The organism is Sphingomonas sp. Leaf5, assembly GCF_001421155.1.
Taxonomy (GTDB): domain Bacteria; phylum Pseudomonadota; class Alphaproteobacteria; order Sphingomonadales; family Sphingomonadaceae; genus Sphingomonas.
Map to the genome: position 1 here is coordinate 111417 of NZ_LMJZ01000020.1, position 108655 is coordinate 220071.

109 protein-coding genes, 1 tRNA gene, 1 other RNA gene and 1 pseudogene (1 of these 112 running past the window's edge) are annotated in these 108655 nt (G+C 66.2%); 54 read left to right on the forward strand and 58 right to left on the reverse strand.

What is annotated here, in order from left to right; all coding sequences use genetic code 11:
* Positions 1-1208, reverse strand: partial view of an acyl-CoA dehydrogenase family protein gene (locus tag ASE50_RS13015; RefSeq protein ID WP_056401443.1) — the 5' portion only. 37 nt of this gene lie to the left of the window's left edge; 1208 of the gene's 1245 nt are visible here — the first part of the coding sequence; it begins with the start codon at positions 1206-1208; the stop codon falls past the left edge of the window.
* A gap of 132 nt (positions 1209-1340) precedes the next feature.
* On the opposite strand from ASE50_RS13015, the gene ASE50_RS13020 reads away from it, so the two are divergent.
* Entirely contained in the window at positions 1341-2558 is a 1218-nt protein-coding gene (locus ASE50_RS13020) for a TetR/AcrR family transcriptional regulator (RefSeq protein WP_056401121.1), read from the forward strand.
* A 1-nt stretch (position 2559) separates the two neighbouring features.
* Here the strand turns inward: ASE50_RS13020 and ASE50_RS13025 are convergent, their stop codons facing one another.
* Positions 2560-3234: an acyloxyacyl hydrolase gene (locus ASE50_RS13025; protein ID WP_056401123.1), complete on the reverse strand. Its 675-nt coding sequence runs from the start codon at positions 3232-3234 to the stop codon at positions 2560-2562.
* 169 nt (positions 3235-3403) lie between these two features.
* Here ASE50_RS13025 and ASE50_RS13030 point away from each other — a divergent pair, with 169 nt between their 5' ends.
* Positions 3404-3946, forward strand: coding sequence for a hypothetical protein (locus ASE50_RS13030; RefSeq protein ID WP_235512335.1), 543 nt, complete (start codon positions 3404-3406; stop codon positions 3944-3946).
* Positions 3946-4185 carry a helix-turn-helix domain-containing protein gene (locus ASE50_RS13035; RefSeq protein ID WP_056401129.1) on the forward strand — a complete coding sequence of 80 codons (240 nt, stop codon included), beginning with the start codon at positions 3946-3948 and terminating at the stop codon, positions 4183-4185. The genes ASE50_RS13030 and ASE50_RS13035 overlap by 1 nt, the downstream gene beginning before the upstream one ends.
* A gap of 4 nt (positions 4186-4189) precedes the next feature.
* On the opposite strand, the gene ASE50_RS13040 is transcribed toward ASE50_RS13035, so the two are convergent.
* Both ASE50_RS13040 and dnaE read right to left on the reverse strand, forming a co-directional pair.
* Positions 4190-5764, reverse strand: coding sequence for a long-chain fatty acid--CoA ligase (locus tag ASE50_RS13040; protein WP_056401132.1), 1575 nt, complete (start codon positions 5762-5764; stop codon positions 4190-4192).
* 47 nt (positions 5765-5811) lie between these two features.
* Entirely contained in the window at positions 5812-9399 is a 3588-nt protein-coding gene (dnaE, locus tag ASE50_RS13045) for a DNA polymerase III subunit alpha (protein WP_056401136.1), read from the reverse strand.
* Positions 9400-9495: 96 nt separating this feature from the next.
* Here dnaE and ASE50_RS13050 point away from each other — a divergent pair, with 96 nt between their 5' ends.
* Positions 9496-10038, forward strand: coding sequence for an HdeD family acid-resistance protein (locus tag ASE50_RS13050; protein WP_056401446.1), 543 nt, complete (start codon positions 9496-9498; stop codon positions 10036-10038).
* A 26-nt stretch (positions 10039-10064) separates the two neighbouring features.
* On the opposite strand, the gene ASE50_RS13055 is transcribed toward ASE50_RS13050, so the two are convergent.
* From ASE50_RS13055 to ASE50_RS13065, 3 genes are read right to left on the reverse strand one after another with little or no spacing between them, the layout of a single operon-like run.
* Complete coding sequence (locus ASE50_RS13055) at positions 10065-10544, reverse strand: glutathione peroxidase (protein WP_056401139.1); 480 nt, start codon at positions 10542-10544, stop codon at positions 10065-10067.
* Positions 10541-11215, reverse strand: a complete 675-nt coding sequence (locus ASE50_RS13060) for an ABC transporter ATP-binding protein (RefSeq protein WP_056401142.1) — start codon at positions 11213-11215, stop codon at positions 10541-10543. Before ASE50_RS13060 ends, ASE50_RS13055 begins: the two co-directional genes overlap by 4 nt.
* Positions 11208-12458, reverse strand: a complete 1251-nt coding sequence (locus ASE50_RS13065) for a lipoprotein-releasing ABC transporter permease subunit (protein WP_056401144.1) — start codon at positions 12456-12458, stop codon at positions 11208-11210. The genes ASE50_RS13060 and ASE50_RS13065 overlap by 8 nt, the downstream gene beginning before the upstream one ends.
* A gap of 964 nt (positions 12459-13422) precedes the next feature.
* Between ASE50_RS13065 and ASE50_RS13070 the strand changes: the two genes are divergently transcribed.
* A complete protein-coding gene (locus tag ASE50_RS13070; protein WP_056401147.1) occupies positions 13423-13911 on the forward strand; it encodes an Hsp20 family protein in 489 nt (162 codons plus the stop codon).
* A gap of 199 nt (positions 13912-14110) precedes the next feature.
* On the opposite strand, the gene ASE50_RS13075 is transcribed toward ASE50_RS13070, so the two are convergent.
* Together ASE50_RS13075 and secG are read right to left on the reverse strand one after the other, a co-directional pair.
* On the reverse strand, positions 14111-15760 hold the full coding sequence (locus ASE50_RS13075; protein WP_056401150.1) for a CTP synthase: 1650 nt from the start codon (positions 15758-15760) through the stop codon (positions 14111-14113).
* A gap of 93 nt (positions 15761-15853) precedes the next feature.
* Positions 15854-16213 (reverse strand): preprotein translocase subunit SecG, encoded by a 360-nt coding sequence (gene secG / locus ASE50_RS13080; protein WP_056401152.1) that lies wholly within the window; start codon positions 16211-16213, stop codon positions 15854-15856.
* Between the two features lie 223 nt (positions 16214-16436).
* On the opposite strand from secG, the gene ASE50_RS13085 reads away from it, so the two are divergent.
* From ASE50_RS13085 to eda, 8 genes are all read left to right on the forward strand, one after another.
* On the forward strand, positions 16437-16760 hold the full coding sequence (locus ASE50_RS13085) for a MarR family transcriptional regulator (protein WP_056401160.1): 324 nt from the start codon (positions 16437-16439) through the stop codon (positions 16758-16760).
* Positions 16693-17586, forward strand: a complete 894-nt coding sequence (locus ASE50_RS13090) for an NlpC/P60 family protein (RefSeq protein ID WP_056401163.1) — start codon at positions 16693-16695, stop codon at positions 17584-17586. Before ASE50_RS13085 ends, ASE50_RS13090 begins: the two co-directional genes overlap by 68 nt.
* Positions 17583-18512 carry an N-acetyl-gamma-glutamyl-phosphate reductase gene (argC, locus tag ASE50_RS13095; protein WP_056401167.1) on the forward strand — a complete coding sequence of 310 codons (930 nt, stop codon included), beginning with the start codon at positions 17583-17585 and terminating at the stop codon, positions 18510-18512. The genes ASE50_RS13090 and argC overlap by 4 nt, the downstream gene beginning before the upstream one ends.
* Before the next feature lie 133 nt (positions 18513-18645).
* Positions 18646-20106 carry a glucose-6-phosphate dehydrogenase gene (gene zwf / locus ASE50_RS13100; protein ID WP_056401170.1) on the forward strand — a complete coding sequence of 487 codons (1461 nt, stop codon included), beginning with the start codon at positions 18646-18648 and terminating at the stop codon, positions 20104-20106.
* A 137-nt stretch (positions 20107-20243) separates the two neighbouring features.
* Positions 20244-20948, forward strand: a complete 705-nt coding sequence (gene pgl, locus ASE50_RS13105; RefSeq protein ID WP_056401173.1) for a 6-phosphogluconolactonase — start codon at positions 20244-20246, stop codon at positions 20946-20948.
* Positions 20948-22768 (forward strand): phosphogluconate dehydratase, encoded by a 1821-nt coding sequence (edd, locus tag ASE50_RS13110; protein ID WP_056401176.1) that lies wholly within the window; start codon positions 20948-20950, stop codon positions 22766-22768. Before pgl ends, edd begins: the two co-directional genes overlap by 1 nt.
* 130 nt (positions 22769-22898) lie before the next feature.
* The gene (locus ASE50_RS13115) at positions 22899-23867 is read left to right on the forward strand and encodes a glucokinase (RefSeq protein WP_056401178.1); all 969 of its coding nucleotides are present in this window, start codon (positions 22899-22901) and stop codon (positions 23865-23867) included.
* Positions 23864-24472 (forward strand): bifunctional 4-hydroxy-2-oxoglutarate aldolase/2-dehydro-3-deoxy-phosphogluconate aldolase, encoded by a 609-nt coding sequence (gene eda, locus ASE50_RS13120; RefSeq protein WP_056401180.1) that lies wholly within the window; start codon positions 23864-23866, stop codon positions 24470-24472. The genes ASE50_RS13115 and eda overlap by 4 nt, the downstream gene beginning before the upstream one ends.
* A 142-nt stretch (positions 24473-24614) precedes the next feature.
* Here the strand turns inward: eda and mltG are convergent, their stop codons facing one another.
* The 7 genes from mltG to fabD all read right to left on the reverse strand — a co-directional run bounded on the left by mltG (position 24615) and on the right by fabD (position 29950).
* The gene (gene mltG / locus ASE50_RS13125) at positions 24615-25583 is read right to left on the reverse strand and encodes an endolytic transglycosylase MltG (protein WP_056401185.1); all 969 of its coding nucleotides are present in this window, start codon (positions 25581-25583) and stop codon (positions 24615-24617) included.
* 4 nt (positions 25584-25587) lie between these two features.
* Positions 25588-26847: a beta-ketoacyl-ACP synthase II gene (gene fabF, locus ASE50_RS13130; RefSeq protein WP_056401188.1), complete on the reverse strand. Its 1260-nt coding sequence runs from the start codon at positions 26845-26847 to the stop codon at positions 25588-25590.
* Positions 26848-26964: 117 nt separating this feature from the next.
* A complete protein-coding gene (locus ASE50_RS13135; protein WP_055760552.1) occupies positions 26965-27201 on the reverse strand; it encodes an acyl carrier protein in 237 nt (78 codons plus the stop codon).
* A gap of 80 nt (positions 27202-27281) precedes the next feature.
* Positions 27282-27791, reverse strand: coding sequence for a hypothetical protein (locus ASE50_RS13140; protein WP_156347462.1), 510 nt, complete (start codon positions 27789-27791; stop codon positions 27282-27284).
* The gene (gene fabG / locus ASE50_RS13145) at positions 27788-28525 is read right to left on the reverse strand and encodes a 3-oxoacyl-[acyl-carrier-protein] reductase (protein WP_056401195.1); all 738 of its coding nucleotides are present in this window, start codon (positions 28523-28525) and stop codon (positions 27788-27790) included. The genes ASE50_RS13140 and fabG overlap by 4 nt, the downstream gene beginning before the upstream one ends.
* Positions 28526-28551: 26 nt before the next feature.
* A complete protein-coding gene (locus tag ASE50_RS13150; RefSeq protein WP_056401197.1) occupies positions 28552-28968 on the reverse strand; it encodes a GxxExxY protein in 417 nt (138 codons plus the stop codon).
* A 46-nt stretch (positions 28969-29014) separates the two neighbouring features.
* The gene (gene fabD, locus ASE50_RS13155) at positions 29015-29950 is read right to left on the reverse strand and encodes an ACP S-malonyltransferase (protein WP_056401199.1); all 936 of its coding nucleotides are present in this window, start codon (positions 29948-29950) and stop codon (positions 29015-29017) included.
* Positions 29951-30156: 206 nt separating this feature from the next.
* Here fabD and rpsF point away from each other — a divergent pair, with 206 nt between their 5' ends.
* The 4 genes from rpsF to ASE50_RS13175 all read left to right on the forward strand — a co-directional run bounded on the left by rpsF (position 30157) and on the right by ASE50_RS13175 (position 31812).
* Entirely contained in the window at positions 30157-30573 is a 417-nt protein-coding gene (gene rpsF / locus ASE50_RS13160) for a 30S ribosomal protein S6 (RefSeq protein WP_055997064.1), read from the forward strand.
* Positions 30574-30585: 12 nt separating this feature from the next.
* Complete coding sequence (gene rpsR / locus ASE50_RS13165) at positions 30586-30810, forward strand: 30S ribosomal protein S18 (RefSeq protein ID WP_010543816.1); 225 nt, start codon at positions 30586-30588, stop codon at positions 30808-30810.
* Positions 30811-30822: 12 nt separating this feature from the next.
* Positions 30823-31413 (forward strand): 50S ribosomal protein L9, encoded by a 591-nt coding sequence (rplI, locus tag ASE50_RS13170; RefSeq protein WP_056401208.1) that lies wholly within the window; start codon positions 30823-30825, stop codon positions 31411-31413.
* 324 nt (positions 31414-31737) lie between these two features.
* A tRNA-Glu gene (locus ASE50_RS13175) sits at positions 31738-31812 on the forward strand.
* A gap of 59 nt (positions 31813-31871) precedes the next feature.
* On the opposite strand, the gene ASE50_RS13180 is transcribed toward ASE50_RS13175, so the two are convergent.
* Positions 31872-33338, reverse strand: a complete 1467-nt coding sequence (locus ASE50_RS13180; protein WP_156347463.1) for a glycoside hydrolase family 125 protein — start codon at positions 33336-33338, stop codon at positions 31872-31874.
* A 178-nt stretch (positions 33339-33516) separates the two neighbouring features.
* On the opposite strand from ASE50_RS13180, the gene ASE50_RS13185 reads away from it, so the two are divergent.
* From ASE50_RS13185 to ASE50_RS13200, 4 genes are all read left to right on the forward strand, one after another.
* Positions 33517-35154 carry a M28 family peptidase gene (locus tag ASE50_RS13185; RefSeq protein ID WP_056401211.1) on the forward strand — a complete coding sequence of 546 codons (1638 nt, stop codon included), beginning with the start codon at positions 33517-33519 and terminating at the stop codon, positions 35152-35154.
* Positions 35155-35387: 233 nt separating this feature from the next.
* Positions 35388-36476, forward strand: a complete 1089-nt coding sequence (locus tag ASE50_RS13190) for an AI-2E family transporter (RefSeq protein WP_056401216.1) — start codon at positions 35388-35390, stop codon at positions 36474-36476.
* Positions 36477-36534: 58 nt separating this feature from the next.
* Entirely contained in the window at positions 36535-37638 is a 1104-nt protein-coding gene (locus ASE50_RS13195) for a Gfo/Idh/MocA family protein (RefSeq protein WP_056401221.1), read from the forward strand.
* The gene (locus tag ASE50_RS13200; RefSeq protein WP_200909546.1) at positions 37635-38084 is read left to right on the forward strand and encodes a cupin domain-containing protein; all 450 of its coding nucleotides are present in this window, start codon (positions 37635-37637) and stop codon (positions 38082-38084) included. The genes ASE50_RS13195 and ASE50_RS13200 overlap by 4 nt, the downstream gene beginning before the upstream one ends.
* 38 nt (positions 38085-38122) lie before the next feature.
* On the opposite strand, the gene ASE50_RS13205 is transcribed toward ASE50_RS13200, so the two are convergent.
* The gene (locus ASE50_RS13205; RefSeq protein WP_056401224.1) at positions 38123-40696 is read right to left on the reverse strand and encodes a TonB-dependent receptor plug domain-containing protein; all 2574 of its coding nucleotides are present in this window, start codon (positions 40694-40696) and stop codon (positions 38123-38125) included.
* A 255-nt stretch (positions 40697-40951) separates the two neighbouring features.
* Between ASE50_RS13205 and rplU the strand changes: the two genes are divergently transcribed.
* The 3 genes from rplU to ASE50_RS13220 all read left to right on the forward strand — a co-directional run bounded on the left by rplU (position 40952) and on the right by ASE50_RS13220 (position 42268).
* Positions 40952-41278, forward strand: a complete 327-nt coding sequence (gene rplU / locus ASE50_RS13210; protein ID WP_055999926.1) for a 50S ribosomal protein L21 — start codon at positions 40952-40954, stop codon at positions 41276-41278.
* A gap of 22 nt (positions 41279-41300) precedes the next feature.
* Positions 41301-41570 carry a 50S ribosomal protein L27 gene (rpmA, locus tag ASE50_RS13215; RefSeq protein ID WP_055999929.1) on the forward strand — a complete coding sequence of 90 codons (270 nt, stop codon included), beginning with the start codon at positions 41301-41303 and terminating at the stop codon, positions 41568-41570.
* Positions 41571-41725: 155 nt separating this feature from the next.
* A complete protein-coding gene (locus ASE50_RS13220) occupies positions 41726-42268 on the forward strand; it encodes a GNAT family N-acetyltransferase (protein ID WP_200909547.1) in 543 nt (180 codons plus the stop codon).
* Between the two features lie 621 nt (positions 42269-42889).
* Here ASE50_RS13220 and ASE50_RS13225 read toward each other — a convergent pair.
* Together ASE50_RS13225 and ASE50_RS13230 are read right to left on the reverse strand one after the other, a co-directional pair.
* Positions 42890-43087 carry a hypothetical protein gene (locus ASE50_RS13225; protein ID WP_056401227.1) on the reverse strand — a complete coding sequence of 66 codons (198 nt, stop codon included), beginning with the start codon at positions 43085-43087 and terminating at the stop codon, positions 42890-42892.
* 39 nt (positions 43088-43126) lie between these two features.
* On the reverse strand, positions 43127-43975 hold the full coding sequence (locus ASE50_RS13230; protein ID WP_056401230.1) for a metal-dependent hydrolase: 849 nt from the start codon (positions 43973-43975) through the stop codon (positions 43127-43129).
* A 47-nt stretch (positions 43976-44022) separates the two neighbouring features.
* On the opposite strand from ASE50_RS13230, the gene ASE50_RS13235 reads away from it, so the two are divergent.
* The 11 genes from ASE50_RS13235 to ASE50_RS13285 all read left to right on the forward strand — a co-directional run bounded on the left by ASE50_RS13235 (position 44023) and on the right by ASE50_RS13285 (position 54328).
* Positions 44023-44604, forward strand: coding sequence for a TetR/AcrR family transcriptional regulator (locus ASE50_RS13235; protein WP_056401235.1), 582 nt, complete (start codon positions 44023-44025; stop codon positions 44602-44604).
* The gene (locus tag ASE50_RS13240; RefSeq protein WP_056401459.1) at positions 44604-45092 is read left to right on the forward strand and encodes a GNAT family N-acetyltransferase; all 489 of its coding nucleotides are present in this window, start codon (positions 44604-44606) and stop codon (positions 45090-45092) included. Before ASE50_RS13235 ends, ASE50_RS13240 begins: the two co-directional genes overlap by 1 nt.
* 39 nt (positions 45093-45131) lie before the next feature.
* Positions 45132-46178: a GTPase ObgE gene (gene obgE, locus ASE50_RS13245; RefSeq protein ID WP_056401243.1), complete on the forward strand. Its 1047-nt coding sequence runs from the start codon at positions 45132-45134 to the stop codon at positions 46176-46178.
* Positions 46163-47326 carry a glutamate 5-kinase gene (gene proB, locus ASE50_RS13250; protein ID WP_056401245.1) on the forward strand — a complete coding sequence of 388 codons (1164 nt, stop codon included), beginning with the start codon at positions 46163-46165 and terminating at the stop codon, positions 47324-47326. Before obgE ends, proB begins: the two co-directional genes overlap by 16 nt.
* Before the next feature lie 5 nt (positions 47327-47331).
* Positions 47332-48222, forward strand: a complete 891-nt coding sequence (locus ASE50_RS13255; RefSeq protein ID WP_056401462.1) for an SDR family oxidoreductase — start codon at positions 47332-47334, stop codon at positions 48220-48222.
* Between the two features lie 33 nt (positions 48223-48255).
* Positions 48256-48501, forward strand: a complete 246-nt coding sequence (locus ASE50_RS13260) for an acyl carrier protein (protein ID WP_056401247.1) — start codon at positions 48256-48258, stop codon at positions 48499-48501.
* Positions 48502-48532: 31 nt separating this feature from the next.
* Positions 48533-49792, forward strand: a complete 1260-nt coding sequence (gene spt / locus ASE50_RS13265) for a serine palmitoyltransferase (protein WP_082439010.1) — start codon at positions 48533-48535, stop codon at positions 49790-49792.
* A gap of 182 nt (positions 49793-49974) precedes the next feature.
* Positions 49975-51168 carry an LPS export ABC transporter permease LptF gene (lptF, locus tag ASE50_RS13270; RefSeq protein ID WP_200909548.1) on the forward strand — a complete coding sequence of 398 codons (1194 nt, stop codon included), beginning with the start codon at positions 49975-49977 and terminating at the stop codon, positions 51166-51168.
* Entirely contained in the window at positions 51168-52259 is a 1092-nt protein-coding gene (gene lptG / locus ASE50_RS13275) for an LPS export ABC transporter permease LptG (protein WP_056401250.1), read from the forward strand. The genes lptF and lptG overlap by 1 nt, the downstream gene beginning before the upstream one ends.
* Positions 52260-52353: 94 nt before the next feature.
* Complete coding sequence (locus ASE50_RS13280; RefSeq protein ID WP_056401253.1) at positions 52354-53112, forward strand: sterol desaturase family protein; 759 nt, start codon at positions 52354-52356, stop codon at positions 53110-53112.
* Between the two features lie 67 nt (positions 53113-53179).
* A complete protein-coding gene (locus tag ASE50_RS13285; protein ID WP_056401254.1) occupies positions 53180-54328 on the forward strand; it encodes a hypothetical protein in 1149 nt (382 codons plus the stop codon).
* Positions 54329-54374: 46 nt separating this feature from the next.
* Here ASE50_RS13285 and ASE50_RS13290 read toward each other — a convergent pair whose 3' ends face one another.
* The 11 genes from ASE50_RS13290 to ASE50_RS13340 form a co-directional block, all read right to left on the reverse strand.
* Positions 54375-54596 (reverse strand): hypothetical protein, encoded by a 222-nt coding sequence (locus tag ASE50_RS13290; protein WP_056401257.1) that lies wholly within the window; start codon positions 54594-54596, stop codon positions 54375-54377.
* Between the two features lie 24 nt (positions 54597-54620).
* Positions 54621-54935, reverse strand: a complete 315-nt coding sequence (locus ASE50_RS13295) for a hypothetical protein (protein ID WP_056401260.1) — start codon at positions 54933-54935, stop codon at positions 54621-54623.
* Positions 54936-55129: 194 nt separating this feature from the next.
* A complete protein-coding gene (locus ASE50_RS13300; RefSeq protein WP_056401263.1) occupies positions 55130-55885 on the reverse strand; it encodes a transporter in 756 nt (251 codons plus the stop codon).
* Entirely contained in the window at positions 55885-56655 is a 771-nt protein-coding gene (gene xth / locus ASE50_RS13305) for an exodeoxyribonuclease III (protein ID WP_056401265.1), read from the reverse strand. Before xth ends, ASE50_RS13300 begins: the two co-directional genes overlap by 1 nt.
* A gap of 1 nt (position 56656) precedes the next feature.
* Complete coding sequence (locus tag ASE50_RS13310) at positions 56657-56992, reverse strand: HesB/IscA family protein (protein WP_056401268.1); 336 nt, start codon at positions 56990-56992, stop codon at positions 56657-56659.
* Positions 56993-57031: 39 nt separating this feature from the next.
* Positions 57032-58201 (reverse strand): M23 family metallopeptidase, encoded by a 1170-nt coding sequence (locus ASE50_RS13315; protein ID WP_056401270.1) that lies wholly within the window; start codon positions 58199-58201, stop codon positions 57032-57034.
* A 259-nt stretch (positions 58202-58460) separates the two neighbouring features.
* A complete protein-coding gene (locus ASE50_RS13320) occupies positions 58461-58922 on the reverse strand; it encodes a peroxiredoxin (RefSeq protein WP_056401273.1) in 462 nt (153 codons plus the stop codon).
* Positions 58903-61575: a bifunctional [glutamine synthetase] adenylyltransferase/[glutamine synthetase]-adenylyl-L-tyrosine phosphorylase gene (locus ASE50_RS13325; RefSeq protein ID WP_056401276.1), complete on the reverse strand. Its 2673-nt coding sequence runs from the start codon at positions 61573-61575 to the stop codon at positions 58903-58905. Before ASE50_RS13325 ends, ASE50_RS13320 begins: the two co-directional genes overlap by 20 nt.
* A 400-nt stretch (positions 61576-61975) precedes the next feature.
* Positions 61976-62611 (reverse strand): sigma-70 family RNA polymerase sigma factor, encoded by a 636-nt coding sequence (locus tag ASE50_RS13330; protein ID WP_056401277.1) that lies wholly within the window; start codon positions 62609-62611, stop codon positions 61976-61978.
* A 117-nt stretch (positions 62612-62728) separates the two neighbouring features.
* The gene (locus tag ASE50_RS19275) at positions 62729-62866 is read right to left on the reverse strand and encodes a hypothetical protein (protein ID WP_055999989.1); all 138 of its coding nucleotides are present in this window, start codon (positions 62864-62866) and stop codon (positions 62729-62731) included.
* A 39-nt stretch (positions 62867-62905) separates the two neighbouring features.
* Positions 62906-63712 carry a response regulator gene (locus ASE50_RS13340; RefSeq protein WP_056401471.1) on the reverse strand — a complete coding sequence of 269 codons (807 nt, stop codon included), beginning with the start codon at positions 63710-63712 and terminating at the stop codon, positions 62906-62908.
* Positions 63713-63949: 237 nt separating this feature from the next.
* Here ASE50_RS13340 and ASE50_RS19050 point away from each other — a divergent pair, with 237 nt between their 5' ends.
* The gene (locus ASE50_RS19050) at positions 63950-64123 is read left to right on the forward strand and encodes a NepR family anti-sigma factor (protein WP_162235990.1); all 174 of its coding nucleotides are present in this window, start codon (positions 63950-63952) and stop codon (positions 64121-64123) included.
* Between the two features lie 91 nt (positions 64124-64214).
* Positions 64215-65714 (forward strand): sensor histidine kinase, encoded by a 1500-nt coding sequence (locus ASE50_RS13345; protein ID WP_082439019.1) that lies wholly within the window; start codon positions 64215-64217, stop codon positions 65712-65714.
* A gap of 27 nt (positions 65715-65741) precedes the next feature.
* Here the strand turns inward: ASE50_RS13345 and queE are convergent, their stop codons facing one another.
* From queE to ASE50_RS13380, 7 genes and pseudogenes are all read right to left on the reverse strand, one after another.
* Complete coding sequence (gene queE, locus ASE50_RS13350; protein WP_056401283.1) at positions 65742-66377, reverse strand: 7-carboxy-7-deazaguanine synthase; 636 nt, start codon at positions 66375-66377, stop codon at positions 65742-65744.
* Positions 66374-67078, reverse strand: a pseudogene (queC, locus tag ASE50_RS13355) (7-cyano-7-deazaguanine synthase QueC); the annotation flags it as partial. The pseudogene queC and the gene queE, both read right to left, overlap by 4 nt.
* Before the next feature lie 147 nt (positions 67079-67225).
* Positions 67226-67645, reverse strand: a complete 420-nt coding sequence (locus tag ASE50_RS13360; protein WP_056506184.1) for a hypothetical protein — start codon at positions 67643-67645, stop codon at positions 67226-67228.
* Positions 67646-67667: 22 nt separating this feature from the next.
* Positions 67668-68582 carry an Hsp33 family molecular chaperone HslO gene (locus ASE50_RS13365; protein WP_082439011.1) on the reverse strand — a complete coding sequence of 305 codons (915 nt, stop codon included), beginning with the start codon at positions 68580-68582 and terminating at the stop codon, positions 67668-67670.
* A 601-nt stretch (positions 68583-69183) separates the two neighbouring features.
* A complete protein-coding gene (argF, locus tag ASE50_RS13370; RefSeq protein ID WP_056401290.1) occupies positions 69184-70101 on the reverse strand; it encodes an ornithine carbamoyltransferase in 918 nt (305 codons plus the stop codon).
* Between the two features lie 149 nt (positions 70102-70250).
* Complete coding sequence (locus tag ASE50_RS13375) at positions 70251-71441, reverse strand: aspartate aminotransferase family protein (RefSeq protein WP_056401293.1); 1191 nt, start codon at positions 71439-71441, stop codon at positions 70251-70253.
* 97 nt (positions 71442-71538) lie between these two features.
* Entirely contained in the window at positions 71539-72375 is an 837-nt protein-coding gene (locus ASE50_RS13380) for an ABC transporter permease (protein WP_056401296.1), read from the reverse strand.
* An 86-nt stretch (positions 72376-72461) separates the two neighbouring features.
* Between ASE50_RS13380 and ASE50_RS13385 the strand changes: the two genes are divergently transcribed.
* The 3 genes from ASE50_RS13385 (at position 72462) to ASE50_RS13395 (ending at position 76875) form a co-directional block, all read left to right on the forward strand.
* Complete coding sequence (locus tag ASE50_RS13385) at positions 72462-73256, forward strand: GcrA family cell cycle regulator (protein WP_056401300.1); 795 nt, start codon at positions 72462-72464, stop codon at positions 73254-73256.
* Between the two features lie 265 nt (positions 73257-73521).
* Positions 73522-75501: a DNA topoisomerase IV subunit B gene (gene parE / locus ASE50_RS13390; protein WP_056401303.1), complete on the forward strand. Its 1980-nt coding sequence runs from the start codon at positions 73522-73524 to the stop codon at positions 75499-75501.
* A 69-nt stretch (positions 75502-75570) separates the two neighbouring features.
* Positions 75571-76875 (forward strand): serine hydrolase, encoded by a 1305-nt coding sequence (locus ASE50_RS13395; RefSeq protein ID WP_156347464.1) that lies wholly within the window; start codon positions 75571-75573, stop codon positions 76873-76875.
* Here the strand turns inward: ASE50_RS13395 and ffs are convergent.
* The 3 genes from ffs to tpiA all read right to left on the reverse strand — a co-directional run bounded on the left by ffs (position 76874) and on the right by tpiA (position 78335).
* Positions 76874-76970: signal recognition particle sRNA small type (ffs, locus tag ASE50_RS18330), an RNA gene on the reverse strand. The two genes, ASE50_RS13395 and ffs, sit on opposite strands and share 2 nt — an antisense overlap.
* A 37-nt stretch (positions 76971-77007) precedes the next feature.
* Positions 77008-77409 carry a hypothetical protein gene (locus tag ASE50_RS13400; RefSeq protein WP_056401308.1) on the reverse strand — a complete coding sequence of 134 codons (402 nt, stop codon included), beginning with the start codon at positions 77407-77409 and terminating at the stop codon, positions 77008-77010.
* A gap of 179 nt (positions 77410-77588) precedes the next feature.
* Positions 77589-78335: a triose-phosphate isomerase gene (gene tpiA, locus ASE50_RS13405; RefSeq protein WP_056401311.1), complete on the reverse strand. Its 747-nt coding sequence runs from the start codon at positions 78333-78335 to the stop codon at positions 77589-77591.
* Positions 78336-78464: 129 nt separating this feature from the next.
* On the opposite strand from tpiA, the gene ASE50_RS13410 reads away from it, so the two are divergent.
* The 3 genes from ASE50_RS13410 to ASE50_RS13420 all read left to right on the forward strand — a co-directional run bounded on the left by ASE50_RS13410 (position 78465) and on the right by ASE50_RS13420 (position 82505).
* Entirely contained in the window at positions 78465-80414 is a 1950-nt protein-coding gene (locus ASE50_RS13410; protein WP_056401314.1) for a peptidylprolyl isomerase, read from the forward strand.
* On the forward strand, positions 80411-81907 hold the full coding sequence (gene trpE / locus ASE50_RS13415; RefSeq protein ID WP_056401316.1) for an anthranilate synthase component I: 1497 nt from the start codon (positions 80411-80413) through the stop codon (positions 81905-81907). Before ASE50_RS13410 ends, trpE begins: the two co-directional genes overlap by 4 nt.
* A gap of 160 nt (positions 81908-82067) precedes the next feature.
* Positions 82068-82505, forward strand: coding sequence for a GNAT family N-acetyltransferase (locus tag ASE50_RS13420; protein ID WP_056401319.1), 438 nt, complete (start codon positions 82068-82070; stop codon positions 82503-82505).
* A 70-nt stretch (positions 82506-82575) separates the two neighbouring features.
* Here ASE50_RS13420 and ASE50_RS13425 read toward each other — a convergent pair whose 3' ends face one another.
* Together ASE50_RS13425 and ASE50_RS13430 are read right to left on the reverse strand one after the other, a co-directional pair.
* On the reverse strand, positions 82576-82911 hold the full coding sequence (locus tag ASE50_RS13425; RefSeq protein ID WP_056401322.1) for a DUF423 domain-containing protein: 336 nt from the start codon (positions 82909-82911) through the stop codon (positions 82576-82578).
* A 153-nt stretch (positions 82912-83064) separates the two neighbouring features.
* A complete protein-coding gene (locus ASE50_RS13430; RefSeq protein WP_056401324.1) occupies positions 83065-84207 on the reverse strand; it encodes a glycosyltransferase family 4 protein in 1143 nt (380 codons plus the stop codon).
* A 90-nt stretch (positions 84208-84297) separates the two neighbouring features.
* On the opposite strand from ASE50_RS13430, the gene ASE50_RS13435 reads away from it, so the two are divergent.
* The gene (locus ASE50_RS13435) at positions 84298-84510 is read left to right on the forward strand and encodes a DUF2945 domain-containing protein (RefSeq protein WP_056000044.1); all 213 of its coding nucleotides are present in this window, start codon (positions 84298-84300) and stop codon (positions 84508-84510) included.
* A gap of 101 nt (positions 84511-84611) precedes the next feature.
* Positions 84612-85982: a DNA repair protein RadA gene (gene radA, locus ASE50_RS13440; RefSeq protein WP_056401329.1), complete on the forward strand. Its 1371-nt coding sequence runs from the start codon at positions 84612-84614 to the stop codon at positions 85980-85982.
* Positions 85983-86091: 109 nt separating this feature from the next.
* Here the strand turns inward: radA and ASE50_RS13445 are convergent, their stop codons facing one another.
* On the reverse strand, positions 86092-87396 hold the full coding sequence (locus tag ASE50_RS13445) for a tetratricopeptide repeat protein (protein WP_056401332.1): 1305 nt from the start codon (positions 87394-87396) through the stop codon (positions 86092-86094).
* Positions 87397-87584: 188 nt separating this feature from the next.
* Here ASE50_RS13445 and ASE50_RS13450 point away from each other — a divergent pair, with 188 nt between their 5' ends.
* The gene (locus ASE50_RS13450; protein WP_056401335.1) at positions 87585-88340 is read left to right on the forward strand and encodes a YaaA family protein; all 756 of its coding nucleotides are present in this window, start codon (positions 87585-87587) and stop codon (positions 88338-88340) included.
* Here the strand turns inward: ASE50_RS13450 and ASE50_RS13455 are convergent.
* The 3 genes from ASE50_RS13455 to ASE50_RS13460 form a co-directional block, all read right to left on the reverse strand.
* Complete coding sequence (locus ASE50_RS13455; RefSeq protein ID WP_056401339.1) at positions 88337-88525, reverse strand: hypothetical protein; 189 nt, start codon at positions 88523-88525, stop codon at positions 88337-88339. The two genes, ASE50_RS13450 and ASE50_RS13455, sit on opposite strands and share 4 nt — an antisense overlap.
* A 12-nt stretch (positions 88526-88537) precedes the next feature.
* Positions 88538-88699, reverse strand: a complete 162-nt coding sequence (locus ASE50_RS18820) for a hypothetical protein (protein WP_156347465.1) — start codon at positions 88697-88699, stop codon at positions 88538-88540.
* Positions 88700-88892: 193 nt separating this feature from the next.
* Entirely contained in the window at positions 88893-90500 is a 1608-nt protein-coding gene (locus ASE50_RS13460) for a phosphoenolpyruvate carboxykinase (RefSeq protein ID WP_056401342.1), read from the reverse strand.
* Positions 90501-90763: 263 nt separating this feature from the next.
* Between ASE50_RS13460 and ASE50_RS13465 the strand changes: the two genes are divergently transcribed.
* From ASE50_RS13465 to ASE50_RS13495, 7 genes are all read left to right on the forward strand, one after another.
* Positions 90764-91471 carry a response regulator transcription factor gene (locus ASE50_RS13465; RefSeq protein ID WP_056401345.1) on the forward strand — a complete coding sequence of 236 codons (708 nt, stop codon included), beginning with the start codon at positions 90764-90766 and terminating at the stop codon, positions 91469-91471.
* A gap of 152 nt (positions 91472-91623) precedes the next feature.
* Positions 91624-93198, forward strand: a complete 1575-nt coding sequence (locus ASE50_RS13470; protein ID WP_056401350.1) for a stimulus-sensing domain-containing protein — start codon at positions 91624-91626, stop codon at positions 93196-93198.
* Positions 93195-93608 (forward strand): HPr kinase/phosphorylase, encoded by a 414-nt coding sequence (locus ASE50_RS13475; RefSeq protein ID WP_056401353.1) that lies wholly within the window; start codon positions 93195-93197, stop codon positions 93606-93608. The genes ASE50_RS13470 and ASE50_RS13475 overlap by 4 nt, the downstream gene beginning before the upstream one ends.
* Positions 93605-94498: an RNase adapter RapZ gene (gene rapZ / locus ASE50_RS13480; protein WP_414882225.1), complete on the forward strand. Its 894-nt coding sequence runs from the start codon at positions 93605-93607 to the stop codon at positions 94496-94498. Before ASE50_RS13475 ends, rapZ begins: the two co-directional genes overlap by 4 nt.
* A 23-nt stretch (positions 94499-94521) precedes the next feature.
* Positions 94522-94929 carry a PTS sugar transporter subunit IIA gene (locus tag ASE50_RS13485; RefSeq protein WP_056401355.1) on the forward strand — a complete coding sequence of 136 codons (408 nt, stop codon included), beginning with the start codon at positions 94522-94524 and terminating at the stop codon, positions 94927-94929.
* Positions 94926-95195, forward strand: coding sequence for an HPr family phosphocarrier protein (locus ASE50_RS13490; protein ID WP_056401357.1), 270 nt, complete (start codon positions 94926-94928; stop codon positions 95193-95195). The genes ASE50_RS13485 and ASE50_RS13490 overlap by 4 nt, the downstream gene beginning before the upstream one ends.
* 128 nt (positions 95196-95323) lie before the next feature.
* The gene (locus ASE50_RS13495; protein WP_056401361.1) at positions 95324-96070 is read left to right on the forward strand and encodes a helix-turn-helix domain-containing protein; all 747 of its coding nucleotides are present in this window, start codon (positions 95324-95326) and stop codon (positions 96068-96070) included.
* Between the two features lie 72 nt (positions 96071-96142).
* Here ASE50_RS13495 and ASE50_RS13500 read toward each other — a convergent pair whose 3' ends face one another.
* Positions 96143-97366: an SAM-dependent methyltransferase gene (locus ASE50_RS13500; protein WP_056401364.1), complete on the reverse strand. Its 1224-nt coding sequence runs from the start codon at positions 97364-97366 to the stop codon at positions 96143-96145.
* 228 nt (positions 97367-97594) lie between these two features.
* On the opposite strand from ASE50_RS13500, the gene ASE50_RS13505 reads away from it, so the two are divergent.
* Positions 97595-98827 carry a phospholipid carrier-dependent glycosyltransferase gene (locus ASE50_RS13505; protein ID WP_056401366.1) on the forward strand — a complete coding sequence of 411 codons (1233 nt, stop codon included), beginning with the start codon at positions 97595-97597 and terminating at the stop codon, positions 98825-98827.
* Between the two features lie 208 nt (positions 98828-99035).
* Here ASE50_RS13505 and ASE50_RS13510 read toward each other — a convergent pair whose 3' ends face one another.
* The 10 genes from ASE50_RS13510 to ASE50_RS13545 form a co-directional block, all read right to left on the reverse strand.
* Positions 99036-100148, reverse strand: coding sequence for a glycosyltransferase family 2 protein (locus ASE50_RS13510; RefSeq protein WP_056401369.1), 1113 nt, complete (start codon positions 100146-100148; stop codon positions 99036-99038).
* A gap of 105 nt (positions 100149-100253) precedes the next feature.
* Positions 100254-101297 (reverse strand): 3-isopropylmalate dehydrogenase, encoded by a 1044-nt coding sequence (gene leuB, locus ASE50_RS13515; protein WP_056401372.1) that lies wholly within the window; start codon positions 101295-101297, stop codon positions 100254-100256.
* 73 nt (positions 101298-101370) lie between these two features.
* Positions 101371-102102 carry a DNA repair protein RecO gene (gene recO, locus ASE50_RS13520; RefSeq protein WP_056401375.1) on the reverse strand — a complete coding sequence of 244 codons (732 nt, stop codon included), beginning with the start codon at positions 102100-102102 and terminating at the stop codon, positions 101371-101373.
* A 44-nt stretch (positions 102103-102146) separates the two neighbouring features.
* The gene (locus ASE50_RS18825) at positions 102147-102485 is read right to left on the reverse strand and encodes a hypothetical protein (protein ID WP_156347466.1); all 339 of its coding nucleotides are present in this window, start codon (positions 102483-102485) and stop codon (positions 102147-102149) included.
* A 370-nt stretch (positions 102486-102855) separates the two neighbouring features.
* Positions 102856-103767, reverse strand: coding sequence for a GNAT family N-acetyltransferase (locus tag ASE50_RS13525; RefSeq protein ID WP_082439012.1), 912 nt, complete (start codon positions 103765-103767; stop codon positions 102856-102858).
* Positions 103764-104717 carry a polysaccharide deacetylase family protein gene (locus ASE50_RS13530; protein WP_056401381.1) on the reverse strand — a complete coding sequence of 318 codons (954 nt, stop codon included), beginning with the start codon at positions 104715-104717 and terminating at the stop codon, positions 103764-103766. The genes ASE50_RS13525 and ASE50_RS13530 overlap by 4 nt, the downstream gene beginning before the upstream one ends.
* Positions 104718-104792: 75 nt before the next feature.
* Entirely contained in the window at positions 104793-104999 is a 207-nt protein-coding gene (locus ASE50_RS18335; RefSeq protein WP_082439013.1) for a type II toxin-antitoxin system CcdA family antitoxin, read from the reverse strand.
* Positions 104977-106908 (reverse strand): excinuclease ABC subunit UvrC, encoded by a 1932-nt coding sequence (gene uvrC / locus ASE50_RS13535; protein ID WP_056401383.1) that lies wholly within the window; start codon positions 106906-106908, stop codon positions 104977-104979. The genes ASE50_RS18335 and uvrC overlap by 23 nt, the downstream gene beginning before the upstream one ends.
* Before the next feature lie 134 nt (positions 106909-107042).
* Positions 107043-108032 carry an oxidoreductase gene (locus ASE50_RS13540; protein ID WP_056401386.1) on the reverse strand — a complete coding sequence of 330 codons (990 nt, stop codon included), beginning with the start codon at positions 108030-108032 and terminating at the stop codon, positions 107043-107045.
* Between the two features lies 1 nt (position 108033).
* Complete coding sequence (locus ASE50_RS13545) at positions 108034-108345, reverse strand: hypothetical protein (protein ID WP_056401389.1); 312 nt, start codon at positions 108343-108345, stop codon at positions 108034-108036.
* Positions 108346-108655: the final 310 nt, after the last annotated feature.

Consider the following 108655-nt stretch of genomic DNA (forward strand, 5'->3'; position numbering starts at 1 on the left):
GCGATCGCGCGGTTGTGGACCTCGTCCGGCCCGTCGGCAAAGCGCAGCGTCCGCACCCCGGCCCATGCCGCCGCCAGCGGAAAGTCCTCCGACACGCCGCCGCCACCATGCGCCTGGATCGCATCGTCGAGGATCGCCAGCGCCATGGTCGGCGCCTGCACCTTGATCATCGCGATCTCGCCCTGTGCCGCCTTGTTCCCGGCGCGATCCATCATGTCGGCGGCCTTCAGGCACAGCAGCCGCGTCATCTCGATATCGATCCGCGCCCGCGCGACCCGCTGTTCCCAGATCGAATGATCGGCGATCCTCTTGCCGAACGCGACGCGCGATTGCAGCCGCTTCGCCATCGCCTCCAGCGCCATCTCCGCAACGCCAATGGTGCGCATGCAGTGATGGATACGCCCCGGCCCAAGCCGGCCCTGCGCGATCTCGAACCCGCGTGCCTCGCCCAGCAACAGGTTGCTCGCCGGTACCCGCACCTGGTCCAGCACCACCTCGCCATGCCCATGCGGGGCATGGTCATAGCCATAGACCGGCAGCATCCGCTCGATCCGCACGCCGGGGGCATCCATCGGCACCAGGATCATGCTCTGCTGCTGGTGGCGCGGCGCGTCCGGGTCGGTCTTGCCCATCACGATCGCGACCTTGCAACGCGGATCGCCCGTGCCCGACGACCACCATTTGCGCCCGTCGATCACATAGTCGTCGCCATCACGGACGATCCGCGTTTCGATATTGGTCGCATCCGACGACGCCACTGCCGGTTCGGTCATCAGGAACGCCGACCGGATCGTGCCCTCCATCAACGGCCGCAGCCATGCCTCTTTCTGCTCGCGCGTGCCGTAGCGATGCAGCACCTCCATATTGCCAGTGTCGGGAGCCGAACAGTTGAACACCTCGCTCGCCCAGTGCCACCGCCCCATCGCCTCGGCACACATCGCATATTCGAGGTTGGACAATTGCGTACCCTCGAACGCGAAACCCTCATCGACCATCGGCGCGCCCGAATGCGGCGGCATGAAGAGGTTCCACAGCCCCGCCGCCCGCGCCCGTTCCTTCAGCGGTTCCAGCATCGCCACCGGTGCCCAGCGATCGCCGCTCGCCACTTCCGCGTTATAGTCATGGTCGGCAGGGGCGACATGCTCGGCCAGAAACGCGGTCACACGGTCGCGCCAATGGGTTTCGCGCTCGCTAAGCGAAAAGTCCAACATCCGTCTCCCGCTGCAACCTATTTTGATCGATTTAGGCCATACCGCATATTCGGTAAAGCGCCGATGACGTCGCGTACCGCAGCGAAAAATAGGCTTGGGCTCCACACCCGTTCTGCTAGGGTCGCGTCCATGACGACGACGAACGGGGCCACCAAACGCTACCGCGCCAAACGCGACGCCATCCTTGCGGCGGCGGCGGAGGCGATCAACGAAGCCAGTGCGAAGGGCATGACCTTTGCCGACGTCGCCCGGCGTGTCGGGCTCAACACCACCAGCGTCACCTATTATTTCAAGCGCAAGGAGGACCTTGCCGCCGCCGCCTTCGACCATACGCTCGACTGGCTACAGGCAACGCTCGACGAAGCACTTCGCGAACCCACCCCGCGGGCCCGCGTCGCGAAGTTTTTGAGCGTCCATTTCAACCGGCAGCGCCGGATCGAGGCGGGCGAGGAACGCCCCGTTGCGATGCTGTCGGACCTGCGCGCGATGGAGGACCCGTTCAAGGCGCGCCTCCTGTCCGGCTGGCGCGACGTCTTTCGCAAGACGCGCACCCTGTGGGGCGACCCGGCCGACCGCACCGCCAAGGACATCTTCAGCGCCCGCGCCCATGTCCTGCTCGAAAACTGTTTCTGGCTGACCGTCTGGCTCGATCGGTACGAACCCGACCAATATGATCGGGTCGAGGCGCGATTGATGGACGTGTTCGTGCACGGCATGGCCGGCCCCGGCCAGCGATGGGCACCGCGACCGCTCACCCCCGAACAGGCCGATGCCGAACCGGCGCGCGACGCCTTTCTGCGCGCGGCCACCCGGCTCATCAACGAACTCGGCTATCGCGGTGCCTCGGTCCAGCGGATCGCGTCCGAACTGAACGTGACCAAGGGGTCGTTCTACCACCATCTCGATGCCAAGGACGATCTGGTCATCGCCTGCTATCGCCGCAGCTTCGACACGATCAGCGCGGCGCAGCGTGCCGCCGATCACGCCGGCAGCAGCCATTGGCAGCGACTGTCGAGCACGCTTGCGTTGCTGGTCGACGCACAGTTCACGGACCAGGGGCCGTTGTTGCGCACCACCGCACTGTCCGGGCTACCGCTGACCGTGCGACAGGCGATGGTCGACCGCTCCAACCGCATCGCCCGCCGCTTCGCCGGTACGATCAGCGACGGCATCGCCGAAGGCTCGCTGCGCCCCGTCGACCCGCTGATCGCGGCGCAGGCGCTGATGGCATTGCAGAACGCCGCGTTCGACATGCGCAACTGGGCCGCGACGATGCCACGCGAGCGGGCGGTCGGCTTCTATGCGTCGACGGTGATGACGGGGTTGTTTGACGATCCGGTGGTATAGTCTACCGACCCAAGGCCCGTACCAGCCGGATGCCGAGATGGTCGATACCCGGATTGCGTTCCGAGAAGAACTGGCGGTGGCTGAAATGCTCCCACACCGCCTCAACCGCCCAGCGGCGATCGAGGCGAACACCGATCGACGCATTGGGATTGAACAATATTTGCGACCCGAACGACGTCCGCCGCCGATAAATATCGTATCGACGTTGCGCCTCGCCGGCCGACAATCCCGGAGCGAATGGATCGGGGGTGACGTCATAGCCGTCGATCAGGGTCAACCCGATCCCGACCTGGCCATATAGCCGGCGCTTCAGGACATGCTGTCGCCACTCGGCTCCGGCGCTAAAAAAGCTCGTTCGCCCGGCCGTGCTGATCTGCGCCTTTGCGGTCAGACGCGGCTTGAGCAGGATGCGCAGCGGCGCACTGCGATAGGTCAACTGCACGTCGACGGTGCCATTTTCCTCGAACCCCTCGTAAAATTGCCCGGCGGGCAGTTCGGGAAGGTCGAAGATCAGCTTGCCGCCGAGCGGATGAAAGTTCGCTCCATGGCGGAACACGCCGACCGCAAGCTCGGGCGCATCGCGTTGCGGCGGCGGCGCTGGTCGGTCCTGCGCCGAAGCCGTTGTCGAGACGAGCGCCATCGCCGCGCCAAACACGTACCGATTCAACCGGTTCATAGGCCACCTGTTGCAGAACGGCGTTCGTTACGCCCTAAAAACCATGTATGATGGCAATATCTTTTCGTAAAACAGAAAGAATTGTATGTCGGACGTAATGTTATTGCCACTGCGTCAGGCAAAGCTATGCCGCGTTTTCGGTGTCGTTTTTCTGTTGGCGGCAATGGTCATGCCTTTCGTCATCGTGACAGCCGGCCTGACCCCAGGTGCCAATCCCTATTGCGGTGGCGGCAAGGGCTGCGTGTGGAAAGCACAGCCCAGTCTCTTGCTGGACGAGGAGACACGGCTGCAAGTCGCGGCCACCGCTACCACGCAGCGGCGCTTCGAATCCTATGCCGCGCGACCCGACATACGGATTGGCCTGGCGTTGGTGGATGCTGTTGATTCGGTGCCGTTTGGAATGATGATGTTCAGCGTAGGGCTGGCGCTGCGGCGGCTCGGCGGCCCGGTTCAGGACGCGCTGCTACAGGCGCTGCGCTGGCTGCGCCGGGCATCGGCGGCGGCGATCCTGTGGTCGCTGGCGCAACCGGTGTACGAGACGCTGCTGACGATATTGCTGTCCCCCGGCACCCCCGCCTGGCCGATGGTCGCACCGTCGATCTATCTTGCGAGCATCGCCACCGGGTTGCTCCTGGCGCTGGCGGCCTATGCGACGATCTGGGCACTGGAGGCGACGCTGCGGGCGCAACGCGACCTTGCCGAGTTCGTCTGATGCCGGTGATCGTCCATCTCGACGTGATGCTCGCACGACGCAAGGTTCGCTCGAAACAGCTGGCCGAAGCCATCGGCATCACCGAATCCAACCTCTCGCTCCTGAAATCGGGCAAGGTGAAGGGAATGCGGTTCGCGACGCTCGCCGCGATCTGTCGCTATCTCGACTGCGAACCGGGAGACATCCTCGGCTACGAGATATCCGACGACGACCTGCGCCCCGACAAGGTGCGGGAATAAGCGCCTACGCCAACACCCCCCGATATTGCTCGCGCAACGCCGTCTTCCTCAACTTGCCCGTCGCACTGTGCGGCAGCGCGTCGACGAAGATGACGCGGTCGGGCAGCCACCATTTGGCAACCTTCGTCGCCAGATGCGCCAGCACCGTTTCCGCCGTCACCTCCGCGCCCGGCCGCTGGACCACCAGCAGCACCGGCCGTTCGTCCCAGCGCGGATGCGGCACGCCGATCGCCGCCGCCTCCGCCACGCCGGGGCATCCGACCGCGGCATTTTCCAGATCGACCGAGCTGATCCATTCGCCGCCCGATTTGATGACGTCCTTTGCGCGGTCGGTGATCTGCATCGTGCCGTCGGGGTGCAGCATCGCCACGTCGCCGGTGTCGAACCAGCCGTCAGGGGTCAGCGCATCGCCGCTTTCGTCTCGGAAATAGCGTTTGAGCACCCATGGGCCGCGCACCTGCAACTGCCCCGACGTCTCGCCATCGCGCGGCAGCACCGCGCCAGCTTCATCGACCGTGCGCAGTTCGACGCCGAACGGCACCTTGCCCTGTCGGCAGACCTGATCGACGCGCTGGTCGAAGCTGAGGTCGTCCCAGTCCGCGCCGGCCGCGCCCATCGTGCCGATCGGCGAGGTTTCGGTCATGCCCCACGCGTGGTTGACCCGCACGCCCATTCGCATGATCCGTTCAATCATCGCGCGCGGGGCCGCCGATCCGCCGATCGTCACGACCTGCAGATGCTCGGGCGCGGCGCCGGTCGCGTCCATATACTGGAACATCGCGAACCAGACGGTCGGCACACCCGCCGAATGCGTCACCCGTTCGCGGTTCATCAGGTCGCACAGCACGGCGGGTTCGTTGACGGCGGAAAACACGACCTTCGCCCCCACCGCCGGCGCGGCGAAGGGCAGTCCCCAGCCGACCGCGTGGAACATCGGCACCACCGGCAGGCACACCGCCCGTTGCGACAGGTCGAATTCGTCGGGCTGCAACTCGGCAATGGCGTGGAGCACGTTCGAGCGGTGCGAATAGATCACGCCCTTCGGATCGCCGGTCGTGCCGCTGGTATAGCAGATCATGCAATGGTCGCGCTCGTCCCCCTCGACCCACGCATAGTCGCCGGTCTCGGGCGCGATCAGCGCGGCGAAGGAGCCCGGCCCGTCGCCGTCCATCACGATGAAATGGTCGATACCGGGCAGCCGCGACTTCATCCGATCGACGATCGGCGCGAACGCCGCGTCGTATAGCAGCACCCGATCGCCGGCATGGTCGGCGATATAGGCCAGTTGATCGTCGAACAGTCGCGGATTGATGGTGTGGATAATGCCACCCATGCCGATCACGCCATACCACGCGATCAGGTGATGGGCGTGGTTCATCGCCATCGTCGCCACGCGGTCGCCGGGCCGGATGCCCAGCCGCTCCAGCGCCTGCGCCAGCCGCCGCGCATCGTGCGCGATGCCCGCCCAGTTCGTCCGCGTCTCGGTGCCGTTCGCCCAGCGGGTGACGATCTCGCGACCCCCATGCTCACGCTCGGCATGGTCGAGCAACCGGGGTACTCGAAGTTCGAAATCCTGCATTCCGCCCAGCACGCGCACTCTCCTTCGCGAACGGGGCCGTACCGCCCCTATCCGACGGCAGCGATCGATGGCTTCACCGTATCGAACGCCGCGCTGGCGACACCTTGCAGCCTGCCAACCCGTTCGGCAAGCTCGCCATCGATCTGAAAATCGCGGCCCAGACATACCCGAGCTTCGATTCCGTCAACGGCAGGGACCGATATCCAGATTTCGCCACGGCCGCCGCGCTCGCCCATGACCAGTCCCGCCAGCGCCGGATAGGCGGCGGCATCGTCGATCGTCAGGTCCAGCCGCAGCCGGACGTCGCGGGCGATCAGGTCGAACGGTTTGAGCGACTTGACCGTCGCCCGCGCGCTTTCATCCCCGGCACGGCGATCGAGTTCGAGCGTGAACAGGCCGCATCCGCCAACCTTGCCGGCGGCTTCCAGATCGTTCGCCGGCCCTTCGTCGAAACAGGTCACCGGTACCTGCCCCGTCGCGTCGGACAGCGTCGCCATCATGTACCGCTTGCCGCGTGCCGAGGTCCGCCAGCGCGCATCCTCGACCAGTGCCGCCACCGTCGCACCGACCCGGCCGCCCTCCGGTACGGGCGTGTCGGCCAGATCGGCGATTTTCCGCGCGCCATGCGCACTGGCGAGATGGGCGTAGCGATCGAGCGGATGCGCCGAGAAATAGAAGCCGAACGCGTCCTTCTCCGCCGCGATCGCCTGGGTCAGCGACCAGTGCACGTCGGGCATCCGGATCGCCGCCTCGGTCGCGCCGCTCGCTTCGCCGAACAGGCCGCCCTGCCCGCTCGACCGGTTCGCCTCGGTCCGCTGCGCCGTCGCCATCAGCGTATCGGCCAGCGCACGGACTCCGGCCCGGTCGAGCGCGATACAATCGAACGCACCGGCCGCCGCCAGCGTCTCGATCTGCCGTTTGTTGAGCAGCTTGGGGTCGACCCGTGTCGCGAAATCGTCGAGCGACTTGTACGGCCCCTTCGCCGCGCGCTCCTCGACCATCAGCTCCATCGCCCGCTCGCCGACGCCCTTCAACGCCGACAGCGCATAGCGCACCGCAAGGCCGTCACCAGTTTCCTCGACACCGAAGGTCGCGTCGCTGGCGTTGATGCACGGCGGCAGGCATTCGATGCGCAACCGCTTCATATCGTCGACGAAGATCGCCAGCTTGTCGGTCTGCGCATAATCGAACGCCATCGACGCCGCATAGAATTCGTGCGGGTGATGCGCCTTCAGCCACGCCGTCTGATAGGCGAGCAGCGCATAGGCGGCCGCGTGGCTCTTGTTGAACCCATAGCCGGCGAACTTGTCGATCAGATCGAACAGCTCGTTGGCCTTGGCCGCCGGGATGCCGTTCATCTCGGCACAGCCCTTCACGAAGATCGAACGCTGGGCGTCCATCTCCGCCTTCACCTTCTTGCCCATCGCGCGCCGCAGCATGTCCGCGCCGCCGAGCGAATAGCCCGCAAGGATCTGCGCGGCCTGCATCACCTGTTCCTGATAGACGAAGATCCCGTAGGTCTCCTTCAGGATCGGTTCGAGCAGGTCGTGGGGATAGATCAGCTCCTCGCGCCCGGCCTTGCGCGCGCCGAACGACGGGATGTTGTCCATCGGTCCCGGCCGGTACAGCGACACCAGCGCGATGATGTCGCCGAAATTACTCGGCCGCACCGCGGTCAGCGTCCGCCGCATCCCTTCCGATTCGAGCTGGAACACGCCGACCGTGTCGCCGCGCTTGAGCAGTTCATAGGTGGCGACGTCGTCCCACAACAAGCTGTCGAGATCGACGACGATGCCCCGCCGCGCCAGCAATTCGACCGCGAACTTCAACACCGACAGGGTTTTTAGGCCCAGAAAGTCGAACTTCACCAACCCCGCGCCCTCGACATATTTCATGTCGAACTGCGTGACCGGCATGTCGGACCGCGGATCGCGGTACAGCGGCACCAGTTCGCTGAGCGGCCGATCGCCGATCACCACGCCCGCCGCGTGGGTCGAGCTGTGCCGCGGCAACCCCTCCAGCTTCATGGCGAGGTCGAGCAGCCGCCGGACGTCCTTCTCACCGGTATATTGCTGGTGCAGTTCCGATACGCCGTTGATCGCCCGGTCGAGCGTCCACGGATCGGTCGGGTGGTTCGGCACCAGCTTGGCGAGGCGATCGACCTGCCCATAGCTCATCTGCAACACGCGGCCGGTGTCTTTCAGCACCGCGCGCGCCTTCAGCTTACCGAAGGTGATGATCTGCGCCACCTGATCGCGGCCATATTTCTGCTGGACGTAGCGGATGACCTCGCCGCGCCGCGTTTCGCAGAAATCGATGTCGAAGTCGGGCATCGACACGCGTTCCGGGTTCAGGAAGCGTTCGAACAGCAACCCCAGCTTGATCGGGTCCAGGTCGGTAATGGTGAGCGCCCATGCCACCGCCGAACCCGCGCCCGACCCACGGCCCGGCCCGACCGGAATGTCGTGATCCTTGGCCCATTTGATGAAGTCGGCGACGATCAGGAAATAGCCCGGAAACCCCATCTGGCAGATGACGTCGAGTTCGAAGTCGAGCCGCTCGAAATAGTCCGGAAACTTCGCTTGCAGCTCGGCTTCGGACAGGTCGGGAATGGTCCCCGTCTCCGCCGGCGTCGGTGCATCTTCCCACGGTGCTGGTGCATCGACCGCGACTTCGGCCCGGACCATGCCCGCTTCCAGCGCGACGATCTTGCGCAACCGATCGACCAGCCCGGCGCGCGAATCGACGCGCAGCTTCAGCGCCTCACCCTCGCGGTCGCCGGCAAGGCTGGGCAGGATCGGCTTGCGCTTGGGGGCCGCCACCGCGCAACGCTGCGCCACGACCAGCGTATTGGCCAGCGCCTCGGGCAGGTCGGCGAACATTTCCTGCATGACCGCTGCGGGCTTCAGCCACGCTTGCGGCGACGACCGCTGCCGATCCTCGCTCGCGACATAGCTGGACGAGGCGATGCACAGCATGGCGTCGTGCGCGTCGTGGAAATCGGCCTCGGCGAAGCAGCACGGATTGGTCGCGACCAGCGGCAGGTCGCGGGCATAAGCGAGGTCGAGCAGCTGCGGCTCCGCCTTCGCCTCGACCGCATCGTCGCGCCGGGCGATCTCGATATACAGCCGGTCGCCGAACAGTGCCTGCAACCGGTCGGCATAGGCCATCGCTTCGTCGTCGCGCCCGGCCGCAAACAGCCGCGCCAGCGCCCCGTCACCCGCCCCGGTCAGCGCGACCAGCCCGTCGCTGCGCCCGATCAGCGCATCGATCGGCACATGCGCGGGAATTTCGACCGGCCGGTCGAGATGCGCCATCGACACCAGCGCGCACAGATTGTCATAGCCGCGCGCGTCCTGCGCATAGAGCGGCAGCCAGTCGATTTCCGGCTCCTGCATCTCCGGCCCGCCCGGCCGCGCGACCGCCAGCAGCGTGCCGACCAGCGGCTGGACGCCCTGATCCTTGCATGCGTCCGAAAACGCCATCGCGGCATACAGCCCGTTGCGATCGGACAGCCCGGCGGCGGGAAAGCCCAGCTTGCGCGCGACCTTGGCAATCGCCTTCGGTTCGATCGCGCCCTCCAGCATGGTGTAGGACGAAAAGATACGAAGCGGCACGAACCCGGAATGCGTCATCCGATGCACCTAACCATCGCCGGCTGATTCGACCAGTGCGGCGGACACGGAACCATGACGAACCGCGTCCGTTCGGCGCGGCAACAGGAGGACCGCATGATCGATCACGCCCGCGAACCCCGTATCACCGCCCCCGGCTGGGGCTGGTCGCTCGCCTATGGCATCGTGTCGGTACTGGTCGGCATCCTCGCCTTCGCCGCGCCGTTCCCCGCGACGCTGGCGGCGACGATGATCGTCGGCTTCCTGTTCCTTGCCGGCGGCGTCGCCTCGCTCATCGCCGCCTTTCGCGGACGCGGCGGCCGCGGCTATGCGCTGCTGTTCGGGCTGCTGTCGGTGGTCGCGGGCGGTTATATGGTGCTGGTGCCGGTCGGCGGGGCATTGTCGCTGACGCTGATGATCATCCTCTGGCTCGGCGTGCGCGGTGTCATGGAGCTGTTCGTCGGCTTCCGCTTCAAGCGCCTACGGGTTCCGATGCTGCTGCTGGGCGTGCTCAACATCGTGCTGGCGATCCTGCTCTACTCGACGGTGCCTTGGTCGGCGCTGACCCTGCCGGGCTATATTCTCGGGGCCAGCTTCCTGTTCGGCGGCATCGTCGCGATCATGGGGGCGCTGCACGACCGGCGCGAGCAGGCGGCGTAAGACGAACCCCTGCTCGGCGGATAGCGTTACGCCAATGCCGAAAGCACCGCACCTTCTAGATCCTCCGGCTTGGTCGTCGGCGCGAACCGGGTGACCCGGCCGTCGCGCCCGACGAGGAATTTGGTGAAGTTCCACTTCACCGCTTCGCTACCCAGCACGCCGGGAGCAGCCTGTTTCAACGCGCGGAATAGAGGGGCGGCGTCGGCTCCGTTTACATCGACCTTGCCGAACACCGGGAAGCTGACGTCATAGGTCAGCGAACAGAATTGCGCGATCTCCGCCGCATCGCCCGGCTCCTGCCCGCCGAACTGGTTGCACGGGAAGCCCAGTACCGCGAAGCCGTGCCCGCCGAACTTCCGGTGCAGCGCCTCCAACCCGGCATATTGCGGCGTGAACCCGCATTTCGATGCGACGTTGACGATCACCAGCACCTTGCCGCGATAGTCGGCGAGCGTCGTTTCGGCACCATCGGCGGTCCGCACCGACAGGTCGTACAGGTCGCTCATCGCAGCACCCCGTCGTGCAACCGCACCACCCGATCCATTCGGTTGGCCAGCCGTTCGTTATGCGTCGCGACCAGCGCCGCCGACCCCTGCCCCTGCACCAGCCGGATAAATTCGGCGAAGACGACGTCCGCCGTCGCCTCGTCCAGATTGCCGGTCGGCTCATCGGCCAGCACCAGCGCCGGGCGGTTGGCCAGCGCGCGCGCAACCGCCACCCGTTGCTGCTCGCCGCCCGACAACTGGCTCGGACGGTGATCGAGCCGTTGGCCCAGCCCGAGCGCGGTCAGCAATTCGCTCGCCCGCGCATCCGCCTCGGCACGCGTACCGCCACGGACCAGTTGCGGCAGGACGACATTCTCCAGCGCGTTGAAATCGGGCAGCAAGTGGTGGAACTGATAGATGAAGCCCATCCGGTCGCGCCGCACGACGGTGCGCCGGTTGGCACCGGCCTTCGCAACCTGTTCGCCGCAGACAAGGATCTCGCCCTCGAACCCGCCCTCCAGCAGTCCGACCGCCTGCAACAGCGTCGACTTGCCCGACCCCGACGGCCCCAGCAGCGCGACGATCTCGCCCGGCGCGACGGTCAGGTCGACCCCGCGCAACACGTCGATCGTCACCGCCCCTTGCGTGAAACTCCGCTTCAGTCCGCGGGTCTGGAGAACGGGCTCAGTCATAGCGCAGCACCTGCACGGGATCGGTATTGGCCGCCTTGAACGCCGGGTACAGCGTGGCGAGGAACGAGAAGAGCAGCGCGACCAGCGCGATCGTCACCACCTCGACCGGATCGACCTTCGACGGCAATTCGGTCAGATAGCGCATCGTCGGGTCCCAGATGTCGACGCCGGTCACCGCACCGACCGCCTCGACCACCCGTTGCCGGAACGTCAGGAAAACGAAACCGAGGATCAGCCCCGCGCCGACGCCCAGCGCGCCGATCGTCGTGCCGACGGTCATGAAGATGCGCAGCAGCCCGCCGCGCGTCGCGCCCATCGTCCGCAGGATCGCGATGTCGCGCGTCTTGGCGCGGACCAGCATGATCAGCGACGACAGGATGTTGAACACCGCGATCAGGATGATGATCGACAGCACGGTGAAGGTGACGATCCGGTCGACCGACAGCGCCTGGAACAGTTCGGAATTGAGCTGTCGCCAGTCGGTGATCTGCGCACTCGCCACGAATTTCTCCCGCAGCGGCGCGAGGATGCGGTCGACATCATCGGGGTCGGACGTCTCCAGTTCGATCGACCCGACCGAATCGCCGGTCAGCAGCAATTGCTGTGCATCCTCGATCGGCATGATGACGAAAGCCTTGTCGTAATCATACACCCCGACCTCGACGATCGCGGCGATCCGGTACGGCACCTGCCGGATCATCGTGCCGAACGGGGTCGTCGGCCCCTGCGGACTGATGACCGTGATCTCGCTGCCGACGGTCACGCCCAGCGCCATCGCCAGCCGGCTGCCGATCACGACATTGCCGCTGCCCGGCGTGACGGCGTTCAGCGCGCCCTGCTTCACATTGTCGCGGATCGTCGGATTGTCGCGAATATCCTCGATCCGCATGCCGCGCATCAGGATGAATTCGGACCGGCCATTATAGGTCGCGAACAGCGGCTGTTCGATCAACGGCGTCGCGCTGGTCACGCCCGGCGTCCGCCGCGCCTCCGCCGCGATCCGTCGCCAGTCTGGCAGCTGGTTGTTATATCCCTGAATCAGCGCATGGCCGTTCAGCCCGACGATCTTGTCGAACAATTCGGCACGGAACCCGTTCATCACGCTCATGACAATGACCAGCGCGGCGACGCCCAGCATCACTGCGACCAGGCTGATCGATGCGACCAGCGCGATGAACGCCTCGCCCCGTCCGGGCAACAGATAGCGGCGGGCGATCATCCGCTCGTAACGCGATAGCAGCATAGGGGCGGTCGGTGTCCTCGAACGGAGCCCCCTCGAACGGGGCGTTGCAGCGGCTGTAGGTAGACGCTGGTCCGACTTCAATCCATGCTGTTGCCAAATCGACACATGGTTACGAAAACCGTAGCAAAGCTGCCGCAAAGCCGGTGACAGGGTCGGTCCGGTTCCGTATCGAAGACTTCACGAAGCGCAGGCAAGCAAGGCCACGGTTCGGGGAGGCCAACCGGCTCCGCCCTGGAAGGGGGGAAGGGGCGTAGAAGCGGTGGCAACCAAGGGGGCTGACGAGCGATCGTCACGCAGGCGGCCGGGCTGGCAACAGCCCGGCCGTTTGCCGTTTTGGGGCCTTTGCGGTCGGGGATGGGCGCGGGTTGCCGAATTATGTCGCGCTTCCCTTCCGGGCGAATGCTTGCCCGTAAGCTGTTGCCGTTACTCGCAGAACTGACAAATTGGCCTTCAGCCGCGCGCCAAAGGTCACGAAAGTCACACTTGCCACGTTTTGGCGGGTTACGCGGGTTCCCGAGACCTCTGCGGAAGTCGCGCAATAAACCAAACCGAGCCGTACCCTAGCGAAGGCCGGGGTCCCGTTGCGAAGGCTTTTCCGTAAGTTGCGAACGTTCCCCAACTGGGCCCCGGCCTTCGCCGGGGTACGGTCAAAGAAGTTTCGCAGAGGTCCCGGTTACGCGGGTTAGTGCGGACGGTGTCAAATAGCGCGGCGGAAGATCGCCAGACCGTAATGATGCCACGGGCAGGCGCTGTAGGACAGCGGTTCGCCGACACAGGCGCGGATACCCGTACGCCAGAACCTTACCCCCCGCGACCGTCCCAAAAAATCGTTTCGCAAACCCTCTTGAAGCGCCTTGCCAACGAACCATATCGGTTCACGAGCGGTGCCTGTCGGGCCGTTCGCGAACCGGCATCGCTTCGTGGATGCCGCTCGGTTCAATTCGCTTCTGATGGAGGATTTGACATGCGTAGCTTCGACTTCACCCCGTATCGCCGCTCGACCATCGGCTTCGACCGTTTGTTCGACATGCTCGAAAACAATGCGCGGGCGACGACGGGTGAAAATTATCCGCCCTTCAATCTCGAACGTCTGGCCGAAGACCGTTACCGCATCACGCTGGCGATCGCCGGTTTCAAGCGCGAAGAGGTGGACATCACCGCCCAGCAGAACCTGCTTGTGGTGTCGGGTCGCAAGGCCGAGCAGACCGACGCACAGAAGAGCGCGGTCCTGCATCTGGGCATCGCCAACCGCAGCTTCGAACGCCGGTTCGAACTGGCCGATTTCATCGTCGTCGAAAACGCCGACCTTGCCGATGGCTTGCTGACCATCGACCTGCGTCGCGAAATCCCCGACGCGATGAAGCCGCGCCGCATCGCGATCGGCAGCACGACCGAACAGCCGGTCATCGCGAATGACGCGGCCGGGAGCGACGAACCGGCACACGCTGCCTGACCTGCGGGGAATTGTTTGATAACGCGCTGTAGGCGGGCGTCCGAACCGGATGGGTTCGGGCGCCCGTTCGCGTTTGTGAGACGCCCCTGCCCGTGTCGTCCTTCTCGCGCAGGTGGGAATCCATAAACGCAACGCTTGCGATCGACGTCCAAACGTCAGCGTATATGGATTTCCGCCTTCGCGGGAAGGACGAATGGAATTAAACCAGCCGCGACTGCTTCACCGCCGCGGCGACAAAGCTCGCGAACAGCGGGTGCGGATCGAACGGCTTGGACTTCAGCTCCGGGTGGAACTGCACGCCGACGAACCATGGATGGTCGGGCCGCTCGACGATTTCGGGCAGCATCCCGTCGGGCGACATGCCGGAGAACACCAGCCCGCCAGATTCCAGCATCTCGCGATAGCCGGTGTTTACTTCATAGCGATGGCGATGCCGCTCGCTGATCGACGTCCCGCCATAGATCGACGCGACGACCGAATTGCCCGTCAGCGTCGCTTCATAGGCACCCAGCCGCATCGTGCCGCCCAGATCGCCGTCCGATTCGCGCTTCTGGATGCCCTCGGGGCTCATCCATTCGGTAATCATGCCGACGACCGGCTGATCGGTCGGGCCAAATTCGGTCGAAGACGCGTCCGGAATCTTACCGGTGGTGCGAACGCCCTCGATACAGGCCATCTGCATCCCGAAGCATATCCCGAAGTACGGCACCTTGCGCTCGCGTGCGAAGCGGACGCTGGCGATCTTGCCCTCGGCACCACGCTCGCCGAACGCGCCGGGAACGAGGATCGCGTGACACGGCTCCAGCTCGGCGGCGACCATGTCGTGATCGCCCTCGAACAGCTCGGCGTCGATCCAGCGGATGTTGACCTTCACCCGGTTGGCGATGCCGCCGTGCACCAGCGCCTCGTTCAGCGACTTGTACGCATCCTGCAGCCCGACATATTTGCCGACCACGCCGATCGTCACTTCGCCTTCGGGATTCTGGAGGCGGTCCATGATGTCGCTCCAGCGCGACAGGTCGGGCGCGTCGCCGGGTTCGATCCCGAAGGCGCGCAGCACCTCGGCGTCCAGCCCCTCGGCATGATATTGCTCGGGCACCGCATAGATGCTCGAGGCGTCGAGGGCGGGAATGACCGCAGCGGCCGGCACGTTGCAGAACAACGCGATCTTCGCCCGTTCGCTCGCCGGCAGCGGCTTTTCGCAGCGGCAGACCAGCACGTCGGGCTGTACGCCCAGCGCCGCTAGTTCGCGCACCGAATGCTGCGTCGGCTTGGTCTTCAGCTCGCCCGCCGCCGCGATGTAGGGCACCAGCGTGACGTGGATGCTGATCGAGCGGCCACGGCCCAGTTCGTTCTTCAGCTGGCGAATCGCCTCGATGAACGGCAGCGATTCGATGTCGCCGACCGTCCCGCCGATCTCGCACAATACGAAATCCAGATCCTGACCGTCGTCGTCGACGGTATCGGCCTGTGCGAACGCCTTGATCGCGTCGGTCACGTGCGGGACGACCTGCACCGTCGCGCCCAGATAATCGCCACGCCGTTCGCGCTGGATGATCGTCTGATAAATGCGGCCCGAGGTGACGTTGTCCGACTGATGCGCCGCCACGCCCGTGAAGCGTTCATAGTGACCGAGGTCGAGGTCGGTTTCCGCCCCGTCGTCGGTCACATAGACTTCGCCATGCTGATAGGGCGACATCGTGCCCGGATCGACGTTCAGATACGGATCGAACTTGCGGATGCGGACCTTGTAGCCCCGCGCCTGCAAGAGTGCTGCGAGAGAGGCCGCCATGAGGCCCTTGCCGAGCGACGAGACCACGCCGCCGGTGATGAAGATATACCGCGCCATGGGAGATATCGCCTAGCGTCGAACGCCATCGCCGCCAAGCGCGGGATTGCTCCCACGCCCGCGAAATACGACGGACCGGTTGATGAAAGTGGTTTAGCGGGCCAGCGGGACCGCGCCGTTATCGGCACCCGTCAGGTTGCCGATCGGATCAGCCGCCGGATTGGCCGGTGCGCTGGCGGCGGGCGGCGGAGTCGTCGGCCGTGCCAGCGAGGTATCGATGGAATTGGCCCCCCGATTCGCCGCGATCACCGCCAGCGCGATGCTCATCGCGACGAACAGCCCGGCAAGGACCGCGGTCGCCCGCGTCAGGAAATCGGCGGCACCGCGTGCCGACATCAGTCCCGACGGGCTGCCGCCGGTGGTCAGCCCGCCACCTTCCGACTTCTGCATGAGGATCACCGTCACGAGCAGCGCGGCGATGATCGCATGGACGACAAGCAGGAAGGTGAACATGGTCGGGGAACATTTCCGAAAGAAAGGAGTGCGGGTTCGAAGCGCGCCACATAGGCGAGCGCGGCCCGCCAATCAACCGAGCGCCTCCGACCCGATCGTCACATTATCGTATCGACCGGGAAACCAAGCGCGCAACTGCGACGTTCATGTTTCGACCCCGCCTCACGGCCTGTATCGACGTTAGGTTGCTGCAATGTTTCCAACTATTCCACTGAAAAAATGGATGGACGGCCTGGTCGACTATGTCCGGTCGGGCGAGCCGGACCTGACCAATCGGCAGATGGCGCTGATGATGATCGTCTATCTGCAACCCGGCCCGCATACCGTGCGCGGCCTTGCCCGTGCGCTGAACGTATCGAAGCCCGTCGTAACGCGCGCCTTGAATCGTCTGGGTACGCTCGGCTATCTCCGGCGCCAACGTGACGATGCCGACAAGCGGAACATCTTCGTCGCGCAGACCAGCGAAGGGGCCAATTTTCTTGCAGAGTTCGGGCAGTTCATGGGCGGCGACGGCGTCGGCGACTTCCAACGACGCGCCAGCGCGTAGCCGCTTCGCGCTGCGCGGGCGGTCGGTCGCGCTCGACACCCGAATCGACGCGGTCCGTCGCGATCTGGCCGATATCCGCCTCGCCGACCGGGTCTTCGCGCCGCATTATGCCGTACCGGCACGGCGCAGCATCGGTGGTGCGACCGCCATCCTCGGCGCTCCCGCGGGCCATGTCGTATCGCAGGCACTGGCCGGCGAGCCGTTCGACGTCCTCGAATTCACCTCCACCCATGGCTGGGGCCGTTCGCCGATCGATGGCAGCGTCGGATTCGTGCCGCGGACCGCGCTGGTCGACGCCTATGACGCATCGCACGTCGTCATCGCCGCCCGGTCCATCCTGTACGCCGATCGTTCGCTCGATCGCCCGCTTCCGCTGTCGCTGCCGATGGGCAGCCGCGTCGCCGCCGTTCCGGCGAACGACGAATGGACCGAGGTGGACGGCGGATATCTGCTCGCGACGACGCTGTTGCCGCTGTCGGACGAAACGGGCGATGCGGTTGCCTGTGCATTGCGTCTGAAGGGCGTGCCCGTGCTGGCCGGTGGTCGCTCGGGCGACGGGGTCGATGCCGCCGGTCTGATCTTTCTGGCGCTGTCGCTGGCCGGGTCGCCACCGGCGCGGTTCGTCGATTTGCAGGCGGAGACCATCGGCACGCCGCTGGCGGCCGGCGATCCGCTGCGGCGCGGCGACCTGATCTTCTTTAATGACCATGTCGCAATGCTGGTCGATACCGATACCGTCATCCATGCCGACGACGTCGTGCGGTGCGAACCCGTCGCCGCGCTCGACCGGTTCGGCCCCATTCGCGCCCGGAGGCGCCCCGCATGAACGTTCGCGTCTTCATCGACGGTGCCGCCGGCACCACCGGCCTCGAAATCGCCGACCGGCTGTCGGGCCGGACCGAGATCGACTTCATCACGCTCGACGACACCCGTCGCAAGGATGCGGCGGCGCGGCGCGAGGCGCTGAACGATGCCGATTTCGTGATTCTCTGCCTGCCCGACGATGCGGCGCGCGAGGCGGTATCGCTGATCGACAACGACCGCACGCGGGTGATCGACGCATCGACCGCACACCGCGTCGCCGATGGCTGGACCTATGGCATGGCCGAACTGGAACCGTCGCAGCCGGGCACGATCGCGACGGCGATGCGCGTGTCGAATCCGGGCTGTTATCCTACCGGCTTCCTCGCGCTGGTACGGCCGCTGGTCCGCGCTGGCCTGATCCCGCACGAATGGCCGGTCAGCGTCAACGCCGTCTCGGGCTATTCGGGCGGCGGCAAGGCGATGATCGCCGCGTTCGAGAATGGCGAGACCGATACCGCATGGCTCGGCTACGGCCTGTCGCTCGCGCACAAGCATGTGCCCGAGATGCAGCGTCACGCCCGCCTCGCCCATCCGCCGCTGTTCCAGCCGTCGGTCGCGCGCACCTATCGCGGGATGGTGGTCGAAGTGCCGTTGCCGCTGTTCGCGTTCCACCGCCGCCCCAGCCTGTCGGCGATCGAACAGACGCTGCGCGAGGCCTATCGCGAATCGCCGGTGGTCCGCGTCCTTGACGGCGACGACAGCGCGATTCCGATCGAGGCCGATGCCGGCACCGACCGCCTGTCGCTGCGCGTGTTCGGCAATATGGAGACGGGCCAGGCGCGACTGATCGCGACGCTCGACAATCTGGGCAAGGGCGCGGCCGGTGCGGCGGTTCAGAACTTCAACCTGATGGCCGGTTTCGACCAGACGGCGGGTCTGACGCTCTGAGCGCGGCTGCCCTCCGTCCGTAATATTCTGACGTTTCGCGCAATCGTTTCGCGTCGCCTGCCCATGCCGCCTTCGCGTTTGCGAAATAGGCTGCTAGGAGCGCGCGGGACCGAATTGGAAGATAGGAGCACGCATGACGAGGCAAGCGGTAGCGAAGCTGCTGTTGTTCGGCGCGACCGGGGATTTGTCGCAACGGATGCTGCTCCCCTCGCTCTACGGCCTCCATGCCGATGGCCTGTTGCCGGCCGGCCTGACCATCACCGGCACCGCGCGGCATGAGCATGACGATGACGGCTTCCGCGCGTTCGCACGCCATGCGCTCGACGAGTTCCTGCCCGACGATCGCAAGGACGAGGCGGCGATCGACGGCTTTCTCGCGCGGCTGCAATATCAGCCGCTCGACGCGTCGAACGTTGACGGTTTCGCCGATCTTGCGCGCAAGCTCGGCGATATTTCGGGCGGTCTTGCGATCTTCCTGTCGACTGCGCCGTGGCTGTTCGGCCCGACCATCACCGGCCTGAAGAGCGCCGGCCTGACCGGACCCGAAGTCCGCATCAGCCTCGAAAAGCCGCTCGGCAAGGATCTCCAATCGAGCCGTGAGATCAACGATCTGGTCGCCGCCGCCTTTCCGGAGGAGCGGACGTTCCGCATCGACCATTATCTGGGCAAGGAAACCGTCCAGAACATTCTGGCGCTGCGCTTCGGCAATGCGATGTTCGAACCGGTGTGGAACGCGCGCGGCATCGACCATGTCCAGATCACCATCTCCGAAACCGTCGGCCTAGAAGGGCGCGCGGGCTATTATGACGAGGTCGGCGCACTGCGCGACATGGTCCAGAACCACGTCATGCAGCTGGTCGCGCTGATCGCGATGGAGCCGCCCGCCAAGTTCGACGGCACCTCGATCCGCGACGAAAAGGTCAAGGTCCTCCGCTCGCTGCGCCCGATCGGCGCGGCCGAGGTCAACACCCACACGGTCACCGGCCAATATGACGCCGGCGCGGTGAAGGGCGAGATCGTCCGGGGATATGACGAGGAACTGGGCAAGGATTCGGACACCGAAACCTTCGTCGCGGTAAAGGCGCATATCGACAACTGGCGCTGGCAGGGCGTGCCCTTCTACCTGCGTACCGGCAAGCGGATGCAGGATCGCCATTCGGAAATTTCGATCCAGTTCAAGCCGGTACCGCATTCGATCTTCGCCGATCGCGGCGGCCGGTTGCAGCCCAACACGCTGGTCATCCGCCTTCAGCCCGAGGAATATGTCCGCCTGCTGGTGATGGCCAAGGAACCCGGCCTCGACCGCGACGGCATCCGCCTGAGCGAAGTGCCGCTCGACCTGTCGCTGACCACCGCCTTTGCCGGTACCCGCCGCCGTATCGCCTATGAGCGGTTGCTGCTCGACCTGATCGAAGGCGATCCGACGCTGTTCGTCCGCCGCGACGAGGTGGAGGCGCAGTGGCAATGGATCGACGCGATCCGCGACGGGTGGAAAGCGAATGCGACCAGTCCCAAGGGGTATCCGTCGGGAAGCTGGGGACCGAATGCCAGCGTCGCGCTGACCGAACGCGACGGGGTGACGTGGAACGAGTGAGCGGCTGACGCGCTCCTCTTCCGCACCATAATTATGCCGTTCAGTTCGAGCAGCATCGAGCGAAGTCCAGATGCGCCCGTCGAGAACCGGTTCTCAGGCACGCTCGAACGGAACGGAACAATACACGGGATGATAGAATGACCGAAATCGAATGGTGGGAATATGACGAACCCGCCGAATTCGCCGACGCGCTGGCCGGCGATATCCAGTTCATCATAGAATCGGCGATCGACGCGCGCGGCGCGGCGGTGATCGCGCTGGCGGGTGGTCGCACCCCCGCCCCGATCTATGACAAGCTGATCAAGGCGAAGCTCGACTGGAAGCGTGTGACGATCGTCCCCACCGACGACCGGATCGTGCCGATGGGCGACGCGATGTCGAACGTCACCGGCCTTGCCAAGGTCTTCCTGCCCAAGGGCGCGCGGGTCATTCCGCTGACAGCCGAAAAGGCCCCCGATTACAAGGCTGCCGGCCGCGCCGCCGATGCGCGGTTGCAGGATCTGCACTGGCCGCTCGACCTCTGTCTGCTCGGCATGGGCGCCGATGGCCATACCGCGTCTATCTTCCCCGGTCCCGACCTTACCGAGGCACTGACCGGTCCCAAGGAACGTCGCGCGCTGGGCGTGATGCCCGACCCGCTGCCGCCGGAAGCGCCGGTCGCGCGCGTGACGCTGAGCCATGCCGCCATCGCCTCGGCGCGCGCGCTGATGATCGCGATCACCGGCGATGAAAAGAAATCGGTGCTCGAACGCGCGATCGATCAGGGCGCGTCGTCGGCCTATCCGATCGGCCGCGTGCTGGCCGAAGTCGAACTTCCCGTCGATATTCATTGGAGCCGCTAATGGCCCTCAACGCCACGATCGCCGCCGTCACCGACCGCATCATTGAAGCGTCGCGGACCAAGCGTGCCGCCTATCTTGCGCTGATCGACCGCGAGCGGGAGAGCGGCGTCGACCGGCCAATGCTCGGCTGCGCGAACCTCGCCCATGCCTATGCCGGCACCGACGAGGATCGCGACGCGATGCGTCCGGCCAACCGGATGAACATCGGCATCGTCACCGCGTATAACGACATGCTGTCGGCGCACGCGCCTTATTACCGCTATCCCGAACAGATGAAGGTCTGGGCGCGCGAGGCGGGCGTGACCGCGCAGGTCGCCGGCGGCGTGCCGGCGATGTGCGACGGGGTGACGCAGGGCTTTCCCGGCATGGAATTGTCGCTGTTCAGTCGCGACACGATCGCGCTGTCCACGGCGGTGGCATTGAGCCACGGTGCGTTCGAGGGCGCGGCGCTGCTCGGCATTTGTGACAAGATCGTGCCCGGCCTGCTGATGGGCGCGCTGCGTTTCGGGCATCTGCCGATGGTGCTGATCCCCGGCGGCCCGATGCGGTCGGGCATCCCCAACAAGCAGAAGGCAGCGGTCCGCGAGGCCTATGCGGAAGGGAAAGTCGGGCGCGAGGAACTGCTCGACGCCGAAATTGCCGCCTATCATGGCAAGGGCACCTGCACCTTCTATGGCACCGCTAATTCGAACCAGATGATGGTCGAAGCGATGGGCCTGCACGTCCCCGATGCCGCTTTCGCCAATCCGGGCACCAAGCGTCGGCAGGAACTGACCCGCTACGCCATCCACCGCCTCGCCGAAATCGGCTGGGACGGCGACGATTATCGCCCGATCGGCCGGGTGGTCGATGAAAAGGCGATCGTGAACGCCGCGATCGTGCTGCTGGCCACCGGCGGGTCGACCAACCACCTGATCCACCTGCCCGCTATCGCGCGCTGCGCCGGGATCGTCATCGACTGGGACGACTTCAACCGCCTGTCCGAAGTCGTGCCGCTGCTCACCCGCGTCTATCCCAACGGGTCGGCGGATGTGAACGGGTTCGAGGATGCCGGCGGTCCGTCGTTCGTCATCCGCGAACTGCTGCGCGGCGGGCTGCTGCACGGCGACGTGCTGACCATCGCGAAGGACGGCATGGCCGCTTATGGCCGCCAGTCGACGATCGAGGACGACAAGCTGGTCTGGAAGGACCATGCCCCGGTCAGCGGCGACGACACCATCGTCCGGACCGTCGACGCGCCGTTCGCGCCCGAGGGCGGCTTCCGCATCCTCGAGGGGAATATCGGCCGCGCCTGTATCAAGGTGTCGGCGGTCGACCCCGATCGCTGGGTCATCGAGGCACCCTGCCGCGTGTTCAGCGACCAGGCATCGGTGCAGGCGGCGTTCAAGGCCGGTGAACTCGACCGCGACGTCGTGGTCGTGGTCCGCCATCAGGGGCCGCGCGCCAACGGCATGCCGGAGCTGCACAAGCTGACCCCGCCGCTGGGCGTGCTGCAGAATCGGGGCTTCCGCGTGGCGCTGGTCACCGACGGGCGCATGTCGGGGGCGTCGGGCAAGGTGCCGGCGGCGATCCACCTCTCGCCCGAGGCGTTGGGCGGCGGGCCGATCGGCAAGCTGCGCGACGGCGACGTCATCCGCCTCGACGCGAATGCCAATACGCTGGCGGCGCTGGTCCCGGCCGACGAATGGGCCGCGCGCGACCATGCGCCCACACCGCCCCCAGCCGACGGCACCGGTCGCGAAATCTTTGCGATGATGCGACAGGGCGCGAGCGAGGCCGAAGCCGGCGGCTCGGCTATGCTGGCGGCGGCGGGGCTGTAGGACGATAGGGCGACCGGCTGTCCCGGTCGTCACCCCGGACTTGATCCGGGGTCCCGCTTCTTTTGTTGAAGCGGTGGAAAAGCGGGACCCCGGATCAAGTCCGGGGTGACGATGAGGATCAGGAGAGGTCATGGAAGTCGTTGCGGTAGATATCGGCGGCACGCACGCCCGCTTCGCGATCGCCGAGGTCGAGGACGGCCGGGTGGTCCATCTGGGCGAACCGACCACGCAGAAGGTCGCCGAACATGGCAGCCTGCAACTCGCATGGCGTGCGTTCGAGCGCACGCTCGGCCGCCCGCTGCCCACCGCCGCCAGCCTTGCGGTCGCCTCGCCGGTCAACGACACGCTGATCAAGTTCACCAACAATCCGTGGATCATCCGTCCGCCGTTGATGCAGGAACGGCTCGGCGTCGAAACCTGGACGATCATCAACGATTTCGGCGCGGTCGGGCACGCCGTGGCGCAGGTCGACCAGGACGATTTCATCCACCTGTGCGGTCCCGAAGGCCCGCTACCGACGCGCGGCGTCGTCACGATCTGCGGTCCGGGCACCGGTCTGGGCGTCGCGCAGCTGCTGCGGACGCCGGAGCGGTATCATGTCCTCGAAACCGAAGGCGGGCATCAGGATTTCGCTCCGCTCGACGGCATCGAGGATGCGCTGCTCAAGCGGCTGCGCAAGGCGCATGGCCGCGGATCGAACGAACGCGCCTGTGCCGGGCCGTCGATCGTCGCATGGTACGAAACGCTGGCGGAGATCGAGGGCGTGTCGGTGCCGCACAGCGACGACAAGACCATCTGGGCCGCCGCGCTCGACGGCACGGACAGCATCGCCGTCGCCGCGCTAGACCGCTTCTGCCTGACGCTTGGTGCCGTTGCCGGCGATCTCGCGCTGGCGCAGGGCGCAAAGGCGGTGGTCATCGCCGGCGGCCTTGGCCTGAGGCTCAGAGATCACCTGCTCGAATCAGGATTCGGCACGCGCTTCACTGCGAAGGGCCGCTTCCAGACGCTGATGGCGGGTATTCCCGTCAAGCTCATCACCCATCCCCAGCCCGGCCTGTTCGGGGCCGCTGCCGCCTTTGCACAGGAGCACGCTCGATGACCGTCACCATCGCTGACATCATGCAGACCAGCCCGGTCATCCCGGTCCTGGTCATTCACGACGCCGCCGACGCTCGCCCGATGGCGGAAGCGCTGGTCAAGGGCGGGCTGCGCGTCCTCGAAGTGACGCTGCGCACCCCGGCCGCGCTGGAAGCCATTGCCGAGATGAAGAAGGTCGACGGCGCGATCGTCGGAGCCGGGACCGTCGTCACCGCCGATCAGTTCAAGCAGGCGATGGACGCCGGCAGCGAGTTCATCGTCTCACCGGGGCTGACCGAAACCATCGGCCGCCCGATCATCGACAGCCGCGTGCCCTTCTTGCCGGGCATCGCCAATGCCGGCGACATCATGCGCGGCCTCGACCTCGGCCTGACGCATTTCAAGTTCTTCCCGGCCGAAGCATCGGGCGGTCTGAAGGCGCTGAAGGCGCTTGCCGCACCCTTCTATCAAGCGAAATTCTGCCCGACCGGCGGCATCACCGAAGCGACCGCACCCGAATGGCTGGCGTTCGATCCGGTGCTGTGCGTCGGTGGCAGCTGGATCGTCGGCGCGACCCATGCGGAGACCGAAACACGTGCACATGCGGCGGCAGGGTTGCGGGCGTAAATTCCTCCCCGCTCCGCGGGGAGGGGGACCAGCTAAGCTGGTGGAGGGGGGTGTCCACAATCACTGCCGTTGCGTGCGTGGACATCCCCCTCCACCATCCTTCGGATGGTCCCCCTCCCCATGAACGGGGAGGATTTTGGGACTACATCTCGCCCCGCGCGCGGCGGATGTCGTACCATTTCTTCACATTGGCATTATGCTCGGCAAGCGTGTCGGCGAACACGTGCCCGCCGGTGCCGTCCGCGACGAAATACAGCGCCTTCGTTTGCGCCGGATCGAGGACCGCGTCGATCGACGCCTTGCCCGGATTGGCGATCGGCCCGACCGGCAGGCCCGCCGAGGCATAGGTGTTGTAGCCGTTCTTCGCCTGCAATTCCGACTTGCGGATGCGGCGGCCGAGCGGCTTGCCCTTGGTGATCGGGTAGATGACGGTCGGGTCGGCCTGTAGCCGCATGCCGGCGCGCAGGCGGTTGGAATAAACCGCGGCGACCATGCGGCGTTCGGACGGCTTGCCGGTTTCCTTCTCGACGATCGAGGCGAGGATCACCGCCTCGCGTGGCGACTGGACGACGGTCGTCGGCTTGCGCTTTTTCCACACCGCAGCGAGATAGCGATCCATCGCCGCCTGCATCCGCTTGACCAGATCGGCACGGTCGCCGTCGCGCGCATAGCTGTAGCTGTCGGGCAGGATGCTGCCCTCGCCCGGCAGCGGCGCGGTGCCTTCCATCTGCGGGGCCTTGGCGACCGCCTCCTGTACCAGCACCGATGGCCAGCCTTCGGGCACCATCACGAAGCGTTGCAGCGTGCGGCCGCCCTGCAACAGCTTCAGGACGTCGGCCTGGCTCAATCCCTTCGGAATGCGATACTCGCCGGCGCGGATCGGTTCGTCGCTGCCGAGAAACCGCGCGAACAGACGGAATCGGCCGGCCGATCGGATCGCGCCGGCCGCCTCCAGCTCCTCCGCTGCCGCCGCAAGGCTCGCGCCCTGCGGCACGATCACGGTCAGCGTGCGCTGCGCCGGACCGGCTCCACCCCAGCTCTGGATCACGAAAAACAGCGCACCGATGGCGAGCAGTCCGACGATCAGGCCAAGACAACCGATCCGGCGCATGTCGTCAGACCGCCTTCATCACCAACGACGCGTTCGTGCCACCGAACCCGAACGAATTGTTCAGGATCGCCTTCACCTTCCGCTCCTGCGCCACATGCGGAACGAGGTTCACGCCGGCGCAGTTTTCCGAAGGATTGTCGAGGTTCAGCGTCGGCGGCACGATGCCGTCGCGCATCGCGAGGATGCAGAAGATGCTCTCGACCGCGCCGGCCCCGCCCAGCAGGTGACCGATGGCCGACTTGGTCGACGACATGGTCAGACCGCCGATGGCGTCGCCGAACAACCGCCGCACCGCGCCCAGTTCCAGTTCGTCGCCGAGCGGCGTCGAGGTGCCGTGCGCGTTGATATAGTCGATGTCCGTCAGCGACAGGCCCGACTTGCGCATCGCCATTTCCATCGACCGGAACGCGCCCGACCCTTCGGGATGCGGGGCGGTGACGTGATAGGCATCGCCCGACAGGCCATAGCCGATCACTTCGGCATAGATCTTCGCGCCGCGCGCCTTGGCCCGCTCATATTCCTCGAGCACGACGACACCCGCACCCTCGCCCATGACGAAGCCGTCGCGGTCGCGGTCATAGGGACGCGATCCCTTTTCCGGCTGGTCATTGAATGCCGTCGACAGCGCCCGTGCCTGTGCGAAGCCGGCAATGCCGAGCGGACAGATCGCGCCTTCGGCACCACCCGCGAGCATCACGTCGGCGTCGTCCATCGCAATCATCCGTGCGGCATCGCCGATCGAATGCGCGCCGGTCGAGCACGCCGTGACCACCGCGTGGTTCGGCCCCATCAGACCGTATTTGATCGAGACCTGACCCGAGATCAGGTTGATGAGCCGGCCATGGACGAAGTGCGGCGAAACGCGCGACGGCCCCTTGTTCTCGCACACCAGCGATTCGCTGGCGATGCCCGGCAGACCACCGATGCCGGCACCGATCGAGCAGCCGGCGCGATAGCGCTCTTCCTCGCTCATGTCGGTCAGGCCGGCATCCTCGAGTGCCTGTCCGGCGGCGTCGATGCCGAAGATGATGAACGGATCGACCTGCCGCTGGATCTTGTGATCGACGCGCAGCCCCGGATCGAACCCATATTCGTGGCCGGCGGGCTTCACCTCGCACGCGATCCGGCACTTCTGGTTCGACGCATCGAAATGCGTGATCGGACCGGCCCCGGATTTTCCGGCGATCAGGTTCTTCCAGGCGGTTTCGACCTCGGCACCCAGCGGGGTCACGAGGCCGAGGCCGGTCACGACTACGCGGCGCATGGCATTACTCTCCGTTCAGATACTTAACGAACGACCCCCCGCCCATGGCTGTTCGCCGGGACGGGGGGCCGTGATGGTCTCGGCAGATGGCGGGACGCGGGACGCGTCCCCGCCGGATCAGCCCTTATGCTCGTCGATATAGGTGATCGCGTCCTTGACGGTCGTGATCTTTTCGGCGGCATCGTCGGGAATCTCGACGCCGAACTCTTCCTCGAACGCCATGACCAGCTCGACGATGTCGAGGCTGTCCGCGCCCAGATCATCGATGAAGCTCGCGTCTTCGGTAACTTTTTCCGCTTCGACGCCGAGATGCTCGACGACGATCTTCTTCACGCGTTCGGCAGTCTCGCTCATATTCATTCCCTCTTCACATCCGGGGTGTATTGTACCTGAACGCCCCTAAAGCCCGTCCGGCTCCGGCGCAAGTCCGTGGCTCAGGCCTTCGCCGCGAACAATCGCGCCAGAGTCGCGGCGTTATAGGCATAGCCGCCCATCAGCCGCTGCACCCGCGTATCGTCCTTTTTCGCGCCGGCCAAGGCCATCATGCCGCTCATGAACGTTTCGACCTGCGCCGATTGTTTGCGCGCGAGAAAGGCGTTGAGAACGGCCGGCGGCGTCTGGCTCAACCGGCGATTGACCGCGATCGGATCGACGCCCTTCGCGCTCAGGCCCGATGCCAGTGCTTCGACCGCGATGCTGGTGACGACGATCTCGCCCGCACGGCTATCGGCCTTGCCGGTGCCGGGCTGGCAGGCCGCGGCATGGGCCCGCGCCTTCTTGACCAGCGTCTCGGTCGCCGCGGCCGGCTTCCTGCCCTCCAGCACGCCGACGATCATGCCCTGTTGCAGACGCGCCATGTCGGCCTTCGGCATCTTGGTCGCGACGCAGCGGACGACGTTCGCGTCACCCGTCGCCAGCATCGCCGCCATCAGCATCATGCTCATATCATCGCCATCCCGCCATTCACATGGATCGTCTGGCCGGTCACATAGCCGGCCTCCCGGCTGGCAAGATAGGCGACCGCCGCCGCGACGTCATCGCCCGCGCCCAACGCCCCGGCGGGAATCCTGGTCAGCAGGGCGGTTTTCTGCGCTTCGGGAAGCACCTCGGTCATTGCCGACGCGATGAAGCCCGGCGCGACGCAGTTGACGGTGATGCCGCGGCTGGCCAGTTCGGCGGCCATCGCCTTCGACATGCCGACCAGGCCAGCCTTCGACGCGGCATAGTTCGCCTGCCCCGGATTGCCGGTCTGCCCGACGACCGAGGTGATCGAGACGATCCGGCCGAACCGGGCCTTCATCATCGGTTTGGCGGCGGCGCGGCACAGACGGAACGCGGCTTCGAGGTTGACGCGGATCACCTGATCCCATTCGTCGTCCTTCATCCGCATCGCCAGATTGTCGCGGGTGACGCCGGCATTGTTGACGAGGATGTCGAGCTTGCCGAGCGCGGCGACCGCCTGCGGCACGAGGCCGTCGACGGCCGCGCCATCGGACAGGTTGCAGGCGATGGCGACATGGTCGCCGCCCAGTTCGTCACGGAACGCCGCCAGCTTGTCGGCATTCGAGCCCGACACCGCAAGCCGCGCCCCCTGCGCCGCCAGCGCCTTGGCGATGGCGGAACCGATCCCGCCGCTGGCCCCGGTTACGAGGGCGGTCATTCCCGATAGGTCGAACATGTGAATCAGCTTTCCATGAAGAAGAATTAGGGGTTCGCGCGGAGGCGCGGAGGCGCAGAGGGGGTGTAGTCGTTGACCAGCCGGCGCAGCCCTTCCTTGAGCGTCTCGCCGCCGAAGTTGATGAGTAGCCCTACGGGCTGTTTGGTCAGACGCAAATAGGTCAGCAGCTGTTTGGCGTGGACCGGTGCCAGCTTCTCGATCGATTTGATTTCGATCAACAGCCGATTTTCGACCAGCAGGTCGATCCGAAAAGCGGCATCGAAGCGAAAATCTTCGAACATGATCGATACTGGTTGCTGACGTGCGACATGGTAGCCCATCGCCTCCAGTTTCGCGGCCAACACCGTCTCATAGACGCTTTCGAGCAGACCGGGTCCGAGCGCACGATGAATACGGATCGCCAAATCGACGACGTCGCCACTAATCGTATCGATATCCTGCACCGAACCTTCTCCGCGCCTCTGCGCCTCCGCGCGAACCACCTCTTTCTTACAACCGCCCAACCAGCGCCTCGATGTCGGCCATCGCCACCACGCTCGTCGCCGTCGCGTCGGGGGCGATGCGCTTGACCATGGTGCCGAGCACCTTGCCGCCCAGTTCGACGAAGTCGCTGACACCCGCGTCCTGCATCGCCAGTACCGATTCCCGCCAGCGGACCATGCCGGTCACCTGTTCGACCAGCAGGCGGCGGATCGCTTCCGGATCGGCGACCGGGGCGGCGGTGACGTTGGCGTAGACGGGGACGACCGGCGCGGACAGCGCGACGTCGGCCAGTGCCGCCGCCATCGCATCGGCGGCCGGTTGCATCAGCGGGCAGTGGAACGGGGCCGACACCGGCAGCACCACCGCGCGCTTGATCCCCATTTCCTTCGCCAGCGGCACGGCGCGTTCGATCGCCGCCTTCGCGCCCGAAATCACGACCTGCGACGGGTCGTTGTCGTTGGCGACGGTGCAGACCTCGCCTTCGGCCGCCGCCTCGGCCAGCGCCTGCGCCTTGGTCAGATCGGCACCCAGTAGCGCGGCCATGGCCCCCTCGCCCACCGGCACCGCCGCCTGCATCGCCTGTCCGCGCAGTTTCAGCAGGCGCGCTGTCGTCGACAGGTCGAGCGCACCCGCCGCACACAGTGCGGTATATTCGCCCAGCGAGTGCCCCGCCACGAAATCGGCCTTGTCGGCCAGTCGCATCCCGCCCTCGCGCTCCAGCACGCGCAGCGTTGCGATGGCATTGGCCATGATCGCGGGCTGCGCGTTTTCGGTCAGCATCAGTTCGGCATCGGGACCATCGGCCATCAAGCGGAACAGATGCTGGCCGAGCGCGTCGTCGACCTCCTGAAACACCTCGCGTGCGTGCGGGCTGGCGGCGGCGAGCGCCGCGCCCATGCCGACCGACTGGCTGCCCTGCCCTGGAAAGATGAATGCGCGCATATATGCTCCTGCCGAAATCTTTCGCGCGGCCTAGTCGCTCCGGGTGATCGGGCGCAAGACTGCTTGCGTTTCACGGCCAATCGGCTAAGGGCGTTCGCTTCGGGTTGACGGGCGACCGCCGCCCCGGACTGCATTTGAAGACGACAGCCGGAGGGGCGTTCGCGATTGGCGCGACGTCAGCGATCGGCCAACAGACGGAAAAGAATATGGCTCTGTATGAGCACGTGTTCCTTGCGCGCCAGGATCTGGCACAGGCGCAGGTGGACGCGCTGGCGGAAACCGCCACCAAGATCGTTCAGGACATGAACGGCAAGGTCGTCAAGACCGAAACCTGGGGCCTGCGCAGCCTCGCCTATCGCATCGCGAAGAACCGCAAGGCGCATTACGTCATGCTCGAAATCGACGCGCCGGGCGATGTCGTTGCCGAGCTGGAGCGCCAGACCCAGATCAACGAAGACGTGATCCGCTTCATGACCGTCAAGGTCGACACCCATGAAGAAGGTCCGACCGTGATGATGCGCAAGAGCGAGCGCTCGGAGCGTGGCGACCGTCGTGGTGGCCGTGATCGTGACGACCGTGGTCCGCGCCGTGAGCGCGAGCCGTCGGCCGAAGTCGAAGCGTAAGGAACAGCACCCATGGCACGTCCGTTTTTCCGCCGCCGCAAGAGCTGCCCCTTCTCCGCCAAGGACGCTCCCCGGATCGACTATAAGGATGTTCGTCTGCTGCAGGGCTTCGTGTCCGAACGCGGCAAGATCGTCCCGTCGCGCATCACTTCGGTGAGCGCGAAGAAGCAGCGCGAACTGGCCCAGGCCATCAAGCGCGCCCGCCATTTGGGCCTGCTGCCCTACATCGTTAAGTAAGGAGCGCCCGACATGGACGTCATTCTGCTGGAACGCGTCGAGAAGCTCGGCGCCATCGGCGACGTGGTGAAGGTAAAGGACGGGTTCGCCCGTAACTTCCTGCTGCCGCGCAAGAAGGCGCTGCGCGCCAACGAAGCCAACAAGAAGGTGTTCGAGGCGAACCGCGAGCGGATCGTCGCCGACAACGCCGCCCGTCGTACCGACGCCGAAGCCGAAGCCAAGACGCTGGAAGGCGTTTCGGTCACGCTGATCCGTCAGTCGTCGAACACCGGCCAGCTCTACGGTTCGGTCGCGGTTCGCGATCTGGTCGAGGCGCTCGTCGCCGACGGCCACAAGGTCGACAAGTCGCAGGTCGTCCTCGACCGTCCGATCAAGGCCATCGGCCTGTACGACGTGAAGGTCGCGCTGCACCCGGAAGTCGTCACCATCGTGAAGGTGAACGTCGCCCGTTCGCCGGAAGAAGCCGAGATGCAGTCGCAGGGCGTCGACGTCATGGCGTCGATGTTCGAGCGTGACGACGCCGGCTTCACCGAAGACTATGACCCCAACGCCGAGCCGGGCGAAATCGCCCGCGACGAAGCGTCGGAGGAAGTGCAGGGCTGATCCCCTTCGCCTCGACGAACGAAAGGCCGCCGGAGCGATCCGGCGGCCTTTTTCGTTTGCGCGGATCGTCGCGCGACGCTGGTCAGGAATGCCCGGTCACGGGCAGACGACGCATGTTCCGATCACGGCAGCCAGCGGGATCAGCGACAGGAACAGTGGGACAGCCTTGGCCATGACGATTGCCTTTGTTCGAAGAGGTTTTCGGTTCAATTCCGCAACGGGCAAAAGGTTTCGCTGCGATGAACGACCGCGACCGTCCGAAACCATCACCGCCCCGCTTGACGCCGTCCGCATCGCGGCGTACCAGCGCCCCTCCCCGCAAGCGGCCCCTTCGTCTAGCGGTTAGGACGTCGCCCTCTCACGGCGAAAACACGAGTTCGATTCTCGTAGGGGTCACCAGCCGGCAAAGGGCCTGGCTCGGGTAGAGCTGCTTCGGCAGCGGTCTTGTCCTTGCACTTTCAGACCCTGACCCCGTCGAGTGGCATCTTGAGCAGGTGCGGTCGCGTTGCGGCGACGTGCAGGATCAGTTCGCCGAACAGGCCATTGGCCCATGCGAACCAGTCGCGGCTGAACTTGGCCGCATCGTCCTTTTCGAACGCTTCGTGCATGAAGCCCGTGCCGGCATGGGTCCGCTTGAGCGTGGCGAGGCATTGCAGGATCGTTGCGTTATCGGTCGCGCCGAGCGCCCGGACGATCAGCGACATCGGCCAGATATAGTCCATCCCCTGATGCGGGCCACCGATCCCCTCGCCCGCCTTGCCCTTGAAGAACCACGGGTTCGCCTCGCTCCACGCAGCCTTTGCTGTCCGCTGCCACCGGGCGTCGGCGGCGGGAACGCAACCGAGCCAGGCGAGGCTCGACAGCGACGGCACGTTGGCATCGTCCATGAAGATGGCATTGCCATAGCCGTCGACCTCATAGGCCCAGACGTCGCTGCCATCGGGCAGGCGCATCGTGCCATGCTGCGCCACTGCGGCGGCGACCTCGTTCGCGAGTGCTGTCGCGTCATTCGCCAGTACCGCATCGTGGCGCGCTTCGTTCGCGACCTGCGCCATTTCGCGCAGCGTCGTCACCGCGAACAGATTGGCGGGCACGAACAGCGAATATTGGCAGGCGTCGTCCGACGGGCGGAAACCCGAATGGATCATGCCGTTCTTGCGCGTCGGCGCACCATAGCCCGCGAGCAACGTCTCGGTCGGCTGGCGGCTGGCGCGCTGGAATTTATACGAACCCGGGCCGTCCTTGCGCTGCTGTTCGCGGAAGGTCCGGACGATCGCGCGCATCGCATCGCTCCATTGCGCGTCGAACGGCGCGGCATCGCGCGTCGCACGCCAATAGCCGTGCGACAGCCGCATCGAATAGCATAGCGAATCGATCTCCCATTTCCGTTCGGCGACGCCGGGTCGCATCTCGGTATCGTCGGCCTTGGCCCACGAAAGCGAGGTCGGCGCGCCGGGGTCTTCCATGAAGGCGTTGGCATAGGGATCGATCAGGACGCTGCGCGCGTGGCGGGCGATCAGTCCGCGGAACAGTTCGCGCAGCTTCGCATCCTGCCGGGCAAGATGCAGATAGGATTTCACCTGCGCGGCCGAATCACGCAGCCACAGGCAGGGAATGTCACCGGTGATGACGAAGCTGTCGGGCCTGCCGTCGACCGTGGACATCCGCACCGTGGTGTCGAGCGTGTTCGGGTAGCAATTGGCGAACAGCCACGCGACTTCCGGGTCGGCGATCATCCGGCTGACCCGTGCGATTTCCTGTTCGACCGCGCTGCTAACGAAGCGACGATCGGCGGGCGCGGGACGCTTGCTCGGGAAGCGGGCGACCGCCCCCTGCCCCGCCGCGACCGGTGCGATCCCGGCGGTCGCAAGGCCGGCACCCAGCAGCGCACCCTGCACCATCAGATTGCGTCGGTCGGTCGGCATTGCGGTTCCTCCATAAGCGTCATGGGACCGTTGCCCTGCAATGACCGCCGAGGAAAGCCCGATGCGACGGCTTGGCCTCGTCAAAAACAAGGAGGCGGGTCGATGGTGCCGGTCCGGCGCGTTGCGTCGCCATCTTCGCCATGTCACAACCGGACCATCCCGTTGTTCCGGAGGTTCGATGCGTTCGTTCTTGCTTGCCCCCTGCCTGACCTTCGCCGCATCGGCGCTGGCCCAGACGGCACCCGCCCCCATCTCCATCGAGACGGTCAAGGAAGCGACCCGCGTCCTGTCGTCGGACGACTTCGAAGGACGCGCGCCGGGCACGCCGGGCGAGGAGAAGACGCTGGCCTATCTGGCGCAGCAATTCGCCAAGGCAGGCCTGAAACCGGGGAACAAGGGCAGCTGGTTTCAGGACGTGCCGTTGGTCGAGATCACCAGCCGCAACGTTTCGCCGCTGACCTTCACCGGTGCCGGCAGCCCGATCGCGGTGGCCTATGGCCCCGAGATGGTCGTCGGCACCTATCGCGTGACGCCGAAATCGACGGTCGCGAACAGCGACGTCGTCTTCGTCGGCTATGGCATCAACGCCCCGGAAAAGGGGTGGAACGACTATGCCGGCACCGATGTACGAGGCAAGATGGTGCTGATCCTGGTCAACGATCCCGATTATGCCAGCCGGACGCTGGATGGACCGTTCGGCGGCAAGGCGATGACCTATTACGGGCGCTGGACCTACAAGTTCGAGGAAGCGGCGCGGCAGGGTGCGGCGGCGGCGATCATCATTCACGACACCGTCCCCGCCGCCTATGGCTGGAACGTGGTCCAGTCGAGCTGGACCGGCCCGCAACAGGTCGCCGACGCCGCGAACAACCATATGGACCAGAGCGAGGCGATCGGGTGGATGCAGCTGGCCGCCGCCAAACGGCTGATCGGTGCGGCGGGCAAGAAGTACGATCAACTCGTCGCTGCCGCGCAGACCAGGGGCTTTCGCGCCGTGCCGCTGACCGGGGTGAAGGCGAGCGTATCGTTCGACAATCAGGTCCGGCGTCACGCATCCAAAAACGTGGTCGGCATCCTGTCGGGCACCCGGCGTCCCGACGAAATCGTGCTGTTCACCGGCCATTGGGACCATCTCGGCCGGTGCGAGGCCGCGCCCGATGGCGACGATATCTGCAACGGCGCGATCGACAATGCGACCGGCACCGCCGCGCTGATCGGGCTGGCAGAGGCGAATGCGAAGGCGGGGGCGACCGAACGCAGTCAGTTATATCTGGCGGTGACCGGCGAGGAATCGGGTCTGCTCGGATCGGCCTATTATGGCGATCATCCGATTTATCCGCTCGCGAGGACCGTCGGCGGCATCAACATGGACGCGTTGTCGGTCGCCGGGCCGGCCCGCAACATCGTGGTCGTCGGCAAGGGCAAGTCGGAACTCGACACCTATCTCGACCGCGCGCTGACTGCGCAGGGCCGCGTGGCGGAGGCCGATCCGATGCCGCAGAACGGCTATTACTATCGCTCCGACCATTTCAGCCTCGCCAAACATGGCGTGCCGATGCTCTATCTCGATTCGGGCGACGATCTGGTGACCGGCGGGAAGGCGGCGGGAGAGGCGGCGGCCAAGGACTATACCGAGAAGCGCTATCACGGGCCGAAGGACGAATATGATCCGAACTGGAACTGGGCGGGCGTCGCACAGGATCTGAGCCTGTTCTATACGATCGGGCGCGAGCTGGCGACGACGACCGCATGGCCCAATTGGGTAGCCGGCGACGAATTCCGCGCCATTCGCGATCGCAGCCGCGGTAGCAAGTAAGCGTGCGAACGCGCTGAGATTGCATGCCCGGCTGCTGCTTCGGCGGGACCGTCGCGATCCTCCAAACGGTTCGGCGGGCGTGCAGTGGGACCGGGGGAAGCGGCCCCCGTTGCCGCAGCCAATTCCGCCGATTGTCGATCGATAGAGGGAGCATAGCCCGCGCCCCGGCGTTCCGCTTGCGCAACGATCAATCCCGGCCCGATCGCCGGCCGTAATCAGTAAGGCAGTACAGCATGGCAATCGACCGACAGCGCGTGGAATCCGGTGGATTCATCCTGTTCCTTGCGCTGGTGACCATCGGATTGACGATGGTCGTATCGAGTTTTGCCGGCGCGCTGCTGTGGGCGGCACTGGCGGCATTGCTGTTCCAGCCGCTGTTCCAGCGCCTGTTGCGGTGGCGGCCGGGGCAGCGCAATCTGGTCGCGGCACTGACGCTGCTGATCATCACCGTCGCGGTGGTGATCCCCGCACTCATCATCGCCGGCATGGTCATGGATCAGGCGGCGGGCGTCTATACCCAGTTGCGGAGCGGCCAGATCAATTTCGCGACCTATTTCGAACAGGTCCACAACGCCCTGCCGCTGCGGGTCCAGCATACCATCGACAATGCCGGCTTCGGCAGTTTCGAACGCGCGCAGTCGCGCATCTCGCAGGCGGTCGGTGCCAGCGCCAGCGTGCTTGCCCGCAGCGCCCTGTTGATCGGCGCGAATGCCGCCGCGTTCCTGCTGGCGTTCGGTGTCGGACTATATGTGACCTTCTTCCTGTTGCGCGACGGGGACCGGATCGGACCGGCGGTGGTCCGGTCGCTGCCGCTGGAGCGTGACGTCGCGTGGCGGCTGGCGAACAAGTTCAACGCCGTCGTGCGCGCGACGATCAAGGGGTCCGGCGTCGTCGCTCTGGTGCAGGGCGCGCTGGGGGCGATCACCTTCTGGATCGTCGGTCTGCCCGCCGCCCTGCTGTGGGGTTTGGTGATGGCGATCGCCGCGCTGTTGCCGGCGGTCGGACCGGCGATCATCTGGACCCCGGTCGCGATCTATCTGCTGGCCACCGGTGCGATCTGGCAGGGGGTGGTCGTGATCGCATCGGGTGTGCTGGTGATCGGGCTCGCCGACAATATCCTGCGCCCGTTGCTGGTCGGGCGCGATACCGGCATCCCCGACTGGCTGGTGCTGGTGACGACGCTCGGCGGTATCGACCTGCTGGGGTTGAGCGGGATCGTCGTCGGGCCGCTGGCAGGCGCACTGTTCATCACCGCTTGGGGCATCCTGACCGAGCAACGTGCCGCGCGGGCCGAGGCCGACGAAGAGAAATCAACGACATAGCTTGTAACGGCGGTCGGGTCCGGTCATCCTGCGGCGATCGTTGCCGGAGAGAAAAGCCATGGAAATCGGCCGTCGCGAACTGATCCTTTCCGCCGCCGCCCTGTCGATCGCGCCCGGTTGCGCGTCGTTCGGTCAGCCCGGCCGCAAGCTCGGCTATGCCATCGTCGGTCTGGGAAGCTATGGGCTGGGGCGGATCATCCCCGAATTCCAGAATTGCGAGCATAGTCGCCTTGCCGCCGTGGTCAGCGGCGACCGGGCAAAGGCCGAACGGGTGGCGACCGAATACGGCCTTCCCGCCAGCGCCATCTATTCCTACCAGAATTACGACCGCATCCGCGACAACCCGGACATCGACATCGTCTATGTCTGCCTGCCCAATGCGATGCATGCCGAATATTCGATCCGGGCGTCGCAGGCCGGCAAGCATGTCCTGTGCGAAAAGCCGATGGCGGTGTCGGTCGCCGAATGCGAGGCGATGATCGCCGCCGCGCGCAAGGCGAACCGCAAGCTGATGATCGGCTATCGCAGCCATTTCGAACCGCATAATCGAGAAGCGATGCGGCTGGCGCGCAGCGGCGCGGTCGGCAAAACGCGCTATGTGCGGTCCGAACATGGCTTCAACTTCGGCGATCCGAATGCATGGCGGCTGAAGCGCGCATTGTCGGGCGGCGGTTCGCTGATGGATATCGGCATCTATGCGTTGCAGGCGGTGCGCTACATGACCGGTGAGGAACCGATTGCCGTGACCGCGCGCGAATCGACCGACCGGCGCGACCCGCGCTTCAAGGAGGTCGAGGACATGATCGATTTCACCCTCGATTTTCCGTCCGGGGCGATCGGCAGTTGCCAGTCGATGTACAGCGCCAACCGCAACCAGATCCTGCTGATGGGCGAGAAAGGCCGGATCGAGATGGAGCCGGCGACCAGCTATAGCGGGCAGCGGCTCTGGGTCGGTGGCGATCGGGAGCGACAGGTGACCCCGCCGCCGGGGCCGGGCAAGAACCAGTTCGCCGCACAGCTCGATCACCTGTCGGAATGCGCGACCGGCGGCCGCGAACCGATCGTGTCGGGTGAGGAAGGGTTGCGCGATATGCGGATCATCGAGTCGATCTATCGATCCGCACGCGAGGGACGAACGATCCGGCTGGAACCACGGAAATGATGCTTGCCGCGTTCGCGCTGCTGCTCGCGGGTCAGGCGGCGGACCCGACCGGTTTCGCGAGCAACGCGACCATCACCGCCGAGGTCGAGGCGATGGGCAAGGCGATGAAGCCTGATCAGGGCTTCGCGTGGAAACCGCTGGTCCGCGATGGCGACCGCGTCGCGTCACTGGAATATTGGAAGGCACCGGGACGCCCGGCCGTCCACCCCGATCAGGCAGAATATGCGATCGTGATCGCCGGTGCGGGGACGCTGCGGTCGGGTGGCACGATGGTCGGCGGTCGACAGACCCAGCCGGGCCTGATCGAGGGCGACCGCATCGTCGGCGCTACCGAGCGGTCGCTGAAGCCCGGCGACGTGATGCTGATCCCGGCGGGCGTGCCGCACTGGTTCGGGATCACCGGCGACCGGCTGGTCCTGTTGGGGACCAAGCTGCCTGCGAAGTGAGCGGGCAGGCGCGCGATGCCCCTGCCCGCCCGCTTCGATCAGAATTTCACGCCGGCGCGGGCGTAGAGATACCGCCCGTTGAAGCCGAACGGCGAGAAGCTCGAATACGGGATGAAGTAGTTGTTGATCGCCGTCGCGCCGAGGATCGGGTTGCGCGTCGGATAGACGTCGAACACGTTGTTCGCGCCAATCGCCAATTCGAACTGGCCCGGGGTCGCGCGGACTTCCAGATCGGTCAGCCACTTGGGTGCCAGTTCGACATCGGTCGCGGCCGCGCCGCCCGGCGACAGGGTGTTGCCGAAGCGATTGGTCCGCGCGGTCACGCCGAAAATGCCCTGCGACCAGTCGAGACCGGCATTGACCTTCGACCGCGGCTGTCCGTCGGTCAGGCGCAGCGATTCCTGCCGTCCGAACAGGGTGACACCGGGGATTGCCGACAGCGTCGAACGATCGGTGATGTCGGTCTGGTTATAGTTGTAGCCGGCGGTCAGCGTGACGCTGCCGATGCCGAGGTCGGGCACGCGATAGGTGCCGACGACTTCGACGCCCTGCGTCCGGGTGTCGATGCCGTTGATGAAGAACCGCGCCGAGGTGATATCCTGAATCCCCGCCCCGCGCAGCACCGCGACGACCGCCGTCCCCTGAAGATTTTCGGACAGGATGACCCGGTCGTCGATCTTGATGTTGTAATAATCGGCGGTCAGCGTCAGCCCGCGCAACGGCGACAGGGTCAGGCCGCCGCCGATATTGAGCGACTTTTCGGCCTTCAACTGGCGCGAACCGAGCGCGCGGGCGACCGGGTCGCCGACGCGGAACGTCCCGATCTCCACCAACGTCCCGCCGATATTCTGCGTGGCGAACGACGAGAAGAATTGCTGCGCAAGGCTCGGCGCGCGGAAGCCGGTCGAGATCGATCCGCGCAGGGCCGCCCATTCGACCGGTGCGAAGCGTGCGGCGAGCTTGCCGTTCACCGTATCGCCGAAATCGCTGAAATGTTCGTACCGGCCGGCGGCGACGACGTTGAATGCGTCGCTGACCTTGCCGTCCAGTTCGACATAGCCGGCAAAGCTGTCGCGTGACGCGTCGACCGCGGTGGTCGGCGAGAAGCCGGGGAAGCCCTGCGACCCGGCAGCGGCACCATTGCTGAACGCGAACGGCCCGGCCGCGTAGCTTTGGAGTTCGCCGGCGACGATCTTGTAGTTCTCGTTGCGATATTCGCCGCCCAGCGCCAGCGAGAGTTGCGACAGGAAGCCGACGGCGATGTCGCGCTGCAGGTCGAGGTTTACGGTCTGCTGCCCGAACCGGGTGCCGCCGGCGTTGAACGCGCGTTGCGATTGCGGCCCGAACGACGCGTTATAGCTGTTCTCGATCCGGAAATCGAAGCTGTTGGTGCCATAGACATAGGACAGGTCATATTTGAACCCGGCGACATCGCCCTTCACGCCCAGCGCCCCGGAGAAATCCTCCATCTGGCTGGTGATGAGCGGCAGGAAACCGTCGGCATAGAAAGGCGTGCAGACCGTACCGGTGAAGGTGCAGTTGCGCAGATCCTGGATATTGCCGTTGGTATCGCGGCCCGAGGCGCGGCGATAGAAGGCGGCGCTTTCGCCGTCGCGAACGCCGTAGCTGCCGAAGATATAGAGTTCGGACGTCGCACCGAGATCGACGCCGCCGTTCAGGAAGAAGTTGAAATCGGTGGTCTTCGCATCGCCATAGCGGTGGTTGACGCGGTCGTAGCTGAATTCGCGCGGATCGACGCCGCCGGTCGACAGCAGCGGATAGTTGCGACGTGGGTCGTAACCGGCGCGGTCGGTGGGTTCGCGGTCGCGATATTCGCCGGTCAGGTTCAGATAGGCGGTCTCGCCCATCGGCAGGCCCATGTTCGCGGCGAAGGTCACGGTGCGCCCGTCGCGGACTTCGCGGTCACGGCCGGTTTCTTCAAGCACATAGGTGCCGTCGGCGCGGACCTGCGGCTGGCCGTTCGACTGCCGCGCGATCCCCGATACCTCGGCGACGCCCTCCATCTGCGAGATATACTTGCCATAGGTCATCGTCGCGCGACCGCCTTCGCGGCGCTTGAGCTGGACGTTGATGACGCCGGCGATGGCGTCCGAACCATATTGCGACGACGCCCCGTCGCGCAGCACGTCGATCCGTTCGATCGCGAGGCCGGGGATGGTGTTCAGATCGACCGCCGACGAACCGCGCCCGACCGACCCGTTGGCGTTGAGCAGCGAGGTGGTGTGACGACGCTTGCCGTTGACCAGCACCAGCGTCTGATCGGGCGACAGGCCGCGCAGCGTTGCCGGACGGACCACGTCGGTGCCGTCGGTGATCGACGGTTGCGGGAAGTTGAACGACGGGACCAACTGGTTCAGCAGCTTGTTGGTTTCGGTATAGCCCGCATTGACAAGCGCATCGCCAGTGATGACGTCGACCGGCACCGGGCTTTCCGCGACGGTGCGGCCCTGTGCGCGGGTGCCAACGACGACGATCTCCTCGCCAGCGGGTACATCGGCGGCGGGCGGCGGCGCATCGGCGACCTGTGCGAAGGCCGGCATGGCGGTCAGTGCCGTCGACAGAAACAAGGCGGTGAAAACCGGTTTACGCATGAAAATCTCCCCGAAACCGGCATTTACGGCCGGTCGTTGCGCAGCCTAGTTCCACCGGGACATTTTCTGGCGCAACCCTACGCCATATGGCGTAACACGATTGTCACGCGCCTGTTGCCGCGCCGCAACATCGGTTTCGCAGGCGAATCGTCGGTTCGGCATTGACAGGGGCGGCTCGCTTGCCTAGTCACGATCCACTTGCCGTGTGGGGTATCTCCACGCGGACATATCGTATTTGGGAAAGAAGCAAGGGCCATGTTCGCAATCGTGCGCACGGGCGGCAAGCAGTATCGCGTTGCCGCAGGAGACAAGATCGTCGTCGAGAAGCTCGATGGCGAAGCTGGCAGCAACGTGACGCTCGGCGACGTGCTCCTTGCCGGCGAAGGTTCGGAACTGAAGTCGGTCGAAGGGCTGACGGTTTCGGCGGAAATCATCGCGCAGGCGAAGGGCGAGAAGGTCATCGTCTTCAAGAAGCGCCGCCGGCACAACTACCGTCGCAAGAACGGTCATCGCCAGCAGCACACCATCCTGAAGATCACCGCGATCGGCGACCAGCGCGCCGACGAAACCGCCGCCGCCTGAGCGCATACGAGGAGTTTGAACCATGGCACATAAAAAAGCAGGCGGTTCGTCGCGCAACGGTCGTGATTCGGCCGGCCGTCGCCTTGGCGTGAAGAAGTTCGGTGGCCAGGAAGTGGTCGCGGGCAACATCATCGTGCGTCAGCGCGGCACGAAATTCTATCCGGGCGTGAACGTCGGCATGGGCAAGGACCATACCCTGTTCGCACTGGTCGATGGCCGCGTGGCGTTCAAGGAAGGCAAGCTCGGCCGCAAATTTGCGTATGTCGAGATGCCGGCGCTGGCCGCAGAATAACGGGCTACCAACCGGGTCGCCCACCAGGGTGACCCGGGTTCCGGCAACGGAACCAGCCAACAAGAGGGAGGCGGGTCACCCCGGCTCCCTTTTTTATTGCTCTCTCCGGCCCCTGCCCGCCTCTTGCGGAGGCGCGGCGCATTGGAGAGATGCCGATGTTCGCCCGTACCCAACGCCTGACCCTGCGCCCCGGCTGGATCGAGGACGCCCCCGCACTTGCCGCCGCGATCGGGCATGAAGCTGTCGTCCGCAATCTGTCGCGTGCGCCGTGGCCGTACACGCTGGCCGATGCGGAGGCGTTCGTGGCCGGATGGCAGGGCGATCCCGGTCCGAACTTCCTGATCTTCGCCCATGATGGTGGCCGCTGCGACCTGATCGGCGGGGTCGGGATCGGTCCGCTCGGCGATGTTCCGCACATGATGGGATATTGGCTGACACCGTCGGCATGGGGCCGCGGCTATGCCGTCGAGGCGGGACGTGCCGCGCTCGACGTCGCGGCGACGCTGGGCATCGGTCGGGTCGTGGCCGGACATTATGTCGACAACCCGGCGTCGGGCGCGGTGCTGCGGCGGCTGGGCTTCGTCGCGACAGGCACGCGCAGTTCGATCCATGCGCGCGCACGCGGCGTCGATGTCGAGACGATCGACTATGCGATCGACCTGGCCGAGCGGCGACAGGATCGGCGGCTGGCGGCCTGAAGCGCACGGAACGCTCGCGCCGTCCGGCTGGTTGATGGCGGACGGCGCTGCTGCCGCATGAGAGGACGCCCGCGATGATCGATCCCGACACGCCCGAGCAGGAAGAAATGGAAGACGTACAGGAAGAAGCCGCCGAGGAACGCGAGGAAGAGGGCGGCTATCAGTAATCCGGCGGAGGCGGATGCCCGGCGCTGCACGGTATCCGCCTCGACCCGCTTGATCCATGGGTTCTTGGGTTCGCAATAGCCGCCCCGGCCGTCGGGACAGGTGGTAGCTTGGCGTAGCTTCAGGTTCGCAACTTCCACGCTGGTATGATGGAATCGAAGTTCGTTTCCTTATCGTCACCCCGGGCCTGACCGAGATCTCTGCGGAAATAGAAAGCTTGACCAAAGACCCGCCGTACCCCCGCGCAGGCGGGGGTCCAGGGTTCCAAGCGCAGGCCGTTGTTCTGCTTGGCTCTGGACCCCCGCCTGCGCGGGGGCCGGAGATCGGTACTTTCGCAAAGATTTCGGCTTGACCCGGGGTCCCGCTTCTTTCGCGCAGTCAACCAAGGACAGCGGGATCCTGGGTCAAGCCCGGAATGACGATATCAATGGTACGGTACCAGTCACACGCGCATCCCTACCCCTCCAACAGATCGAGATAACCGACCACGTCGTTGCTCGTCTGCAGGTACAAACCAGCCTGTACTTCCGCCGGTTCGCGCGCCGCTGCGGCCATTGCTTCGGCGAGCGTGCCGTACAGGATGGTCGTCGCGACGCCGCCTTCATCGTCGAGGTGATAGAGGCGGACCGCCGCTGCTTCCGATACCGTTCGCATCGGCCTGTCCTGCCCCGGCGGTCTCGCCGGAGCAAGCGGTCAGGCGCGCGCCAGCCGGGCCGCTTCGAATTCGCTATCGACCAATCCGATCAGTTCGCGGTCGTCATGGTTCCATGGATGAAAGCCCGGCAGGAAGAAGGCGAGGTACATGCCGAGCACCTTGCGCGCCATGCCGGGGCGGCCAAAGGCATAGGCGAACAACCGCCATTTCACGCCCGCGCCACGGAAACCGTCCTGCGCCAGCAGGTCGAGCATTCCCGCCGAGCGTCCGCGAAAGAATTTGCCGGTGACGATCAGCATCACCAGCGCCTTGACCCGCCAGCGTTTGAACCGGGTCCAGTGCCGCGTGGCGTGGAGCCACGTGTCATAGGCGACGCCCTTGTGCTCGATCTCCTCGATCGCATGCCAGCGCCACAGATCGGCGGCAGCCTGATCGCCGCCGGCGAGATGCGCAGGGTTGGCGACCAGTTCGTGGGCGAGGATCGCGGTGAAATGTTCGAGGCACATCGTCGCCGCCAGATTGGCGATCGGCGGCCTGCCACGGGTGATCGCCAGTTCATGGTCGACCCGTGCCTCCAGCCGCGACACGTCATACCCCTGATCGGCGACATGGCGATTGAACGCCAGATGCTCGCGGGTATGGATCGCTTCCTGCTTCACGAAGGCGCGGATTTCGGCGGCGAGACGCGGCGGCACGTCGTCGCGATACTGGCGGACACTGTCGATGAAGAACCCCTCCCCCTTCGGAAAGGTCACCGACAGCGCATTGTAGAAGGCCGTGGCGATCGGATCGTCGTTGAGCCACCACCGGCGATACCCGCCGTCGCGCCCGAAGCGCACGTCGCGCGGGGTGATCGTCAGATCATCGGGAGTCTTTGCTTTCGCCACGGTTCTGCTCCAACTGATGCCATGCCAGATGCTGACTACTTACAGATATGTCAATAGCGCGTCGTCGCCTGTCGCCCGAAGCGTCGCGCGACGCGGCGCTCGATGCCGCCCGCGACCTGTTGATCGAGGCCGGGCCGCAGGCGGTGACGCTGAAGGCGGTCGCAACGCGGATCGGGCGGACCCACGCCAATCTGCTCCACCATTTCGGGTCGGCATCGGGGCTGCAAAAGGCGCTGGCCGAACGGATGGCGACGACGATCACCGCGACGATCGGCGCGGCGGTGCTGCGCGCACAGGATGGCGATCACGATCCGCGCGAGGTGGTCGATCTGACCTTCGACGCGTTCGACCGGGAGGGTGCCGGCGCGCTGGCGAGCTGGATGATCCTGTCGGGCAATGACGACGCGCTCGACCCGATCCTCGATGCGATCCACGCGCTGGTCGACCGGCTGGGCAGCGAACAGGCGCTGAGCGGCATGCCGCTGGCCGAGGAAACGTTGCAGCTGGTGCTGATGGCGCTCGGCGACGCCTTGCTCGGCGGGGCGATGGCGAAGGCGCTGCGGTTGCCGCGCGACAAGGCACGCGACCTGGCGGTGCGCAGCCTGATGGCGGTGCGGGCGGGCAGTTGATACCGGTCCGTCCGGCGGTAGCGAGCGATGCGGAAGCGATCGCGGACATCCTCGTGCCGATCGTCCGGGCGGGGGAGACCTATGCCCTCGACCGTGACATCACGCCGGAACAGATCCTCGCCTATTGGCACGCGCCGGGCAACAGCGTGTTCGTCGCCGAGGTCGATGGCGCGGTGCTCGGCAGCTATTTCTGTCGGGCGAACCAGGCCGGCGGCGGACGGCATGTCGCCAATTGCGGCTATGCGACCGATGCCGCAGCGACCGGGCGCGGGATTGCGCGCGCGATGGCGGTCCATTCGTTGGCGCATGCGCAGGCGGCGGGGTTTCGGGCGATGCAGTTCAACTTCGTGGTCGCGAGCAACGTCCGTGCGGTTCGGCTGTGGCGGTCGCTGGGCTTCGAACAGGTCGGGTGCCTGCCCGGCGCGTTCGAGCATCCGACCCTGGGCGAGGTCGACGCCCTCGTGCTGTACCGGCGACTTCGACCATAGCCCCTTCCCCCTTGCGGCGAGTCCGACTAAGCGGACGAAATGCATTTTCTCGATCAAGCCAAGATCTTCGTCCGGTCGGGCGGGGGCGGCCCCGGTGCCGTCAGTTTTCGCCGTGAAAAATTCATGGAATATGGCGGCCCCGACGGCGGCAATGGCGGCAAGGGCGGCGACATCATCTTCGAAGCGGTTCCCGGGCTGAACACGCTGATCGACTTCCGCTATACCCAGCATTTCCGCGCACCGCGCGGATCGGGCGGATCGGGGTCGAACCGGACCGGTCCGGGCGGGCGCGATCTGGTGATCCGCGTGCCGGTGGGGACGCAGGTGCTGGCGGAGGACAAGGAAACCGTCCTTGCCGACTTCACCCGTGCCGGCCAGCGCGAGGTATTCCTGCGCGGCGGCGATGGCGGGCGCGGCAACGCCAGCTACAAGACCTCGACCAACCGCGCGCCGCGCCAGCACGGCACCGGCTGGCCGGGTGACGAGGCGTGGGTCTGGCTGCGGTTGAAGCTGCTCGCCGATGCCGGGCTGGTCGGGCTGCCCAATGCCGGCAAGTCGACCTTCATCAACGCGGTGACCAATGCGAACGCGAAGGTCGGCGACTATGCGTTCACCACCACCCGGCCGCAGCTGGGCGTGGTCAGCCACAAGCAGCGCGAGTTCGTGATCGCCGACATCCCCGGCTTGATCGAAGGCGCGGCGGAAGGGGCCGGGATCGGCGACCGGTTCCTGGGGCATATCGAGCGGTGCCGGGTGCTGCTGCACCTGATCGACAGCCATGTCGACGATCCGGTCGCGGCGTACCGGATCGTGCGCGGCGAACTGGAGAATTACGGCGCGGACCTTGCCGACAAGCCCGAGGTGATCGCGCTGAACAAGGCCGATCTGCTCGATGAGGAACTGACCGCCGCGCTGATCGCCGAACTCGAGGCCGAAAGCGGTGCGAAGGTGCTGCCGCTGTCGGGCGCGACCGGACAGGGGCTGGAGGCGGTGCTCGACCGGCTGATCGAAGCGATCGGCCCGAGCGAGATGCACGCGCAGGACACGGGCGACGACGAGGAACCGCCGATATGGTCGCCGATCTAGGTGCAACCAACTCCTCCCCGCCCCGCGGGGAGGACTGCTTCTCTCCGAAAAACTGCCCCCGGCTGATCGTGAAGGTCGGGTCGGCGTTGCTGGTCGCGTCGGACGGACAGGCGCAGCGCGAGTGGCTGGCGTCGCTGGTCGCGGATATAGCCGTGCGGGTCGCGGCCGGGCAGCAGATCGTGATCGTGTCGTCGGGTGCGATCGCGCTCGGCGCGCGGCGGCTGGGGCTGCCCAAGTGCGGTCGCGCCAGTCTGGAGGACGCGCAGGCGGCCGCCGCGACCGGGCAGATCGCGCTGTCGAGCATCTGGGCCGAACTGCTCGCCAGTCACGGGCTGACCGCGGCGCAATTGCTGGTGACGCTGGACGATCTGGAGGATCGCCGCCGCTATCTGAACGTCTCGGCGACGCTCGGGCGGTTGCTGACGCTGGGCGTGGTGCCGGTCGTCAACGAGAATGACAGCGTCGCGACCGAGGAAATCCGGTTCGGCGACAATGACCGTCTTGCCGCCCGGGTCGGCGCGGCGGCGCGCGCGAACGGCGTCTTACTGCTGTCTGACATCGACGGCCTGTACGATTCGAACCCGCACAGCAACCCGAACGCCCGGCTGGTCCGCCATGTCGCGCAGATCGATGCGGCGATCATGCGCATGGCCGACGGCACATCGTCATCGGGCATGGGATCGGGCGGGATGGTGTCGAAGGTGGAGGCAGCCCGGATCGCGACCGCCGCCGGGGCGAACCTCGCCATCGCCAGTGGCCGGATCGACCATCCGCTGGCGACGTTCGGGGAGACGGGCCACGGCACCGTTTTCGCCACCGCCGGCAACGCGCCGGCGCGCAAGGCATGGCTGTCGGGCGGGCTGACCGATCGCGGGGCGATCCGCATCGATGCCGGCGCGGCCAGGGCGCTTGCGACCGGGCGCAGCCTGCTGGCGGCTGGCGCGATCGGTGTCGAGGGCGATTTCGTCCGGGGCGACCTGATCCGTATTATCGACGCCGACGACCGCACCATCGCGCGCGGGCTGGTCGAATATGATGCCGGCGAAGTCGTCCGCATCGTCGGCCGGCGCAGCGACGAACTGACCGACCTGCTCGGCTATGCCCCGCGATCGGCGCTGGTCCATCGCAACCATATGGCGCTGCTGTGAAGACGATGGCGCTGACCGGCGGGACCGGTTTCGTCGGGCGTCGCGTGATCGCGCAGGCCATCGGCCAGGGCTGGCACGTCCGCGCACTGACCCGCCGGGCCCAGCCTGCCGAGCCGAACGTCAGCTGGGTACGCGGAGCGCTCGACAAGCCCGCCAGCCTGACCGAACTGGTCGCGCAGGCCGATGTCGTCGTCCATGTCGCCGGCGTGGTAAGCGCACCCGACGTGGCCGGCTTCACCGCCGGCAATGTCGCGGGCACGCGGGCGATGCTCGACGCGGCGCAGGCGGGCAATGTCCAACGGTTCGTCCACGTCTCCTCGCTGTCGGCCCGCGAACCGCAGCTTTCCACCTATGGCGCATCGAAACGGGCGGGCGAGGACCTGATCGCGGCCAGCGATCGCGACTGGACGATCGTGCGGCCGACCGGGGTGTACGGGCCGGGCGACATGGACATGCGGGACATGTTCCGCATGGCGCAGAAGGGGCTGGCGCTGCTGCCGCCGCCGGGGCGGGTCGCACTGGTCGCGGTCGACGACCTTGCGCGGCTGCTGCTGGCACTGGCCGACAGCGATGGTCCGCGCGCGATCCTAGAGGTCGATGACGGCAACCCGATGAGCCATGCCGAGCTTGCCCGGATGATCGGCGACGCCGTCGGCCAACGGGTGCTGCCGATGCATCTGCCGGCGGGGCTGTTGCGGCTGGGTGCCCGGCTCGACCAGACCTTGCGCGGGACGGCGGCCAAGCTGACCGAGGATCGGGCGCGCTATCTGGTCCATCCCGACTGGACCGCCGACCCTGCTCGGCGTCCCCCCGCCTCCCTGTGGGAACCGCGCATCGCGACGGCCCGCGGGCTTGCCGACACCGCGGCATGGTATCGCGCGCACGGTCTGCTATAGCCCCGGCCAAACCCGCATTTTGGAAAGACCCGCATGAGCGACCGTGCCGCCACCCTCGCCACCATCACCGGCCTGATCGACCCGTTCAACAAGAAGGGGGTCGCGCTGACCGAGGCGACGACCTTTGCCGGCGATCTCGAATGGGACAGCCTGACCGTGATGGACTTCGTTGCGGCGGTGGAGGACGAATTCGACATCGTCATCACGATGAACATGCAGGCCGATATCGAAACCGTCGGCCAGCTGGCCGATGCCGTCGAAAAGCTCAAGACCGCCTGATCACCCCGCCCGGCCCCGAAAGACCGAACCGATGACCGAAGCCGCCGCCACCGCCCACGCCCCGCCCGAGTCGCCCGAAACCGTGGCACCCGAACGCGACCTGATGAGCAAGTTCGATCCGCTGATCGCCGAACGCGAGGCGCTGCTCGCCACCGGGGTGCGCGATCCGTTCGCGATCGTGATGGACAAGGTGACGTCGCCGACCCAGGCGGTGATCCGCGGCAAGGACACGATCCTGCTCGGCACCTATAATTACATGGGCATGACCTTCGACCCCGACGTGATCGCGGCGGGCAAGAAGGCGTTCGACGAGTTCGGATCGGGCACCACCGGCAGCCGGGTGCTGAACGGCACCTACGACCCGCACAAGGATTGCGAAGCGGCGCTGCGCGAATTCTATGGCACCGACCACGCCATGGTCTTTTCGACCGGCTATCAGGCCAATCTGGGCATCATCTCGACGCTGGCCGGCAAGGGCGAATATATCATCCTCGACGCGGACAGCCATGCGTCGATCTATGACGGCTGTTCGCTCGGTAATGCCGAAATCGTGCGGTTCCGCCACAATTCGGTCGAGGATCTCGACCGGCGACTGGGTCGACTGCCCAAGGAACCGGGCAAGCTGGTCGTGCTGGAAGGCGTGTATTCCATGCTCGGCGATATCGCGCCGCTGCCCGAAATGGTCGCGGTCGCGAAGAAGCACGGATGCATGGTGCTGGTCGATGAAGCCCATGGCATGGGCTTTTTCGGTCCCAATGGCCGCGGCGTGTATGAGGAACAGGGCGTCGAGAAGGACGTCGATTTCGTCGTCGGCACTTTCTCGAAATCGGTCGGTACCGTCGGCGGTTTCTGCGTGTCGAACCATCCCAAGTTCGACGTGATGCGGCTGGTATGTCGCCCCTATGTGTTCACCGCGTCGCTGCCGCCCTCGGTCGTCGCGACCGCCGCCACGTCGATCCGCAAGCTGATGCATGCCGGCGACAAGCGCGCGCATCTGTGGCGTAATTCGAAGCGGCTGCATGGCGGGCTGAAGGACCTCGGTTTCAAGCTCGGCACCGATACACCGCAATCGGCGATCATCGCCGTGATCCTCGAAGATCAGACACAGGCGGTCGCGATGTGGCAGGCGCTGCTCGATGGCGGGCTGTACGTCAACATGGCCCGCCCGCCCGCGACCCCGGCGGGTACGTTCCTGCTGCGCTGTTCGCTCTGCGCCGAACATAGCGCCGAGCAGGTCGAGACGATTCTGGGCATGTTCGAGGCGGCCGGTAAGGCGGTCGGCGTTCTCTAAATCCTCCCCGCTCGTGGGGAGGGGGACCATCGGCAGGATGGTGGAGGGGGTTTGCGGCACGCGCAACCTTGGCGTTCGCCGCCCGCCCCCTCCACCACCGCTGCGCGGCGGTCCCCCTCCCCGTGCCGGGGAGGATCGCTAAGGACTAGCTTCCCTCCGCACCTTCGCTATAGCCTTCGCCCATGCCATCGATCGATCGCTACATGGCCCGGCTGATCGCGGTGCCGCTATTCTCCACGCTGCTGATTTCGGCGATGCTGCTCGTCCTCGACCGGATGTTGCGGCTGTTCGATTTCGTCGCGGCGGAGGGCGGCCCGGTCAGCGTCGTGTGGCGGATGCTGGCGAACCTGCTGCCCGAATATCTGGGGCTCGGCATCCCGATCGGGTTGATGCTCGGCATCCTGCTCGCCTTTCGCAAACTGGCCACGTCGTCCGAACTGGACGTGATGCTCGGCGTGGGCATGAGCTATTGGCGGCTGCTCCGCGTCCCGTTCATCTACGCCACGATATTGGCGGCGGCGAACCTCGCCATCGTCGGCTATGTCCAGCCGCTGGCGCGCTATAATTACGAAGCGTTGCGCTTCGAACTGCGTACCGGCGCGCTCGGTGCGTCGATCAAGGTCGGCGAATTCACCAAGCTCGGCGAGCGGATGACGCTGCGGATCGAGGAAAGCCGCGACTCCGGGGCCGATCTGCGGGGCATCTTCGTGCAGGCGAGCCGTCCCAACGGCCAGTGGCTGGGCGTCACCGCCGAACGGGGCCAGTTCCTGCGCACCGATGATCCCAATACGATCATCTTTCGCCTGACCAACGGCACACTGATCCACAACGCCCCCGATTTCCGCGTGCCCCGCACGCTGACCTTCACCGCCCATGATCTGCCGATCAATCTGCCCAAGTTCGGCAATTTCCGTCCCCGCGGCGGGCGCGATCTCGAACAGACGCTGCCGCAGCTGGCCATTGCCGGCCACAATCCGAAAGTCAGCGAAGAGGATCGCGACGCCGCGCGCGCGAATTTTCACTTCCGGCTGGCGGAGGTGGCGACGATGTTCCTGCTGCCGATGCTGGCGCTGGCGCTGGGCGTGCCGCCGAAACGGTCGTCGTCGGCGCTGGGCGTATTCCTGTCGATCGTGATGATCGTGACCTATCACAAGATCAACGAATATGGCGAAGCGGTCGGCGGGCTGGGTCGGATCGATCCGATCATCGCGCTGTGGGTGCCGTTCCTGCTGTTCGCGGCGCTGGTGTTCCGCCTGTATTGGGTGATCGCGCGCGTGCCGGGCGGCGAACCGATCGGCGGTCTGGAACGGGGTGCCGCCAAGATCGGCAAGTTCATCGGCCGCTATCTGCCCGGCCGGCGCAAGGCCGCCGCCTGATGCGCGCCATCTTTCCCTCGACCACGGTCGCGATCTACATGGCGCGGCTGTTCCTCGTCCGCACCTTCGCGATCCTGTTCGCGCTGGTGCTGGTGCTGCAGGCGCTCGACCTGTTGTCCGAAAGCGGCAAGATCCTTGCCCAGCCGGGTAACGGCCAGGCCGAAATCCTCCGCTACATCTCGCTGCGCGCGCCGCAGATCGTCGCGCGGTTCCTGCCCTTCTCGGTGCTGCTCGGTACGATCCTGACGCTGACCCAGCTGAACCAGAATAGCGAGATCATCAGCCTGAAGGCCGCTGGCCTGTCGGCACATCAGGTCCTTGCCCCGCTGATCCTCGCCAGCTTCGGCGTGGCCGCGCTGTCGTTCGTGTTCAACGAACGGGTCGTGGCGCGGGCGACGGCGACGCTGACCGTGTGGGACGATGTCGATTACGGACCGATGCCGGTCGATCGCGGCGACCGCACCAATGTGTGGGTTCGCGACGGCAATAACCTGATCCAGGTGGCCCGCGTGGCCGGGCGCGGCGAACAGACCCGGTTGCGCGGGATCACCGTCTATAACCGCGAAGGCTCGTCGCTGCGCGAACTCGTCACCGCCAGCAGCGGCTGGCGCGAAAACGGTGCGTGGCGGATCGAGAATGCCGAACGCTTCACCGTCGTGACCGGAGTCCGCGAACGGCTGGGCACGTTGCGCATCGCCGGTGGCGTGCGCCCGGACCAGTTCACGCTCCAGAATGTCGACCCCGACGGCCTGTCCTTCGCCCAGTTATCGCGCGCGATCGACGATCTGGTCGAGGCCGGCCGCCCGACCAAGGCGCTCGAAGGCGCGCTGTGGCACAAGCTGTCAGGACCATTGTCGGCGGTGCTGATGCCGTTGCTCGCCGCGGTCGCCGCGTTCGGCGTCGCGCGGTCGGGAAAATTGTTCGTGCGCGCAGTCATTGGCATGGCGCTTGGCTTTACCTATTTCGTGGCGGATAATTTTGCGTTGGCGATGGGCAACCTTGGTGCCTATCCGCCGTTCCTTGCGGCATGGGCACCGTTTCTGCTGTTCTTCCTGATCGGCGAGGCGGTGCTGATACGAACCGAGGAATGACGCAGGATCGTCGTACTTTGGCCGCAAATCATCCCCAGATGCGGACGATGCGCGGTTGCGCCCGGTAGGTGAATGAGTTGAGGAAGTTGGCCCGATGAACGCGATCACCGAGAAGCAGGGCTTCTGGAAGAAGTCGCACCATCTCGACAAGATGACCTTCAGGGAACTTGTCGGCGCGTATTTTCAGTATCCGGCGATCATCGCGTATATCGCGTTGTCGTTCGTCGCGATCGGTCTGTTCGTTTGGTCGCCTGCGCCGTTGGTGCCGACGCTGGTATCGGTCGGGGTCGCGATCGTCGCCTATCCGCTCGTGTGGTACGTGCTGCACCGCTGGGTGCTGCATTCCAACTGGATGTTCAAGATCTCTCCGCTTGCCGCGACGTGGAAGCGGATCCATTACGACCACCATCAGGACCCAAATCACCTCGAGGTGCTGTTCGGTGCGCTGCACACGACCCTGCCCGCGATCGCCATCGCGACCGCGCCGATCGGCTATCTGATCGGCGGGTTCGGCGGTTCGATGGCGGCACTGGCGACCGGTCTGCTAACGACCTGCTTCTACGAATTCTGCCATTGCATCCAGCATCTGGCCTACAAGCCGAAGAACAAGCTGCTGATCGCATGGAAGCGCAAGCACATGGCGCATCACTTTCATGACGAGCACGGCAATTTCGGCATCACCAACTTCTTCTGGGACAAGGTTTTCGGGACGCACTACGAACGGTCGGAGCGTCCGGAAAAGAGCGCGACGGTCTTCAACCTAGGCTATACCGAGGATGTCGCAAAGAAATATCCCAAGGTTGCCGAATTGTCGGGTGGTGTCGCCAAGGGGCACCCCCGCTATCGCGGATGACCGATTTGTCATTTGAAGTTTGACACGGGGCGGCGCATTGCCGCCCCGCTGCGTTTTGGGGGAAACCATGTCGATCACCATCCGTCCGGTCGTTACCGCTGCCGATCGCAAGGCGTTCATTGCCTTGCCCTATCGACTTTATGCCAACGACCCGCATTGGGTGCCGCCGCTGAAGAGCGAGGTCGCGGCGACGATCGATCCCAAAAAGAACGGCTGGTTCAGCCATGCCGAGGGACAGTTATTCGTCGCCGAGCGCGACGGCAGGGTCGTCGGGCGGGTGTCGGCGCATATCGACACGCTGGCGCTGACCATGCCGACGGACAAGGGCTTCGGCCCCGGTGTCGGCTTTTGGGGGATGTTCGAGGCCGAGGACGAGGCGATGGCCAAGGTTCTGATCGCGCAGGCCGAGCAGTGGCTGCGGGAAAAGGGCATGACCCGGGCGATCGGTCCGTGCGCGCTGTCGATCTGGGAAGAGCCGGGCTTGCTGATCAAGGGGCATGACCACAGCCCGACCGTGCTGATGGGCCATCACCTGCCGCAATATCAGGGCTGGATCGAGCATGCCGGGTATGCGCCGGTGAAGCAGCTGGTAACGTACGAGCTGGACATCACCGGAGATTTTCCGCCGATCGTCCAGCGCATCGTCGCTGCCGGGGAAAAGAACGACCGGATCCGCATCCGGCGCGTCAATAAGGCGAAGTTCGCCGACGAGGCGACGATCATCCTGCGGATACTGAACGATGCGTGGTCGGACAATTGGGGCTTCGTCCCGCTGACCCAGCCGGAGGTCGACGATGTCGGCAAGAAGCTGAAGCCGTTGGTGTTCGAGGATTTGATCCGGATCGCCGAGCTGGACGGCGAACCGGTCGCGTTCATGATTACCCTGCCCGACATGAACGAACCGCTCAAACCCATGGGCGGATCGCTGCTGCCGTTCAACTGGCTGAAACTGCTGCTGTGGCTGCGCGCGCCCAAGGCGCGGACGATGCGCGTGCCGTTGATGGGGGTGGTCAAGCGGTTGCAGGCGTCGCGTATGGCGAGCCAGCTGGCCTTCATGATGATCGAATATATCCGCCGCGATGCGGTGGCCAAGTTCGGCGCGACCCGTGGCGAGATCGGCTGGGTGCTCGACGACAATCAGGGCATGAACGCGATCGCCACGACCATCGATAGCAAGATCAACCGCGTCTATCAGATGTACGAACGCACCCTTTGACGATGACAGCCGCCGGGCGACCCACCCCGGCGGCAATCGTCATCGATCATCCGCGTGTCAGTACCAGGACGGGGTCGAAGCCGCGGGCGCGCCATTCGTCACGCGTCCGGCAGATCTTGCCCTTTTGCAGCGACCCCTCGCGGCGGTCGATAATGCAGTAACGCTTGGCGCGTGGCGCGGCGGCGACCGGCGTGGTGGCTTGCGTTGCCGGTTCGACGACCGGTGCGGTGGCGGCGAACAGTGCGGTGAGCAGCGTTGCGATCATCATGGTCTTCCCTCCCGTTCGGTACGATCAGCGGCCGGCCAGCGCGGCGTCGAGGTCGACACCCATCGCGGTCCAGTCCTTGCGGGTCTTGCAGATGCGCGGCGCGATACGCGAACCGACGCGTTCGGTGCGGAAGCAATAACGCGCATTCGGTGCGGCCTTGTACCCGACCGCAGCAGGACCGGCGGCCAGCGTGACCGTCAGCGGCAGGACCGATACGGCGGCGCTGGTAACGACCGGGCTCGGCACGGCGGTGGGCGCAGCTTCCGGTTGGGCGGCATAGGCCGAGGTGCTGGCGGCGAGGCCGAGGACGATCGAAGTGGCGAAGCGAATGGCGGTCATGATGCTGTCTCCCTGTGCGATCCGGTGTGTTGCCGGACATGCCAGTTACTTTGCAGCGACCGTGCCAGTTTTGATAAGCGTTGTTTTACAGATACTTATCTAACGACTACAATTGTAGATGTGGTATTCGCCACCAAAACGCAGGAATTTTTACCATCGGTTGGGATGGTATCCCCCGGATCGATCGGCACAGTTCAGAACCGGCGCGATATCCCGCTATAGATGCGCAGTCCGGGCGTATCGTCGTCCAGTCCGGCAACCCCGCCAGTGTCGATCGCGAAGTTGGGCGACACCTGCCACGCAATCGCCAGCGCGAAGCGATGCTCCGTCGTTTCGTCATCGTGTGACCATTGACCCTCGGCAGTCAGCTGGCAGCGATCGGACAGCGTGATGCCAAGACCAATCGTCGCCGTCGCCGCGATCATATGACCCGGTGCCTCCTCCCGCGGCGTCCACGCCAGTTCGGGTGAGAATTGCAGGTTGAGCGTCTTGCTGAGGTCATAGGAAATCGGGGCCACCATGGCCGCGCCCCAGCCACTCTGCCCGATCGGCGCGCGACCGACCGGCACGGTGATCGAAGGTTGCAAGCCATAGGACAGGCCCTTGCCATCCGGATTGCGCAACGCGATCCGCGCACCGATTTCTACATCACCACTTCGCGTCGTTCGGCTGCCGCTGGTTCGGTCGCGCTCGATGCCGATCGACGTCCAGTTCAGCTGCGCCTCGACCCGGTCGGTCAGCCCGAGCCGCAACAGGGTATCGCCGAACAACACGGTGTCGGTGTCGTCGCTACGCTCCCAATCCGACAGCGCGGTTTCGACCGCGACCCGACCGGGATCGAGCACGCAGGCCGATTGGCCGAGGCTGGGCCTGGTCGGGCAATAATCGCGCGCCGACGCACTGCCGATCGCAAGATACGCCGCCACGACCAGCGCGCCCGCACGGATCATCAACGCAGCCGCACCCAGGTCGGCGCATGGTCGCTGGCCTTTTCGCGGCCACGATACGCCTTGTCGACGCCGGCATCGACCATGCGGTCGGCAGCGATCGGGCTGAGCAATAGATGATCGATGCGAAAGCCCGCGTCGCGCTGCCACGATCCGGCCTGATAGTCCCAGAAGGTCCACACGCCCCCCTTGGGAAACCGCGTGCGCAGCGAGTCGGTCCACCCCTGCGCCAGCAACGCCCGGTAACCCGCCCGCGACTCCGGCTGCATCAGCGCGTCGCTCTGCATCGCCCGGACCGAGAAGGTATCGTCGTCATTGGCAATGACGTTATAGTCGCCCGCCAGCACCACGCCGCGCTCCTCGGCCAGCAATGCCGCCGCCCGATCGCGCAGACGATCGATCCAGCGCAGCTTATAGTCGAATTTCGGACCCGGTTGGGGATTGCCGTTGGGCAGATAGATCGAGGCGACGATCAGACCATCGACCTCGGCTTCGAGATATCGGCTATGGTCGTCCTCCGGCTCGCCGGACAGGCCGCGCTGTCGCTCGACCGGATCGGTGCCGCGCGCGAGAATGGCGACGCCATTGAACCCTTTTTGCCCGTGCCACAGCGCGCCATAGCCGGCGGCGCGGATATCGGCTTCGGGAAAGGTCTCGTCGCTCGACTTCAGTTCCTGAAGACAGACGATATCGGGCTGTTCCTCGTCCAGATATTCGAGCAACCGGGGCAGGCGCGCCTTGATACCGTTGACGTTGTAGCTGACGATCCGCACGTCAGACCGCGAAGCTGGTGCCGCAACCGCAGCCCGATGCTGCTTGCGGATTGGTCACCCGGAACGCCGCGCCACCCAGCGATTCGACGAAATCGACCTCGCTGCCGCGCACCAGATCGAGGCTGACCGAATCGACCACCAGCGTCACGCCATCGGTTTGCGCGACGCTGTCATCGGCGTCGACCGTATCGGCCAGTCCGAAGCGATACTGAAAGCCCGAACAGCCGCCCCCTTCGACCGAGAGACGGAGGATGGCGGGCTTGGCCTGCTTGGCCGCGATCGCCGCGATACGATGGGCGGCAGAGGCGGACAGGGAAATATCGGTGCTGGTCGTCATCGCGTTGAGATAAGCCCACCGCGATCAATCGGCAACGGGTCAGTCGGCGACCGGGCCACCCATCGCCACGCGCTGACGCTGCGCACGGTCCGCCGCCATCGCCAGTTCGCCCGCCTGCAGATAGGGGGCCGGATTGACCGCCGAACCGTCGATACGGACTTCGTAATGCAGGTGGCTGCCGGTCGAACGGCCGGTCGACCCCATCAGGCCGATCAACTGGCCGCGCCGGACGCGCTGGCTGTCATGGACGATGATCTTCGACAAATGGCCATAGCGGGTGGCGATGCCCTTGCCATGGTTCACTTCGATCAGATTGCCATAGCCGCCGGCGCGTTCGGCGCGGGCGATGATGCCGTCGGCGGTGGCATAGACGGGGGTGCCGATCGGGCCGGGGATATCGACCCCGGCATGCATCGCGGCGGTGCCACGGAACGGGTCGGAACGGACGCCGAAATTGCTGGTGAAGGACAGCCGCTCGACCGGCTGATAGGACGGGATCGAGATCGCCGCCTGTTCCAGCGTATCCAGCTTCTTCCAGCTGAGGAACAAGGCGCGAAACTGGGCATCGGCCTGTGCATCGGCGGTGGCGGAGGCGGCGGTCGCTGCGGCGGCGGTGGCGGCATCGACCGGCTCATACGGGCCGCCCATCGCCGGCAGTACCCGGCGCGGGTTCAAGCCCAGCTTGCGAAGGGTCCGGGTCGCATCGGAATAGCGCGCGTCGGCGATCGCCTTGGCGTGCGTCGCCATCGTCGCTTGCTGGCGGGCGACGCGTTCGAACGGGCGGGTGACGAAGTTCACGCCGGTGGCGGGTGCCTGATCGAGCGCGGCCATCGCCAGCGTGTCGGCATCCTCGTCACCGGTCAGAACCGCGGCCAGTGCCGCCTGCCGCTTGTCGAGCCGGGCGGCGTGGGCGCGGGCATCGGCATGAAGGCGGGCGACGTCGGCGCGCATCGCGTCGACCTGCTGCTGCATCGACACGACCTTTTCGTCCGACGTCGCCACCGCGCCGGTCGCCGCCTGGCTCATGCCGAAGGCCGAGAAGGCGATCGTGACAGCGGCAAGGCCGGCGGCCGCGATCTGGTTACGACCGGTGATCGTGTGGCGACGAAGCTGGCCACCGTCATGGACCAGAAATTGCCGCGTACGGAAGATGGAACGGAACCCTGCGAACGGAGCGTCGTTATTTTTCAATACCGAAGTAATCGACATTATGTCCCGCTATCCGAACAATGTGCGCATGTCGGAAAAGCCGACACGAACGATGAACTCCCATGTCCCGACGGTTTTGCCCCACCGCACGTCGACGGAATGAGGAGGTGCCGGATAGCGGTGCCCTTGCGCAAGCGTCCGGCCCGAACCGCGCGGTAAAGCGTCGTACTGGCGCGGCCAGCCGTTTAACCATGTGATCGAACCAGCCGCGTTCATGCCGAACGGTGCGTCCGGTGCCGATGCAATCGATTCGTCGGGCTTACGATTGAACGGCGGAAAGGACGTCCGCGGCGTGGCCGGCGACCTTTACCTTGCGCCATTCGCGGATCAGCCGGCCGTTCGCGTCGAACAGGAATGTCGCCCGCTCGATGCCCATGTAGGTTCGGCCGTACATCTGCTTTTCACCCCATACCCCGAACGCTTCGCACACGCTGCCATCCTCGTCGCTTGCGAGGGTTACGGTCAGGCCATGTTTTTCGGCGAACCGTGCGAGCTTGGCCGGCGTATCGCGCGAAATGGCAACGACATCTGCCCCGGCCTGTTCGAAATCGTCGGCAAGTGCCGAGAAATCCTGCGCTTCGCGCGTACAGCCGGTCGTGTCCGCTTTCGGGTAGAAATACACGACCAGCGGACGCCTTAGCCGTTCCCGCAACGACAGCGGCGTCCCATCCGCCAGCGTCAATTTGCCGTCGGGCAGCGTATCACCGATCGCCAGTGCCATTCACAATCTCCTGCCAGGTTTCATGGACCACCTGCCGTGCGGCATCGAGTCTGACAAGCAGTGCGGGCCAGTCGCTGCAGCCCAGTGCGGCCGCCAAAATCGGCTGCGTCGTTTCCGGCGGGACCTGCGCATCCGGCGCGACCAGCCGCATGGTGACGATCAGGCGGGTGAGGAAATCATGGGCGTCGCGCAGCCCGGCCGGCAACCGCCCGATCGCGACCAGTGCATCGATCGCTTCGCCGAGACGCGGCGACAGCCCCTTCCCGCTCAGCAGCTGGGTGACATGCACCGCGAACTCCAGATCGACCAGACCGCCGGGCGACAGCTTGGCATCGAGCGGGCCGGCGGGCGGTTTGTGCCGGGCCATGTCGGCGCGCATCGCCACCGCTGCCGCCGCGACGTCACGATCGGGCCGGTCGCCCGCCAGCACGCGGGCGATGATCGCTGCCGCCGCCGCACGTCCCTCGGACGATCCCATAATCGGTCGCGCGCGGGCGAGCGCCATATGCTCCCACGTCCACGCATCCTCCCGCTGATAGCGTTCGAAGCCGGCGAGCGACACGACGAGGGGGCCTTGCGCGCCCGATGGCCGCAACCGCGTATCGACGTCGTACAGCGGTCCCGAGGCGGTCTGTACCGACAGGGCACCGGTCAGACGCTGCGCCAGCCGGTTGTAATAGAGCACCGCCCCCAATGGCTTCGGACCATCCGATTCCGCCGAGAAATCGCCGGTGAAACAATAGACCAGATCGAGGTCGGAGGCATGGGTCAGCGCCCCGCCGCCCAGCCGCCCCAGCGCCAGCACGATCAATTCGCTGTCGGGCACCCGGCCGTGTCGCTGCGCGAATTCGTCGACCGTCGCCGTCGCCAGCACCTGTACCGCCGCCTCCGCCACCCGCGCATATCCGTCTGCCACCGCGAGCGGATCGCCGGTCCCGGCCACCACCTGCACCCCCAGCATGAACCGCTTTTCATTGACGACATCGCGAACGTGATCGAGCAGCCGTTCATATCCCTCCGCCCGCCGCACCGTCATTTCGGCGGCCAGTTCGGCAACCGATCCGACCGGTTCGAGTGCGCGGGCATCGATCAGCCCGTCGAGCAGTGTCGCCCGCCGCGCCAGTGCCTCGGCCAATGTCGGTGCATGGCACAGGATCGTACTGAGCAACCGCGCGAGGGCGGGCTGCGCTTCGAGCAGGCGGAACAGGTTGATCGCACTCGGCAGGCGCGCCAGCATCGCGTCTAGCCGAAGCAACGCCGCGTGGGGATCCGCTGCGGTCGCCAGCCCGGCGATCAGGCCCGGCAAGCCGTCCTCCAGCGCCGCGCGTGCCGCCGGACTGCGCAACGCCGGATAGGCCCCGCTGCGCCAGTCGGCGATCCGCCGCGCCACCTGCTCGCCCGATGCGAAGCCGAGCGTTTCGAGCCGGTCGGCAAGGGACTGGGAGTCGACCGGCAAGCCGGGAGTGGATGCGCCGTCGAGCTGGTCGTAGACAGCACCGACTGCTGCGACGTGCGGTGCCATCAGGTCGAGCAACGCCTGCCCGTCAGCGACCCCATGCAGCCGTGCGACCCGGTCGAGGGCGTCGATCTGATCGGGCAGGCTGTGGGTCTGTCGATCGTCGACCATCTGCAACCGGTGTTCGATCGTGCGGAACAGCGTATAGCCATCGGCCATCACCCGCGCCTCGTCCGCGGAAATCCGCCCGCCCGCCGCCAGCGCGGCCAAGGCGTCGAGCGTCGCCGGTGCCCGCAGTGCCGGATCGCGCCCGCCATGCACCAGTTGATGCACCTGCGCGAAAAATTCCGCCTCCCGGATACCGCCGCGCCCGCGCTTCAGGTCATAACCGGGTCCGAACGCCTGCCCCTGCGCATAATGATCGCGGATCCGGCGCGTGATGTCGCGGATCTCGCCGATCGCGCCGTAATCGAGCGCGCGCCGCCAGACGAACGGCCGGATCGCGTCGAGGAAGCGATTGCCGAGCGCGGTATCGCCCGCCATCGCCCGCGCGCGGATGAACGCCGCCCGCTCCCATGGCAGCGCCGCCGATTCGTAATAGGAGACCGCCGCATCGACCGGCAGCGCGATCGGCGTCGCTTCGGGCGAGGGGCGCAGCCGTAGATCGACGCGCAGGACATAACCGTCGCCGTCGCGCGCTTGGAGCAGCTCGACGACGCGCTTGCCGATCCGCACCGCCGCTTCGACCGGATCGTCGCGCTCGCGCCGCGGCAATATCGCTGGGTCGTAGAGCAGGATCGGGTCGATATCGGACGAATAGTTCAGCTCATGGCTGCCCTGTTTGCCCAGCCCGATCGCGGCGAACCCGACCGGCTCGGCTCCCGGGGTCCGTTCCCCGATCGCCGCCACGATCGCCCGGTGCAACGCGCTATCGGCAAAGTCGCTTAACGTCCGCGTCACGCGTCGCAAATCATACGCACCCGACAGGTCGCCGAGCGCGACCAGCAGCGCGGTCCGCCGCCGTTCGATGCGCAAGCGTTGTGCCAGCGGGAGATCGGGATCGGCAGCGACCGCCGCCAGCGCATCGACGTCGAACCCCAGCAACCGGTCGACAAACGCTGCCTCGCGATCGATCAGGACCGACAGGAACGGGGAGCCGTGACGGACGCGATCGATCAGTTCGGGTGGCAGGTGCATCGCTGGATCGGGCTCCAAGAACGGAAAACATACCCATCCTATCGCCTCACCTATTGAAACGAAACGCGAATGCACACGTTGGAAACTTCATGGCAACACAACCGACCCTTGGCGCTGTACCGTCCGATCGCGGAACGGTCGTGCGCAGTCCGTTGCCGACCGATGGTGTCGGGCGCGCGTTGCGGCAGGTGTTCGACCGCGATAGCCGACTGCCGAGACCATTGGTCGAGTGCCTCCGGCGTCTGGATGAAACGGATCGCTGAACGATGTTACTGGCCGGCACGGCGAAGCTTCGAGCTCGGTCAATGCCGACTAATCGTATCGGGTCGAGACCGCGCGACGGGTACCGGCCTTCGAAGCGGCCATAGCGCCGTCATTGGATTACCCGGCAATCAGCGGGTCAACGATCACGGCTCAAATCATCGACCTCGCCCATGATCGTATCCAGCACCGTCTGACCACCATTGTCCGGCTGTTCGGCGCGCGATGGCAGCTTGCCTTCGGTCATCAAGGCTTCGAGTGCGACGCGACCGCGCGCCACCCGACTCTTGATCGTACCCACCGCCACATTGCAGATTTCGGCAGCCTCTTCGTAGGCAAAGCCGCCAGCACCGACCAGAATCAGCGCTTCGCGCTGCGGCTGCGGCAGGTGCAGCAATGCCCGCTGCATATCCGCCAGTTCGACGTGGCGATCCTGACTGGCCGGTGCGGCAAGAATGCGATCCGCGACCAAATCGTCCCACTCGCCCTTGAACCGCGCCCGGCGCATCTGCGACAGATACAGGTTGCGCAGAATGATGAAGGTCCATGCCCGCATGTTGGTGCCGGCCTGGAACCGTTGCCGTGCCGCCCACGCCTTCAGCAGCGTTTCCTGGACCAGATCATCCGCCAGATCGCGGCTGCCCGAGAGCGAACGGCCGAACGCGCGCAGATGCGGGATCACCTGTGCCAGCTGCTTCTTGAACTCGGGATCGGAAAGCGCGACGTGCTCCTGCACCTCGCCTGCCGCGTCCTCGGTGATGTCGGATTCAGTCATTCTTATCCGTTCGATACGCAGTCGACCCGATGTCGGGCGAAGCCGAACATAGGAAGCGCGTGAGACGATTGCCAGCGGAACCGGGACGAACCGTTTCGCCCCGGACCGAGTATGGCGTCAGGCCAGCAGGATATACGCCATGACCGCGATCACCGCGACCAGCGATACGCCCAAAACGTAGCGGGTGACGCCGGGCGTCGAACCGGCCCGCGCGTCGGTTGCGCTGACATGGATGCGTTCTTGATCGTCTGCCATGGCCTATCAATCCCCGAAAAACGTTTTGGGTCCGTACCGTTATTCCGCCGCTTCCGGGACGGTCGCTTCATCGAAGAACAGTGCTTGGCTGATCGCCGCCTTCACCGTCGACCGCTGGAACGGCTTGGTGATCAGGAAGGTCGGTTCGGGACGCTCGCCGGTAAGCAGACGCTCCGGGAATGCGGTGATGAAAATTACGGGGACGTTGAATTCGGACAGGATATCCTTGACCGCATCGATGCCCGAGCTGTCGTCGGCCAGCTGGATATCGGCGAGGACGAGGCCCGGCCGGTCCTGCATCGCGAGTGCGACCGCCTCGTCACGGGTAACCGCGACACCGGTGACTTCATGGCCCAGATCGCGAACGATCTGTTCGAGGTCCATCGCGATCAACGGCTCGTCCTCGATGATCATCACCCGCGATCGCGTCTGCTGTTCGATCTCGCGTAGTGCCTCGGCGACCAGCTCCTCGACTTCTTCCGGCGTAGCTTCGATCAGATAGGCGGCGTCTTCGGTCGTGAAACCTTCCATCGCCGTCAGCAGCAATGCCTGCCGCGACAGCGGGGCGATCCGCGAAAGCCGTGCTTGCGCGATCGCCTCGATCTCGGTCCCCGAGGCGCTGGCCGCACCGAACGCCTCGGGCTGCGACGACGCCCAGATCGCCTGGAACGTGCGATACAGGCCCAGGCGCGGATCGACGTCACGCGGAAATTCTTCCGGTGCCGCGACGATCGCCTCCAGCGTCGCGCGGACATACTGGTCGCCCTCGCTCTGGCTCCCTGTGAGTGCTCGGCCATAGCGCCGGAGGAAGGGAAGATGCGGCGCAAGCTGCTGTCCGAGCGACATGGTCAGATAGGTCTCCTTCGTCACGATCCGGCGGGGAAGCCGGTTCATGCACTGCGTTCTGAAACGATACGGCGCGGGAAAGACGCCTCCCCCGAGTTCGCGTCGTGGCATGGAACCAACGAGCACGTCTTTTGTTTCCTGTCCGCCCGACATGCTGAATCAAGTCCGTCTTGATGCCGGTCGGCAGTTGGTATTCGTGCCGGCACATGTCCGGGCGTCGGGGGAAGGCACAGCTTCGTGAAGGATGGCGAAAATTCGGCTCGGCGGTCGACCGCAAAGTCTGCGGCGACGACGCAACCGGACAAGAAAGATACGTCCAGCCTGGGGAACGCGTTGCGTGCCGTGTATCAGGATGCGGCCGGTGAATCGGTTCCCGACGAGATGCTCGATCTGTTGAACAAGCTAAAATAGCCCCGGCAGTGTGAACACCCCCGTACCAGTCAAGCGGAAGTCGCCCAGCGCGGCTGCCGCGCTTCGTCGGTTCCCGACGGGCGCGAAGCTGATGCTCATCCTCAGCGCGGCGCTCCTTCCGCTCGCGCTGATCGCCCTGTTCGCCACCTTGCAGACGTCGCGGATCGCCGATGTAGATTTGCGCGCAAGGCTTCGGGTCGCGGCAACCGAAGCGTCGCGTGGTATCGCCATCGAGCTCGGCGGCGACATGACCGCGCTGCGCGTGGCGATGACCGCACTGTCCTCCGATCCCGCGAACTCGCCCAGCTGCGCACGGGTCGAGGGCGTATTTGCGGAGCAGGCGTCGGCCGGTGCCCGCTTCGGCATCTATTCGGCGGACGGCCGGCTGGTCTGCGGGATGGCCATTCCGGTCCGCATGGTCGGAGCCCCGGACGCAGGCGGCGTGCGCGCGCAGGTCGTGCCCGATACGGGCGTCGTCCTAGACATTCGCGGCACCAACGAATCCCGCGCGGTCGCGTTCTTTCCGGCCGCGCTGCTGCGCGACAAGTCGCAACCCAGCGGCTTCGCCTTGCCGTTCGAAAGCGGCATCGTCCATGGCGGCGAGGCTGGTCTCAGCCTGTCGACGCTACCACCCGAGACCGGGATCGAGCGGCTGGAGCAGGTCAGCATCCCGCTCAGCATCGACGACCTCGCCTTTACGATGGCGGTACGTCGCGCGCCGATCACGTCGTCGATCATCGTCGCGATGCTGCTGCCGCTGGTGATGTGGTTCGCCGCGACCGGTATCGGCTGGTTCGTGGTCGACCGGCTGCTGATCCGGCCGTTGCGGCAACTGCGCGACGATATCGAGCGGTATCGACCGGGCCATCCGATGGCCGACGTCAATCTGGGCGCGATCCCGGCGCAGGAAATCGCCGATCTGGGCGAGACGTTCCAGGAACTGACGCACACGGTCGAGCGCCACGAGCAATCGATGGCCGACGGTCTGGTACGCCAGACCAAATTGACGCGCGAGGTACATCACCGCGTCAAGAACAACCTCCAAGTCATTGCCAGCCTTATCAACTTTCATGCCCGTAGCGCGCATGGCGCCGCGGCGTCCGATGCGTATGCCACCATCCAGCGGCGGGTCGATGCGCTCGCCGTCGTCCACCGGCATCATTATGCCGAGATGGAGGAAAATCGCGGGCTGGAACTGAAATCGGTCATCGGCGAGCTGGCATCGAACATCCGCGCAACCTCATCGACCGATACGGCCAAGATCGGCATCACGCTGAACGTCGAACAGGTGCTGGTGACGCAGGACGTCGCGGTCGCCGTCTCGTTCCTGTTGACCGAGCTGATCGAACTGGCGGTGTCGGTGAACCAGCAGGCGCAGATCGGCATCTCGCTGCGTCCGGTCGCCGGCAGCGACACCGCGGTGCTGCGGGCGAGTTCGCCGTCGCTGGTCGAGAGCGAGGAGCTCGATGCGCTGGTCGCGACGCGCTATGGCCGGATCATCCTTGGCCTGTCGCGACAGTTGCGCGCGCCGCTGCACCACGATCCGCTGATTGGCGCGTACGAGATCACGATCGCGGCGAAGACGGCGTAAAACGGTCGCGCCGGATCGATGATCGGTTCAGCGCAATCCCAAGAGCTTGTGGGTTTGCAGCGACAGCCGCCAGCGCGGGCGGGCCATGGCAAAGGCGACCGCTTCGTCGCGGTTGAACGCTTCCTGTCCGATCGCGTCCATCGGCTGGACAAGATGATGGACGAAATCCCACTGTTCGATCGCATCGACATCGATGCCGATTTGCGGCCAGACGAGCTTCAGTTCGTCGCCGTTGCGCTGCACGACGTCGCTGCCCGCCTTCGGACTGATGCAGACCCAGTCGATGCCGGGATGGGCGGCGATCGTGCCGTTGCTCTCGATCGCGATCTCGAAACCCTCGGCGTGCAGCGCGTCGACCAGCGCATCGTCGATCTGCAACATCGGCTCGCCGCCGGTCAGCACCACGAAACGCCGCGCCGGCTCCGGCCCCCAATGACCGGCGACCGTTGTCGCCAACGCCACCGCATCGGGAAACTTGCCCCCGCCGACGCCGTCGGTGCCGACGAAATCGGTATCGCAAAACCGGCAGATCGCGTTCTCCCGATCGACCTCCCGACCGGTCCACAAATTACACCCGGCAAAGCGGACGAACACCGCGCGCCGCCCGGCATGCACCCCCTCCCCCTGCAGGGTAAGGAACATCTCCTTGACCGAATAGGTCATCGGCCGGTGTCGGGCGTTTCGGCGTAGCGGGTGGGATCGGGCAGACCGGCCTCGACAAAGCCACGCGCGCGCAGGCGGCAACTGTCGCAGCGTCCACAATGCAGATCGCCGACCGGGTCGTAGCAGGTCCAACTCATCGCGGCATCGAGGCCAAGTCGATCCGCCTCGCGCGCGATATCGGCCTTGGTCATGTGTTGCAGCGGCGCATGGATGCGGAAGCGGGCACCGTCGCTGCCGGCGCGGGTCGCCAGTTCGGCCAGCGCCTCGAACCCGGCGATGAAATCCGGGCGGCAATCGGGATAGCCCGAATAGTCGAGCGCATTGACCCCGATCCACAGATCGCGCGCGCCCGCCGCCTCGGCCCATCCGAGCGCGAGGCTGAGAAAGATGGTGTTGCGCGCCGGGACGTAGGTGACCGGAATGTCGTTGCCCACGCCGTCCTTGGGCACGTCGATCGACAGGTCGGTCAGCGCCGAACCGCCGAACGCCGACAGGTCGAGCGGCAGGATGACATGGCGTTCGACCCCCAGCGACTCGGCGATGCGCCTGGCCGCGGCCAATTCGATCTGATGGCGCTGGTTGTAATCGATCGACAGGGCCAGCAGCCGGTGACCCGCCTCGCGTGCCAGCGCCGCCGACACCATCGAGTCGAGCCCGCCCGACACCAGCACCACGCTGAGGGGAGAATTCGTCATGCTGCGCTCGCTAAGACTTTCGGGAGGTCAGGGCAACCGCCGGAAAAAGAGCGGGCCGCGATGACGCGGCCCGGAGGGTTCCATGCTTTAGGGGAAACATGCGTGCCCAACCGGACACGCATTTCGTATAACGCGCCTGGCCTAAACATAGGGTTAACGCGCACGACGCGCGCAACTGCCGACCCACCGCGCTTCATAGGCATCCGCGAACGGCATGCCGTCGGCGATCCCCTCGCTCTCGATCCGCAGCGAGCGCGGCGTATCGACATGGACCGTCGTGCGGATGTGGCCGATGCCGGGACAGGTATAATGAACGGTCGATACGCGAGCCGTATTCTCGATCACGAACCGGCTGCATTGCGCGCTGCGCAGCCGCAGTCGCAGAAAGGCCGCCGGATCGGCAAAGCAACTCGTCCGTGCTGCCTCGGGCGATCCGGCCTCGCGCAGCGACCAGTCGCCCGGCGTGACCGCACGCATCGCCGTCAACGTCGGTGCGGCGGCAGGCTGCGCCATCGCTGCCCCCGATGCCAGCACCAGCGCCGCCGCGACCCGGTATATCGACCTACTTGCCATCACGTCCCCCTTACCGCTCGCGTCAGGATGCGATGTCGGCCACTGCCAGCGGAAATTTCGTCGCGCAGAAGGCGCAGTCGACGGTGATGATCCCGTTCTCGTCCGCCATCGCCGCGCGCTCTTCCTCGGGGAAGCGCGAGATCACGCCGGCGATATAGTCACGGTCGCATCGGCACCCGCGCGACAGGTCGGTGGTGGCGAGGATGCGGACTTCGCGTTCCTCGTTGAACAGCCGCCAGACCAGCGTTTCCAGCGGCACCATCGGATCGGCGAGTTCGTCGGGTCCCATGGTCAAACCCAGCGCCTCGACATGATGCCATTCGGGATGGTCGAGGCGAACGTGCAGCCGTTCACGACCTTCCTCCCCCTCGGGCAGATGTTGCAGGAAGATGCCGCCGGCGATGCGCTGCCCGTTATCGTCGACGCCGATTCCGAGCCGAACCAGCGACGGGATCTGTTCGGATTGCAGGAAGTAGCTTTCCGCCGCCGCCGCGATCGAATCGCCATCGAGCGGAACGATCCCCTGATAGCGCTCGCCCGACGTCACCTGGTCGAACGTGATCGCCAAATAGCCCTGGCCGAACATCGCGAACAGCGACGGGTCCTCGCCCAATTCGGCCAGACGATCGGCGTCGAAATCGACATAGCCGCGCAGTTCGCCATGCTTGTAGTCGCACACCATCAGGCGGATGATCCCGCCCTGCGTCTGCGCCTGAAGCGTCAACTGCCCCTCGGCCTCCTTCAACGTCGTGCCGAGCAACGCCGTCAGCGCCAGCGTTTCGGCCAGCAACTTCTCGATCGGCGCGGGATACGCGTGCGCCGCGAGGATCGACTGCGCCACCGGCCCCAGCCGCACGACGCGACAGCGCGCGTGATGATCGGGCAGCGTGAACCCGATCGCACGATCGAGGTCAGGCAGACGGACGGTATCGGACAAAATCAGGCTCCCCGTAGCCCGACATTCGGGCAAACTGTGATCGATCACTCACATGGGAGCCCACCAGCGATTCCGCAAGCGCTTTGCGCTATGTTGCGACTGCGAAATAATCGGGTTCGGACGGTTCGATTTGGGGATCTGGAATTGAGGCTCGTACCATCGACATCGTCATCCGGGCTCGACCCGGAATCCCGCTGTTCTTCGATGACGGTGCGTAAAAAGCGGGACCCTGGGTCAAGTCGAGACCTCTGCAAACGTCGCGCGCCAACCAAACCGAGCCGTACCCCCGCGCAGGCGGGGGTCCAGAGCAAAGCAGAACAACGGCTTGCGCCTTAAACTCTGGACCCCCGCCTGCGCGGGGGTACAGCAGGGGGCCAAGATCGGTGCTTTCGCAAAGGTCTCGGTTAGCCCGGGGTGACGATGATGAACGGCAGTCGGTTCCATCATCATCGTGGCTCGATAGCCGATCGAACCGTCCTGTCATTACTCGACGTACCGGACCGGATTTCCAACGGCGGAGGCGGATAGTATCATGCGCCTCCGCCCGACACCGAACGACGTACCGATTGCCGATCTACAAGAACCAGCGCGGTCGGTCGGCTCAGCCGACCAGACCGAAACACCAGCGCAGGATGGCCTTCTGCGCATGCAGACGGTTCTCGGCCTCGGGCCAGATCAGCGACTGCGGCCCGTCGATGACGTCGGGCGTGACTTCTTCACCGCGATGCGCGGGAAGGCAGTGGAGGAACACCGCATCGGCCCTGGCCTGCGCCATCAGTGCCGCATCGACCTGATACGGGGCCATTGCCGCCAGCTTCTGCTCGGCATGCGCCTGTCCCATCGAAATCCAGGTGTCGGTGACGACGACATCGGCGTCCCGCACGGCCGCAACCGGGTCGCGGGTGACGGTCGCCCGACCGCCTGCCGACGCCACGACGTCTGCCGAGGGATCATAGCCTTCGGGACAGGCGGCGACGACGTCGAACCCCATCAGCGCGCCCGCCTCGACGATCGAATGCAGCACGTTGTTGCCGTCGCCCAACCACGCCCATTTGGTGCCCGGCAATGCCTTGCCCGCTTCGATCACCGTCAGCAGATCGGCGACGATCTGGCACGGATGCGAATGGTCGGTCAGGCCGTTGATAACCGGGACCGAGGCATAGCGGACCATCTCGTTCAGCTTGGCGGGATCGTCGGTCCGGACCATGATCGCGTCGCAATATCCCGACAGGACGCGCGCGGTGTCGGCGACGGTCTCACCGCGGCCCAATTGGGTGGTGCCGGCGTCGAGCACCAGCGCCGACCCGCCCAGCTGGCGCATCGCCATGTCGAACGACACGCGCGTCCGGGTCGACGACTTTTCGAACACGCAGGCGAGCGTATGCCCGGCGAGCGACGCATCGGCATCGGCCCGCCCCTTCGGCCAGCCCTTGCGCGCGGCCTTCGCATCGAGCGCGTCGTTGAGAATGGCGGCGATGCCGTCGGCACCGGCCGAGGCTAGATCGAGGAAATGGCGCATTTTTTCAGTCCTCCCCATCGCAGATGGGGAGGGGGACCATGCGCAGCATGGTGGAGGGGCCTCCACCGGCGTGTCGCATGGGGCGTTCCCCCCTCCACCAGCCTGCGGCTGGTCCCCCTCCCCATCTGCGATGGGGAGGAATGGTTCAATCAATCGTCGGCGACGGGCACGTAGACCCGGGCGGCGGCGGACAGCTTTTCGACGGCTTCCGCGATGTGGCGCTCTTCGATCACCAGCGGCGGCAGGACGCGGACGACATTGTCGCCGGCCGCGACCGTCAGCAACTGGTGCTGGTCGCGCAGATGCGCGACGAAGCGGCGGCTGTCGGACTTCAGCTTGATGCCGAGCATCAGCCCCTTGCCGCGAATCTCCTGAAACAGGTGGTCGTGGTTCGGGATCATCTGTTCGAGGCTGGCGCGCAGCCGGTCGCCCATCGCCTTCACATGGTCGAAGAAGCCGGGTTCGAGCATCACGTCGAGCACCGCCTGCCCCGCCGCCATCGCCAGCGGATTGCCGCCATAGGTCGAACCATGCGTGCCGAACACCATGCCCTTGGCCGCTTCCGCGGTCGCAAGGCATGCACCGAACGGAAAGCCGCCGCCGATCCCCTTGGCCGACGAAACTATGTCGGGCGTCACGCCATAGTGTTCGTGGGCGAACAACGTGCCGGTCCGGCCATAGCCGCACTGCACCTCGTCCAGCACCAGCAACAGGCCGTGCTCGTCGCAGGCCTTGCGCAGGCCGGTCAGGAACTCGGGCGTCGCGGTACGCAGGCCGCCCTCGCCCTGGATCGGCTCGACGAGGAACCCTGCCGTATTGTCGTCGATCAGCGCGAGTGCACCTTCGAGATCATTGAACTCGGCATAGCGGAAGCCCGGCAAAAGCGGTTCGAACCCGTCGCGCATCTTGGCCTGATTGGTCGCCGAGATGGTGCCGAGCGTCCGGCCGTGAAACGCCTGATTGAAGGTAATCAGCGTGTGCCGCTGCGGATTGCCGTTGGCGAAGTGGAAACGGCGCGCGGTCTTGATCGCGCATTCGACCGCTTCGGCACCCGAATTGGTGAAGAACACCGTGTCGGCAAAGCTGTTGTCGACGATCCGCTGCGCCAGTGCCTCGCCCTGCGGGCTGCCGTACAGGTTGCTGACGTGGATCAGGGTCGCGGCCTGTTCCTGGATCGCCTTGGTCAGGTGCGGATGGCCATGGCCGAGCGCGTTGACGGCGATGCCGGCGGCGAAATCGAGATACTCGGTGCCGTCCTCGCCATACAGGTAGCAGCCCTCGCCTCGGACCGGACGCACGCCGCACCGTGGATAGACGGGCATCAGTGCGGGGGTCGTCATCGAACTGCTCCTTTGAGAAATATCGGCGCTGAAAACGCAAAAGGGCGGTCAACCGGACCGCCCGGAGCGGCGCTGTACCGCCCCCGGGGGGCTTCCGTCAATTCTTGAGCTTCCACCCCGACCGCAGCAGCGCATAGCAGCCGATCGCCATCGCGATATCGACCGCGAGGATCACCGCACCGCCCAGCAGCACCGGCGAATCGGCGCGCTCGAGAAAGCCGTAGCGGAACCCGGAGATGATATAGAAAAACGGGTTCAGGTGGCTGATCGTCCGGAAATGCGGTGCCAGCGATTCGACCGAATAGAAGGTACCCGACAACAGGGTCAGCGGCCCGATCACGAAATTAGTGATGGCCGCGGCATGGTCGAACTTTTCCGCCCAGATCGAGGTCATTACGCCGGCGAGCGCGAGGAAGGTCGATCCGAACAGCCCGAACCACAGCACGGCGCCCGGATGCCGCGGCATGACGTGCACGCCCGGATACAACAGCATCGCGAACCACAGCACGATCCCGACGAGGAACGCGCGCGTCACCGCCCCGCCAACCAGCGCCGCCAGCAATTCGCCGGTGGACAGGGGCGGCATCAGGTAATCGACCACCGTCCCCTGGATCTTGCCGACCAGCAGCGCGAAGCTGGAATTGGCGAAGGCGTTGTTGAGCATCGCCATGGCGATCAGCCCCGGTGCGACGAAATCGGGGAACGGCACGCCCAGTACTGACCGCCCGGCCCCACCCATCGCCACCGAAAAGATGACGAGGAACAGCAGCGTCGTGACCGCCGGTGCCCAGATGGTCTGAAGCTGCACCTTGAAGAAGCGGCGCACCTCCTTGATATAGAGCGTGCGCAGGCCGCCCCAGTTGACGTTCCGGATGACCGGCACGCCGGGGTCGGCAAGGACGATTTTTGCGCGCAACGGGGATTGTTCCTGCATGGCTGTGTCGCCTAATCGCTGGCGAGGGCGGCGGCAAGGATCAAGGTCGTCCGGGCGCCACTGGAATATGAAGGACAAGGACGGGCATGAGCTGGACCGAAGAACGCATCGCGACACTGGCCAAGATGTGGGAATCGGGGATGACCGCCAGCCAGATCGCCGAGGAGCTCGGCGGGATCAGCCGGAACGCGGTGATCGGCAAGGCGCATCGTCTGGGCCTGCAATCGCGCCCGTCGCCGGTGCGGTCGAACGACGCGTCGAAGGCCGCCGCCGCTGCCCCCAAGCCCGCTCCGGTCGAGCCGGCTCCGGTGGTCGAGGTCGCGCCGCCTGCGCCCAAGCCCGCCCCCGAGCCGAAACCGGTGCCCGAACCCAAGCCCGCGCCGGTGGTTGCCGCTGAACCGGTCGCGACCAAGCCGGCCGCTCCGAAGCCCCCGGTCGAGGACGATCCGTTCACGCCCCTTCCCGTCAGCGCCGATGACGCCGACGAGGAGGATGAGGAAGAAGCGGAAGACGACGCCCCCGCTGCTCCGAAACAGCGCGACATGCCGGTCATGCGCTCGGTCGGTCCCGGCGGTTTCCTGCGGCAGAATCCGGGTGAACAGACCGCACCGCTGACCCCTGCCCCGCCGCGCCGTCTGGTCCCGGCCCGGCCGAGCGATGCGATCGCGGGCAAGACGACGTTGCTCGATCTGAACGACCGAATCTGCAAATGGCCGATCGGCCATCCGGGCGAACCCGATTTCCATTTCTGCGGTGACAAGGTCAATCCGGGCTTCCCGTACTGCGTCGCGCATTGCGGCCATGCCTATCAGGCGCAGCTCCCCCGCCGCGACCGCCGTCCGCCGCCGCCGCTGCCGTATGGTGGGCCTAGGGTTCGCTGATGCCGAGCGCGCAAGTCCGGGTCTAAGCCCGGACGCGCACCGGCGCTCAGCCGGCCGGCGCGGCCCAAAGCCGCGACCGACGGCATGGGCTTCGCCCATGCCCGCCCCAATTTCCGCGTCCCCGGGCTTGACCCGGGGTCCCGCTTCTCGTGTGACGACGGTCAGAAGCGGGACCCCGGATCAAGTCCGGGGTGACGAAGTAATATGGGCCATCGCCCCCCACCCCCGCTTTGCGGATGACCCCGTTTCGTTCTATACGCCCCGCATGGCCGAAAATCTGTTCGAAGCGAACGTTCCTTCCCAGCCCGCCTATGACGCGTCGTCGATCGAGGTGCTGGAGGGGCTGGAGCCGGTCCGCCGCCGGCCGGGCATGTATATCGGCGGCACCGACGAACGCGCGCTGCACCATCTGGCTGCCGAAGTCCTCGACAATGCGATGGACGAAGCGGTCGCCGGTCATGCAAACCGGATCGAAGTGCAACTGGATGTCGGCAACCGGTTGACGATCATCGATAATGGCCGCGGTATCCCGGTCGATCCGCACCCCAAATTTCCCGACAAGTCGGCGCTCGAAGTCATTCTGTCGACGCTGCATTCGGGCGGCAAGTTCGCGGGCAAGGCCTATGCCACGTCGGGCGGCCTGCACGGCGTCGGCATCTCGGTCGTCAACGCGCTGTCGATCGATACGGTAGTCGAGGTCGCGCGCGACCGGCAGCTATATCGCCAGCGTTTTTCGCAGGGGCAGACGCTCGGCGCGCTCGAACATGTCGGCGCGGCCCCCAATCGGCGCGGCACGCTGGTCGCGTTCACGCCCGACGCCGAAATCTTCGCCGATCTGCAGTTCAAACCCGCGCGGCTGCACAAGCTGGTACGATCGAAAGCCTATCTGTTCGCCGGCGTCGAAATCCGCTGGAAATGCGCCCCCGAACTGGTCGCCGGCACCGACGTACCCGCCGAAGCCGTCTTCCAGTTTCCCGGCGGCCTCGCCGACCATCTGCGCGAACAGGTCGGCACCCGCGAATGTGCGACTGCCGATTTCTTTACCGGTCGGCAGGATTTCCCGGGCGAACAGGGCCGGGTCGAATGGGCGGTCGCATGGCCGCTGTGGAGCGACGGCAGCTACAGCTATTACTGCAACACCATCCCGACGCCCGATGGCGGTACCCACGAACAGGGACTGCGGCAGGCGCTGGTCCGGGGGCTGCGCGGGTTCGCCGATCTAGTCGGCAACAAGCGCGCCAAGGACATGACCGCCGACGACGTCACGGTCGGCTGCGAACTGATGCTGTCGGTGTTCATTCGCGAACCGCAATTCCAGAGCCAGACCAAGGATCGCCTGACCAGCGTCGAGGCGGCGAGCCTCGTCGAAAAGGCGGTACGCGACCATTTCGACCATTTCCTCAGCCACAATATGGACCGTGGCAAGGCACTGCTCGGCCTCGTGCTCGACCGGATGGACGAACGCCTGCGCCGCAAGGCCGAGCGCGAGGTCAAGCGCAAGACCGCGACGTCGTCGCGCAAGCTGCGCCTGCCCGGCAAGCTGACCGACTGCGCTTCCGATGACCCCGCCGGCACCGAATTGTTCATCGTCGAAGGGGACTCGGCGGGCGGTTCGGCCAAGCAGGCGCGCGACCGCAAGACGCAGGCGATCCTGCCGATCCGCGGCAAGATTCTGAACGTCGCCTCCGCGACCAGTGCCAAGATCCTCGCCAATCAGGAAATCGCCGATCTGGTCCTCGCCATGGGCTGCGGCACGCGCAAGGACTGTCAGCCCGATGCGCTGCGCTACGAGCGTATCGTCATCATGACCGACGCCGATGTCGACGGCGCGCATATCGCGACGTTGCTGATGACCTTCTTTTTCCAGGAAATGCCGGAGGTCGTGCGGCGCGGACACCTCTATTTGGCGCAGCCGCCGCTGTACCGGCTGACGGTGGGAGCCAGGTCGCTCTATGCCCGCGACGATGCGCACCGCGCCGAGCTGGAACGCACCGCGTTTCGCGGCAAGAAGGTCGAGGTCGGCCGGTTCAAGGGGCTGGGGGAGATGAACCCCGGCCAGCTTCGCGAAACGACGATGGACCCGAAGACGCGCAGCATGATCCGCATCACCCTGCCGCAGGAATATGAGGAGCGTGCGGCGGTCAAGGATCTGGTCGACCGGTTGATGGGCACCAACCCCGCGCACCGCTTCGCCTTCATTCAGGAGAATGCCGCGCGGCTCGACGACGAAGTCATCGACGCCTGAACCTCCGCCTCAGTTGACGGTCGGCACGGCATGCGCCACCCTCGGATCAGGGGATAAGGGGGAATTCGAATGCTGGCGGCAACGTTCCTGATGGCAGCGGCAGCACAGACGGCACCCGCACCGGCACCGGCCGCAAATGCCGAGGTCGAGCGCCGGGCGCGCGACGTCGTGGCGATCCTCTCCGGTCAGGGCGACTATGATTCGGTCTTCTCGCCGTCCTTCCGCACCGCCGTGCCGCGGGCGCAGTTCGACGCGATCGGCGCGCAACTGACGCAGGCACTCGGCAAGCCGACCAGTGTCGAGGCGGTGCAGCCGACCGGACCATGGTCGGCACGAATCCGCATCGGCTATGATCGCGGCGTCCTCAATGCGGACCTGACGATCGACCCGACCGGGGCACACCCGATCACCGGTCTCCTGACCCGCGGCATCGAACCGCGTGGTCCGGTCGCCGCGACGATCGATGCCGTTGTCGAACAGGTCGCCGCCCTGCCCGGCCATGGCGGCTTCACCCTCGCCAGGATCGGCAGCGGTGCCCCGCAACCGCTTCAGAGCCATGCTGCGTCCACACCGCTCGCGATCGGTTCGGCGTTCAAACTCGTGATCCTCGCCGAACTGGTGCGATCGATCGAGGCAGGCGAGCGGAAATGGAGCGACGTCGTCACGCTCGACGGAGCGGCGCTGCCGGGCGGCGGCTATGCCCAGCAGCCGAAGGGAACGCGGGTTCCGTTCCGCGACCTCGCCGAACGGATGATTTCGGTCAGCGACAACAGCGCGACCGATATCCTGTTGTTCCAGCTCGGCCGGCAGAAGGTCGAGGCGATGTTGCCCGTCGTCGGCATGACCGATGGCGGGACGCGCAACGTCCCGTTCCTCGGCACCCTCGAAATGTTCAAGCTGAAGGGCGTCGAGGGCGGCGCGCTGGGAACCCGGTATCTGGCGCTGCCGACGGCGCAGCGTCGCGCGTTCCTCGACGGGCCGGTTCGCGACACGCCGATCGCGGCGATTCCCGCCAATCTGTTTCAGGACGGCAAGCCGCTGCGCATCGAACAGATCGAATGGTTCGCCAGCCCGAACGATCTGGTGCGGACGATGGACTGGCTGCGACGGCACTTCGACGGATCGGCAGGGGCGGACCTCCGCGCCGTCCTGTCGAAAAACCCCGGCCTTGCCGAACCGGCGGCGAACTGGCGCTATGTCGGTTACAAGGGCGGGTCGGAGCCGGGCGTACTCACCATGACGTTCCTGCTGCAGGGCAAGGACGGCGGTTGGTACGCGATGTCGGGCGGCGTCAACGATCCGGCGAAACCGGTCGATACGCTGCGGTTCACGGCGTTGATGGGTCGCGCGCTGGACCTTGCCGCGCAGCGATAGAGGTGGGAGCCGGACGACCCGCTGCGAAATCGTTGCGGCTGCTTCCTTCCGGACCTGACCGGGTTGGCGACGGCATCGTCCGCCCGACTCCCGCGCGCCATATGGGCGAAGCGTCGCGCCGACGCAAGTCCGTCAGTTCACCTTGCGCGGCAGTCGCGAATAGGGGACGAAATCGTCGAGCGACAGCGACCCGCTGAACATCTGCGAATTGCGGTCGACCAGCGTGACGATATCGATCCGGCACAATCGCGTTCCGATCGTGCGGGTTACGAGGATGTCGTCCCGGTCGGCGATCGTGCCGCCCGCCGGCCGGTTGACCATCAACGTGCCGTTGTTCATCCGATAGACGATCCCGATATTTGGGACGATCTCGCTCGATCGAATGTCGCGCAGGTTGATGCAACCCACCGGCTTGCCCATCGTCCGCCCCTCGACGATGCGCGCCAGCTCCGCCTCGCCGGCCGCGACGCGGTCCTGCGCGACGACCGGGCTGGCGATCAGGGCGGAAGCAAGGATCAGGATCGGCAGGCGCATGGCGTAGGGTCCCGGGAAATAGAGATGCGCACGTTCCTACACGATTGTAACTGAACGCACGCTGACGGACGATCAACGCAGTCGACCGCCCGTCCGCTCCCTGCCAACCTGAAGGCTGTTTGAAAACTCGCGGTAGAGCGAGTTTCGCAGGCGGTGCCGGCGCATTTCCAAACGGACTCTTACAGCGCGGCGGCAGCTTCGATAATCGGCACGAACTTCGCGGCGGTCAGGCTGGCCCCGCCGACCAGCGCCCCGTCGACATCCTCGATCGACAGGATCGATCCGGCATTCGCACCGGTGACCGATCCGCCATAAAGGATGCGGATGCCGTCGGCGGCATCGCCGACCATCTGGCGCAGCTTGGCGCGGGCGATCGCATGGACCTGCGCGATTTCGTCGGCCGATGGCGTGCGGCCGGTGCCAATTGCCCAGCGCGGTTCGTAGGCGAGCGTGAACCAGTCGCCGCTGGCACCTTCGGGCACCGATTTTTCGATCTGCGCCTGCACCACGCGTTCGGCGCGGCCGGCGTCGCGTTCCGCCTCGGTCTCACCGCAGCACAGGATCACGGCCAGACCCTGCCGCCGGGCGGCGGCAGCCTTGGCCCATGCATCGTGGCTGGTTTCGTTCTGATCGGTGCGGCGCTCGCTATGGCCGACGATCACGACCTGCGCCCCGACCTCGCGCAACATCTCGGCCGACAGGCAGCCGGTATGCGCGCCGCGGTCGTTGGCATGCACGTCCTGTCCGCCGATCTGCACCGATTTGGCGATCTCGGCCGCGTGGTGGACCAGCGTGGCCGGCACACACAGCGCGACATCGACGCCCGGCGCGGCGGCGGCGGCGGCATCGATCGCCTCGATCTCGGCCAGTTGCGCCCGCAGCCCGTGCATCTTCCAGTTCCCCGCGACCAGCTTGCGACGACTCATCGTTCCGGCTCCCAGCCCGTTTTACATGTTCTACAGCCGATAGCGTGTCTGGCGGTCCGCGCAACCTTGAAGCGGCGGCGGCGCGTCTCTAAAGCAGCCTCCTTTCATTCCTCGCGATCGGTTGTACGGATGCTCGGTTTCTTCAGGCGCATGACCAAGTCGAAGGTCGGCATCTTCATCGGCCTGCTGCTGCTGGTGACGATCGCCATCGGGTTCGCGATGGCGGATCTCCAGAGCCTGCGCCCCGCATCGATGGGCGGTGGCGGCGCGGCGGTGGCGAAGGTCGGCGATCAGGAGATCGGCGACGTCGCACTGCGCGAGCGGATCCAGAACGACGTTCAGAATGCTGCGCAGCGTCAGCCGGGACTGACCGCCGCGCAATATATCGCGGCGGGCGGGTTCGAAGGATCGCTGGAGCGGGCGATTTCGGATTCGGCGCTGATGCAGTTCGCGAAAGATCACGGCCTGGCCGTCAGCGACCGCTATATCGACGGACAGATCGCCAGCCTGCCCGCGTTCCAGGGACTGGACGGCAAATTCAGCCAGCAGGCGTTCGATCAGGCGCTGGCCCGCGCCCGGATCACCCCGCAGCAGTTGCGTGACGATTTCCGCCGGACGGTGCTGACCCGGCTGATGCTGGCCCGCACAATCGAGAACAGCTTCATGCCGCAGCAGCTGGCGCTGCCCTATGCCTCGCTGTCGAAGGAAGCGCGCACCGGACAGGTCGCGATCGTGCCGACCGCCGCGTTGCCCGCCCCGGCCGCGCCGACCGAACAGCAGTTGCAGGCCTATTATACCGCCAATCGCGGCCGCTACACGATCCCGGAGCGCCGGGTGCTCCGCTATGCGGTCATCAGCCCGGCGAGCGTCGCGGCACAGTCTGCGCCGACCGATGCCGAGGTGCAGACCGCGTATCGCACCAACGCCGCACGGTTCGCACCGTCACAGACCCGCACGATATCGCAGGTGGTCGTCGCCGATCAGGCGGCGGCGAACCGCGTCGCGCAGGCGGTTCGCAGCGGCCAGAGCGTTTCGGCCGCCGCCGCCCCGCTCGGGCTGGAAGCGACCACGCTGACCGGCCAGACCCAGGGTCAGTTCGCCGCGCGGACCTCGGCCGAGATCGCCACCGCCGCCTTCGCCGCGCAACAGGGTGCGGTGGTCGGCCCGGTACGCTCGCCGCTCGGCTTCGTGGTGCTGAAGGTCGATACGATCACACAGCTGCCCGGCAAGACCATCGAACAAGCGCGCCCCGAACTGATCGCCGAACTCACGAAGACCAAGAGCGCGACGGCGCTGGGCGCGGTGCAGGAAAAGATCGACGGCGGCATCACCGATGGCGCGACTTTCGACGAGATCGTCGCCGATGCCAAGCTGACTGCGCAAGCGACCGCGCCGATCACCGCGCAGGGTATCGACCCGATGAAGCCCGGCCAGCCCGACCCGGCGCTGGCCCCGATCATCGAAGCCGGCTTCGCGGCCGAGGCCGGTGACGCGCCGCAGATCGTGCAGACCCAGGCCGACGGCACCTTCGCGCTGGTCGCGACCGGCGACGTGACCCGTGCCGCGCCGCGTCCGCTGGCGGACATTCGCGCGCAGGTCGTCGGCCAGTATCTGAAGGATCAGGCGATGAAGGCCGCGCGGATGATCGCGCAGCAGATCCTGACCAAGGTGAATGGCGGCATGCCGCTGAACACCGCCGTGGCGCAGTCGGGGGCTCGCCTGCCCGCGCCGCGTCCGGTGACCGCTTCGCGTCTGCAATTGTCGCAGTTGGGGGCACAGGTGACGCCGGCGCTGTCGCTGATGTTCTCGATGGCGCCGAAAAAGGCCCGGCTGACGGCCGCGCCCGATGGCGAGGGCTGGATCATCGTCTATCTCGATTCGATCGCGCGCGGCGATGCGAGCGGCGACAAGGCGGCGATCACCGGCGTCGGTCGTGAACTGGGACGGATCAGCGGCAATGAATATGCCGAACAATTCGTTGAGGCGGTGCGCCGGCAGGTCGGCGTGACGAAGAATGCTGCCGCGATCGGTCGCCTGCGGAACGAACTGGCCGGAACGGCCGCCCCCGCCGCGCAATGAACGCGGTCTCGGGGGTAGCGGCGGCGCAGGTCGCGCTGGCGGCCGGCCGTCCGGCGCTGGTGTGGACGACCCGCGTCGCCGATACCGAAACGCCGGTCGCCGCCGCGCTGAAACTGATCCAGCCGGGACGCGGCGACTTCCTGCTCGAATCGGTCGAGGGCGGATCGGTGCGGGGCCGGTACAGCCTGCTCGGCCTCGCCCCCGATCTGGTGTTCCGGGCGCAGGGGCATGACGCAGCGATCAATCCGCACTGGCTGAGCGACCGCGATGCGTTCGCGCCCTGCGCCGAACCGACGCTGACGGCACTGCGCACGCTGGTCGGGGAATGCCGGATGGAGGTGCCGGCCGCGCTGCCACCGGCGCTGGCCTGTCTGGTCGGCTATTTCGGCTATGAGACGGTCGGGCTGGTCGAGCAGTTGCCGCAGGCCGCCGAGGATGCGCTGGGCCTGCCCGACATGATGTTCGTGCGGCCGACGGTGCTGCTTGTATTCGACCGCCTGTCCGACACGCTGTTCGTCGTCGCGCCCGTCTGGCCGGGCGCGTCGGTCGAGCGCGCGGTCGAGCGGATCGAGGCGACCTCCGCCGCACTCGACGCGGCCGCCCTGCCCGCGCCCGCGCGACTGGCCGAAGCGCCGGAAATGGCGCTGACGCCGACCCTGCCCGCGGGCCGCTATGGCGAGATGGTCGCGGCGGCGAAGGAATATATCGCGGCGGGCGATATCTTTCAGGTCGTGCTGGCGCAACGCTTCACCAGCCCGTTTCCGCTCGAGCCGTTCGAATTGTATCGGGCGCTCCGGCGGATCAACCCGTCGCCGTTCCTCTACCATCTCGACCTGCCGGGCTTCGCGCTGACCGGATCGAGCCCCGAAATCCTCGTCCGGCTGCGCGATGGCGAGGTCACGATCCGGCCGATCGCCGGCACGCGGCCGCGTGGTGCGACGGCGGCGGAGGACGAAGCGAACCGGACCAGCCTGCTCGCCGATCCCAAGGAGCGGGCCGAACATCTGATGCTGCTCGACCTTGGCCGCAACGATGTCGGGCGGGTCGCATCGACCGGCAGCGTGCGGGTCACCGACAGCTATACCGTCGAATTCTACAGCCATGTCATGCACATCGTGTCGAACGTCGTGGGCAAGCTGCGTGACGACGCCGATGCGCTCGACGCGCTGTTCGCGGGCTTCCCGGCCGGCACGGTATCGGGCGCGCCCAAGGTGCGGGCGTGCCAGATCATCGCCGAGCTGGAACGCGAACGTCGCGGTGCCTATGCCGGCGGGGTCGGTTATTTCAGTCCCGACGGATCGATGGATTCGTGCATCGTGCTGCGGACCGCCGTGGTCAAGGACGGGGTCATGCACGTCCAGTCGGGCGCAGGCATCGTCGCCGACAGCGTGCCCGAATATGAACAGCGCGAGTGCGAGGCAAAGGCCGGCGCGCTGCTGGCGGCGGCGCGCGAGGCGGTGGCACAGGCCGCGAAGGCACGTTTCGGACAATAGGCACGAAACGGGCGGGGTTTGCGCTACGTTAAGGTTGCGCGACGTAGTCGTGCGACCGCAGGCGTCGTACAAGCCATTGGTATCGATCGATTCCCTGCACGAAATGTGATTCGGCGTATGCGCGGAAGTCGACACCGACGCGCGGTCAGCGAGGGAAGCCATGGGTACGATCCGCCGTGCGACGTTGCAGGATATCGATCGCATCGTCCCGTTGTTCGATGCGTATCGGCAGTTTTACGAGCAGGACAGCGACCCCGACGGCGCGCGTGCTTTCCTGATCGAACGGATCGAACGGGCGCAGTCGGTCCTTCTGCTGGCCGACGACGATGCCGGCTTCGCGCAACTATATCCGAGTTTCTCGTCGGTGCGGCTGCGGCCGACCATGATCCTGAACGACCTGTTCGTGCGGCCCGAGCTGCGCAGCCACGGGATCGGGGCGGCGCTGCTGCATGCGGCATGTGACGTCGCGCGCGACTCCGGCGCGGCGCGCATGTCGCTGGCGACCGCGGTCGATAACAGCGCGGCACACGCGCTGTATGTGCGCGCCGGATGGACGCGCGACGCGCAGTTCCATACCTACGCGATCGCGACGGGCTGAGCGTCCGGTCGACAGAGCGGAGGCCGGGTCTGTCCGATACCCGCTTCGATATTGCTCCCGCCGCGGCCCGTTACCGCCGCAAGGCGAGCCAGCCGAGCCATAGCCAGCCGACGATCATCGCCAGCCCGCCCAGCGGCGTGATCGGTCCCAGCACCCCGCGCGGGCCGCCCAGCGCCATCGCGTAGAGCGAACCGCCGAACAACAGACCACCCGCGACGAACAGCCAGCCCGGCCCGCGCGCGCCGAGGTTCAGCGCGACCAGTGCGGCGATGGCATGGGCGAGTTGATACTGGCCACCGGTCTTGAACCAGTCGACCGCCGGTCCCGACGCACCATGGGCACCGAACGCGCCGGCGGCGACCGCCATCGCACCCGACAGGGCGGCGGCAAGGAGGAGAAGGTTCATGGGCGGCTCCGGCGATAATCGTTGGCTTGTTTCGGTCGAGTGTAGCGGAAAAGCCATCGGGGGGCGGACGTAGTTCCTTCGATCGCACCATTGCTCGCAGCGGCTTGGGCTTGCTGTTACGGTGAAAGGGTCGGCGCGCGGCCGAACGCGCCCTTACCCGCGCACGATCCGCAGATAGGCATCCAGCACCGCCTGATTGGCGCGGCCCCATTCATATTCCTTGGCGTCCTCATGGCCCGCCAGTCCCATGCGCCAGCGCATATTGGCATCCTCGCACAGCCGGGCGATGGCATCGGCATAGGCCGGCACGTCGCGCGGCGGCACGAGAAAGCCGGTGCGCCGGTCGTCGACCAGCCCGACCGCACCCGACGCACGCGCGGCAACGACGGGGACCCCCGCCGCCATCGCCTCCAGCGTGACGTTGCCGAACGTCTCGGTGATCGACGGGTTGAAGAACACGTCCATCGACGCGACCGCCCGGCCGAGATCGTCGCCTGCCTGAAACCCCGCGAAGACCGCATGCGGCACGCGTTCGGCGAACCAGTCGCGTGCCGGCCCTTCGCCGATCACGAGGATGCGGTGCTTGACGCCGCGCCGCTGCAATTCGGTGGCGACGTCCGAGAAGACGTCGAGCCCCTTTTCCAGAACCAGCCGCCCGAGAAAGCTGACGGCGACCTCGTCGTCGCCGATGCCGATCGACCGCCGCCAGTCGAAATCGCGCATCGCCGGGTTGAAACGGTGATGATCCACCCCGCGCGACCAGATGCCGACCGGGCTGGTCACGCCCCATTCGTGCAGCAGTTCGGCCATGCCCCGACCGGGCACCATCACCTGATCGGCACGATTGTAGAATCGTTTCGACACGCCGCGCGCAACGGGTTCGAGGAAACCGATGCCGTAATATTGCGGGTAGGTTTCGAAGCGGGTGTGGAGCGAGGCGAGCGTCGCGACCCCCTGTTTCCGGGCCCAGCTGAGCGCGCGATGACCGAGAATGTCGGGGGCCGATACATGGACGATGTTGGGCCGGAACCCTTCGAGGTCGGCGCGGGTCTTCGTGGTCAGCCCGCGCGCCAGCTTATATTCGCCGCGTCCGCCGGGCATGCCATAGGCTGGCACGCTGACCAGATCGCCGGTCGGCGGGAATGCCGGATTGGCGACGGTCGGCGAATAGACGCGAAGCGTGACGTCGCGGTCGAGCAGATGCCGGGCGAGCCGGTTAAGCGCCTGGTTCGCGCCGTCGCGGACATAATTATAGTTTCCGCTGAACATCGCCACGCGGAGTTGGGAAGCCTTCATCCGTGGCCCATAGCGCGCACGCGCGCATCACGCCACCGGAACGCATTGCGGCTGCGGACGGTTGACCGTGCCGACGACAGGAGTGGGCAGATGAGCGACAGCTACAAGACGGGTGCCAAGGTATCATGGTCGTGGGGCAACGGCACCGCCGAGGGCAAGGTCGAGGAACGGTTCGAACGGCGGGTGCAACGGACGATCAAGGGCACGAAGATCACGAAGAACGGGACCAAGGAAAACCCGGCCTATCTGATCGAACAGGAAGACGGGGCCAAGGTGCTGAAGCGCGGCAGCGAACTGGACTGAATTTTCGCCCGGCGGGGGCGATGCGCGGCGTTCGCCCTGCCGGTCACGGGGATGATCGTTGCGATATTCCCCTTTCGTTCCGCTTCTGTTAGGGCGCTGTCATGGCAAAACCCCAGAAGCGCTATGTCTGTCAGCAATGCGGATCGGTCTCGTCCAAATGGGCGGGGCAATGTGGCGATTGCGGCGACTGGAACACGCTGGTCGAGGATGCCGGGGCGGTCGTCACTCCGTTTTCGGCGCGGCATAACCTGCAAAGCGGCGGCCGGCCGATCCTGTTATCCGGCCTCGATAGCGACATCGCGCTACCCGATCGGCTGACGACCGGGATCGCCGAACTCGATCGCGCGCTAGGCGGCGGCTTCGTCGAGGGGTCGGCGACGTTGATCGGCGGCGATCCCGGCATCGGCAAGTCGACCCTGTTGTTGCAGGCCGCGGCGAAGCTGGCGCTGGCGGGCAAGGGCGTCGCCTATGTCTCAGGCGAGGAAGCGGCCGATCAGGTGCGGTTGCGGGCGCGCCGCCTCGGCCTTGGCAACGCGCCGGTGCAACTGGCGGCGGCGACGTCGGTCCGCGATATCCTGACGACGTTCGGCGGGGCGGCGGCACCCGATCTGCTCATCATCGATTCGATCCAGACGATGCACAGCGACCTGATCGAAGGGGCGCCGGGCACGGTCAGCCAGGTGCGGGCATCGTCGGGCGAACTCATCCGCTTCGCCAAGGAACGCGGCACGGCGGTGGTGCTGGTCGGCCATGTGACCAAGGACGGATCGATCGCCGGCCCGCGCGTGCTCGAACATATGGTCGACACGGTGCTGGCGTTCGAAGGCGAACGCAGCCACCAGTATCGCATCCTGCGCGCGGTCAAGAACCGCTTCGGCGGTACCGACGAAATCGGCGTCTTCGCGATGGAAAGCGAAGGGTTGTCCGAAATCTCGAACCCTTCGTCGCTGTTCCTGACCAGCCGTGACGAGAATGTCACCGGCACGGTGGTGTTCCCGGCGCTGGAGGGCACGCGGCCGGTACTGGTCGAGGTGCAGGCGCTGACCGTCCGACTGGCGTCGGGGGCCACGCCGCGCCGCGCCGTGGTCGGTTGGGATTCGGGTCGGCTGGCGATGATCCTCGCCGTGCTGGAGGCGCGGTGCGGTTTGGCGTTCGCGACCGCCGAGGTCTATCTGAACATCGCCGGCGGCTATCGGGTGACCGATCCCGCGGCCGATCTGGCGGTGGCGGCGGCGCTGGTCTCGGCCCTGTCCGAACGGCCGGTGCCGTCGGATGCGATCGTGTTCGGCGAAATCGCGCTGTCGGGCGAGGTACGGCCGGTGGCGCATGGCGCGCTGCGGTTGAAGGAGGCCGGAAAGCTCGGTTTCGGCCGGGCACTGGTACCGTCCTCGCAAAGCGCCGAAGGCGGCGCGGTGAAGCTGTCGGGCTTCAAGGATCTGCCGCGTTTCGTGGATCACATGCTGGGACGGTAAGCGCGTCTCCGCGCGAATTGCGCACGCAGGCGTAGTTTGACCCGCCCCAAATGAAAACGGCCCGGACAGTCGCCTGTCCGGGCCGGATTGCGCAACGCGTACGATGCGATCAGTTGTTGCCGACGACCGGGGTCGAGGCGACGATGCGCGGCTGATCGACGAACAGCGTCCAGAAGGTCGCGATTTCGCCGCGTGGGCCGGCGGTCACCTTGGCGAACGACGCCTTGGCTTCGGCGGCGTTGCCCGAACGGGCCTGCGCGATGCCGATGCGCGTGTTCACTTCGTCGGCATCGACGCCGCCCTTCTGCAGCGCCAGCTGATACAGCTCGATCGCCTTGGCGTTGTTGCCGGTCGCCAGATAGACGTTGCCGGCAGCGGCCGCCGCGCGGCCATTGGCACCCGCCTTGGCACGGGTTTCGAGCACGGTGACCGAACCATCGGCCTTGATCTGGGTCTGGGCGGTCGTCTTGATGCCGTTGAACACCGCTGCCGATGCCGGGATCTTGCCCAGCGCGCGACCTTCGTCGATCAGCGTGACGGTTTCATAGGGCAGGCCGATGTCCTGCGTAACCTGCGTATATTCGCGATAGTCGTTCTGGTCGGCCAGCGACTTGGTATCGCGCATCAGGCGAAGCACGTCGACACGCGCCTGATTGCCGAGCGTCGCACCGTTATTGTCGGCGCGGTCGCGGAACAGGATCAGCACCTTGCGCCAATTCGCCTGCGTCGGATATTCGGTCAGCTGACGACGCGCCCACTGGCCGGCCTCGGCCGAACGCTTCGACTTGTACAGCTGCGAGATCATATAGTCGTACCACTGCGACGGCACCGGCTGACCGGCGGCCTTCTTGGCGGCGATGACCTTTTCCATGTTCTGGACGCCGGCATCGATATTGCCGCCTTGAATCTCGATCTGGGCAAGGCGCAGGTCGAGATCGGGGTCCTTGTAGCCGGCCTGCTGCGCACGCTGGAAGAACTGCTTGGCAGCGTCACCCTGCTTGGCGTCGAGCGCGAGGACGCCGCGGTTGTAATACAGGCCACCGCGCTCTTCGGGCTTCAGCTTGGGGCTGGCGAGCAGCTCGTCGATCGCCGCGGCGAGGGCCGGGCGGTCGTTCTTCGCCTGTGCGGCCTGCACCTTGATCTGCGCGAGGAAATAGGCCTCGTCCTGATTGCCCGCGGTCGCTGCGGCCTGTGCGGCGGCGATCTGGGTATCGGCGGTCGCGAAGTCCTTCGCCTTGATCGCGGCGTCGGCGGCGAGCGCGGCGGTACGGAACGCTTCGCTGACCTGGATCTGCGGCGCGGCGGCGGCCGCTTCGTCCTTCTTGCGCTTCTGCGCGTCGGCCGGCGGGGCGACGACCAGGGTTGCACCCAGGCCGAGCATGGCGGCGAGGGCAGCCTTGGAAACGAACGTCATGCCGTGATCTCTCCCGAAACTGGTACCGGAGCAACGCCCGGCAGGCGCCGCCCCTGTATGTCCTATGACGCATCCGCACAAGCGGGCGCGCGCGTCGTCCGATGCCGGACACCGCGTGAACGCGCGTTGAACGGTTCGGCTCCCTGCCGCCCTTTGACGGCGGCTTTGCAGGCGGATAGGCGGCGGCGATGATCGCGATCCTTTCCCCCGCCAAGACGCTCGATTACGACAGCCCCCTGCCCGCCTTGCCGCAGCACAGCATGCCGCGCCTGCCCGATCAGACCGGACAGATCGCGCGCGGCGCGGCGCGGCTGGGGGCCGCCAAGCTGGCGAAGCTGATGAAGATTTCACCGAAACTGGCCGAACTGAACGCCAGGCGCTATCGCGCCTTCGCCGATGCGCCCGAACGGCCGGCGATGCTGGCCTTTGCCGGCGACGTCTATACCGGCTTCGATGCGAAGTCGCTGGAGGAACCGGGCTTTGCGTTCGCGCAGGATCATGTGCGGATCCTGTCGGGGCTGTACGGGCTGTTGCGGCCGCTCGACGCCATTCGGCCCTATCGGCTGGAAATGGGCACCCGCTGGGCACCCGGACGGTCGAGCGATCTCTACGGGTTCTGGGGCACCCGGATCGCGGCGCTGCTGGTCGACGACGTGGCGGCAAGCGGCGATGCGGTGGTGCTGAACCTCGCCAGCCAGGAATATTGGCATGCGGTCGCGGGGAAGCTGCCCGACGGGATTCGCGTGATCGACATAGACTTCCGCGAGGAAGGTCCCGACGGGCCGCGCTTCGTCAGCTTCCACGCAAAAAAGGCGCGGGGAATGATGGCGCGGTGGATGTGCGAACACTGCGTGACCGACGTCGATGCGATGCAGGGATTCGACAGCGACGGCTATCGCTTTGTGGGTGCCGAGGGCAATCGCTGGACCTTCGTGCGCGGTTAGGTGAATAGCGACAGGATCGCGAGGACGACCGACGATCCGGCGAGCGGGCCGATGAACATTACCAGCAGGAAAACGGCGATCGTGCCGATCATCACCCGTTCCTGCGGCGGGCTGAGCCGTGCGGGGGGGCGGGGCGGTTCGTAACCGTCGGGCGGTGGTGGCCATGCGTTGGAGTCGTAGAACATCGCCCCTCCCCCTCAACGGCGCGCCGCGACGACGATCGCGGCACTCGACAACAGGATCGCCGAAACCAGCGCCCCGATCGACAACAGACCGATCGGCGTGACCGACACTTCCACCTTCAACCGCAGCTTGCGGCCGGCGCGCAGCGTCAGAGCGGCGTGATTCGGATCGGTCATCCGCCTCACAACGCCGAAGTCGCGATTGTTATCCCGGGGCATGGCGAGCGTTGGGGAGAAACCGGGTGTCCTTCCCGCGCATTCGGGGAAGACGTGCGGCAGCTGCGCCTGCCGGTCCCGGCCGGTGCGGGGACGACGTCACGAACGGAAAGGCGCCCCCGCTACATGGCGGGGGCGCTCCCTCTCCTACCGCTTACGCGAGTTCGCGTGCCTTCGGTGCGGCATCGCGAACGCCGGCGTCGACCGCGTCGGCGAACTGCGCGAAATTGTGGTTGAACAGATCGACCAGCTTGGCAGCCGTGCGATCATAGGCATCGCCATCGGCCCAGGTCGACCGCGGGTCGAGGATCGCGCCGTCGACGCCCGGCACCGAAACCGGCACGTCGAACCCGAAATTGGGATCGGTGCGGAATTCGCCATCGGCCAGCGACCCGTCGAGCGCGGCGTTGAGCAGCGCGCGCGTCGCCTTGATCGGCATGCGGCGACCTTCGCCATATTGGCCGCCGGTCCAGCCGGTGTTGACCAGCCAGCACGCGACATTGCCCTTGGCGATACGTTCCTTCAGCAGATTGCCATAGACCGACGGGTGGCGCGGCATGAACGGTGCCCCGAAGCAGGTCGAGAAGACCGGTTCCGGCTCGGTCACGCCGATTTCGGTGCCGGCGACCTTCGACGTATAGCCCGACAGGAAGTGATACATCGCCTGATCGGGGGTCAGCCGCGCGATCGGCGGCAGGATGCCGAACGCGTCTGCGGTCAGCATCACCACGTTGCGCGGCGTTGGCCCCATATTGTCGGCCGACGCATTGGGGATGCAGTCGATCGGATAGGCCGCGCGCGAGTTTTCGGCGATGCTCGGATCGTCGAGGTCGAGCGTGCGGGTGTCGGGGTCCATGACCACGTTTTCGAGGACGGTGCCGAAACGCTTGGTCGTGGCGAAGATTTCCGGTTCGGCCTCGGCCGACAGGCGGATCATCTTGGCATAGCAGCCGCCTTCGAAATTGAAGACCGCCGTGTCCGACCAGCCATGTTCGTCGTCGCCGATCAACGTGCGGCTGGCATCGGCCGACAGCGTCGTCTTGCCGGTGCCCGACAGGCCGAAGAACACCGCCGTGTCGCCGTCCGGGCCGATATTGGCCGAACAGTGCATCGGCATCGTGCCGGTTTCGGGCAGCAGGAAGTTGAGCAGGCCGAACACCGACTTCTTCATTTCGCCGGCATATTGCGTGCCGCCGATCAGGATCAGCTTTTCGGTCATGCTGACCGCGATCACCGTCTCGCTGCGGCAGCCGTGACGCTCGGGATCGGCGCGGAAGGTCGGCAGGTCGATGATCGTGAAGTCGGGCACGAACCCGGCAAGGTCGGTGACGTCCGGACGCACCAGCATCGTGCGGATGAACAGGTTATGCCACGCCAGCGTGTTGATGACGCGCACCTTTACCCGGTGTTCGGGCTGCGATCCGCCATACAGGTCCTGCACGAACAGCGTCGGTTCGGTGGTCAGCTGTTCGAGGAAGTCCGCCTTCAGCGCGGCGAAATGTTCAGGGTTCATCGCGCGGTTGGTCTTGCCCCACCACACCGTTTCTTCGGTGATGGCGTCGCGGACCATGAACTTGTCCTGCGGGCTGCGGCCGGTATGCCGGCCGGTGGTGACGACCAGCGGGCCGTCCTTGGCCAGCCGCCCCTCGCCACGGGCCACCGCCTGTTCGACCAGCTGCGGCGTCTGCAGGTTCCAGTGCACATTGGCCCCGGTCTCGATCTCCATCGCAGCCAGTCCGTATTCCGGCGTCACGATCGCCATGCTGCCATTCTCCCTGTCGAATCACCGGCGGCGAACGCCCTGTCCGTCGCCTCGCTATGTGTTCGCTATGCTTCCCCTATGCTTGCCGACGCCGCGCGTCAAACGCGTTAAACATCCTTTTCGACGGTGCGTTGATTACCCGCGATCGAAACGGGAGGCCTGCTGATCTTTCCCAATTATATGACCATTTGACATTGCCGGGGGCATTGAGCCGAACGCCCCTTTCCCGTAACCCTGCCGATGATGCAGACGGACCCGATGCAATGACCGCGACGATCGCCCTGGTCGATGACGACCGCAACATTCTGACGTCCGTCTCGATCGCGTTGCAGACCGAGGGATTCGTCACGCGCGTCTATTCGGACGGCGAAGTGGCGTTGAAGGCGTTTGCCGAGAACCCGCCCGACCTCGCGGTCCTCGACATCAAGATGCCGCGGATGGACGGCCTCGAACTGCTCCGCCGGCTGCGCGAGCGCAGCCGGCTGCCGGTCATCTTCCTGACCAGCAAGGACGACGAGCTGGACGAGGCACTGGGCCTTGCCATGGGTGCCGACGATTATATCGCCAAGCCGTTTTCGCAACGGCTGCTGATCGCGCGCATCCGCGCCATCCTGCGCCGTGCCGAACCGGCCCAGCCGGGCGAAGCAGGCGGCACCGAGGGCGCGCAGCCGGTGCTGGAACGCGGGCGGCTGGCGATGGACCCGGCGCGGCACAAGGTGACGTGGCACGGCGAGAACGTGACGCTGACCGTCACCGAATTCCTGATCCTCGAAACGCTCGCCAGCCGTCCGGGCATCGTCAAGACCCGGAACCAGTTGATGGACGCCGCCTATCAGGACGACATCTATGTCGACGACCGCACCATCGACAGTCATATCAAGCGCCTGCGCCGCAAGTTCCGGCAAGTGGACAAGGACTTCGACGCGATCGAGACGTTATATGGCGCGGGGTATCGGTTCGCCGACGATTAGGGTGGGGAGCACAGGCGCGCCCCGCCTGCCCAGCCACTCGGTCGTACCCCCGCGCAGGCGGGGGTCCAGAGTTCCACCCGCCGACTGTTGTTCTGCCTGGATCTGGCCCCCCGCCTGCGCGGGGGTACGGCTGCGGCGTGCAGGAATGCCACATGTCCGACGCTGACCCCATCGACCGTCCGCCCGACGAAGGTGCGCTCTCGCTGCGCTGGTCGGGCCGGGTATCGCTCACCCCGCGCATCCTGTTCGTCAACATCTTCGCGCTCGCCCTGCTCGCGGGCGGGTTCTTCTACCTCGACAGCTACCGCGCGCGCATCGTCGATGGCCGGGTGGCGCAGGCCGAGCGCGAGGTGCGGCTGATCGCCGAGGCGCTGACGCTGTTGTCGCCCGACGAGCGCACCGACGAAATGGTCCATTTCGCGCGTAAATCGGGGCTGCGGCTGCGCATCTACGACCGGCGCGGCCGACTGGTCGCCGACAGCCGGCAGCTGGGCGTGCGCAATTTCCAGCTGCGCGATCCCGACAAGGATGGCTGGCAGCAGGATGCCGCCCGCGCGCTCGACGCGGTGATCGATACCGTGGTCCGCAACGATCGCGACCCGCTCTACCGCGAACGCGCGCCGGGTCGCGGCCTGCGCTGGCCCGATGTGGTGACGGTCCGCACCACCGGCGGCACCGCCGCGACCGTGTGGCGCGCGCCCGACCGGACGCCGGTCGTCACCGCCGCCGCGCCACTTCCTGAGGACCGGGTGCTGATGGCGACGGTCAACGCCCGCGACATTACCCAGACGGTGCGGACCGAACGCGCGCGGCTGAGCATGGTCCTTGCGGTCGCGGTGATCCTGTCGGTGCTGTTATCGCTGTTCCTCGCCCGCACCATCGTCCGCCCGATGCGGATGCTGGCGCGCGCCGCAATCCGGGTGCGGCTGGGCCGCGACCGCGAGGTCGTGGTGCCGCGCCTGCCCAGCCGCCGCGACGAGATCGGCATGCTCGCCCGCTCGCTGTCCGACATGACCGCTGCGTTGCGCAGCCGGATCGATGCGACCGAAGCCTTTGCCGCCGACGTCACCCATGAGCTGAAGAACCCGCTCGCCTCGCTGCGGTCGGCGGTCGACGGGCTGGCGACGGTCCGGGACCCCGACCTGCGCAACCAGTTGCTGGCGATCGTGCAGGACGACGTCCACCGGCTCGATCGCCTCATTACCGATATCTCCGATGCGTCGCGGCTCGACGGGCAATTGGCGCGGGCGAAGTTCGAGGATGTCGATCTGGCGGCGTTGATCGCGGCGCTGGTCGCCTACCGCGTCGATCGCGGCATCGACCGCGACGTGACGCTCCGCTTCGATCGCGACAGCGACGATCCGCTGGTGGTGCATGGCGAGGGTGCCCGGCTGGAACGGGTGTTCGCCAATCTGATCGACAACGCCATCTCCTTTTCCCCACCCGGCGGCGAGGTGCGGATCGGCGGCGGCAACGACGGCGATCTGGTCGAGATCGAGATCGTCGACGACGGCCCCGGCGTGCCCCCCGAACAGCGCGAGGCGGTGTTCCGCCGCTTCCATTCGGTCCGCCCCGGCGGCGAGGCGTTCGGCCAGCATTCGGGCCTCGGCCTTGCCATCGCCCGGACCATCGTCGAAGGGCATGGCGGTATGATCGCCGCCGAATCACGCCGCGACAGCCGCGAGGGCGCGCGCTTCGTCGTACAGCTGCCGATCGCCGGGGCATGAGCGAACCGCCGATCCACGCCGGTTGCGTCGCGATCCGCGGCGTCGGCGTGCTGATCGCCGGTCCGTCGGGATCGGGCAAGTCGGACCTCGCGCTGCGCCTGATCGAGCGCGGCGGGGTGCTGGTCAGCGACGATTACACCCTGCTCCATGTCGACGCCGGCACGCTCCACGCCACCGCGCCCGCGACCATCGCCGGCCGGATCGAGGTGCGTGGACTGGGCATCGTCGATCGCCCGACCATCGCCAGCATCCCCGTCGCGCTGTTCGTCGAGGCCGGCATCCCCGATCGCCTGCCCGAACCCATGACGCGGACACTCGCCGGCATCGCCATTCCCGCCTACAGACTGGCGTTGCTCGAAGCCTCGGCACCCGCCAAGATCGACCTCATGCTCGACAGGATTCTCCGATGATGCGCCATGCCGATATCCTGCTCATCACCGGCATGTCGGGGGCGGGCAAATCGACGGTGCTCAAGACGCTGGAGGACAGCGGCTGGGATATCGTCGACAATCTGCCGTTGCGCCTGCTCGGCAATCTGATCGCCGCCAGCCCCGCCGATGCCGAACGGCCGCTGGCGATCGGCATCGGCACCCGGACGCGGGGGTTCGACGCACAGCAGATCGTCGACCGCATTCGCGACCGCCCCGATCTGGGCGTCAGCGTACTGTTCCTCGACAGCGGCCAGGCCGAGCTGGAGCGCCGCTATAACGAAACGCGCCGCCGCCATCCCCTTGCCACCGATCGCACCGCCGCCGACGGGATCGAGCGCGAGCGCGAGGTGCTCGAACCGCTGCGGTCGTTCGCCAACCGGCTGCTCGACACCACCCATTTTTCGCGCAACGCCTTGGCCGAATGGGTGCGCGAGACGTTCGCCGCGCCGGGCAGCGCCGATCCGGTGCTGTCGGTCTATTCGTTCGGGTTCGCGCGCGGCGCGCCGCGCAACGCCGATATCGTGCTCGACATGCGGTTCCTGCGCAATCCGCACTGGGACCCGGTGCTGCGGCCGGGCACCGGTCTCGATGCCGATGTCGCCGCCTATGTGCAGGCCGATCCCGCCTATGACGCCGCCATCGCCTCGTTCGAAACGATGCTGGCGACGCTGCTGCCGCGCTACAGGGCGGAGGGCAAATCCTATGTCACCATCGCGTTCGGGTGTACCGGCGGGAGACACCGGTCGGTCCATGTCGCCGAACGCATGGGGGCATGGTTGCGCGAGCAGGGTTTTTCGCCCACGATAGAACATCGCGATCTCGGCACCGCGCCGCAGGACTCGCTGGAAGGCGCACGGCGCGCGCCATGACGGATGTAGGAACGACGACGAACATGATCGGGTTGGTTTTGGTGACGCATGGTCGTCTTGCCCAGGAGTTCGTCGTTGCGATGGAACATGTCGTCGGCCCGCAGGAGCGGGTGGAGACGGTGTGTATCGATCCCGACGACGATATGGAGGAACGCCGCGCCGATATCGCGACCGCGATCGCCGCGGTCGATGCCGGACAGGGCGTGATCGTGCTGACCGACCTGTTCGGCGGTACGCCCAGCAACCTCGCGATCTCGCTGATGGAAACCGGCCGGATCGAGGTGATCGCCGGGATCAACCTGCCGATGCTGATCCGGCTGGGCGGCGCGCGCAAGGCGATGAAGGTCGCCGAAGCCGTCGCCGCCGCGCGCGAGGCGGGCCGCAAATATATCTCGGTCGCCAGCGAGGTTCTGGGGGAAGCAGCGGCATGACGATTACGCGGACCGTCCAGATCACCAACCGTCGCGGCCTGCATGCCCGCGCCTCCGCCAAGTTCGTGACGATGGCCGCCGCGCAACCGGTGGAGGTGAGCGTCGAAAAGGACGGCTCGTGCGTCACCGGCACGTCGATCATGGGTCTGATGATGCTGGGCGCAGCCAAGGGCGACCATATCACGATCAGCGCATCGGGCGACGGTGCCGAGACGGTGGTCGGACAACTCGCGCAACTGGTCGAGGATCGCTTCGGCGAGGATTGAGGGGAGGTTCGGTTCCCGCTTCGTCACCCCGGACTTGATCCGCGGTGACGAAGTGTTTGGAACGACGGTCCTGCTTCCCAAGTTTTTAGGGGTGGCCCCACCCCCGCCCCGGCCATAGGCCGAACCCCATGACCCACCCCGCCCTCACCGCCCTGACCGACAAGGAAAAGCAGACGCTGCGCCTGATCGTGCGCGGCCATGATGCGAAATCGGTCGCGGTGGCGCTCGGCCTGTCGGTCCACACCATCAACGAACGGCTGCGCGACGCACGGCGCAAGCTGGCGGTGTCGAGCAGTCGCGAGGCGGCACGGATGCTGTTCGAAGCCGAGGGCGCGGCCCCCGAAAATCTGGGGGAAATGAGAAACGGGGACGACGCGAGCGACCGCACCGCCGATGTCGCTGCCACGCCGGACGACGGCGCGGGGCCGGCACGTCGCCTGCCCCGGTTTCTGATCGGAGCGATCGTCATGACCCTGGCACTCGGCCTGCTGGCCTTCACCCTGTTGCCGACCACGATGCAGGCACCGCCACCTGCGACCACCGCCCCCGTGACCGCAGCACCCGATGCCGCGCGCGCCTTTCTCGAACTGGTCGATCAGGGGCGGTGGAGCGACAGCTATCGCCGGTTCGGCGTCGCGTTCCGCAAGCTCAACACCGAACAGGTCTGGACCGATGTGTCGAAAAAGGTGCGCGTGCCGCTCGGCGCGGTCGTGTCGCGGACGTTCATCGGGCAGGAGAATGTTCCCGCCCCGCCATCGGGCTATGAAATGCTCAAGTTCCGCACCCGCTTCGCCAATGGCGGCGAACTGGTCGAGACGGTGACGCTCGATCAGGAAGCGGCGGAGTGGAAGGTGGTCGGCATTACCGTCGGCTGATCCGTCTCCGGTGGTCGGCCCCGAACCTGAGAAACGGCGTCGCACCGGATTCGATCCGGGGCGGCATCACCCTCACGCCCGCAACCGCCGCTCTTCCTCGATCATGTAATCCCGCGTCAGCGGCAATGCCCAGCGGTCGCGGGTCAGCTGCACCTGGTAGTTAACCATGCCGCCATGGCGGAACGCCGCCGCCGCGCCGGCGAGGTAGAAGGTCCACATGCGGTAGAATTTTTCGTCGTACAACGCGACGATCTGATCCTTCGCCGCGACCGTGCGCGCATACCAGTGATCGATGGTCAGCGCATAATGGACGCGCAGCACCTCGATATCGCTCGCGATCAGCTTGGTCCCTTCATAACCGCGCACGATCTCCGACAGCGCGGGGTTATAGCCGCCGGGGAAGACATATTTGGTCGTGAAGGTATCGGTCACGCCCGGCACGCCCATCCGGCCGATGGTGTGGACCAGCATGACGCCGTCATCGGTCAGCAACTCGCGGCATTTGCGGAAGAAGGTGCCATATTGCGGCGGGCCGACATGCTCGAACATGCCGACCGATACGATCCGGTCGAACCGGCCGGTGACGTCGCGATAATCGATCAGCTCGAACTTCACCTTGTCGGCGACGCCGGCGGCTTCGGCGCGACGGCGGGCGACCTTGATCTGCTCTTCGGACAGGGTCACGCCCAGCACTTCGGCCCCAGTCTTTTCGTGCAGGTACAGCGCCATCCCGCCCCAGCCGCAGCCGATGTCGAGCACGCGCATCCCCGGCCGGATCGCCAGTTTCGCGGCGATATGCGCCTTCTTGTCGGCCTGCGCCTGTTCGAGGCCATTGTCGGCATCGGTGAAATAGGCACAGCTATATTGCAGGTCGGTGTCGAGGAAGAGCGCGTAGAGCCGGTCGGACAGGTCGTAATGGTGCGCGACGTTGCGTTTCGACCGGCGCGCCATGTTGACCCGGTCGATGCGGTGGCGGACGGCATCGAACAGACGGATCGGCAGCGATGGCCGCAACCCGCCGCCCCGGCCCCATGGCGTGTTGCCGGTCAGCAATTCGACCAGATCGCGAATATCGCCGCGATCGATGACCAGTTCGCCGTCCATGAACGCCTCCGCCGCACCCAATGCCGGATGGCGGACGATGCGGCCGGCGACGCCCGGCTTGGTGAAGCGGATCGCGACATCGGGAAAGGCCGGATCGGGTGTACCGAATTGGACGGTACGGCCATCGGCGTGGGTCAGGGAAAACGTACCGCGACGAACCGTGCGGGCGAGAAACGTATCGATCAATGCCATGAACGGCCCGTTAGGGGCCGAATGTGGCAAGTCATGGGCGACATATCTGAATCTTGACTGCCCTGTTCGCATCCTCCCCGGCACGGGGAGGGGGACCATGCGCAGCATGGTGGAGGGGGATGTCGGCAACCGAAACCGTTGCGCCGCGCGGACACCCCCCTCCACCGTCCTACGGACGGTCCCCCTCCCCACATTGTGGGGAGGATTGGCTTGGGCTACACGCCCGCCATGCTCTCCCGCCTGCGCGATCGCCCATGGACCACCGCGCTGCTGATCGGCGTGGCGGCGCAATTGCTGTTCGCCTGGGCGCTGGGCCGGCCGGGCAAGCTGTCGTTCGACGAAGTCCATTACGTCCCCGCCGCGCGGACGCTGCTGACGCTTGCCTATCCCGCCAATCCCGAACATCCGCTGGTCGCCAAGGAACTGATCGCGGCTGGCATCCTGCTGCTCGGCGACAATCCGTGGGGCTGGCGGATCATGGGGACGCTGGCGGGCACCGCGACGGTGCTCGGCGTCTTCGCCATCCTGCAACTGCTGTTCCGGCGGACGCATGTCTCCGCGTTCGGCGCGGCGCTGGCGATGCTGAACCAGACGCTGCTGGTCGAGGCGCGGACGGCGATGCTGGAGGTGTATCTCGGCGCGTTCGTGACGCTCGCCATCGCCGCGCTGCTGTGGTCAATGCGCGGTCGGCCGGCGCTGCGGCTGACGCTGGCCGCCTTGCTGTTCGGGCTGGCGGTCGGGGTGAAATGGGCGGCGGTGCCCTATGTCGCGGGGGCCGGACTGCTGCTGATCTGGGGCAAGACCGGCAAGCGCGATTACTGGCCGGGCCTGCCGCTGATCGCGGCACTGGCGATCCTCGGCGCGGTCAGCATCGCCACCTATTTCGCGACCTTTGCCCCGGCCTTCTTCTACGCGTCCGAGCCGCTGACCCTCGCCCGGCTGCTGCCGTTCCAATGGGATATGTACGAACGCCAGACACAGGTGCTGGCGGCGCATCCCTATCAATCGAGCTGGTGGACCTGGCCGCTGCTCGCCCGGCCGATCTGGTATTTCTACGAACCCGATGCGGGCGTGCAGCGCGGCGTGCTGCTGCTCGGCAATCCCGCGATCATGTGGGGCGGGTTGCTGGCGGTCGCGGTGTGCCTGCGGACCGCGTGGAAGCGGCGGGCGCCGGCGTTGTTCGGGGTCGGGCTGCTATGGGTCGGATCGCTGGCGGTATGGGCGGTGATCCCCAAATCGCTCGGCTTCTATTATTACTATCACCTGTCGAGCATTTGGCTGTGCCTCGCGCTCGCCGCCGCTTTCCACGCCCATGCCAAAGGTCGCCTCGCCCGCGCCGACGAATGGTTCGCGCTGCCGGCGATCCTGTTGTTCGTCTATTTCTACCCGATCCTTTCCGCCGCCCCGCTGTCAGGGCCGCAGGCGTTCAATCGCTGGATGTGGCTCGATAGCTGGCGGTAGATTGGTTCACGCGGAGGCGGCGAAGAAGAAAGTGTTTTGTCGCGCAGAGGCGCAAAGGACGCAGAGGGGTTGCATCCGCCGCGACAGCGGCGCTCCATTCCAATGGTCAAGAAGGTAACGTGTCCCGATCGCAACCTCTTCGCGTCCTTTGCGCCTTTGCGCGACAAAACACTTTCTCTGCGCCTCCGCGCCTCCGCGTGAAAACCGTTCAGGCGGAACGCTTCCGCCCATACCGCCCCCACGTAAAGCGCGACGACAGCGCGAAATTCCACACCGCGCCGACCGCGATCCCCGCCAGCGCCGGCAGCGCCCACGCCCCGCCCCGCACGTCGTACAGGAACGCCGCCAGCCCGACATTGGCCACCGCCCCCACCGAACACACCGCGCAGAACGACACCCAGCCGTCGAACAGCGCCCGCACCCCGCGCAGCCGCCGGTCGCGATAGGTCAGGTGGTTGTTCAGAAAGAAGTTGAACGTCATCGCGACCATCGTCGCGACGATCGTCGCCATCACGAACCCGCCGCCCAGTTCGAGCAACAGTCCCAGCGCCGCCAGATGCACGATCGCCCCCGCCGCGCCGATCGCGGAGAACATGACGAACCGTACCGGCACCACCCGCCCGAACATCCGGTCGTACAACGCGATCAGATATTCGAGCGCGACGACATGGTCGAGCTTGCTCTCCCCCACCGCCCGCGTGCGGAACACATAGGGCAATTCGACGAAGCGCAACGGCACCGGCGCGGCGGTCAGGATGTCGAGCAGGATCTTGAACCCGATCCCCGACAGGCGCGGCGCGACGCCCCGCACCACATCGCTGCGGATCATGAAGAACCCGCTCATCGGATCGGACAGATCGGCCTTCAGCACCCGCCGCGACAGCCGGGTGGCCAGCGCCGATTTGGCGACGCGATCGGCATCCCACGCGCCGGTCCCGCCGCCGTCGACGAAGCGCGATCCGATCACCAGATCGAGCGCCGGATCACCCGCCAGCGCCGCCACCATGCGCGGCAACAACGCCTCGTCATGTTGCAGGTCGCCATCGATCACCGCGACCAGCGGCGCGGCGGTGGCGCACATCCCCTCGATACACGCCGTCGACAGCCCGCGCCGGCCGATCCGTTGCAGCACGCGGATGCGCGGGTCGCGGCGGGCGATCGCCCGCACGACATCGGCGGTGCCATCGGGGCTGTCGTCGTCGACGAAGATCGCCTCCCACGCATACCCCGCCAGTGCCGTGTCGAGCGCCGCGACCAGCAACGGCACGTTGCCGCGTTCGTTGAAGACGGGCACGACGATGGCGAGGTCGAGCGGGGTCATATCCCCCTTACCGTACCCCCGCGCAGGCGGGGGGCCAGAGCCACCGGCGATGCCGTTCGTTACCCTGGATCCCCGCCTGCGCGGGGATACGATAGCCAGCATAATTCACAACGCCGCCAACACCACGTCCGTCATCTCCCTGGTCGTGGCACGCCCCCCCAGATCGGGCGTGCGGTGCCCCGCGACCAGCGCCGCCGTCACCGCCGCCTCGATCCGGTCGGCCGCATCGGCCATATCCAGCGAATGGCGCAGCATCATCGCCGCCGACAGGATCGTCGCCAGCGGGTTCGCCTTGCCCTGCCCGGCGATATCGGGCGCGGAGCCATGGATCGGCTCGTACAGCCCCTTGCTATCCTGATTGATCGCCGCCGACGGCAGCATCCCGATCGATCCGGCGCACATGCTCGCCTGATCCGACAGGATATCGCCGAACAGGTTGCCGGTGACGATCACGTCGAACTGCCCGGGATTGCGCACCAGCTGCATCGCGGCATTGTCGACATACATATGGGTCAGCGCGACATCGGGATAGTCGGCCGACACCTCGATCACCACGTCGCGCCACAACTGCGAGGTTTCGAGGACGTTCGCCTTGTCGACCGAACACAGCCGGTGGTTGCGGGTCCGTGCGGTGTCGAACGCGACGCGGGCGATGCGCGCGACCTCGCCTTCGTCATAGCGCATCAGGTCATGGCCCTCGCGCAGGCCGTCGGCGGTCGTGCCGCGCCCCTTCTGCCCAAAATAGACGTCGCCGGTCAGCTCGCGCACGATCACCATGTCGATGGCGGCGGCGACTTCGGGACGCAGCGCGGACGCATCCTCCAGCCCCGCGAACAGCTTGGCCGGGCGCAGATTGGCGAACAGCCCCAATGCCTTGCGCAGGCCGAGGATCGCCTGTTCAGGGCGATGCTCGCGCGCGACATTGTCGAATTCCGGGTCGCCGACCGCACCAAACAGGACCGCATCGGCACGCTTCGCCAGATCGAGCGTCGCTGGCGGCAGCGGATGGCCATGCGCGCGATAGGCGGCACCACCGACCGGCGCTTCCTCGAACGTCAGCCCCAGATCGAGCGCGTCGAGCACCCGCCGCGCCGCCGCCACCACTTCCGGTCCGATCCCGTCGCCGGGCAGTATCGCGATCAAGGCCATTGCGTCATTCCCGTTTCGCGCACGAACATTGCGCGGCTCCATCGGCAAAAGCCCCTGCCCCAAGCCGGGCGGGTCACGCAACCGTCCTTTTCAGTCGTTCGACCATCCGTTCCCGCGCGGCGAGGATGTCCTGCCCCCTGCCCCCCAGCAGGTCGCGGGTCAGGAAATGGCCCGACAGCGCCAGCCCCTCGAACGCCGCGTCCCAGTCCGCCGGCCCGCCCTCGGCCAGAAACGCGGGCAGTGCCAGCAACCGATGCTCCAGCCCAACCGCCGCCGCGCGCGACACCGCCCCGCCACTCCTGGGGCTGACATGGGTCAGGTCGTCGCGCGCGCCGGTCGCGACACATTCGTCGAGCGCCAGCCCGAATCCCAGTTCGGACAGGATCAGCAACTCGGTCCGCACCAGCGCGCCGATCCACGCCCGCGCCGCCGGTGCCGCGGCGATCGCCGCGAACAGCCCGTCGAGCGCGGCATGGATGCGCGGATAGGCCTGCGCCTCGGGCAGCGCATAGGCGGTCAGCGCACACATCCAGTCGATCGCCGCCGCCGGCACCGGTTCGCCGAACAACGGCGCGCGGCTCTCGACCAGTTCGACGGTCAGCGCCGCCAACTGCGTATCGGTCCGCGCCCGCCAGTCGCCGCGGATCAGATTGCCCGGCTGCAACACCGGCCGGATCGCCCGGCTCCGCCCGCCGCGCACATAGCCGGGCTGGACGCCCGCCTCGGCGGTCAGCGCGCGAACGACCGCGCCATGCTCGCCATGCGCGCGAGCGGAGAGAAGGATGGCGGTGGTGTTCAGGTGCATGGCGTTGGTTTAGCGGGAATTGGCAAATACACCGAGCCGCGCCCTCAATTTCCGTTCGTTGGTTCCAGCAGCGCATCCGCGCTATCGACCGGCGGCAGATTCTCGACGGTACGATCCCGCCGAACGCGAAATCGGCCGCTGCCATAGCCTGAACCACTGCCCGTAGTTTCTACTGTGTAAGTCATTCCGACGCGAAGCGGCTTCGCCGCCACTCCGGGCGGAAGAAACGGCTTTCCTGTCAGCGTCTGGCCATACAGGATCGGGAACTGGTTCCAGCACTCACCAACATCCGTATTTTTCGACCAAACGACAACGTTTTCAACGAGTTGAAGATCATCCTCTTGGTTAGGAATGGCCGCCGGTCCGGTTTCGGCTGAAACCATGATACTCCTTATACAATCAGCGTTTCGCTGGGACGCCGGGTCGACGACGAACGCGAGCCTTCCGGCGATCACTACGGCTTGGAGATGATATGCGTAGGAACATCCCGTAAGCGATAGGAGCAGGGCAGAACAAACGCTCCACTGTCCATGACGGGTCAAAGCGGTCCGCTCCCCGCAGATTTGAACGAGGCACTCAATTCAAAACATTCCGTACAGCGTACACATCGCTCAGAGACTTTCCTACCGGGTCTGAAGCAGGATATCGTGCGCTGGTTCTTTTATATTGTCGATCCACACGCAGCGTTTGGCTCCGAAAGCCTGCACAACCAGCGAGTTGCGCGAGTGTGACTTTTGTGACCTTTGACCCGCGCTACCCCCGCCGAACCCTCGACAACATCGGCCCGACCAACGGCCAGTCCCGCGCCCGCTTCACCCGCGCAACCGCGCCATCGAACGCCTGCAACGCCCGCACCGTCGCGCGATTGGCCCGGCTGTCCCGCAACAACAACAAGTCCACGCACGCCATCCCGCCGGTCGCGAATTGCCGCTTATGCTGCCCTTCCCCCTCGGTAAAATCGAACCGCAGCGCCGCCGGCTCCGCAAACAACGTCCGGAACGCCTCCAGATGCAACACGCTGCCCGGTGACCATTCGCCCCACGACGGATCATGCCCGACATAGTCGTACCGCACGTCGCCGCCCGTCATCGGGCAATAGAGGTAGGCGATCGGCGTGCCGCCCACGAACAACAGCCAGCCGAACGCCTCGCCCCGCGCGCCCTTGCCCTGCATCACCGCACGAAACGGAATGTCACCGGGCAGCCCCGCGCCGAGCAGCTTTTCCTGATAGGTCCGCGCCGCGACCGTCCGCGCCAGCCCGTGAAACTCGGCCAGTTCCTGCGCGGTGCGATAGGTCCGCACGTCGAGCGTGCCTTCATTCGCCTCGGCCAGCTTCTTGCGCTTGCGCTTCAAACTCGACCGCGCATTGCCCGACAGCCCCGCGAACCATGCGTCGAACCCGATCGTCAGGTCGGTGTGATAGCGGGTATATTGCTGCCGGACGAACACGATCCCGGCATTCGGCAAGACCGCCGGCATCAACGGTTCGGGCAGCGAGGTCACCGACCAGCCGTCTGCCCCCCTGGGCAACGGTGGCAGCACCGGCACCGCGCCCGCCAGCACGTCGCGCAATTCCAGCGGCACCCGCACCAGCCGCCGCCGCACCGAAAACAGCGTCCGCGCCCCGATCTGGAACTTGATCGGCCAAGGCTGGACCTGCGTCATGCCGCGCGTTCCTCGATCAGGTTCGACCATAGCTGTTCGACCTGCCGCCACCGCGTCCTGAACGCACTGGCCGGCAGCGGCCGGTCGTCCTGCCCCAGCCGCAGCGGCGGACGGTCGCGGAAATGGGTCGTCGGCAGGCGATCGGCATGGGCGGCCAGCGTGCGGCACAGTGTTTCGAACCGGCGGACATGGATGCGGTTGGCGCGCGTGCCCGCGCGGTTGGCCAGTTCAAAGCCATGGCTGACGATCGTCACCGCCGCATGGGCCTCCGCGGCGGCATGGACCAGCGCGGCGCGCATCTCCGCCGCCGACAGCGCGCAGATCTGGAAATGCCGCCGCCCGCCGCCGGGCATCGCGATCGTCGTCACCGGCACCTCGATCAGCCCGCGATGCTCGGCCGGCGCGATCCGATCGGGCGACAGGGCGATCATGCTCGGCCACGGATGGTGCGCGCCATTATGGCTGCTGTCATAGGCAAAGCCGAGCGCCGCCAGCGCATCCAGCGTCACGTCGTTCGCGCTATAGCTGCCCGCGCGGAACGCGACCGGATCGGCCGCACCGGCGGCCCGCAACAGGTCGCGCGCCTCGCCCAGCAAGTCCTGCTGCTCCTGTCGCGACAGGTCGACTAGTTCGAACACGTGCGCGCGGCTCCGATCCGCCAGCGCCGCCCGCGCCCAGTTGGGGTGGAGATGCAGTTGCACCTCCTGCCCCGCCGACAGGATCGCCTCGACGGTCGGCGCGATCGCCGCCATGCCATAGAGCCGCGCGGGCAGCGGATCGACGAAGAAGCACGCCTTCAACCCATGCGCCCGCAGCCGTTCGAGCTGCCACGTCACCCCGACCCCGGCGGGTTCGAGCGAACGCTGCACCACCATGTCGGCCGGCAGAGCGGCGGCATGGTGCCGCCACATCAATTCGGTATCGATCGTCAGGAAGACGGGGGTCGTCATGGTCCTGTCCTGCCCGCTGCGCGTAAACAACCGGTGAAACACCGGCCGCCTTCGACAAGGTCGGGACCTATCATACTAAGCGGTCGGCGGCGAACCGGCCCAGTCGTTCCACTCGGCGATCGCCGCCGCGCTTTCCGACCGCTGCACCGCCCGACCGGCCTCCTCGATCGCGCGCGCCAGCGCCGCGTGACAGAGGGCGGCGACATCGATCCCCGCCGCGCGCGCCTGCGCCAGCAACGCCGCGTCGATCGCGACGGGTTCAGCGGCTGTGGAAATAGTCATAGACCCCCTGCGCCATCGCCTTGCTGACGCCGGGTGCCTTTTGCAGATCGGCGAGGCTGGCGTTGCGCACCGCGCGCGCCGTGCCGAAATGCATCAGCAGCGCCTTTTTCCGCGCCGGCCCGATGCCGGGCACCTCGTCGAGCGGGCTGACGCCGATCGCCTTCGACCGTTTGTCGCGATGCGCGCCGATGACGAAGCGGTGCACCTCGTCGCGCAACCGCTGGAGATAGAACAGCACCGGCGAATTGACCGGCAGCGTCAGTTCGCGCCCGTCCATCAGGTGGAACACCTCACGCCCGTCGCGGCCATGATGCGGCCCCTTCGCCACGCCGACCATGCACACATCCTCGATGCCCAGATCCTCCAGCACCGCCTTCGCCGCACTCAACTGCCCCTTGCCGCCGTCGATCAGCACCAGATCGGGCCAGCCATTGCCGTCACGATCGGTCTCCCGGTCGGGATTTTCCTCCTGCGCGCGGGCGAAGCGGCGGGTCAGCACCTCCTTCATCATCGCGAAGTCGTCGTTGGTCTGCGCCTGCTTGATGTTGAACTTGCGATACTGGCCCTTGCGGAACCCCTCCGGCCCGGCGACGACCATCGCGCCCAGCGCATTCGTCCCCTGGATATGGCTGTTGTCATAGACCTCGATCCGGTCGGGCGGCCCTTCCAGTTCGAACAGTTCGGCGACCTCGCGCAGCAGCCGCGCCTGCGTCGTCGACTCCGCATTGCGCCGCTGCAACGCTTCGTCGGCATTGCGCTTCGCCTGATCGAGCAGCCGCCGCCGCACGCCGCGCTGCGGCACCGACAGCGCGACCTTGAACCCGGCACGCTCGGCCATCGCCTCGGCCAACACCTCGCCCTCCGCCAGTTCGCGGTCGACGAACACGTTGCGCGGTGGCGGCACCTCTTCATAAAACTGCATCAGGAACGCCGACAGCACCTCGTCCTCGGGCACCTCGTTGGTATGCGCGGGGAAGAAGCTGCGATGTCCCCAATTCTGCCCGCCCCGGATAAAGAACGCCTGGATGCCGATCACCCCCTCCAGACACGCCATCGCGAACACATCGGCATCGCCGACGCCGTCCGCGTTGATCGCCTGCGACCCCTGAATGAACGTCAGCGCCTTCAACCGGTCGCGCAGCACCGCGGCCAGTTCGAAGTCCATCGCCTCGGCCGCCGCCTGCATCTGCACGCCCAGCTTCGCCTGCACCTTGGTCGACTTGCCGCCGAGAAAGTCCTTCGCATCGCCGATCAGTTCGGCATAGGCGGCCTGATCGATCCGCCCGACGCACGGGGCCGAACACCGCTTGATCTGGTACAGCAGGCACGGCCGGTCGCGCGTCTTGAAGAAACCGTCGGTACATGACCGCAACAGGAACAGCTTCTGCAGCGCGTTCAGCGTCTGCGTCACCGAACCGGCGCTGGCAAAGGGGCCGTAATACTCGCCCTTCGCCCGCCGCGCGCCACGGTGCTTGCTGATGCGCGGAAAGTCGTGATCGGCGCGCAGCAGGATGAACGGGAACGACTTGTCGTCGCGCAACAGCACATTGTACGGCGGACGATAGCGTTTGATGAGTTGCGCTTCGAGCAGCAGCGCCTCGGCCTCGTTGTTGGTCGTCACGATCGTCATCGACCGCGTCTGCGCGACCATGCGCTGCAACCGCTTCGTCAGCCGCGACACCTGCGTATAATTGGCGACGCGGTTCTTCAGCGCCCGCGCCTTGCCGACATACAGCACCTCACCGCGCGCATCCTGCATCCGGTACACGCCCGGCCGCACCGGCAGCGTCGCCAGCACGTTGCGGATCGCGGCGACGCCGGCATCGATATCCGGCGCGTCCGACCCGCGCACGGTGAAGCTGGCCTTGTCCTCGTTGAAGCGATTGGGGGCATTGGGCGTTTCCGACATCGTCCCCGATTTAGGGGGTGCGTGGCGGTTGCGCCAGACGGCGGCGAGCCGAACCGCTCCATTCGTCGTCGCCGCCGCGGGGGAAGGACGCAGGAGAACAAGGGCGCAAAAGTCCGTTGGGCCGGCGCTACGTCCTACCCCACCCGCGCCGCCGCGATGATCCGCAATCCGCGCACCGCATCGGCCGGATCGACCGGCACCTCGCCCCCGCCGCGCACCGCATCGCGCATCGCCCGGTAAAAGCCGCGCCAGTCGCCCGCTTCCGACCGGACCGGCCGCGATAGGCCCTCACCATCGGTCAGCACGCCCCATTGCGCATCGGGTTCGATGCCATAGCCGCTGTCGGTCGGCATCCCGCCCGCGCGCAGCACCGCCTCCTGCGGATCGATGCCGTATTTGACGAAGCTGCCTCTGGTCCCGTGCAGCGCGAAGCGGGGGCGTGGTGCCGCGACCAGCGACGCCGACCCGATCGTCACCCGCCGCGCGCCATAGCGCAGGACGATCTCGAAATAATCGTCGACGCCGGCCTGCGCCCGCTGCGCCGTCACGTCGCCCGCCACCGCATCGGGCATGCCGAACAGGTGGATCGCGTGATCGATCATGTGCGGCCCCAGATCGTTGAGCAGCCCGCTGCCCGGCCCGCCTTCCTCGCGCCAACCCGGCTTGATCGCCGGGCGGAACCGGTCCCAGCGGAACTCGGCCAGCATCACCTCGCCCAGCGCATCCTCGCGCAGCAACCGCGCGACCGTCAGGAAATCGCTGTCCCAACGGCGATTGTGGAACACGCTCAGCAACCGCCCCGCCCCGCGGGCCAGCTGCGCCAGCGCCACCGCATCGGCATCGTCGGTGGCCAGCGGCTTGTCGACCACGACATGCCGCCCCGCCGCCAGTGCCGCCTGTGCCAGCGGCGCATGGCTGTCGTTCGGCGTGGCGATCACCACCAGGTCGAGGCTGTCGTCCTCGATCAGCGCCTGCGGATCGTCATGACGCGTCGCCGCCGGAAACCGGTCGGTCGGCCGCGACGTGGCGATCGCGGCCAATTCCATGCCCTCGACGGTCGCGATCAGCGGCGCATGGAACGACGCCCCGGCAAGGCCGAACCCGATCAGGCCGACGCGCACCATCTCAGCCCAGCTTCGTCAGCTCGGCGGCGACCTTCGCCACCTGCGCATCGGTGATCGCGCCATTGGCATAGGGCTGGACCTGCTTCAGGCTCATGCCCTTGAACGACGCATAGGCTTCGTGCGCCAGCATCCCCGGAAAGGTCGCCTCGAGGATCGCCTTGCCCTTCGGATCGGCGGCGATCGTTTCGATGCTGCTGTCGATGGTCAGTTTGGCGGCGGCCGGCGCGGCAGGGCCGGGTGCAGCGGCCGGCGCGGTCTGGGCGGTGGCGGCGATCGGCATCGCCAGCAATGCGGCGGTAAGGAGCAGTTTCATCGGCAATCTCTCCACGGGCCTGTTCGCCCGGACCGGAACGTAGCGCCCCACCCGCCCCGCGCCAAGCGGGATAGGTCGATGGATCCCGAGCCATGCCAAGGCGAGAGCCACGCCCATCGCCCACAACCCCTGACACCCCCTTACAACCCTGACACCCGGCACCCTGTCACCCCGTCACCCCGTCACCCCGTCACCCCGGGCTTGACCCGGGTCTGAGTTCACAAACGAAGTGCAACACCTGAGACAGGTGCTGCCATGTCCATCTACCGTCAGTTATCGCTCGAGGAACGGTGTTCGATTGCCCGGCTTC

Bases quoted from the DNA above. Each gene is read 5' to 3' on its own strand.
- ASE50_RS13020 (WP_056401121.1), top strand. From the start codon at position 1,341: ATGACGACGACGAACGGGGCCACCAAACGCTACCGCGCCAAACGCGAC.
- ASE50_RS13025 (WP_056401123.1), bottom strand. From the start codon at position 3,234: ATGAACCGGTTGAATCGGTACGTGTTTGGCGCGGCGATGGCGCTCGTC.
- ASE50_RS13030 (WP_235512335.1), top strand. From the start codon at position 3,404: ATGCCTTTCGTCATCGTGACAGCCGGCCTGACCCCAGGTGCCAATCCC.
- ASE50_RS13035 (WP_056401129.1), top strand. From the start codon at position 3,946: ATGCCGGTGATCGTCCATCTCGACGTGATGCTCGCACGACGCAAGGTT.
- ASE50_RS13040 (WP_056401132.1), bottom strand. From the start codon at position 5,764: ATGCAGGATTTCGAACTTCGAGTACCCCGGTTGCTCGACCATGCCGAG.
- dnaE (WP_056401136.1), bottom strand. From the start codon at position 9,399: ATGACGCATTCCGGGTTCGTGCCGCTTCGTATCTTTTCGTCCTACACC.
- ASE50_RS13050 (WP_056401446.1), top strand. From the start codon at position 9,496: ATGATCGATCACGCCCGCGAACCCCGTATCACCGCCCCCGGCTGGGGC.
- ASE50_RS13055 (WP_056401139.1), bottom strand. From the start codon at position 10,544: ATGAGCGACCTGTACGACCTGTCGGTGCGGACCGCCGATGGTGCCGAA.
- ASE50_RS13060 (WP_056401142.1), bottom strand. From the start codon at position 11,215: ATGACTGAGCCCGTTCTCCAGACCCGCGGACTGAAGCGGAGTTTCACG.
- ASE50_RS13065 (WP_056401144.1), bottom strand. From the start codon at position 12,458: ATGCTGCTATCGCGTTACGAGCGGATGATCGCCCGCCGCTATCTGTTG.
- ASE50_RS13070 (WP_056401147.1), top strand. From the start codon at position 13,423: ATGCGTAGCTTCGACTTCACCCCGTATCGCCGCTCGACCATCGGCTTC.
- ASE50_RS13075 (WP_056401150.1), bottom strand. From the start codon at position 15,760: ATGGCGCGGTATATCTTCATCACCGGCGGCGTGGTCTCGTCGCTCGGC.
- secG (WP_056401152.1), bottom strand. From the start codon at position 16,213: ATGTTCACCTTCCTGCTTGTCGTCCATGCGATCATCGCCGCGCTGCTC.
- ASE50_RS13085 (WP_056401160.1), top strand. From the start codon at position 16,437: ATGGACGGCCTGGTCGACTATGTCCGGTCGGGCGAGCCGGACCTGACC.
- argC (WP_056401167.1), top strand. From the start codon at position 17,583: ATGAACGTTCGCGTCTTCATCGACGGTGCCGCCGGCACCACCGGCCTC.
- zwf (WP_056401170.1), top strand. From the start codon at position 18,646: ATGACGAGGCAAGCGGTAGCGAAGCTGCTGTTGTTCGGCGCGACCGGG.
- pgl (WP_056401173.1), top strand. From the start codon at position 20,244: ATGACCGAAATCGAATGGTGGGAATATGACGAACCCGCCGAATTCGCC.
- edd (WP_056401176.1), top strand. From the start codon at position 20,948: ATGGCCCTCAACGCCACGATCGCCGCCGTCACCGACCGCATCATTGAA.
- ASE50_RS13115 (WP_056401178.1), top strand. From the start codon at position 22,899: ATGGAAGTCGTTGCGGTAGATATCGGCGGCACGCACGCCCGCTTCGCG.
- eda (WP_056401180.1), top strand. From the start codon at position 23,864: ATGACCGTCACCATCGCTGACATCATGCAGACCAGCCCGGTCATCCCG.
- mltG (WP_056401185.1), bottom strand. From the start codon at position 25,583: ATGCGCCGGATCGGTTGTCTTGGCCTGATCGTCGGACTGCTCGCCATC.
- fabF (WP_056401188.1), bottom strand. From the start codon at position 26,847: ATGCGCCGCGTAGTCGTGACCGGCCTCGGCCTCGTGACCCCGCTGGGT.
- ASE50_RS13135 (WP_055760552.1), bottom strand. From the start codon at position 27,201: ATGAGCGAGACTGCCGAACGCGTGAAGAAGATCGTCGTCGAGCATCTC.
- ASE50_RS13140 (WP_156347462.1), bottom strand. From the start codon at position 27,791: ATGAGCATGATGCTGATGGCGGCGATGCTGGCGACGGGTGACGCGAAC.
- fabG (WP_056401195.1), bottom strand. From the start codon at position 28,525: ATGTTCGACCTATCGGGAATGACCGCCCTCGTAACCGGGGCCAGCGGC.
- fabD (WP_056401199.1), bottom strand. From the start codon at position 29,950: ATGCGCGCATTCATCTTTCCAGGGCAGGGCAGCCAGTCGGTCGGCATG.
- rpsF (WP_055997064.1), top strand. From the start codon at position 30,157: ATGGCTCTGTATGAGCACGTGTTCCTTGCGCGCCAGGATCTGGCACAG.
- rpsR (WP_010543816.1), top strand. From the start codon at position 30,586: ATGGCACGTCCGTTTTTCCGCCGCCGCAAGAGCTGCCCCTTCTCCGCC.
- rplI (WP_056401208.1), top strand. From the start codon at position 30,823: ATGGACGTCATTCTGCTGGAACGCGTCGAGAAGCTCGGCGCCATCGGC.
- ASE50_RS13180 (WP_156347463.1), bottom strand. From the start codon at position 33,338: ATGCCGACCGACCGACGCAATCTGATGGTGCAGGGTGCGCTGCTGGGT.
- ASE50_RS13185 (WP_056401211.1), top strand. From the start codon at position 33,517: ATGCGTTCGTTCTTGCTTGCCCCCTGCCTGACCTTCGCCGCATCGGCG.
- ASE50_RS13190 (WP_056401216.1), top strand. From the start codon at position 35,388: ATGGCAATCGACCGACAGCGCGTGGAATCCGGTGGATTCATCCTGTTC.
- ASE50_RS13195 (WP_056401221.1), top strand. From the start codon at position 36,535: ATGGAAATCGGCCGTCGCGAACTGATCCTTTCCGCCGCCGCCCTGTCG.
- ASE50_RS13200 (WP_200909546.1), top strand. From the start codon at position 37,635: ATGATGCTTGCCGCGTTCGCGCTGCTGCTCGCGGGTCAGGCGGCGGAC.
- ASE50_RS13205 (WP_056401224.1), bottom strand. From the start codon at position 40,696: ATGCGTAAACCGGTTTTCACCGCCTTGTTTCTGTCGACGGCACTGACC.
- rplU (WP_055999926.1), top strand. From the start codon at position 40,952: ATGTTCGCAATCGTGCGCACGGGCGGCAAGCAGTATCGCGTTGCCGCA.
- rpmA (WP_055999929.1), top strand. From the start codon at position 41,301: ATGGCACATAAAAAAGCAGGCGGTTCGTCGCGCAACGGTCGTGATTCG.
- ASE50_RS13220 (WP_200909547.1), top strand. From the start codon at position 41,726: ATGTTCGCCCGTACCCAACGCCTGACCCTGCGCCCCGGCTGGATCGAG.
- ASE50_RS13225 (WP_056401227.1), bottom strand. From the start codon at position 43,087: ATGCGAACGGTATCGGAAGCAGCGGCGGTCCGCCTCTATCACCTCGAC.
- ASE50_RS13235 (WP_056401235.1), top strand. From the start codon at position 44,023: ATGTCAATAGCGCGTCGTCGCCTGTCGCCCGAAGCGTCGCGCGACGCG.
- obgE (WP_056401243.1), top strand. From the start codon at position 45,132: ATGCATTTTCTCGATCAAGCCAAGATCTTCGTCCGGTCGGGCGGGGGC.
- proB (WP_056401245.1), top strand. From the start codon at position 46,163: ATGGTCGCCGATCTAGGTGCAACCAACTCCTCCCCGCCCCGCGGGGAG.
- ASE50_RS13255 (WP_056401462.1), top strand. From the start codon at position 47,332: ATGGCGCTGACCGGCGGGACCGGTTTCGTCGGGCGTCGCGTGATCGCG.
- ASE50_RS13260 (WP_056401247.1), top strand. From the start codon at position 48,256: ATGAGCGACCGTGCCGCCACCCTCGCCACCATCACCGGCCTGATCGAC.
- spt (WP_082439010.1), top strand. From the start codon at position 48,533: ATGACCGAAGCCGCCGCCACCGCCCACGCCCCGCCCGAGTCGCCCGAA.
- lptF (WP_200909548.1), top strand. From the start codon at position 49,975: ATGCCATCGATCGATCGCTACATGGCCCGGCTGATCGCGGTGCCGCTA.
- lptG (WP_056401250.1), top strand. From the start codon at position 51,168: ATGCGCGCCATCTTTCCCTCGACCACGGTCGCGATCTACATGGCGCGG.
- ASE50_RS13280 (WP_056401253.1), top strand. From the start codon at position 52,354: ATGAACGCGATCACCGAGAAGCAGGGCTTCTGGAAGAAGTCGCACCAT.
- ASE50_RS13285 (WP_056401254.1), top strand. From the start codon at position 53,180: ATGTCGATCACCATCCGTCCGGTCGTTACCGCTGCCGATCGCAAGGCG.
- ASE50_RS13290 (WP_056401257.1), bottom strand. From the start codon at position 54,596: ATGATGATCGCAACGCTGCTCACCGCACTGTTCGCCGCCACCGCACCG.
- ASE50_RS13295 (WP_056401260.1), bottom strand. From the start codon at position 54,935: ATGACCGCCATTCGCTTCGCCACTTCGATCGTCCTCGGCCTCGCCGCC.
- ASE50_RS13300 (WP_056401263.1), bottom strand. From the start codon at position 55,885: ATGATCCGTGCGGGCGCGCTGGTCGTGGCGGCGTATCTTGCGATCGGC.
- ASE50_RS13310 (WP_056401268.1), bottom strand. From the start codon at position 56,992: ATGACGACCAGCACCGATATTTCCCTGTCCGCCTCTGCCGCCCATCGT.
- ASE50_RS13315 (WP_056401270.1), bottom strand. From the start codon at position 58,201: ATGTCGATTACTTCGGTATTGAAAAATAACGACGCTCCGTTCGCAGGG.
- ASE50_RS13320 (WP_056401273.1), bottom strand. From the start codon at position 58,922: ATGGCACTGGCGATCGGTGATACGCTGCCCGACGGCAAATTGACGCTG.
- ASE50_RS13325 (WP_056401276.1), bottom strand. From the start codon at position 61,575: ATGCACCTGCCACCCGAACTGATCGATCGCGTCCGTCACGGCTCCCCG.
- ASE50_RS13330 (WP_056401277.1), bottom strand. From the start codon at position 62,611: ATGACTGAATCCGACATCACCGAGGACGCGGCAGGCGAGGTGCAGGAG.
- ASE50_RS19275 (WP_055999989.1), bottom strand. From the start codon at position 62,866: ATGGCAGACGATCAAGAACGCATCCATGTCAGCGCAACCGACGCGCGG.
- ASE50_RS13340 (WP_056401471.1), bottom strand. From the start codon at position 63,712: ATGTCGCTCGGACAGCAGCTTGCGCCGCATCTTCCCTTCCTCCGGCGC.
- ASE50_RS13345 (WP_082439019.1), top strand. From the start codon at position 64,215: ATGCTCATCCTCAGCGCGGCGCTCCTTCCGCTCGCGCTGATCGCCCTG.
- queE (WP_056401283.1), bottom strand. From the start codon at position 66,377: ATGACCTATTCGGTCAAGGAGATGTTCCTTACCCTGCAGGGGGAGGGG.
- ASE50_RS13360 (WP_056506184.1), bottom strand. From the start codon at position 67,645: ATGGCAAGTAGGTCGATATACCGGGTCGCGGCGGCGCTGGTGCTGGCA.
- argF (WP_056401290.1), bottom strand. From the start codon at position 70,101: ATGCGCCATTTCCTCGATCTAGCCTCGGCCGGTGCCGACGGCATCGCC.
- ASE50_RS13375 (WP_056401293.1), bottom strand. From the start codon at position 71,441: ATGACGACCCCCGCACTGATGCCCGTCTATCCACGGTGCGGCGTGCGT.
- ASE50_RS13380 (WP_056401296.1), bottom strand. From the start codon at position 72,375: ATGCAGGAACAATCCCCGTTGCGCGCAAAAATCGTCCTTGCCGACCCC.
- ASE50_RS13385 (WP_056401300.1), top strand. From the start codon at position 72,462: ATGAGCTGGACCGAAGAACGCATCGCGACACTGGCCAAGATGTGGGAA.
- parE (WP_056401303.1), top strand. From the start codon at position 73,522: ATGGCCGAAAATCTGTTCGAAGCGAACGTTCCTTCCCAGCCCGCCTAT.
- ASE50_RS13395 (WP_156347464.1), top strand. From the start codon at position 75,571: ATGCTGGCGGCAACGTTCCTGATGGCAGCGGCAGCACAGACGGCACCC.
- ASE50_RS13400 (WP_056401308.1), bottom strand. From the start codon at position 77,409: ATGCGCCTGCCGATCCTGATCCTTGCTTCCGCCCTGATCGCCAGCCCG.
- tpiA (WP_056401311.1), bottom strand. From the start codon at position 78,335: ATGAGTCGTCGCAAGCTGGTCGCGGGGAACTGGAAGATGCACGGGCTG.
- ASE50_RS13410 (WP_056401314.1), top strand. From the start codon at position 78,465: ATGCTCGGTTTCTTCAGGCGCATGACCAAGTCGAAGGTCGGCATCTTC.
- trpE (WP_056401316.1), top strand. From the start codon at position 80,411: ATGAACGCGGTCTCGGGGGTAGCGGCGGCGCAGGTCGCGCTGGCGGCC.
- ASE50_RS13420 (WP_056401319.1), top strand. From the start codon at position 82,068: ATGGGTACGATCCGCCGTGCGACGTTGCAGGATATCGATCGCATCGTC.
- ASE50_RS13425 (WP_056401322.1), bottom strand. From the start codon at position 82,911: ATGAACCTTCTCCTCCTTGCCGCCGCCCTGTCGGGTGCGATGGCGGTC.
- ASE50_RS13430 (WP_056401324.1), bottom strand. From the start codon at position 84,207: ATGAAGGCTTCCCAACTCCGCGTGGCGATGTTCAGCGGAAACTATAAT.
- ASE50_RS13435 (WP_056000044.1), top strand. From the start codon at position 84,298: ATGAGCGACAGCTACAAGACGGGTGCCAAGGTATCATGGTCGTGGGGC.
- radA (WP_056401329.1), top strand. From the start codon at position 84,612: ATGGCAAAACCCCAGAAGCGCTATGTCTGTCAGCAATGCGGATCGGTC.
- ASE50_RS13445 (WP_056401332.1), bottom strand. From the start codon at position 87,396: ATGACGTTCGTTTCCAAGGCTGCCCTCGCCGCCATGCTCGGCCTGGGT.
- ASE50_RS13450 (WP_056401335.1), top strand. From the start codon at position 87,585: ATGATCGCGATCCTTTCCCCCGCCAAGACGCTCGATTACGACAGCCCC.
- ASE50_RS13455 (WP_056401339.1), bottom strand. From the start codon at position 88,525: ATGTTCTACGACTCCAACGCATGGCCACCACCGCCCGACGGTTACGAA.
- ASE50_RS18820 (WP_156347465.1), bottom strand. From the start codon at position 88,699: ATGACCGATCCGAATCACGCCGCTCTGACGCTGCGCGCCGGCCGCAAG.
- ASE50_RS13460 (WP_056401342.1), bottom strand. From the start codon at position 90,500: ATGGCGATCGTGACGCCGGAATACGGACTGGCTGCGATGGAGATCGAG.
- ASE50_RS13465 (WP_056401345.1), top strand. From the start codon at position 90,764: ATGACCGCGACGATCGCCCTGGTCGATGACGACCGCAACATTCTGACG.
- ASE50_RS13470 (WP_056401350.1), top strand. From the start codon at position 91,624: ATGTCCGACGCTGACCCCATCGACCGTCCGCCCGACGAAGGTGCGCTC.
- ASE50_RS13475 (WP_056401353.1), top strand. From the start codon at position 93,195: ATGAGCGAACCGCCGATCCACGCCGGTTGCGTCGCGATCCGCGGCGTC.
- rapZ (WP_414882225.1), top strand. From the start codon at position 93,605: ATGATGCGCCATGCCGATATCCTGCTCATCACCGGCATGTCGGGGGCG.
- ASE50_RS13485 (WP_056401355.1), top strand. From the start codon at position 94,522: ATGATCGGGTTGGTTTTGGTGACGCATGGTCGTCTTGCCCAGGAGTTC.
- ASE50_RS13490 (WP_056401357.1), top strand. From the start codon at position 94,926: ATGACGATTACGCGGACCGTCCAGATCACCAACCGTCGCGGCCTGCAT.
- ASE50_RS13495 (WP_056401361.1), top strand. From the start codon at position 95,324: ATGACCCACCCCGCCCTCACCGCCCTGACCGACAAGGAAAAGCAGACG.
- ASE50_RS13500 (WP_056401364.1), bottom strand. From the start codon at position 97,366: ATGGCATTGATCGATACGTTTCTCGCCCGCACGGTTCGTCGCGGTACG.
- ASE50_RS13505 (WP_056401366.1), top strand. From the start codon at position 97,595: ATGCTCTCCCGCCTGCGCGATCGCCCATGGACCACCGCGCTGCTGATC.
- ASE50_RS13510 (WP_056401369.1), bottom strand. From the start codon at position 100,148: ATGACCCCGCTCGACCTCGCCATCGTCGTGCCCGTCTTCAACGAACGC.
- leuB (WP_056401372.1), bottom strand. From the start codon at position 101,297: ATGGCCTTGATCGCGATACTGCCCGGCGACGGGATCGGACCGGAAGTG.
- recO (WP_056401375.1), bottom strand. From the start codon at position 102,102: ATGCACCTGAACACCACCGCCATCCTTCTCTCCGCTCGCGCGCATGGC.
- ASE50_RS18825 (WP_156347466.1), bottom strand. From the start codon at position 102,485: ATGGTTTCAGCCGAAACCGGACCGGCGGCCATTCCTAACCAAGAGGAT.
- ASE50_RS13525 (WP_082439012.1), bottom strand. From the start codon at position 103,767: ATGACGCAGGTCCAGCCTTGGCCGATCAAGTTCCAGATCGGGGCGCGG.
- ASE50_RS13530 (WP_056401381.1), bottom strand. From the start codon at position 104,717: ATGACGACCCCCGTCTTCCTGACGATCGATACCGAATTGATGTGGCGG.
- ASE50_RS18335 (WP_082439013.1), bottom strand. From the start codon at position 104,999: ATGACTATTTCCACAGCCGCTGAACCCGTCGCGATCGACGCGGCGTTG.
- uvrC (WP_056401383.1), bottom strand. From the start codon at position 106,908: ATGTCGGAAACGCCCAATGCCCCCAATCGCTTCAACGAGGACAAGGCC.
- ASE50_RS13540 (WP_056401386.1), bottom strand. From the start codon at position 108,032: ATGGTGCGCGTCGGCCTGATCGGGTTCGGCCTTGCCGGGGCGTCGTTC.
- ASE50_RS13545 (WP_056401389.1), bottom strand. From the start codon at position 108,345: ATGAAACTGCTCCTTACCGCCGCATTGCTGGCGATGCCGATCGCCGCC.